The following is a 115,343-nucleotide window of genomic DNA, read 5'->3' on the forward strand; positions in this document are numbered from 1 at the left end:
CATTTTCAACAATTTCGGGTAATCTAGCTTTATCCCCATCAAAAAAATTGAATTTTTTCCCAAGAGTTAATTCTTGTAAACCCCTATCTTCATTAAACATTCCTGTCATATCAGTAACTTTTTTTGTGTCAAAGCTACTTATATCTAACATCTTCACATTAATTCTTGCTAACATCCCTGACATATTTGTAACATTTCCAGTATTAAAAGACTGTAAATTCAACTCCATTAATGACTTGTCACCATCAAACATGTATGACATATTAGTAACTTTTTCGGTTTTAAATGCGCTCAAATCTAATCTCACTAAAGAGTTATCGCCTTCAAACATCCTTAACATACTGGTAGCATCAGTTGTATCAAGCTTATTTAGGTTTTTAATTTCTTTAAGATTAGAAAAATTCATAAACATCAAGCTTAAATTTCCGGCAACTGATAATTCACCATCAAATTGAATCTTTTCAATTTTTTTTGCTCTATTAATTGTTATTGCATTATATAACGCGGCAGGATTAGTCAATGTTTTGTCGCTTCCAGGTATATGCAAAGTTTCTTCATTATCAATAGTTAACGTTACACCGCTCCAATTAAACGCTTCATCTTGAGTATTGATCGAAGCATTAACTTCTGTAGTCATAGCATAAGGAGTGAATACTTGAAATGCTATTAAACCAATTAATAAAATATGCATAATTTTTTTAATTTTTGAATTCATTTTCCATTCTCCTTTAAATTTTTACATATCTTACAATATTAAAAAAAACATTAAAATAGACGGCATTTAACTATTAACAAGGAGAAAATGATCCATTATGTTGATCGTCATCAATAGTAAAAATAAAAAAACTTCACATTAAGTGAAGTTTTTCTTTTCATTAATTTTTGCTAATCTTACCAACTACGTTATTTGCAAATATTTTTTCTTTTGGACTTGTTAGCTTAAAACTCCAATCATTTTCGTTTGGAATTGCAACAATAATATCCGTAAGTTTATTTGCCTCATTAACTTTTTCCAAATTCATTTGCGCAATTTTGTCACTATGTAATACCTTATCGCCTGGTTTTACAAATATTTCAAAAGGGTCCCCCTCTAATTCAACAGTATCTATTCCCATATGTAATAATATTTCAACCCCAGATTTGTCATCTTCAATACTTATCGCATGTTTAGTCGGAAATATCGCGGATATCGTTCCATCAATGGGTGAAAAAACATCTTCCTCTTCTGGAAGAATGGCAAATCCATCACCCAACATCTTCTGAGAAAAAACATCATCATTAACTTCAGTTATATCTATTAACTTACCACTACTCACAGCATAAAAATTTGTGATAAATTCTTCTTTTTTACTAAAAAACTTAAACATAATTAAAAGATCTCTCACTTTCTTTTTTTATTCTTTATCAAATAATCTTTATATCCAAAAATAAAGTTTTCTATTAAAACAAAAAAAGTAGATGTGGTTCTTATCCACCAGTCATCAGACATTGAGCTTCTAGAACTAACAGCATATAAATTATAATCGCAATTTTCAGACAACCAGTTATTTTTATAATTAGTTATTGATATTAGACTGCTCCGTTTCCTTTTTATGGCACTTACCACTTCTTCCAAATCTATGCTTTCTCCAGATAATGATAGTATAAACGCCATATCTTTATCCGTCATCATTTCATGCATTCGTTTAAATTCAGCAATTTTTACATTACCGTGAACTATTCTAGAATCTATTCCTATCAACATTAATAATCTTTGAAATTCTTTAGCTTGCATTCGTTGAGTTGTCCCCGTTGAGAATATATATATATTATTTGCGTCATCAAGTTTTTCATATACTTTCAAAAAATTCTTGTTTCTTAAATACTCGATTGTTTCCGAGGCATCCTCAATTACTTGCTTCTGGAATGAATAATTAAAATTCACTTGGTTCTTCTTTTCTTGTTCCCACTTTACAAAAGACTTCAATTCACTGAATCCCGTAAATCCAAGTTTTTGAGAAAAGCGAATAACAGAAGACTTTGAGGAAAGACTTTTTTTCGCAAATTCTTTAATACTATAAGAATCCATTTCTTTTTTATGAGCGTTTAAAAATGAATAAATATAAGTATCCGTTTCACTAAAATCCTTGTAATGAATATTTATTAATTCTTCTAATTTCAAATCTATACCCACCTTCAAATAAAAAGAGATGATAAAAATCACCCCTCTTTATTATGAGTACTATATACTTGCTTTTCAATTAAAAAATCAATAAATAAGGTTTATTTTAACTCAGGCCAATATTCTTTATTTGCTTCTATCAGCGCATTTAATATTTCTTTAGCCACTGAAGCACTTGGAACTGTTTTTGATAACGTCAATGCTTGCCATAATTTTGTATATGACTTTTCAATGTATGCTTCTACAACCAATTTTTCAACAGAAACTTGTTGTTCTATCATTCCTTTTTGTAGGTGAGGAACATTTCCCATCGATAAAGGTTCATATCCTCTTTTACTTACAATACATGGAACTTCAACCATCGCATTAGGATCAACATTTGCAATTGCACCTTCATTTTTAACAATCAATAGCATGCGCTCGTGAGTGTTGAATGCAAGAGCTCCAGCTAATTGAACGATAAACTCAGCGTGTTCTCCAGCTTCAATGTTTGTATCCTTAGCTGTTTGTTGACTAACAATACGTTTACATTCAGCAAATATATTTTTTTCACGATTTTCCATAACTTCATTAGCTCTTGTATGGTTGGGATCTGAATGTTTTGTAACATAGTCAGGATACATATAATACTTAAGATAAGTATTTGGCAATGTGTCTGGATCAACAGCATATACATCTCTAGCTTTTTGGTAAGTGTCCATCCATGACGCCTCAGCTAACATTGGATTATCAACGCTTACATCTGGAGCATATCCATGTTTAGAAACATGTTCTTTTAATTTTGGCATTAAGTCATTGCCTTCTTTATCACGAACCTCTGTCCACCAACCAAAATGGTTTAGTCCATAATATCTATCTACAATTTCATTTCCGCTCTTAAGTCCTACAATATCAGCCATTGCTTGTTTAATTGCAACAGGCATGTCACAAATATTAATAATCTTTGCGTCAGGACGTAATACTCTAGTTGCTTCAGCAACTATTGAAGCTGGGTTTGAATAATTTAGCATCCATGCGTTTGGTGAGTATTTTTGCATGTAATCTATTAATTCGATTACTCCCGTTATTGAGCGCATACCATATGCAATTCCACCAGGTCCACAAGTTTCTTGGCCTAATACTCCAAACTTCAACGGTATTTTTTCATCCTTTTCACGCATTGGCAATCCACCTTGGCGAATATGTGCCATAACAAAATCTACATCCGTGAAAGCTTCTTCAGGATCTGTTGAAGCAATAAATTCTATTTGAGGTGCTCTTTCTTTAATAATAATATCACAAGCATCCGCAACAATTTTTTGTCTTTCAAAATCATTATCGTACAATTTTAATTTGCGTAGCGGGAACTTATCTTGATTATTAATAAGCATCATAATGATTCCGGCTGTATATGTACTTCCGCCACCAGCAATAACTACAGATTGTTTTTCTAACATATTAATTTCCTCTTTCCAATTATTTATACTTGTTTACACTCATACTTTAATTCCAATAAAATCTTATTCAATAGAATATCAGTCTTACGGACCAAGGTTTCAACGATTGAAACTTATTCAATGCCTAAATTGTCACAAACCTTTTCCTTAACACTTTGTACTGTCATCCCTATAATTATTTGTACATTTTTACCACTATAAACCACCCCTTTTTCAAGCGAGTTTTTCTTGATGAGCTCTTCATTAACCATTGCTAAATCTTTTACATCTACACGTAACCGCGTAAAACAATTTGCAACCGTATCGATATTATCTGGTCCACCTAATCCATCAATGATATATTGGATATCCTTATTTTCTGATACAGAACTGTTATCTCCAATATTTGGGCTAGTATTAATTTCTGCCCCGTCGTTACTTGTAGCAACGATTTCTTCTCTACCAGGAGTCTGTAGATTGAATTTTTTTATTAAGAATACAAAAACGAAGTACCATACAACTGACATAATAAGCCCGAATAGGATGAAGAGGAATATTTTTGATACTGCTGGATTAATCACTGAGTTAGATACAAAAGTATCTAAAATACCATCTTTAACAAAAGTTCTAATTCCTAGTTGCCATAGCATTGCTTCAGAAAATCCTGCGAGAATACTGTGGACAAACCATAAAAGCGGAGAGGCAAAAAGGAATGTAAAATCTAAAGGTTCTGTAATACCAGCAACTGTACCAACAAATGCACCAGGAAGAACAAGGCCTTCAACTTCCTTTCGCTTATTTTTATTAGCGCAGTGAATCAGTGCTAATGCAATCGGAATACAGGCAAACACTTTTGCAAATCCAAAAAAGGCAAACCTTATTGATGGATCCAAAGTAGTTATTGATCCGGCATTAGCCATTTCTGCATAAAATATATTTATTGCCCCTGTATAAATTTTCCCACCAATTTCTGCTGTACCTCCAACGGCGGTGAATCCAAAAGGCATCCATAAAAGATGATGCAGTCCTGTTGGGATAAGAAATCTATTACCAAATCCATACAGAAATACCCCTATGGCTCCAGTAGCTATAATAAAGCTAGATGTGGAATTAATTGCGTGATTTACAAATGGCCATATATAACACATAAGAACGGCCAATATGAGAGTTACTGGAATCATAACAATAAAAGCAAATCTGGGGCCTCCATAAATACTTAACATATCAATAAATTTCTTATCTCCAAATTTATTAAATATGTAAGCAGTAATAGGGCCCAATATCATCCCTAGAAATACGTTCATATCAACAACTTGTATTCCTAAGACAGTATTTTGACCAGTTCCAAACAACCCTTGCACTCCAGGCTTAGCTAACATATTCTGAGAAGCTAACCATGCATTATTGGCTGCTAAGAACATCAAAAAAACAATTACCGATAATACAGCAGCTTCGACTTTATTTTTCTTGGCTAGTGAAGCTGTGATAGAAATACAAAAAATAATTGCTAAATTATTTAACATTATATCCATCATATTCTTCATTAGAAGCCCAAAACTTCGAATAAAAGATGGCATGACATCCATCTGCATTATAACGGCAATCGCTAAAAACAATCCCATAACTGCCATAAACTTAATTGCAACTATGGCCGATCTCGAGAATTTTTGCATTGCATCTTTCATCAATAAACTCCTTTATGTAATGTGACTTTTATTTCTAACACATAATCAATATATATAGTTATACAAGCGCTTACAATGTAAAATCCGTAGTTTGGATATAGGTTTCACACCTTGAAACCCGTTCAAATAAATTCGAAAGATATATAAGTATTTATTACTAAACTCAGTATCTCCATTGTTAATTTTGGCAAACAAAAAAGCTTATCTATATTTGATATAGATAAGCTTTACTTATTATTCGTTTACGGCAACTTCTGCTTCAATCTCTTCACCTTCAAAAGTGATGTCAATTGATTTAGTTAGTAAATCCGCATAACTATATGAAACTCTTTCAAATGAATTTTCGTCTTGATCTAATTCAACAACGAAAACTGAATGAAATGTTTCAGAAAGTTTCCCCTTACGGCGTGTTACTTTCTTTCTGCCTGCTTGTGCTACAACAGTCAGGTTCTCTCCAATATGATTATCAAGGCGCTCCTTGATGTTTGCTAGTGATGTTGGCATATATTATCAACTCCCTGACAAATATATTATCATATTATTAAGTTTTTATCAAGATACTAGTTATTTGCCTAACAAATCGAATAACGACTTGAGAGTTGTAATCGATAATTGTTCCGCGCGTGCATTACTACTAATATTTAATTCTTCAAAAACTGACGTGATTTTTTGTTTCATCTCATCAGTTCTTCCTAGCATATTCAACAAGTTATTCCATAAGCTTTTTCGCTTTTGTGCAAAGCAAGCTCGAATAAATTTATTAAATTTTGCGAAGTCATCAATTTCATATTTGTTATTATCCATCTTACTTAAGGTCACAACTGCCGAATCAACTTTAGGTTGTGGGAAGAATGATTTCTTATCAATAATTAGAGAAATTTCTGCATCCATTCTACTTTGAACAGTTATAGTTAGCGAACCAAACTCACGATGTCCTGGAGTAGCATTAATTCTCTCTGCAACTTCTTTTTGCATCATTAAAACCATTTTATCAAAGTTTATATCATCATCTAATAACTGCAATAAGATCGGAGTGGTGATGTAATATGGTAGATTAGCAACCACCTTAATAGGTCCAGTGATGTTTTTTTCTTTAACGAAATTATCTAAATCAACAGATAAAATGTCTTCATTAATAACTTCAACATTATTATAAGGAAATAATGTATCCGCTAGAACTGGAATTAATGAATCATCAATTTCAAATGCATATACTTGTCCTGCATTTTGAGCTAATTTTTCAGTTAGAGAACCGATTCCTGGTCCAATTTCAATAACTGTATCTGCTTGTCCTAATTCAGCCGCATCAACAATTCCTTGTATTGCCTGTTCATTAGTTAAGAAGTTTTGGCCTAATTGTTTCTTAGCTCTCAGATTGAATTTTTTGATAATAGCATTAGTTCTAATTGGATTAGCAATGCTTAATTGACTTTCTTCCATTATTTCTCCTGTTGAATTGCTTGAGTTAATTCTTCGATGGTGATACTAAACTGATTAACTTTTTTCAAAAACTGTTTGGAGTTTCCATAACCAATATGAAGTCGATCTCCTACTAATTCACGTAACTTCTTAGATTCTGGATATCCTATTAGTTTCAAGTTCATTAATTCTGCCTGTGTAACTTCTTCTTTTAATTCTTTAGGTGTAACAACATTCATTAATGCTTCTTCAATATCATTTTTAGTGGCATGCTCAACGCCCAGACTATTGCCCGACTTCCTTGGCACTGCTTGAGCACGAGGTAAAAATGCCTGCTTGATTTCTGGAACTTGATCGACAATTTTTTGCCGAATCTTATTCCCATTGAAATCTGGATCAGTTAATACTATCGCACCACGTTTAGCAACCGCCACTTTTATCTGGTCAATAACTGGTTGATCAATAGCCGATCCTTTGGTCTCGATAGTATCAATATTTTTGAAAAAACTTCTTAAATGCGTTGTGTCAGACTTACCTTCAACAACGATTACTTCATTAATTTCATCCATTTATATTAAAAATCTCACAAGTATTTTTGTAGGTTTGGTTAGCAATTTCATCAATCGGTTCATCACGAAGTTTAGCAATTGCTTCTAATACATATCTCGTATAAGCCGGTTGATTCTGAGCTCCTCGATAAGGAACTGGAGTTAAGTAAGGCGCATCAGTTTCTAAAAGCATCTTGTCTAATGGTGTAATTGCAGCTGATTCATGAACTTCTTTGGCATTCTTAAATGAAACAACCCCACTATAAGAAATATAAAATCCTAATTCTAAGAATTTGTGCAACCACTTAACATCACCATTAAAACTATGCATGATGACTTTTGTATTTGATAAATCTATCTGACAAAAGATTTCGTAGGCATCTTCATAAGCATCACGACAGTGAATTGAAACAGGAACACCCAACTTATTAGCGAGCTTCAATTGCGCTATGAACGTCTTTTTTTGAATGTCTCTACTTGGCGCATCTTCCCAATGATAATCTAGTCCAATTTCACCAATTGCGACTGCTTTTTCATTATTCAGATTATCCAATAGATATTGTTCAGCCTTGTCATCATATTGATCTGCTGATTCTGGATGCCAACCGATAATGGCATACATATTAGGATAATCAGTGGCTAATTTTAATGCTTTGTCATTCAAATTATAATCTGAACCGACATTAGCAATCTTAATTACATCTAATTCCTTAGCATTCATATTGTAACCAGCAATATCATCTGCAAATGGCTCATCATTCAGATGTGTGTGTGAATCAAAAAGTTTCATCTTAACCTACTTCTGCTCCGTTAGCATGAGAATCATCAACGATTATTAATTGTACTTGATCATCTTTTTCTGAAGATAATAACATTCCGTTACTTACTTCACCGCGAATTTTTCTTGGTTTCAAGTTCACAACTGCAACTACTTTTTTACCAACTAATTTTTCAAACTCAGGATAGTATTCAGCAATTCCTGAAACAATTTGTCTTGTTTGTCCACTTCCATCATCTAGTTGGAATTTAAGTAACTTATCAGCTTTTTGGACTTTTGCTACTTCTTTAATTTGAACAGTTATCATTTTTACTTTGGCAAAATCATCAAATTCAATTTCTGAATTTGGTTTTTCACTTACGTTCTTGCTCTTCTTAGCAGCCGATTTACTAATCTTAGCTCCACCAGATTTTGCTTGGTCTTGAGCCATCTTGTTCTTAATATATTCTACTTCTTCTTTCAAATCTAAACGTGGGAAAATTGGTTGGCCTTTTTCAATAACTTTCTTCCCAACAACACTATCACCAAATGATAATTCATTATCCTTATCGATATCTAATCCTAATTGGCTAAACATCTTAGCTGGTGTTTGTGTCATTACTGGTGAAATCATTAATCCAACAAGACGTAATGTCTCAACTAGGTGTCCTAGAACTGAAGATAGTGTATCTTTGTTAGCTTCATCTTTAGCAAGAATCCAAGGTTCTGTTTCATCAATATATTTGTTAGCACGTGCAATTAATTTCCAAATAGCATCAAGAGCATTAGAGAATTGTAAATCATCCATCTGCTTGTGATATTCAACAATTGTTTCATTTGCTGTGTCTACTAAATCTTGATCAAAGTCTGTTTTGTTAGCAACCGATAGTATTTCACCATTATCATATTTATTAATCATAGTAATTGTTCTGTTCAACAAATTACCAAGATCGTTAGCTAGATCATAATTGATTTTTTCAATGAAGTCTTCTGGTGTGAATTTACCATCATTACCAAATGGCATAACTCGCATCAAGTAGTAACGAAGAGCATCTAATCCATATCTTTCAACGATCATTTCTGGATATACAACATTACCCTTAGACTTACTCATCTTACCGTCTTTCATAACAAGCCATCCATGTCCAAAGACTTGTTTTGGCAATGGTAAGTCAAGAGCCATCAAGACGATTGGCCAATAGATTGTATGGAAACGGACAATCTCTTTACCTACTAATTGAACATTAGCAGGCCAATATTTCTGGAATAGTTCATCATTATCACTTGTGTAACCAAGCGCTGTTATATAGTTAAGCAAAGCATCAATCCAAACATAAACAACATGCTTAGGATCACTTGGCACTTGAACACCCCAAGAAAAACTTGTACGAGTCATTGCTAAGTCTTCAAGACCAGGCTTAATGAAGTTATTAATCATTTCATTCATACGTGATTCTGGTTGAATGAATTTTGGATTATCTTGATAGTACTTAAGTAGACGATCTGCGTATTTACTCATCTTAAAGAAATAAGTAGGTTCAGTTACTAACTCTACTTCATGTCCTGATGGAGCTTTTCCACCTATCATCTTGTTATTATCGTCACGATATACTTCAGCTAATTGTGATTCTGTGAAGTATTCTTCATCTGAAACTGAGTACCATCCTGAATATTCACCTAAGTAAACATCCCCTTGATCAATCAAACGTTGAACAATCTTTTGAACTGCAGCAACATGTTCTTCATCTGTAGTTCGAATGAATTTGTCATTTGATATTTCAAGAGTCTTCCACAATTTCTTGATATCTGTTGCCATCATATCAACATATTCTTGAGGTGACATGTTCTTTTCAGCCGCTTTTTGCTCGATTTTTAGTCCATGTTCATCTGTTCCTGTCAAAAAGAACACATCAAATCCTTGGTTACGTTTATAACGTGCCAAAGTATCTGCTGCTATTGTGGTATATGAATTACCAATAGTTAATTTTCCAGATGGATAATAAATCGGTGTAGTCACGTAAAAAGTTTTATTATTTGTCATAGTCGCTCCTCAATAAAAGGTCGAGAGTAATTCTCGACCTTAGTACGTTTATTATTTGTAAATTATAGCATATTCAATACTTGGTTAAAATGCTGTACTTCCTATAATAATGAGATTTGTTCACTAGGTTTAGTTTTAAATTCTAATCCAAGAATCTTCTGGAATTCGACAGCATTTTTATTGGCATCTAGTCCTCCATTATTGTTAAAAATAACAATAGTGTTTTGGACTTTTTTTGATACTTCTTTTACCGATTGAGCTAATTCTTCTAGTTCATTTGTTGAATAGCAATAATTAGTTCTTGCACCACTTTCAAAACCTGTAGGTGTCTTCCAACCAATTGTGTTTCTTCCATGAAATCTAAAAAAGGCTAAACGATTGTTTGTAATAGCAATATCAAATGGTACTGCTCCACTTCCTACTTGTGGTTCATCAATCATCGCTAAAGTCACATTGTATTCTCTCATGAGATTAACTGTTCGTTTGTAGTAAGCCTCTTCGTACCAACTTTGATGACGAAATTCAACAATTAATGGTAGTTGTTTTAAGTACTCAAAAACATTGCGTAAGTGAATTATGTTTTCTTTATCAACTTCAAAGAAAGCAGGAAATTGTAATAAAACTCCAGTCAACTTATGTTTCATTGGCTTCAAAGATTCTATCAACTTCGTACATTCTTTTTTGACCGTATCATTTGAAACTTCCGATTGCCTTGTGATTTCTTTACTGGCTTTTATAACAAATTCAAAATCGTCATCTACTTGATCGTGCCACTTCTTCACTACACTTGCGTCTTTAATCCCATAAAAGAAACTATCAACTTCAACGCAAGCATAAAATTTTTCATAATCAGCTAACCCAATATTTTTCTTATCCAACAAATCAGGATGCTTTGCCCAATTTGTTAAACCAACTTTGATCATAATTCACCTATTTCAATTTTGAAAAAATATCAACAGCATCAGAAACAATCATCTCGACACCATCTTCAGGTTCAATATCTTCTTTATTAATGGCAATAACCTTAGTATCGGTTGTTCGATACTGTAGTAAGTTAGCAAACGGATATACCTTAAAACTAGTCCCAACAATTACAATCAAATCCGCTTTAGTAATTGCTTCTACCGATTCTTTCAATGCTCGTGGACTTATATTCTCTCCGTATAAAACTGTACTACTGCGAAGAAGACCACCATCTTTTTTGTGATGATAATCTGTAAGATATTCATGATAATCCACTTCTTCACCACATTTTTTGCAATGAATATCATATAAATTACCGTGAAATTCTACAAGATTTTTTGTCCCTGCCTTTGAATGTAAGCAATCAACATTTTGTGTGATTACCATTCCTTTTTGATTTGTTATTTCAACCATTTTCTCATGAATTACATTAGGTATAGCATCTGGGAAATACATATTTTTTATAACAAAGTCATAAAAACCGTCTGGATTATTGACTAAGTTATCGTGACTCAAGATATATTCAGGCGTTAATTCTTCACTACTCGTATACAATCCATTCTTAGAACGATAATCAGGAATTCCAGAAGGTGTTGAAACACCTGCCCCAGTCATAAATACTACATACTTAGCATTATTTATTTCTGTTTGTAAATCCATAACAATCCTCCTATCGGATTAAGTAATCTATATTATATTCAGCTAGAAAATCAGCTAAATTAGTTTGATATAACTCTTTGAAAAAATCTGGATTTTGATTCTTATTACTTATTTCAATGAATCCAGAATTCTGATGACTACTCTTCATCTCTAACACAAAAGGATGAATATTATCTCTCGTTATTAAATCAGTATGGACAATCTCAATTACCTGATTAACTGTTAATCGTAATTGTCGTTCACTAAATATCGGTGTCAATGTAATTAATTGAGTATGTAATAAATCAATATATCCGAGAATCTTGATATTATTATCAAATTCAAAGAACAATCTCACTAATGCTGAATAGTGCTGATTCTTATTAGTAACGTCTTGAATCACATCATTTAGCTTCTGAGCGATTGTAGATGGTTGTTCATATCCTCCGATTGTTTCTTCATTGAAGTTATCTAACATAACTAAAGTTCGATACAAAACTAATTCGCTATCTTCAGCTTCTGTTCCTTCAGCCGCTAACATCTCAATTGTTCCTGCATTAAGAGATTTTTGGATGCTCTCAGTTCTAAATCCACCCTCTTGTTCCCAATATGCGATCATTCTATGATCAACTATACCTTTTAATGAACTAGCTGTTATTTGGCTTTGTTGATTGAAGTTGGCATCATTCCCATACAAATTGACGGACATTTTTGTGAAATCACTGAAGTCTAATTTGATATGAAATAACTCGTGAATAATCATATATTCAACATTCGGAGAATTTGTAATGGTAATAACTATCTGGTCATCTTCAACTACATGTTCAGAATGACTCAAGTCAATATATGAAGTTGTTTGTTCAGTATCTGTTTCTATCACAATTTTTTTATCAGTTAATTCTTCTATTTCACTAATTAATTTTTGTGTCTTTTCATTCAATGTATCGTTATTTATTTTTTTCATCATTAAGTCCTTATTCGTTTTCTATGCAAATTATATCATTGGAACTATATTTTTTTTAACGTTTATGGGGTAAACTAATACTTTGTACGAAGAAGGTGAAAATATGTCAAAAATAGCAATCTTAACAGATAGTTCTTCTTATCTATCAAAACAACAAGCAAAAGATAACAATATTGAGATGCTTTCAATCCCAATTATTTGGAATGAAAAAGAATATCGCGATATCGTTGATTTGTCATTCAATCAATTTTATGAACGTTTATCAACACAAAAAGAGTTGCCAACAACGTCAACCCCATCGCTAGGTTCATTAGAAGCAAAAATAGATGAACTTAAAGCAGCTGGATTTGACGAAATTATTGGTATTTTTATTTCTAGTGGTATTAGTTCATTCGTCAATAATGCTACAACTTATGCTGAACAAAGAACAGATATTAAGTTTCAAGTCTTTGATGCCCATGTGACTTGTGCAGGATTAGCAAACATGGCATTATTAGCAGCTAAAATGGTGAGAGATGGACACAATAGCGATACCATCTTTGAAGCTTTGGCCAAAATCAAAGAAACTACCCATATCCGCTTAGTTGTTGACGATTTAAAACATCTAGCTAGAACTGGACGTCTAAGTAACGCAGCAAGTTTTGTTGGTGGACTACTTAATATTAAGCCAATCATTGCCATGGATGTGAAAGCTTCGGGTACTGGTGAATTATCAGTAATCGAAAAAGAACGTACTTATATCAAGGCATTCAAACGAGTGCAGCAAGACGTCGCTGAACAAATCAAAGATGTCGATTATACAGTGCGAGGAACTATCATTGATGCGCATGATGCTAAAAAGAGTACCGAATGGGAAAGCACATTTAAAGAAGACTTTCCAAAAATGATTGTCGACACAAGTATCATTGGACCTGTTGTTGGCGTTCATACCGGACAAGGAGCTATTTGTATTATTTGGGCTCAAGATTGGGAAGAATTAGCAGAATCATATAATAAATAACGAAATTATACTAAAAGACCACTTCAATTGAAGTGGTCTTTTTTAGTTTTTTCGCTCTTGTCGATTAAACCGCCATGTCATTATTAATGTTAGTAGAGGCGTAATATAAAAAGTTAATAGATAAGCAAACAATGACAAAACAAAACAGCCGCCTATGATGGTCAATCCATAATATTCTAAATACCTTAATGACCATCCTAGTTGCAAAATATCAGAAGGAACTGTGGGGACTATTGGTAATAAGTAATCATGAAGTGGCGAATCTAATCCATAACATAGATATGAAGAATTATTGAACATTCCTGATATTCCAAATAATAAAGTGAAGATAGACAAGAAGAAAGAACTAATATAAAACAAATAATTATTTTTTAATATTAAATTAACTATTAAAAAAACAACAGACATTACAGCAAGTAGTGCAAGTATGTAATCAACGGTTGTTAATTTAGTTAGTGTTATGCTTGTCGAAATTAAGTAGATATCGTTTGCTTTCAAAACTATCTTAACTATAATTAACAACATTCCAAAAAAGATTAAAGGTTTCAAGATACGTTTTTGTAATTTATTTAATTCTTCATTCTTTCGATTCATAGCTACTTGTAATACTGCTAAATATTTTTTCTTTGCCATCAACAGTTCTCCTTAAATATTTACATATTGTATACCAAAAGAACGCATAATATTAATAATGTTATGCGTTCTTTATTTTTTCTATCAAATATCCTTCACGGACACTAGCTTTGATTGTTGTCATCTTTGGTGGAGTAGCAATCTTGATGATATTTTCTATCATTGTCATGCCACCATTAATAATATCGACAATTCCTGCAGGAATCTCAGATAAATTTTGAAGTTCTGAGATATTCATTTTCCGTAATTCAATAATCTCTTTTTGTACTTCACTCGTTTGTACAAAATCATTAGATTTTAACATTTTGAATAATACAATTGAGGAACCACCTAACAATACCATTGGCTGATTAAAATTACTCAACCAAGTTAATTCTTGTAGCTGTTTTTGTAATTGGTCGTCAGCTGCTTGTTGCTCACTTATAGCAACTGGAATATCACTAAAGAAATCATTAGTAATATTAACACCGCCTCTATTAATACTAATAGCGTTTGTTAATTCACCATCAACAACCGTAATTATCTCTGTGGATCCACCACCAATATCAGCTATCAAAACATCTTTTAATCCGAGCTTATAGTTAACAGCTAAATAATCATAGTAAGCTTCTTTTTTAGGTGAAATAATCTCAATTTTAATTCCCGTGTTTTGCAAAACTTCAGCAATGAACTCTTGTTGATTATTAACATTGCGAACTGCCGCTGTTGCAATAGCATGTATTTCAACATCATCATCTAACTGCGTAATAAAATTATTAATAATCTTAATCACACTATTTGTTGTTACTTGTTCAATATAATTATCTGAATTAAGCAGTCTTTCAGCTACCCGATTTAATGATATTTCCGTAAATGTCTGCCCTGTAATTTCAAATTCTGCTGTACGAATAGAATTGGAGCCTAGCTCAATAATGCCAATTCTTTCACCCATGACTTCACCTAACCTTCTTAATTATTATAAGACTAGTTGACTCTGATCATTATAGAACTTCTTGTAAGCTAAGTAACATGATATTACTGATGCGATACTAGTTGCTGATAGCAACATGAAAGTTACCATTATTTGATACTTAATCGCTTTGACCGGGTCGACTCCTGCGAATATCAATCCTGACATCATACCTGGCAAACTAACTAATCCGACAGTCTTAGCTGAATCGATTGTTGGTGACATCCCTGTCTTAATGCTATCTCTCAAAATATCCATTGAAGCCAATTTAATATTTGCTCCTAATGCTAACTTTTCTAGAACTTGTTGATGACGATCTTTAAAGTTCGACTTCATATTACGGTAACAAAGGCCAATTGCTACCATTGAATTACTAGCAACCATTCCTGATATCGGAACCATTTGTTGAGGTATAAACTTAATAGATCCTGAAGCTACTAATACTCCAATTGTTACTCCTGTACTTGAAACAATTGCTAAAAGAGAAATCCAAAACAAATCAGGTATTCCCTGTCCACGCTTCTTAGCATTCCAAGCGGCGTTAGTTACAATTATAATAATCATTGTCGTTGTTAAAATAATATTATTTGTTCGGATAATATATTTCAACAAATAACCTACTGTGAATAATTGAATGATTGCTCGCACAATTCCAATAATAATATCTTTATCTATTCCTAATTGTTCCTTATAGCCGAAATATAACGCTACTAAAACTAGTACAAATGATAGTGCTAATGATGTATTACTAACCGCTAAATTTTGCATTATTGTCCACCTATCTTTCCATCAATCACTTGAATCATTTTTTTTGAATTATCAATTTCTTCTTGATCATGTGTAATAGCCAATACTGTGATTTCATGTTTCTTATTCAAATGATTAACTAAATTATGAATAATATCTTTATTTTCTTTGTCTAATCCTGTTGTTACTTCATCTAAGATTAAGACCTCAGGTAAGAACATCAGGTTCCTAAGTAGTGCAACACGTTGGCGTTGTCCTCCTGATAAGTCGATAACTTTTTGTTCCAACATATCTGGACTTAAGTTTGCCATTTCCATACGTTCAATCATTTGTTCGTCATTAATACTTTCATTTCTAACTTTGAATGGAAACTCGAGATTATCACGAACTGTTTCACCGAATAATGTAGGTTGTTGGAAACAATATGAGACCTGCTGCCGATACTTTGTTGGTTCATAACTATCTACATTTTTACCAAGATACTCAACATCTCCAGTTGTTGGATTAATCATGTTAGCAATCAATTTCATGATTGTACTTTTACCTGAACCTGAAGGTCCAGAAAAAGTTAAGTAGTCACCCTGATTAACCGTAAGATTGATATTACTCAATATTTCTTTACCATTATTTTGATAATTTACATCAATTAGTTTAATAACTTCTGTCATTTTTTCTCCCCCTTACTTGATTTAATAAATTTACCATAATTTAGAAGTATTCTAAATAGCAAAAAAGCCGGAATAATCCGACTTCTTATTTTTTAATATTTTTTATTAACTCTTCCATCTTCATCATTTGGAATTGTTTGGTAGCATCTTCTGTTATACGTTTTTGTTGAGCTTCATCCATAGTTGGATTTTGTTCCATTGCTGCCATAACAACTTTTTGAACGTATGATGCTCCTTCAGTCTTTAATGTTGCTTGATATGTCTTGTCTTTCATCTTCTTTTGTAGAGCTTTTGCTTGCTTAGTCGATAGAACTAGCCAATCTTTATTTATATGAAATGTATTTTTTCTAGATACTATTTGATGATCATTACCAGAAATTCCAAACATAAATTTCATAAAGTCAGATTTATATACACGATACTTAGATTCGCGAACTAACTTAACTTCATTACTATCTGTAACAACCTTATTTGAAACATATGATTCTGCCTTCGTATGACTTGGTTTCTTCTGATTCTTATCTGTTCTATAGATATAAACGTTTTCTTTACCCTTTGTACCAATTTGTTGATACAAAAGCATATTCATACCTTTGTTAGGTGTAGCAGAAACAATATCAATGGTCTTTTCTTCGGTTACAGTTTTCATTCCTAAATGGTTGTAATCATTCATTACAATCAACATAATATTCCCGATTGTTAAAGAAAAGAAAATCACACTCAAGATGTTACTAAGTGTTTTATTATTAACATAGACCGTAACAATGAAGGTTAATAATACTAAAATTATTAATGTAAAAATAATCATATTAGTTAGCCCCCTTTACTGTTGTGTCATTTTTTTTACTTTTAAGAAAGAACGTTAATACTACGGCTGTCACACAGAATAAAGCAGCCACTAAAAATGCTGCATGATATCCGGTTAGAGTGGCATTAATAACACTATCTTTATATACAAGTGGCATTTCTTTTAATAGATGTTTTGCAGGCATTGATTTGTTAGTTACATTAGATAGCACACTAATCAACACCGCTGTTCCCATTGATGAGAAGACTTGTCTTGTTGTGTTATTTACAGCAGTACCGTGACTTATTAAGTTATTAGGTAATGAGTTCATTCCTGAAGTCGTAACAGGCATCATAACCATTGAGATACCAAACATTCGAACAGCATATAGAACTGTTAAATAAAGTGTTGATGAATCTTTAGTTAGATAAAAGAATGGAATCGTACCGATAGTTAGTAACAACATACCGGTAGTTGCCAATCTCTTAACACCATATTTATCAAAAGCACGTCCAGTAATAGGACTCATAATCGCCATCATTACAGCACCTGCAAGTAATGCTAGTCCAGAATGAAATGCTGATAATCCTTTAACAATCTGCAAGTACATTGGCAAGATCATTTCTACACCAACCATTGCCATATTTGTAACAGATGACAATGCAGCAGCAATCGCAAACTCTGATTGTTTGAAAACTCTCAACTCTAAGAATGGTTTATCCAAATGAAGTTGACGATAACCAAACATCACAATAAAGATAATCCCGGCAATAATTGGAACAATTACTTGTAGTGATGACCAACCTTTGTCTCCAACTGTTGAGAATCCATATAATAAAGCCCCAAATCCCGCAGTCGACATAACAAATGAAAGCACATCTAACTTGTTCTTAGTCGTCTCAATTACGTTCTTCATGAAGAATAACGACATAATAATAACTATTATAACGATTGGAATAATCATTCCAAACAAGTCACGCCATGACAAGTTATCAATTACCCAACCTGATAATGTAGGACCAATTGCTGGGGCAACACCAATAACAATACCGGCCATTCCCATAGCAGTACCTCTTTGACTAGCAGGGAATATTGTTAACATAATTGTTTGTAGTAAAGGCATTGATAACCCAACTCCTAAAGCTTGAATCAAACGTCCAGTTAACATCACAGGAAAATTAGTAGCGACAAAACACACGATTGTTCCTATTAAGAATGTGATCATTGCTGATAAATATAATAATTTTGTTTTAAATCTTGTAATCAACCATGCACTAACAGGGATCATTACCCCGTTCACTAACATAAATCCAGTAGTCAACCACTGAATAGTTGAAGTTGAAACATCAAACTCATTCATTAATGTTGGAAAAGCTGTTGATAGAATTGTTTGGTTCAACACCGTACAAAATGAACCTATCAATAGCACTGCTACCATTAATGAACGATTATAATGCTTACCATTTATATCCGTATTATTCATTACTTTGTTCCTTCCATTTAGACAACATCGAATCTGGTTCAAGTCTTTCAGGTTCAATAATTGCTTTATCTAAGATTTCTCCCAAATTTTCACGTTCGCTCATTGTTAAAGAAGATAACAATTCATCATCCCAAAAGTTCAAAACTTTTTTAAAACTAGCTGTAATTTCAAATCCTTGCTTAGTTAGAAAAACTTTTTTCAACCGTTTGTTTTCTGGATTAACTTTTCTAATTATCAAGTTTCGATCTTCTAAACTTTTTAAAGAACGAGCAATGCTTGCTTCATCAAATGAAGCTTTGTCTCTAATTTCTTCTTGACTAACTCCAGGATGATGCTCACTAGCAAACATAATAGCGACTTCAATAATCTTAAAACCTTCATCTTTAGCAATTTGCTTTAAAAAAGTTCCCTTTTGTCTGGCTAAAAAGAATAATTTTGGACCTATTTCCAAATGTATTACCTCCTTTTTTAAAAACTTTATTCATTCTATTCTTTACTCTTGAAAAAATCAAGAGTAATACTTGAAATTTTCAAGTATTATGTTTTCCATAAAAAAAGACTGAACTTAAAAGTTCAGTCTTCATTAAAATTCTTTAGAAATAATTCACTCCGATGGCTTTTCTTACTTCATCAAGAGTTTGATTGGCAACAACGTTAGCCTTTTGACTTCCGGCTTTTAGCATGTCATAAACAGCAGGAATATCTTTGGCGAATTCTTCACGGCGTTTTCTTATTGGTCCTAATTCTGCTTGTAGAACTTCATTGAGATAACGTTTAACTTTCACGTCACCTAGTCCACCAGCTTGATATTGTGCTTTTAGGACATCGACTTCTGACTTGTCTTTAGCAAATACGTCTAGGTAAGTGAAAACAGTATTACCTTCAATTTGACCCGGATCTTCAACACGTATGTGATTAGGATCTGTGTACATTGACATAACTTTTCTTTGTACTTCGTCTTCTGAATCTGATAGATAAATACAGTTACCTAATGATTTACTCATCTTAGCATTACCATCAAGTCCTGGAAGTCTTCCTTGTCCTTTAGGTGGGAATACTCCTTCTGGTTCAACTAATACATCTACGTCATATGTGTGGTTAAATGATCGTACAATTTCACGTGTTTGTTCAATCATTGGTTCTTGATCATCACCTACAGGAACAGTGTCAGCCTTGAATGCTGTAATATCAGCAGCTTGGCTTACTGGATAAATCAAAAATCCTGAAGGAATGCTTTGTCCGAATTCTTTTTGTTTGATTTCAGCTTTTACAGTGGGATTTCTTTCAAGTCTAGCAACACTCACAAGATCTAAGTAATACATTGTTAACTCATTAAGTGCTGGAATTTGTGATTGAACAAAAATAGTCGACTTATTGGGATCTAATCCTACTGCCAAATAGTCTAGAGCTACTTCTACAAGACTATTACGAATTTTTTCGGGATTACGCGCATTATCAGTAAGTGCTTGCATATCCGCAATCATGACGTTGATATCATAATCACCAGAGTCTTGCATTTTCACACGATTCTTCAATGAACCGATATAATGACCGATATGTAATTTACCTGTAGGACGATCTCCTGTTAAAACAGTTTTTTTTGTCATGACTTATACCTCTTTTTCTTTATTTATAAATATAATGAATCCTAGCGAATTAAAAAATCGCCCAATTGTATTCACAATAGGACGATTAATCGCGGTGCCACCATATTTTGCAGAAATTATTTCTACCACTCAATTAGCTATAAAGGGGCAACCTATATCCAATTCCCAATTCATTAACGGTGAACATTTCAGAATTCCGCTCACTCTCTGTGACTATTAATTGAATTAGTACTATAAAACTACTATACTATTCTAACTAATATATCGACATTCAAAAACTTTGTCAATAAGAGGAACTATATGACTGCAAAACAAGAAGAACAACAACGTGTCGACAAAGTCGAAAAAATCATTGAACAACAACTGACTGATACGTCTGATAAAATGACACAAGCTAAGCAACGAACTAAAGAAATCGAAACATCTTATGGTGCTAACACTCGTGTTAATACTTTAGAAGTCGATGACCAAATGGAAACTAACGCTTCTGTACAACAACAAAAAACTTTGGTATCCATGGCTATCGAAAACGAAACTATTTTGAACACCAAAAATAAACAATTACAAAACCTAAAAGGTTCGCCTTATTTTGGCCGTATTGATGTGACTGACGCCACACAAACTAGTTATTATATTGGTACTAGTACTTTACAAGATGATCATAATAACTTTCTTGTTCATGACTGGCGCGCTCCTATTTCCAGTCTTTATTACAACGGAACGTTAGGACAAGTTACTTATGAACTACCTGATGAAACTAGTAAAACTGTTGATTTAAAACTTAAACGCCAATTCAATATTGCTGATGGAAAAATCAAGAATATGTTCGATACTAACGAAACTGTTGGCGATGAAATCTTGCAAAACGCTTTGGGCAATAAGAGTAGTGACTACATGAGAAATATTGTGGCCACTATTCAACAAGAGCAAAACACTATAATTCGTGATACAAGTTCAGATATTCTTATGGTGCAAGGAGCTGCCGGCTCAGGTAAAACTTCTGCCATCTTACAACGTGTTGCATATTTGCTATATCACAGTCGTAGTAAATTAAATTCTGATAATATGATTCTCTTCTCACCTAACAAATTGTTTAGTAATTATATCTCACAGGTCTTACCTAGTTTGGGTGAACAAAACATGCGTCAAGTTACACTAGATGACTTCTTATCTCGTCGTTTATATGGTATTAAAGTTGAATCATTATTTGAGCGTTTCGAGCGTGATTTACATAATCTACCTACTGCCACCAAACTAATTCGTCAGTACAAAGAAAGTGGAAAATTCTTCGATAAAGTCATTGAATACTTCAGCCATAATGATTTAGCATTATCATTTGAAGATGTTTATTTCGAAGGCGAAATCTTCTTTAGTAGCCAACATATCAAAGAAGTATTCAATACGTCCAATTCTCGCTTACCATTATCATATCGATTCTTAAAAACTAAGAATTACTTAATTAAAGAATTGAAGCAACGAATCAAAACTGATGCTAATGAAGAATGGGTCCAAGATGAACTCGATAATCTGGATGACTTAACATTTCAACAATTACTCAAAGATAATAATATTGAAGATTTTGAAAAACAACGCGAATTCTTATCACAAAAATTCTTAAAAGAGCGCTATCGTTCAATCTACAATGGACTATTTAATGATTTCTTTTGGGATCCATATAAAGCCTATCATGATTTCTTAAACTCTAATTCAACTGAACACATTGATAATAATTCATGGTCCGAAATGGTCGCTTCCATTCAGGATAGTATTGAATATCACAAAATTCGTTTGAGTGATTCAGTTCTCGTCTTACTAATTAGAGATCTTGTGACTGGTACCGGCAAGAACTACAGCATTCAACATCTGTTTGTAGATGAAATGCAAGACTATCCTTTGACGGTCTTTAAATATTTGAACTTCTCATTTCCAAGTGCTAAATTCACTTTACTCGGAGATTTTGCTCAAGATATTTTTTCTACAACTTACACTAACGATGATCGTTTAATGAATTTACAAGAGTTATTCTCTGATAAAAAATGTCAGCTAATAACGCTCAACCAAAGTTATCGATCTTCTGCTCCTATCACAAACTTTGCCAAGGCTGTCCTTCCACATGGAGATCTCATAAAAACATTTAGCCGAGACGGCAATATTCCACACATTATTAACTACGATTCAAATGACAATTACCTTACAGATATTCCACGATTATTCGTTGAATTAACTAAGCATAACGATACTGTGGCAATCCTTACAAAAACTGCCGAACAAGCTCAAACTATCTTTGACAACTTAAAATTAAAAATAGAAATTAATCTAATTAGTAATCAAAATCGTTCATTAAAACCAGGATTATTAGTATTGCCGATTTATTTAGCTAAGGGATTAGAGTTTGATGCAGTTATCGCTGATAATATTTCCCAGGAAAACTATCCAGATAGTCATGAAGAAGATATCGTTTACACTATTTTCACACGTGCAATGCACGATTTAGTAGTTACTAGTGTGGGAGACGTTTCTCCAATTATTCAAAAAATTGATTCCACACTATATAAAAAAGACTAGCCGATGCTAGTCTTTTTTCTTATCCTATTAATCTGGCAAAGATTGGAACAACAATATCAACAATTATTCCGATAACAATAACGGAAATTGAAGCCATTGATCCTTGTATTTCACCTAATTCTAAGGCTTTAGCAGAACCAATTGTATGTCCAGCAGTTCCTAGTCCTAATCCTAAACCAATTTCTGATTTGTCTAACTTGAATAGTTTGATTAAGTAATCACCTAAAGCATAAATAATAACGGCATTAAGTATTACTGTCATAGCTGTAATTGCTGCATTACCACCAATTGCAGTAGATATTGGAAGAGCAATCGCAGTTGTTGCTGCTTGTGGCATCATTGCAAGTGTTGCAGAACGATCTAATCCTAGAAGGTTTGAAACTAATACGATTAATATCAATGAAACGACCATTCCTATTAGTAATGATAAGAATATTTCAAACCAATATTTCTTAACAATATCATTACGTTTGTACAATGGTACAGCAAAGGCAATTGTAGCTGGGTTCAAGAACCAGAAGATAATATCTCCACCTGGTTTATAAAAATCTGTGTAGACCTTTGTAACTGGCATGTGAATAGCACTGGCTAAAGCTATCAAAGCAAGTATTCCTACTACCATTCCAAAGAACAATGGTTGGAATAAAAAGAAACCTTTTGTCTTTTTAAATAAATATTGTCCCAGTAAAAAAACTAAGATTGATAAACAAATTCCAAAAAATGGTTGGCTTAATACTTCTGTCATTATTTGCTTACCCCCTTGTTATTTTTTTCTGATTTATTGCGAATTTTAATTAATAACCAAGCAATGTAAGTAGTCACAACTAACATAATTACTGTTGATATAATTACAACAACAACAATCTGTACACCTTGTGCTTTCATAATATCGAGACTTCCGGCTAAAGATACACCAGATGGCACGAATAAAAATCCAATAATACTAATCATGAAAGCTCCAAAATCATCTACCCATTCAACCTTAATTATTTTGAAAGTCAAAAGTAAATACAAAATTATTAATCCGATAACCGGAGTTGGTGCCGGAAAACTTTCTGGAATAAGTGCGGAAATAATACTTGATACAAATAATACTGTGGCATAAATTCCCGCCTGAATAAGCACAGGAGCTGATTGAGTTTGTTTTTCTTTATTCATTCTGAAATCCCCCTTTTTCTATACTTTTAGTATAGAAAAAAACACTCATTTTTGAGTGTTTTTGAGGTTAAATACCATTATCAGAATGTGAACTACATATATTCATAGTTAAAATGCATCCGCTTACATACCTAATGCTTCTCGCATATCATTGACATAAGTTCTCGCTACCGGAATCTTGTCCCCATTACTCATTGTTAATTGATAAGTACTATTAAAACTTGGTTCAGTCATTACGACTTCATCAACATTAATTACGAAGCTTCGATAAACTTGCATGAACTTATTTGAACCTAATGATTCCATGAAATGAACCAAAGTTTGCTTAGTTGTAAAGGTCCCATCTGCAGTAACTACATTTAAGACTCCACTATCAACAGAAACGTAAATAATGTTTTCTTTTTTTAGAACTGTTGTTTTATCATCATTAGTTATCGCAATACGATTATTATTTACCTGATGTTTGTTAATGAGAAGATTGACCTTCTCTAGCGACTGATTGATTCTCTTCTCGTCAAAAGGTTTCAACACATAGTCAATTGCATTCACTTCAAAAGCATTCAATGCGTATTGATTATATGCCGTAGCAAAAATAATCTGTGGTCGTTTAGATATAGAATTAATTTTATCCGCCAAAGTAAAACCATTTTTTTCGCCTAATTCAATATCCAAAAAAATTACATCATAATTATTTTTTTCAATCATTGTATAAGCATCATCGATATTATCTACTTCAGCAACATTATTAACTAACTTATTCTTGTTCAATAAAAACTGCAGCTCTTCACGAGCTAGCGGTTCATCATCAACTACTAATATTTGCATATTAAATCTCCTTAAAGGGAATATTAATTGTTACAACTGTCCCCTTACTACTTGTCTCAAATTGTAACTGACTATCTATTCCGTATAAACCTATCAAACGCTGGTTTAAGTTTTGTAATGCCGTTCCACTACCTGACTGGGAGTCAACAACTTCTTTACCAAGCTTATCTTGCTTATCAATATCAATACCTAATCCATTATCAATGACTTTGATTTGCAATTGGTCATGATTTTTTAATACTGAAATCAACACCTTATTGTCCTTCTTACGATCTGAAAAGGCATGTTTAATAGCATTTTCAACTAATACCTGAATTGTAAATGGTGGCAACATAACTTGTGGACTTACCTGTATATCAAATTGTACATCATAGCGTTTTGGAAAACGTGTTTGTTCTAATACTAAGTAAGCATCGACATGGGATCTTTCTTGTTCAAAAGTTACTTCAGTTTCTCTGAATCCTGTTAAATTAGCTCTAAAATAGGTACTCAACTCAATCAATAATTCACGAGCTTTTTCGCTATCTTTACGTATCATGGCAGAAATAGTATTCACCGCATTGAAGAAGAAATGAGGATTAATTTGTGCCTGTAGTGATTTTATTTCTGCATCGCGCACAAGTTTTGACTGTAATTCTGCTTCCCCTAAAGCAATCTGACTAGAAAAAATAGAACCTAATCCTTCAGCTAATTGGACATCAACCGGAGTTAACATACTAGCATCCACGAAATACATTTTTAATGTTCCAAAAATCCGATTATCAACGCTTAACGGTACTACAATCGCTGCATTTAAAGGACATTTTGGGTCGGAACATCCTATTTCTTTTTTTTGATAGGCAACACTTACTGTATTATTATTTATCGATCTTTTGGACAACTCTGTAACTAATTTCTCATTTAATAAATGATGATCACTACCCACACCCTCGTATGCCAAAACTTTATTGGTAGAAGTAATACTAATTGCCGAAAAATTAGTGAAGCGACGGATAATCTTGACAACTTCAATTGCTGAATTAGAATTCAATCCATTTCTTAAATAAGGGAGTGTTGTATCAGCCAAACTCAATACATCATGTGTTTGCATAGCACGAATTTCTTGTTCTTGATTCAAGTACATTTGAATAATTGCTAAAAAAATAAAAGTTCCGATAGTATTGGCAAATATCATTGGTACCGCAATAAACTTCACTAATTCCAATTTTGTAGGGCTAAAAAATAAGATAAATAACATTTGAATTGATTCCATCAAGAAACCAACTTTTAATCCTTGAGCCGGTGTCATCAATAAACCTTTTTTACTAGTTAATTGCTTCTTAAATAAAAGTCCAGATAATGCTCCTATTAATATGGAACTTGGAATATAAAACCAGCTGCTCCAATCCCCTTGAATAACCCGGTGAATACCCGTAATCAATCCAACAGAAGAACCTACATAAGGACCACCAACAATTCCTGACACCGTAATAGACAACAAACGTGTATTCATAATCGAAAAATCTGACGGCAAGGAGAATATTAAACCTGTTGATATAATTTGATTGTTTTGATCTATTTCAATTCCGGTTAAGTTTGAAACAATCGCAAATATTGAAAAAATTAAGATTAATTGATTCTTTGCGAGTTTACTTTGATGAGAAAATAGAAGTTTACGTAATGGCTTGATATTAACCAATAAAAAAGCCAAAACAATAACTAATCCAACTCTTTCTAACATTAACAGTGATAAATTAAGCATTATTTTTCTCCTAATAGTTCTAGTTAACCACAATTTAGACATAAAAAAAATGACCTACATTAATTCGGTCATTTAATATTAAAGTAGAATTGATCCTAATATATTACTGAACATAATTATTAACATCGTCATCTTAGCATCTTTTGTTTTGCGATAAACAACCGCATAGACTAGCCCTAATAAGAAGAATAGTAAGAATTGTTGTGGTGTGTTTGATAAATTAATAATTGCTAAAACTACAGCACTCATTATGATTCCAAGCAAATGTTGAATTCCTGATTTTTTTCTCCAGAAATAGTTAAACAAGAATGCATTAGCGACCATGAATTGTTGATATGAAATGATAAAAATATTAGCCAATAGATTGAATATCATAACTTTTTGGTCAGTACTTGTTAAATAATCATTTTCAAACTTGGGCATTATTCCCTTGTATTGAAGATAAGCAATCCCAAATCTAATTGCTCCAATTAAAATTATGACCCAGAAAACAAAACCAAAATTATTAATAACGGTATTTTTGAATGATACTCGAGGATTATTCAAAATCATTCGTTCTTTTGTATAGCGGTGCGACATAATCCATGAAGTGAAAATACCTACTGCTGCAAATATTCCCGCTAAAATTAAATTGAGGCCGGTACTACTAACAGCTTCTTCACGTAAAAAAATTGTTAATGCCGCAAACAATAACCAGAAAATATAACGAATAACAGTTGTTCCTCTTGACTCTACTTCTTGCATAATTACTATCCTATCAATAATTTACTTTTGTCCCATTATACTCGTACAGATTATTCTATCCTAGTAATACTTAAGACAAAATTAAAAAGTAGATCAAAAATCTTGATCTACTTTTAGTCTAATCTATTTTCTTTTTAGCTGATTCTTTTAAGAATTCTACATCATCAGGGTCCCCAGATAGTCGTTTACCTGTTTCTAAACCTTTGATGTCTTTCATCTCTTGATCTGTTAATTCAAAATCAAAGACATCGATATTTTGTTCTAGACGACTCTTATGAACTGATTTTGGAAATACAATAGTTCCTCTTTGCACATGCCAACGAAGAATGATTTGACCAACTGATTTGTTATGGTTTTCAGCAATCTTAACTAAGATAGGCTCAGTTAACAAATTACTCTTACCTTGTCCTAAAGGACCCCAAGCTTCATGTGCAATATTATTCTTACTCATGAATTCGCGCAATTCATCTTGTTGGAAATATGGATGTGTTTCGATTTGATTAATCACTGGAATAACTTCTGTTTGGCTCATCAAGTCTTCTAAATGATGGATTTGGAAGTTAGATACACCGATAGCCTTAATACGACCTTGTTTGTAAAATTCTTCCATTGCCTTCCAAGTTTCTACATAATGGTCTGATGGCCAATGAATTAGATACAAATCAAGATAATCAAGATCTAATCTCTTCATTGTCTTTTCAAAGGCAACTTTCGTTTCTTCGTATCCATGATCGGCATTCCATAGTTTAGAAGTAATGAAGAAATCTTCACGAGCAATTCCAGATTCTTTAATAGCTTGTCCCAACCACTCTTCATTACCATAATAAGCAGCTGTATCAATATGGCGATAGCCTGCTTCAAAGACCATCTTCATTACGTTCATGAATTCGTCTTTGTCTTGCATTTTGTAAACACCAAAACCGAATTGTGGAATTTCCACTCCGTTGTTTAATGTAATATTAGGCACATTTGTCATAATTTAATCCTCCATACTAATAAATATATTACTTATATGAAATAAAATCACTTCTTAGGACTTGTTAGAGTAATTTCTCTTTTATTATACCAAACACGCTAAATTAAACTTTAAAAACGCGTTCACAATCACAAAAATCTCCGTATAAATCAAAAAATCAGTAAGCCTTATAAGACTTACTGATTTTTAACTTTATTACTCAATTTTTTTCGTGATTTTTCACGCTCTACTCAAATACAAATTGATTATTGTATAGTTCAGCATAAAAGCCGTTTTCGTCCATCAATTCATCGTGATTACCTTCTTCAATGATTTCTCCATTGCGTAGAACGATAATACGATCTGCGTCCAAAATAGTCTTTAAACGATGGGCAATAACAAAACTTGTTCTGCCTTTGATAACATTATTCATAGCTTTTTGAATACGTGCTTCTGTAACAGTATCAACGTTACTTGTTGCTTCATCCAAGATTAATAATGATGGATCAGTTAATATTGTTCTAGCAATACTTATCAATTGTTTTTGTCCAGTACTGAAGACATTATTTTCTTCACTGACTTGTGTATCATAACCATCTTCTAACGTTTCAATGAAACTATGAATGTGTGCTTGTTTAGCAGCATCTATTACTTCTTGATCAGTCGCTTCTGGTTTACCAAAAGCAATGTTATCACGAATTGAACCGCTAAATAGAACAGATTCTTGAAGCACAATTCCGACATGTGATCTCAATGAACTTAAATCGATATCTCTGATATCAACGCCATCGAATTTAACCGATCCTTTGTTAACATCATAGAAACGATTCATCAAGTTCATAACCGTTGTCTTACCTGAACCAGTAGGCCCAACTAAGGCAATCATTTGTCCTTTGTCTACTTCAATATTTACATCTTTTAGAATTGGCTTATCAGGTAAGTATTGGAAATCAACGTGTTCAAGTTCAATTTTCTTTTCAATACCATCAATTTGTACTCCATTTTCAGGGTTAATTTCATCTTCTTCATCGAAGACTTCGTTAACACGACGAGCACCAGTAATTGCTAATTGCACCATACTGTATCCAGATGCAAGTTGAGCAATCTGATTGTAGAATTGTTGTGAATATTGAACGAAAGTGACAACTAATCCTAGAGCAATTGATTTCTTAATATCACCATTAACTGCCAACATACTACCAAAGAAGATAACTATCGCTGTATTAACAAGTGACATCCCTTGCATCAATGGATAAATCATACCTGAGTAGATTTGTCCTTTTAAACTAGCCTTACGAACTCGTTCATTGTGAACTTTGAATCCATCAATAGTTTCGTCTTGCAAACTATTAGTAATGATTAATTTTTGACCAGTGATTCTTTCATTCATGTAACCATTCAACTTACCAACTTCATTTTGTTGAAGATCGACATATTTACGAGCTTTAACAATAATGAATGAAGCTAAGATAACTGCTACAGGAACACTGGCGATTGAAATCCAAGCTAACTGAACACTTTTTTGGAACATCATATATAACAAACCAATGATTAAGGCGATACTTGTCATTAGTTGTTGAAGCATTTGGTTCATAGCGTTATAGATATTATCTAAGTCTGATGTAAATCTACTTAGGATATCACCATCAGAATGACGATCAAAAAATGATACTGTCATCTTTTGTAATTTACCAAATAATCCAGTTCTCATCTCGTTAGTTGATTTAGCATTCATGATTGCAAGAACAATCGATTGTATGAATGTTGCTGCTGTATTAAATACATAAACCAATACTAAAGACCAAATAACATTAACAAATGCTGTCATAGCTGGAGCACTGGCAGCTATATGCATAGCCTTCATTGCCTTATATTGTTGATATTCACCAGCATATTTAACTAACTCATTCAAAGCATTACCTATATATACAGGGGCTTGAACTTGGAGATAAACCGCTACGATTGTCATGATAACCGCAACTAGGAAAGATATTTTATAAACTTTTAAATAACGATAGAAAAATTTCAACGAACGTCCTAATTCACCCATTATTTAACTCTCCTTCCCTTTTGTGTATCGTAAATTTCACGATATACGTCATTATTTTCAACTAATTGTTTGTGAGTTCCTACACCAACTAGCTTACCGTCATCCATAACTAGAATCTTGTCAGCATTTACCACTGAAGAAATCTTTTCAGCAATAATAATTTTTGTAGTATCTTTCATTTCATCTAAAGCTTCTTTGACTAGCTTTTCAGATCTGGCATCTAAAGCGCTAGTACTATCATCAAGAATTAATACTTTAGGAGATCCGATAACACCACGCGCAATTGATAGACGTTGTTTCTGTCCACCTGAGAAGTTAGCACTACGTTCTTCCACAATATCATCATATTGTTTTGGACGATTAGTAATGAATTCCTCAGCTTGTGATATTTTTGCCGCTTTTTTCATATCTTCTAAGCTAGCATCTTTTTTACCTTGGCGAAGATTTTCTGAAATTTTACCTGAGAACAAGATTGGTTTTTGTAGAATCATTGCCACTGAACTATGTAAGTTCTCTTCATTCAAGTCTTTAATATCGTAGCCACCGACTTTGATAGTTCCTGATTGAGGATCAAATAGACGTGGAATCAATTGTGCAAGTGTTGACTTCCCAGCGCCTGTAGCACCAACAATTCCGACCATTTCTCCAGCATCAACCTTAAATGAAATATCTTTAATTGTGTCGTGATCTTCTCCGAAATATCTGAAAGTAACATCATCGAATTCTACTGAACCTGTTAATTCATGATCAGGTTCGTCATTATAATTAATATCTGGTTCTTCTTTCATTACTTCATTAATACGTCCAAGTGAAACGGCTGCACGAGAAGCTTGCATCATCATCATTCCACCCATAATAATTGAGAACATTATTTGCATCATATAGTTCATAAATGAAGCAACTGCTGCAACAACTTCCGGATCAGACTTTGATAGATTACCAACAAAATAAATAGAAGCAACGATTGATAAATTAGCTACCAACATGAATGCAGGGATCATAACTGAAAATAGAATTCCTACTTGAGTTGTATGGTTTTGAAGTTGATCAGATGTATTTTTGAAATTCTGATCTTGATTTTTTTCTTGTACGAATGATTTAACAATTCTAACACCCATCAAATTCTCTTTGGCTAGATTGTTAGTTTTATCAATTAATTTTTGAATAGCACCAAAGTGTTTACCCATTTGTCCGAATGAAATAAATGTAATGACAAATACGAATACAACTAAGACTACAATTATCCACCATAAACTAGGAATTGAATTCATAGCTAAGATGAAACTACCAATGAAAAGAATTGGAATTCTTACTAACGTTTGCAAAGTCATCATAATGATGTTTTGCACTTGCGTCATATCATTAGTCATTCTAACTGCTAAATTTCCTGCTGAGAATTTCTCGATATTACCAAATGAAAATGTTTGAACTTTTCTAAAAACAGTTTCACGGATATCAGCCGTCATTCCCTGAGCAGTACTAGCAGAAGCAATTGTATTTACAATCCCTGCAATCAATCCAATACCAGCAATCACTAATAAATATAATCCGTATTGATTAACTTTATCTTGATTATCCTTCATGATAGCAGTAAGAATGTTTTGTAATAACTTAGGTTGCCATAACGTAGCTGCAACAGAAAAACCTGTCGCAATAATAGAAATAGCGAGTACCCCAAGATATGGTTTAATGTGTTGTTTAATTAATGACAAAAGACCAACTCTTTTCTATATAAATTTGATACGATTTTTAGGCATCAGATACATCATTGTAATACCACTTAAACTATTTATCAAGCATATACTTCGTATAAAAAAAACAACCTCATAAGGTTGTTTTTTAAATTGCAGCGGCAAGCCCTAAAACAGCTAACCCTACAAAAAATATTCCCATTCCTACTACTTTAATGATAGTTTTTTCTTTTTGACGATCTCGCTCACCAATGATTGCTTCGATCAGATCTCCACGTACAAAAAATGATACTAGATAACCTACAAAAATAACTGAAACACCTAGTAATATCAGAGCGCTTCTTTCGGCATTAACATTATCTGAATAACCCAAAACACCTACTAGAATAATTTCTAATAATAAAATAACACCGATTGTTCTTTTGCCAAGCCACTCCAACTGTATTTCTCCTTAGTTCCACCAAAATGTTTGAATATCTTTTTTGTTCTCAATGTTCCAATCAATTAGCTTTTTCAATAATTGATAGTTAACATCTTTATCAAACTCAACTCTTATTACCTTGATACCAGTAGTATATCCTGCTTGATGAATTTCATCTCTGAATTCATCAATTGCTTTTTCAGTTGCTACTGAAAAATGATTCTTCGAAACTGAAAAACCAATAATAAATGTTCCATGATCGGTAAACATTGGTTGTTTCCATGCAACTCTTGTATCTAATTGTGGATAAGTATCACAGACCCATTTCAAAACTTCAGTAATTTGTATTGCATGATCTGGATTATCGATAGTTTCTAAATACTCAATGAAATTGTCCATATTAAATTCGCCTTTTAATTATTACAAACTATTAGAACCTAATTTACCATAAACTTAGGCTCACATGAATTGTTTTTATGACATTGTCCAGCCACCATCGACTGGTAATGCTGTTCCTGTTACATAGCTCGATAAGTCACTTGCTAAATATAATGCAGCTTTTGCAATGTCATCAGGTTGAGCAAACTTCTTCATTGGAATTGGTTGTAAGAAGCCTGCTTGCATGTTCTCATCTGCTAGAACTTCTTTAGTCAATCCGGTTTCTCCGGTTCCTGGACAAATAGCATTAGCTCTGATTCCATCAGCGGCATAATCAACTGCTGTAGCTTTTGTTAGTGAAATAACTCCACCCTTAGCGGCACCATAAGCAACAGCTTGAGGGAATCCAATAATACCCCCAGCAGAAGCTGTATTAATAATCACTCCCTTAGTCTTCTTAAGGTGGGGCAATGCATACTTAGTTCCTAAGAATACTGATTTTAAATCTACATTAATAACTTTATCCCATTGGTCTTCAGTTATTTCTTCAGCAGTTCCAGGAATAAAAATTCCGGCATTATTATAGATAATATCTAATTGATTGTATTCTTTGATAGCTAAGTCGACAAAAGCCTTAACATCTTGGGCATTAGACACGTCAGCTTTTGTTGCTATTGCTTCTCCACCGTTGTTATTAATTTCATCAACAACTTTTTGAACTTTTTCAAAATCAAAATCTACTGCGACAATCTTTGCCCCTTGTTTAGCAAAAAGCTTGCTAGTTGCTTCCCCAAATCCTGATGCTGCACCTGTGATAATAGCTACTTTATTTTGTAAATGCATAATATTCTCCCTTTTTCGAAAACGTTTACTTAATTATACAGAATTAATTGAAATTTAGACAGATATTAGTTAAAGTTAGCGCATAACATCATTTAAAATAAAATAAAAGAGAGGATACTCAAATGTCGAGTAATGAAGCACTTATAATTATTGATTATACTAATGATTTTGTCGCTACAGAAGGTGCATTAACTTGTGGCAAGCCTGGCCAAGCGCTTGAAAAATATATTGTAGATTTAGCTGATTCAATGAAAGACTCGTTTGTTTATTTACCTACTGATATTCATGTCGCTGGAGACAAATATCATCCAGAAACTAAATTATTTCCTCCTCACAATGAAGCAAATACCTGGGGCCGAGAATTCTATGGTGAACTAAATAATTGGTATCAAAAAAATAAATCTGATCATGTAGTAATGATTGATAAAACTCGTTATAGCTCATTTGCCGGTACTAATCTTGATATCTTACTTTGTGAACGAAAAGTCGATACTGTTCACTTAGTTGGTGTCTGTTCTGATATTTGTGTGCTACATACGGCAGTAGATGCTTATAATCTCGGCTATAATATTGTTATTCATGAACAAGGTATCGCTACTTTCACTGACAATGGTCAAGAATGGTCATTGAATCATTTCAAAAATTCTTTAAATGCAAAAATAGTATAAAAAAAAGCTAATCCAAATTGGATTAGCTTTTTTATTATGCATCATATGCTTGTTGGAATAATTCAACAATTTGTTCAGTTGTTGCTTTTCTAGGATTAGAAAAGGCATTTCCGTCTTTTAATGCATTCTCAGCCATTAGTTGGAAGTCTTTAGGATCAGCTCCAATGTCTTTGATGCTTCTTGGAATGCCAACATCATCGTTCAATTGTTGCATAGCATCAATTGCTTTGTCAGCCGCTTCACGTACTGATAGTCCATCGATATTTTCACCCATAGCTACTGCTAAGTCTGCAAATCGATCAGGGCAAGCGATGATATTAAATCTTTCAACAATAGGTAATAAGATTGCACAACATACACCATGAGGGGCATCATATTGTCCACCTAATTGATGAGCCATTGCATGTACATAACCTAAATCAGCATTGTTAAAGGCCATTCCGCCTAACATTTCTGCTTCAACCATCTTAGTTCTGGCTTCAAGATTATGGCCATTAGCAACTACTTCACGTAAGCTCTCTTGAACTAGACGAATTGCTTGTAAACATTGTCCATCTGTTATGTCATTTCTATTTGTTGATACATAAGGTTCGATAGCTTGTACAAAAGTATCTAATCCAGTAGCAGCTGTCATTTTTGTTGGAACGTCTAGCATTAACATTGGATCATTAAATGATACTAGAGGTACATTTCGCCATGAAACAACAACAAATTTTAGATGTGTTTCTTCATTAGTAATTACACAATGTCTTGTTAACTCTGAAGCAGTTCCGGCTGTTGTATTTACAGCAATTAATGGAGGTAATTCATTATCTAATGTTTCGATACCAGCTAGTTTAGTAATATCATCACCATTAGTTAAGATAATTCCTGTACCCTTACCACAATCGTGAGCTGAACCACCACCAACTGTAATAATTCCATCACATTCGTTGTCCAAATATACTTGTTTTGCTTCTTTAATGTTTCTAACTTTAGGGTTTGGTTCAACACCGTTATAAACAACATATTCGATTCCAGCATTTTCAAGCGAATCAACTGTTTGAACAACCGGTCCATTCTCCATTTTTTCTAAGAATGAATCTGTAACAATTAATACTCTATGCATATTAACCATCTTGGCACGATCACCAACTTTTTGAATTACTCCGGCTCCAAAGAAATTAACACTTGGCATTAAAAAATCAAAATTTTCTTTCATTATTACTCTCCTTGTGAATGTTTTATCAATCTAATTTTACCGCTATCGGTACTGAATTCAATCGTACAATCAACTGTTATTGTCCAGAAGAAAAAGTCACACTTTTAATAATTAGTTATTTTGTGACTTTTTTCACTTAAAATATAAATAATATAGATTCTTTTACCGGACAAATATTGATTTTTGTCCAAAGAGTTTCTTTGTAAAATAAAGCGCTTTCTTATACACTATTAGTAGGTGATAATATGTCTTACATTACAAAGAAAAAGATTGCTCTCGCTTGTAAAGATCTCATCGTCAAAACAGATATTGATCAAGTTTCTGTTACTAAGATAATGAAATCAGTCGGCATGCGTAGACAAACTTTCTATGATTTATTTATAGACAAGTATGATGCAATCGAATGGCTATATAATGATGAAATCACAGAAATTATCGAAGACAATCTTGAGTATGAAACTTGGGAAAAGATTGTTAATTATTTATGTGCCTATTTTTTTAAAAATAGATCTTTTTTTAAAAAAATCCTTAATGATCCTAATCAAAATAATTTATCCAAAACTTTAATGGCAGGTCACGTAAAAAAATTAATAGAAGTAATTATGTTAGACATGATTAAAGTTGAGCATATTACATTTAGTGATGATGAGTTCTCCTTCACTACTACAATTTTTGCCAATTCTTTAATAGAAGAGATTAGAAATTGGATATCTACGCATAATCCAAGAAAAATTGATGAGGAAACTAACCTCATCAATTTATATATCTCTGATTCCATCAGTGGAATGCTTTTAAGAAATAAAGCTAACTAATACCAGCCAAAGCCACCACATTCCATTTGTAGATACTCTAACCATTTTGAATTCATGTCTTTTAAAATGGTAATTGAAACTCCATCCATATTGTAAGAACTTAAAAAGTTACCAGTTTTAACTAGTTGCGGTTTTATGTCTTTTAACTGCAATAACTTAACTACATCATTAGTAAAAATTAAGCTTTCCATAGTTGGCAAGCTACCTAATCCATTAATTAAAACGGCAATTGAACTACTGCTTTGTAAAGAACTAACTTGCACTAATTTATTAATTAATTCTCGAGCCAATAAGTCTGAAGAAGAGAACTCTTCTCGACGATACCCTTCTTCACCATGAATACCAATTCCATAAAATATTTGGTTTTCGCCTAATTCAAATGACGCTTGTTTTTCTGCGGGCAGTTCTGCTCCTGTCAAGGCAACTGCAAGTGTATACAAGTTATTATTAACTGCATTTCCTAAGGATACCAATTCTCGACACGAAAGGCCCTTGTTTGCAGCAGCTCCAAGTATTTTATGGATAATAACCGTACCCGCAACTCCACGTCTTCTAGTTATTTTAGTCTCCGGATCCACCGAAGCATCATCGTCAACAATTATTAATTCAACATCATACTTATTGTCTCTTAAGATAGTTTGTGCTTTTTTGAAAACATTAAGGTCTTCATCAAAATTCTTAACAATAAATATAATTGGTTTTTTATTACCAAAATACTCTGTTGTTTTTACTATTTGATTAGCAGAAGGTGGTGTAAATGGTTCACCTACAATTGCTCCATCTAATAACGCTTCTCCGACATATCCAATATCTAAAGGCTCATGTCCGCTTCCTCCACCTGATAGAAGAATGACATCACGTGAATTATCATCGTAAACAACACTATTCATTTCATGCAGTTTTTTTAATTCTGGATGCGACATAATTAAACCTCGCAACATTTCATGAACAACATTTCTTGAATCGTTGATTATTTTTTTCACGTTAAACTCCCCAGCAAATTATTTATTACACCAATTGTAACAAATAATTGGCAGTTTATATGTAACTACTATGTTCTAATTTCTTTTGAAAATAGGAGTAATAGTATGTGAACTTCTATATGAATCTACATATGCACTCGCAGCTTTCATAGCATTCACAACCATTTCTGGTGTTACTTCAAATGGCATATTCTTCATAGTTTCATCTGGTGCAGTAGCTAGTTTACCAATTTGTAATAATTCATCTTCAGATAATTGGTCTAAGTGTGTATCTTCCATAGTAATTGGCAAATCCAAAGTTAACCAGAATTCAATATATTTATCCATCACTTCATGGGGTGTATTCTCAAGAACTAGCTCAACCATTGCACCAAAAGCAACTTTTTCACCATGAGTTAGATGATGAATCTCACCTTTAACTGCCGTGAATCCATTATGAATAGCATGAGCAGCAGCTAAACCAGCATTTTCAAATCCTAGCCCTGACAATAATGTATTAGCTTCAACAATTGCATCTAAAGCTGGTGTAACTAATTTATTCTTATTTGATTCAACCGCCTCAAAAGCGTGGTCCCATAACACTCTTTCACATTCGGCAGCAATAGCGCGTCCAGTAAATGTTGCTGCACCATTACCCATTGTTACACCATGTTTCATAGTTGTAGCTTTAGCCTCAATGTTCGTTGCCATGGCATCTGAAATCCCTGAAACCAAAGTTCTTACAGGAGCATTTGCGATTACTTTGGTATCTAACAATACTAAATCAGAATGTTTTGGATAGAACTTGTATTGATCAAATACACCTTCTTCAGTATAAAGAACTGACAATCCAGCTGTTGGTGCATCAGCTGAAGCCGCTGTTGGTGCAATAACTAATTTAGTATTAGCTTCTAGTGCAATCCCTTTTGATGTATCAATGGTTTTACCGCCACCTAGTCCGATTACAACTTCAGCTTTTGTATCTTTAGCAATCTTAGTTATTCGATCTATTTCTTGAACTGATGCTTCACCATTAAATACAACTTTTTCAACTTTAAAATCATTATTTGTTAGGTATTCAGCAAATTCATTACCAACAATATCCCAAACTATTTCATCTGACATAATCAATACGTATTTACCTAATTTTTCAAGGTATTGTGCACTATGTTCTAGTAATCCTGATCCTTGTATATATGTATCTGGGCTGACAAACATTTTATCCATAGTTAAATCTCCTTAATAAAATTATTTTATGATAAGTGGTTCTAATTCTTTTTCAATTTTTGCAAGTGGTACCCCCACTTGCAAAAGTGCTGCCGCTGAGTAAGCACTTTCAATAAATGCCGTATTAAAAATATGCAAAGGCTTCTCAGAAAACTCTTCTGCCATTTCTAAATTCATCTTGGCACTTCCTAAGTCATAAAAAACTAATAACTCTTCACCTTCATTTTCAATGATGGCTTGGTTAATTTTTTCAAGACTTGTCCCAACGTCATTATCTTCAGTTCCGCCAGCTACAGTAATAGGAACATCAGCTGCAACTTGTGTAATTAATCTGCTAATTCCATCTACCACTTCAGAAACATGTGATACTAATAAAATTCCATACTTCGACATATTTATTACCTCTATTATTTTATTGCTGACAATAAAGTTTCAAATAACATTTTCGATGAAGCTGCACCCGGATCAACAAATCCAATTGAGCGTTCACCTAGATATGATGCACGTCCTTTTTTGGCTTGCATATCTTTTGTTAAGTTCATAAAATCTTCGAGTTTTTGACTTGTTAAACTTTTTTGTTTTAGTTCACTGGCAACTGGTAGCCAGACATCTAACATTGTTTTGTCGCCGGCAGTTGCTCCTCCGCGTTTAGCAATTCCTTGTGCACCCGCTTCAATTAATGATGCCAATTCAGCATCCTCTTTTGAAGCTTTACTCATTTCTAGAAATGCTGTCCCATATAATGGTCCAGAAGCTCCTCCTACTTTTGACAACAATGTCATAGCAATTATCTTGAAACTCTCCGTAATTGTTGAAGGGTTTTTCTCTTCTAAAGTTTTTACAACTTCTGTCATTCCTCGATCCATGTTATTACCGTGATCGCCATCACCTATGGCATCGTCAAGTTCACTTAACATATGTTTGTTTTTCGATATTTGTTCTTGATATTGTTTCATCCATTCAATTACTTGCTCATTATTTAACACTAGTATCACCCCATCCTATTGTTTGAGCATCAGCATTCAAGTTATCCAACCATTCGTCATTAGTTAGTTCTAGAAGTGTTAATGAAATTCCTGCCATTTCAATTGAAGTTACGAATGTTCCTACTTTAGTAAATGCTGCTTGAACATTCTTTTCTTCCAGTTTATTTAAAACATCATTAGCAAAAATATATTGTTCCATTAAAGGTGTTCCACCTAAGCCGTTAATTAGTACCGCAAATTTCTTGTTTTCTAATCCGTTAAATGATTTATCTAGCTTAGCAACTAGTTCTTCAACTAATTCTTTTGATGGCACTAATTTTTGGCGTTTGTATCCTGGTTCACCATGAATTCCGACACCATATTCAATTTCATCATCAGCAATTTCAAATCCTGGTTTACCAACTTCTGGTACAGTAGCAGGTTCTAATGCCAATCCAATAGTATTTGTCTTTGCAATTACTTCATTACCAAGAGCAACTAATTCATCTAAACTTGCTCCATTTTGTGCTGCTGCCCCAATAATTTTTTCAACCAATATTGTTCCAGCTACACCACGTTTACCTTGTGTGTATGTACTATCTTCAACTGAAATATCATCATCAACAATAATTTGTTCAACTCTGATATCTTCTAAGTCAGCCAAGTCTTTAGCAATATCAAAATTCATTACGTCTCCGGCATAATTCTTAACTATTAGAAGTACACCTTGACCTTGATCACTTTCTTTAATAGCTGCCAAAACTTCATTAGGGGTTGGCGATGTAAATACTTGTCCACAAACAGCTGCATCTAACATCCCTTGTCCAACAAATCCGGCGTGAAGTGGTTCGTGTCCACTTCCTCCACCTGAAACAATTCCGACTTTCTTAGTCTTATTACTGTCATTTCTTGCTACTACAAAAGTATCTTCCAATCGTTTCAAATATTGAGGATAGCTTCTTACTAGTCCGCTAACCATTTCATCTAAAATATTACTTGGGTCATTAATAATTTTTTTCATTGTTATTCTCCTTATAAAATTCCGTTTGTTTCTAATAAACTTTCAAATAAATAACTACTTGATAAAGCACCTAAATCCGGATACCCGATTGATCGATCGCCAATATAAGATGAGCGACCTTTTGAAGCTCTTATTTCTTTTGTTCTATCAACCGCTAAATGAATCGTATCCAAATCTAAGTTATCTTCTTTAATCGCTTCGGTTACAGGAATCCATGTATCTAGCATTGTCTTGTCACCAAGTTTAGCTTTTCCACGCTTTTGCAACTTATCTACTGATGATTGCAACATGTGTACTAGTTCTTCACTTTCACGGCTTGCTCGTGCCATTTCTAGAAAAGCTGTCCCATATAATGCACCTGAAGCTCCACCAACTTTGTTCATAATTGACATGGCGGTAACTTTGAATACTTCGGTAATATTTTGTGGATCTTGTATTTCTAGTTGTTCAATTACTTCGTGCATCCCACGGCTCATATTATTTCCATGATCACCGTCACCGACGATACTATCTATCCGACTTAATTCGTCTTTTTGTTCGTCTATTTTATTCGCGAAATTTTTCATCCACGCTTTTGAATTATCTGTTGTTAACATGTAACTCCTCCTTGTTTATGAATCAACTATAAAATGAAAGCGCTTTAAATTTAAGGGACAGTTTTTAACTAGTGTCCGTTTTTACCTCTCTTTTTAAATTGTTTATGACCTATCATATTTCTTTACTCACCCTTTTGCTGCTTGATAAAATATAAGTAAGCAAGGTAGTTCTTTTACAATTGAAAGGAGGAGACTCATGATAAGACAAGCTTATTTTGTTTTAACAAGTAGCACTCCCAGAAATAATGATCCATTTATTTTTAAATGGTGCTTCATTGTTAAATGTCGTTTATCACCTATTTTATAAGGAGGCTAACAATGAAGAAAATACGACTATTATCATTAATAATTGCCACACTACTTCTTATACCGGCAAATATACATTCAGTAAAAGCAACCGATATTACACCGGATCAAATAAGTAGTTCTAACAAGTATTTAGAAGAAAAAGTTTATGTAGATAACAACATGTTTACAGGAGATCGTTATATTTATTTACGCGGTCAAAAAGCCGATAGGCCTCTTCCTATCGGTGCCACAATCGATTTAGTTGCATCCGTAAATGGTAAAGAATATGTCGTGACGTTAGACAAATATTCGGGGCTGGAGCAACTTAACGCTTACTCACCAAATGACATATCCGGATTAATTCCTCTCGATGAACCAATAGAAGATGGCGATTTAATCACTTATAAAATGATTTTGAGGGATGGCGATTACATAGAACAAACAGAAACATCACAATTTATAATTGATAATCCTCAATTACAAAGTAGCCCTAAAAAACTTCCTACCCCAATTATTAAACCGATAAAAGAAAACGATACTCATATCGAGCTCATAATTCCTAACGCTGATCAAATCGACTTTGAGGGAGCTACCTATTCTCCCATTACAATACAGACTGGTTTTGAAAGTATGCGAATTGATAGCTATAATCTTGACCTAAGTAGAGATATGATTGATAAAAATAATGAAATATATTTAAAAATCAAACTCGATGGGTCTTTTATGTTTAAGTATGCACTAGCCTTTGAAAAACTATCGGCAATCATAACTGGACTGGATTTGATGGAAGATCCTGAAAACGGCAATTGGTATTTATCCCGCTACTCTTCAAGTGTTGCTACCGAAATAGTAACTGAAGAATCCCCATTAGCTAATTATGAAATTGAAGCTCCTTATATAGATCCAGTTAAAAAAACCGACGATAAAATCACAGGTTACACTGAAATATTGCCATATTACTTAGGGGAAAAAATCAATCTTGATATTGTTTTAAGAAGAGCGGATGGAACCAAAATATCTGCACCAATCAATTCAGATGGGAGTTTCTCAATTCCCGTAATAGATTTAAACCCTGGTGAGCTATTGAACACCTATGTTCAGGCAAAATTCAATGGAACAGTAAAAAACGGCCCTACGGTAGTTCAACAAGTTGCTAAAGATGAAGAATCAATACCTGGAGATAAAGGAGAACCAGGAGATAAAGGTGACCCTGGAGATAAGGGAGAACCTGGAATACCTGGTAATAACGGACAAGACGGATTAGATGGTATCCCTGGAATTTCTGGTAAAAATGGACTACCTGGAATTAAGGGAGCTGATGGTTTAGTAGCTTCTAACATTGTTAGTTCGTCATTCCGTTACGAACCTAACAAAATTAGTCGTTCTTCACTTTTACCAAAAACCGGAGAAGAAAAAACAATTTGGACCGTTGTTGCTGGATTATTAATACTTATTATCATTTCCGGATACTCAGTATATCGATGGAAAATAAATAAAAAAGGCTGAGCATATTATATGCATGATCTTCAGCACGGATATATAATTAAGTTATAAAGTAAGAGATAGATAAGGAGGTGGTTCCGATGGGGTCAGAAGTCGAAATCACAGATAATAATAGTTTCAGCTCCAAATTCTCTAAAAGACGTCGCTAAAATAGCGAAACAAGAAAAACAGAATGCGTTATGTGGCTGAAGTTATTAGTTACAATTGAATATTTTCCCTTTAACAATCACGAAACTTGTGGTTGTTTTTCTTTTATCCAAACAAAAAAGGCTTCAGACAAATATGTCTGAAACCTCTTTATTTAACAATTGAATCAACAACTGTTTGTATACCTTCAACAAGTGAAGAATTCTCATTTACTTTAGTCATTTTAAATTTATCCGACCACCATTGTTGTCTTAGTTGACGAATTTCAGGAGCAATTCTTTCTCCAGTATTCCCTAATGATAATTTTACTGTGCGACCAAATCCAGATTGCTTATTAATATAATCTAACTTACTCATTTTATTAATCTCACGAGTGGCCAAAGCTTTATCAATCACTAATTGATCACAAATATCTTTTTGAATAATTTCTGGATTTTCATCGATCATCAATAGGATACAAGCTGCTGTCGGATTCAAAGAATAATCACGATATTTATCGCTCATATCCTTATAAAATTGTCGGTGCAATACTGAAATATCTTGTGCTAACTTACCTAAATCTTCCATTAACTATTCACCTTCTTATTGGCATTATCATATTATATTTTAGTTGACAAATCAACTTACAATTTATATGATATCTACAAGTTGACTTATCAACATAATTTAGGAGGCCATTATGCCAACAGAAAAAAGTGGTGCAGAAGCACTAGTTCAAACTATGATTAATCATGGTGTTAAATTTGTATTTGGTTTACCCGGAGCTAAAGTAGATAAATTATTTGATATATTAGAACAAAAAAATATTAAAGATGCTCCACAATTAATTATTACACGTCACGAACAAAACGCAGCTTTCATGGCTGGAGCAATAGGACGTATCACAGGAAACCCAGGAGTTGTTGCCGTTACTTCAGGTCCCGGAGTTGCTAATCTTGCTACTGGTTTAGTAACTGCTACATCTGAAGGTGATCCAATCGTTGCTATTGGTGGACAAGTTACTCGTGATGATTTAGTTCGTCGTAGCCACCAAAGTATCGCTAACAAAGAGTTATTATCACCACTTACTAAGATGAGTGCTGAAATCGAGGAACCTAACAACTTGTCAGAAACTTTTGCTAACGCTTATCAAATGGCAAAAGCACCAAAAAGTGGTGCAAGTTTCATCTCTATTCCACAAGATGTTATGGATGGTAAAGTAACACGTCCAGAAATCAAATCAGTTCATGATGTTGCTCAGGGTATTCCGGCACACGCTCAATTAAAAGAATTTGCTGATCGTATCAAGAATGCAAAAATGCCAGTTATTCTTGCTGGTATGCGCGCATCAGAACCTCGAGTTGCTTTTGCAATGCGTAATTTACTTAAAAAAGTAAACATCCCTGTTGTTGAAACTTTCCAGGGAGCTGGAATTATTTCTCATGATTTAATTGATAACTTCTATGGTCGTGTCGGATTATTCCGCAATCAAACTGGTGATATTTTGCTTAATAAGAGTGACTTAGTTATCACTATTGGTTACGACCCTATCGAATATGAAGCACGTAATTGGAATCGTGATCGCGAAGGTTCAATTATCAATTTGGATAATATTTTGCCTGAAATTTCAACTGACTATCAACCAGATTTGATTTTGCGTGGTGATCTAGCAGATACCCTTGATACTTTAACCGACCAATTCACAGAACAATTCAATCTATCAGCTGATACAACATCTTACTTAAATAAAGTTCGAGAAGATCACAAGTTAAAAGATCTTCCACCAGTATCCGATGATGAAAACTTAGTGCATCCCCTAACTGTCATTAAAGAATTACAAGAACGTGTCGCAGATGATACTACTGTAACAGTCGATGTTGGTAGCAACTATATTTGGATGGCTCGTCATTTCAAGAGTTACGAACCTCGCAAATTATTGTTCAGCAACGGAATGCAAACATTAGGAGTTTCACTCCCATGGGCAATTTCAGCCGCATTATTGAACCCAAAAGAAAAAGTTATTTCTGTTTCTGGTGATGCTGGATTCATGTTCTCAAGTGCTGAATTAGCAACTGCTGTTCAACACAAACTAAACATTATTCATCTTGTTTGGAACGATGGTTATTATGATATGGTTAAATTCCAAGCTGAAGCCAAATATGGTAAAGCATCTGGAGTTAAAGTTGGTGGTGTTGATTTTGCTAAGTACGCCGAAAGTTTTGGAGCAAAAGGAATAACTGTCGATAAAGACCATGATATTGCAAGCGCACTTGATGAAGCATTCAAAACAGACGGTCCTGTTGTAATTGATATTCCAATTGATTACCGTAATAACAGTGAACTAAATAAACAAATGATTGCTGATTCATTCTACTAAGAGGTAAATAATGAATAATAAAAATATTCTTTATCAACACGGAACATTGGCACTACTGGTTCCTGGTTTATTAGAAGGCACTATCACCATGGGCGAATTATTTTCTCACGGTGATACAGGTATCGGTACAGGACAGGGTCTTGATGGCGAATTAATTATGCTTGATGGAGTTCCTTACCAAATTGATAGTACAGGTACTGTTAATTTAGTAAAAGATGACTTCACCCTTCCTTTTGCAACTACTCATTCTGCTAGTTTTAATGAGTTTTCTGATTTCAACAATCTTGATATGTCTAGTTTTGAACAGACTATCATTGAAAAATCTAACTCTCAAAATACTTTTTTTTCCGTAATTACCAAGGGTGAATTTTCTAAGATGAAAACAAGAGCCGTGGCTAAGTCAAATAAACCTTATCCCACTTTAGTTCAGACAGCCAAAGAACAGAGTATATTTGAATCTGATCGTGTTAGTGGCACATTATTGACTTACTACTCACCTGAAGTATTTCATGGTGTAGCTGTTGGTGGGTGTCATAGCCATTTCTTAGCTGATGATCATTCAATTGGTGGTCACGTTCTTGATTTCCAACTTGAACATGGTAAGTCAGAAATTCAAGTCTTCGATACACTTGAACAACATCTGCCTATTAATAACTCAGAATATATGAATCATAATTTTGATAATGATAGTATCGGCTCTGCTATTGATGAAGCAGAAAAATAAAAAAGCATGCCAATTGGCATGCTTTTTTATTTCTTATCTTCTGTTTTTGGTGCTACCTTTTTTGTAGTTGTTGCTTTCTTTGTACTCTTAGCAGCTGTTGTTTTCTTAGGTGTTGCTTTCTTAGCAGTTGTTGTCTTTTTAGAAGCTGACTTTGTTGTGGCAGTCTTTTTAGGAGCTGCCTTTTTTGTCGTTTCTTTTTTAGCTGTTGTTGTAGTTTTCTTTGGTGTTGTTTTAGTTGTTGCTGGTTTCTTTGCAGTAGTCTTAGCAACTTTTTCTTCTGCAACCGCAACCGTTACTTTCTTATCAATTGAATCACCTGATTTTTTTGTTGGTATTAAAGAAACAACAAAAAAGAAAATTGAAATTGCAAATGAAGCAAACATCAAACTTGCTTCAAACCAACTAACACCATTGAACATGTAATTGACTGGACTACCATAAGCTCCCATGCCTAGATATCCAGCATACATAACATTATTAATGATAGTTCTAGAAATAGATGTAACCATAAAACTGATTAAAATTTGAACAATAAGCAACAATCCAAACCATGGTGATAGCCCAATATCTCTAAGTCTTCTAACCAAAATTGACGCGTTCGGAATTAGAGTGGCTAATTTCCAAATTAAAGTTATTCCAACTGCAATTAACAAGTAAACAATTAATACTCCTAAGGCATTAGACGTATTAGAACTATTTACAGCAATAAGTCCTATGCCGACTGCTATCAAAATAACACACATAATTGCAAAAACAATAGTATTACATAATACAGCCCACCAATAATCAGCTACTGTAGCCTTATCTTTAAAGTTAACGTATTTCTTCCAAAAATCTCCATATGCTTTAAGCAAATTTATATCCCCCGCTTTTTAATTATCAATAATTAAATTTTTCAATATGAATTAATGTTACCACACATTATTTTCAAACAAAATAAAATAATTAAGATTCATAATAATATATTCTATTTTTTGATAATAAGTTGCCCAATTACATTATTAACCACCACAACTGTTTTCTTATTTCGTGCTATTCTTTTATTTTTTTGTAATAATATATTTATGAATAAAAAATTTACTACTCAAAACCAAATTATTAATAAGCTTATTCAATTAATTTTCATTCTTGTTGGTTTGGAATTAATTGCTATGAGTGTAACACTCTTTTATGCACCTCATTCTATCGCTGCCGGTGGTGCTACTGGTGTATCGATTCTTCTAAATGAACTATTCAATATTCCTTTAGCTGCTACATTACTTGTCCTCAATATAATTATGTTGATTCTTTCTTATATATTCTTAGGCAAAGTTACTACTGCTAAGATAACTTTTGGAAGCATTGTGTTACCAGCAATGATTGCAATCACTCCTAAAGATATGGTGATTAAGGACACATTCTTATCTGCTGTAATAGGAAGTATAATTTTTGGAGTTGGTTTATCAATCTTGTATCGTTTCGATACACCTAGTGGTGGAACAACCGTCCCTCCAATGATTTTTAAAAAGTATTTCCACATTAGAAATGCTAATAGTTTGTTTGTAATTGATGCTATTGTCTGTTTAGGAAATATCGTAGCCGCTGGCTGGGAAGCATTCTTTCTAGCAATCTTATCAGTTGGTCTTTCTACAATAGTAATTAATTACATCGAAACTGGTATTGATAAGAAACAAATCATCTATATAATGAGCGAAACTCACATTGAAGAAATCAAGGATACTGTTATCAATAATATTGATGATATCGGCGGTACTTACTTCAACGTTCAAGGAATGTATTCAGAAGATGACAAAAAGATGTTAATGATTGTCACTGAATCACAAAATTATGGTGCTATCCTCAAAATAATTCGTGCCATTGATAAAGATGCATTCATCTTGGCTGACAGCATGGCCGAAGTTCATAACGGAAGCATATAAAAAAGGACTAATAATATTAGTCCTTTTTTATTTTATATTTCTTCACCGTTAGTTTTAATTACATTCTTATACCAATCAAATGATTTCTTCTTATATCTATCCATAGAGCCATTACCATCATTATCTAGATCAACATAAATGAAACCATATCTCTTACTCATTTCACCAGTTGAAGCACTGACAATATCAATACATCCCCATGGTGTATAACCCATCAAATCAACTCCATCACTAACAGCATCTGCCATAGCATTGATGTGTTCTCTTAAGTAGTCAATTCTATAATCATCATTTATTTGATGATCAGAAGTTATTTCATCTTTTGCTCCTAAACCATTTTCAACGATGAATAATGGTTTTTCATATCTTCCATATAACTCATTTAAGGCAATTCTTAATCCAATCGGATCAATTTGCCATCCCCATTCACTACTCTTCAAGAATGGATTCTTAGCTCCACCTATGAAATTTCCTTGAGCACTTTCAGAAGCTGCATTGGTAACATCAGCTACCATTGACATATAGTAACTGAATCCAATGTAATCCACAGTTCCGGTCTTGATATCTTCAAAATCAGAAGGCTGCGTTTCAAGATCTGATAATTTAATACCACTTTTAGCCATATAGCGATCTGTATAAGCTGGATATGCTCCTCTAACTTGAACATCCCCACAGAAGAAGTTGAATTCTTGTTCACTTTCTAAGTTAGCCATTTGGTTAACTGGATCTGAATTATATCCATATGAAGTAGCATAAAGAATCATTGCTCCGATTTGTAAACTTTCATCGATTTCATGACCCATCTTCACTACGCGAGCACTTGCAACAAATTGATTATGCCAAGATTGGAAAACATTCTTCTTATCTTTAGCACCATTAGAATTAACAAGCCCTTGACTCATTACTGGGAAATGTTCGGCACTATTAATTTCGTTAAAAGTCATCCAATATTTCACCTTACTGTGATATCTAGTTAAGACAACTTTTGAGAATCTCTCGTAAAATTCAATCAACTTACGATTTGTCCATCCATTATATTCAGTTACTAAATATAGAGGCATTTCATAATGAGAAATTGTAATTACTGGCTCAATATCATACTTCAAACATTCATCAATCATTTGGTCATAGAATTTCAATCCTTCTTCATTCGGAGTTAATTCATCCCCTTTTGGAAAAATTCTTGACCAAGAAATTGAGAATCGATATACCTTAAATCCCATTTCAGCAAACAGCTTAATATCTTCTTTGAATCGATGATAGTGATCGATAGCAACATGGTTAGGGTATTTGTATTTATCCTCATCAATTTCCCAATTAAAATCTTCACTATTAATGATATCGAATCTTTGCTTTCCACCCGGTAGTACATCGGCAATTGATAGTCCACGACCACCTTCTTTATACCCACCTTCAGCTTGGTTAGCAGCAGTAGCGCCACCCCATAAGAAATCTTTTTTGAACTTAGCCATTATTCATCCTCCTATATCATCAGTGATAGACCTTTTTCACCATATTTTTGTTCTGTTCCTTCATTTGTTTGATCCAGAATATCTAAATAGTTATCGCTATTAGTTACAACCACCATTACTGTTGTATCGTAACCTTGTTCACGAATTTTTTTGTTCTTGAAGGTTATTAATTTGTCACCCGTCTTTATCTTATCACCAACTTCTACAAATCCTTTGAAACCTTCACCTTCTAATTGTACCGTGTCGATACCAATATGAATCAAGATTTCTGCTCCATTATCAGAATTAATTCCAATGGCATGTTTTGTTGGGAATATCATTGATACTGTACCGTTAACTGGTGAATAAAGCGTATCATCTTCAGGAATAATAGCCATTCCTTTACCTAATGCTCCACTTGCAAATGTTGCATCATCTACTTTATTTAGAGCAATTGTTTCTCCACTAATTGGTAATTGAACTATTTCATTTTCGATTAATTTATCATTACTTGTTTCTACATCTTTTTTCTTGTCACTTGGCTCATCAATTCCAACAATAAGAGTTCCTACAAATGCAAGAATCATTGATAAGAAATAAGCCCCAATGAACCAAATGAATCCTTTACCCATATAAACAGGGAAAGTTAAAATGCTAGGCATATTAAATGCATTAGCGGCCGCTCCAGAAGCACCAACAATTGCACCACCAATACCACCAGAAATAATACCTACAATGAAAGGTTTCTTATATTTCAATGTAAGACCATAAATAGCTGGTTCCGTAATTCCAAATAGTCCAGTAACGAATGCTGAAACCGAAAGACTTTTTACTTTTTTATCATTTGTTTTGAAGAATACGGCTAAAGCGGCACCAGTTTGAGCTCCAATTGCAGGAACTGTCATAGCTGCTAATGTATCACGACCAAACTTAGAAATATTGTTCATCATGATTGGTACCATTCCCCAGTGTAATCCAAAGATTACAAGCACTTGCCATAATGAACCCAACAATAAACCAGATAGAATTGGACTAAAGTTATAAATAATTGAATATCCTTGAGCTAACAAATCACTTAGATAAGTAGTTACAGGACCTACAACTAAGAATGTCAAAGGAACCATAATAACTAGACAAATGAATGGTGTCAGGATATTTCTAACACTTTCATGGATTCGATCTTGAATTAAGTGTTCTAATTTTGCTAAGAAATAAACAGCCACAATAGCTGGAATAACTGTACTACTGTATTGTGCTAAGATCACCGGAATTCCTAAGAAAGTAATTTTTGTTCCTGCAGCAAATGTTTGCATAATTGACGGATAAATTAAAGCCCCAGCCAATGCCATTGCAACATAAACATTTGTCTTGAATTTTTTAGCGGCTGATGCAGCTAAAATCATTGGTAAGAAATAAAACAAACTATCAGCAGCGGCATATAAAATTATATAAGTTCCGCTCTTTGGATCAGCGCCCATCGCTGACCAAATTGCTAGAGCACCCTTTAAGACAGCAGCTCCGGCCATTACACCTAATATTGGTGAGAATACCCCAGAGATAATATCAATAAATCTATTTAATAAATTACCCTTAGAACCTTCTTCTTTTGTTGCTGAAGCTTCTTCTTTTCCTAGATTAGTTATACTCATAATTGCATCGTATACTTTACCAACACTATTACCTATAACCACCTGATATTGACCACCACTTTTTACAAGTGTAATTACACCATCCATATCAGATATAACTTGATCATTTGCCTTTGATTCATCTTTAAGTACAAATCTCAAACGAGTTGCACAATGAATCAAAGATTTAACATTTTCTTCCCCACCAACATTATCTAAAATGTCTTTTCCTAATTTATTGTAATCCATAATTTTCCTCCAATAAAAAAACTCAAAATATACCTGTTTAAAAAAACAAGTGTATTTCGAGTTTTGCCTACTTAAAGTAACAACTTCGAAAGTTATTATTTTTCTGTCATTAGCTTATGAATATGAATCATAAAATATAATTTATCGTTCTTACTCATATCATATTGATATTCAGAAACCAAAAACTTATTGATCTTTTCTGTTATTTCACAAGCTATTTGATACTTACTTCTAATAATGGTGTATAGCTCATTATCTTCTTCATCATCTTTATTCTCTTTAATATTCCCCTGAATTCTCTGAGCAAAATACTTAACATGATTTATGAAACGATAACCATTAATATCAGTAGTATCAATTTGAACTTTTAAACTGTAGCTAACAATACTAACGATTTGTTTAACCATTGCTGTTAACTTCTCGACATCGACGGAATTCTTTAAATTAGTATTTGCATTAATAAAATTAAAAGAAATAAATACCGCCTCATCTTCACTCATATTGATATCAAAACGTTCATTGATTAACTCTACGGCCTGCATACCAATCGCAAATTCTTTTGGATAATATCTCTTGGTATCCCATACAAATGCATTAGTCAGTGATTCCCCATCGCGATATCTTTTGAGTGAGTAATGAATGTGATCTGATAACGAAATATAAATTGACTCATTTAACTTCTTGTTCAAAATATTTTCTGCATTATGAATAATTTCATCAGCAACCAATAATTCTTCTGTTGATACTTCATTTAATATGCTTTTGAACTTAGAAGCGACATCTTTGTCTTTTAAATAAAAAGTCTTTTGAATCTTAGATTCATCAACAAGATCTTTTTTCTTAGCTTGGAATCCCAACCCCTTACCAACTAGAATCAATTCATTATCTTCATCATCAATAGTCATAACAACATTATTGTTAACTACTGACTCAATTCGCAATCTATAATCACATCCCTTCTAATAAAAAAACTCCACAAAAACCGACTACTCGGGTCCTGCGAAGTTTTGCCTACTTAAAGTAACAATCCTCTGTATGAAAACGTTTTTACACATATAATATTAGCATCAAAACCATTTCTTGTCTATATTAAATCAAGACATTATTACAGGTGAATCTTTACCGTATCTGAATTTTTTAGAAGTTTAGCAACCGGACAGCGTGTCTCTGCCTCATCAAGCATTTCTTGCGCCTTATTTGAATCAACTCCTGAGATACTTACTTTGGCATCAATATAAAACTTGTATCCCTTCTTATCAAGGAATTGTTGTACGTTAACTTCAACTTTAGATACAGCTGGTAGTTGTTCTTTTTTCTCAATATATTCCAATGTCGCACCTAAACACGTTGCTAACGCTGCGCCAATTAGCTGTTCAGGGTTATTCTTATCATCATTGTCATGTGGACCACTAGTAACAAAGTTAGTTCCATCACTTACTTTGACTATTCCACGAAGTCCTTGATCATTTAAAATAGTTGTTTGATATTCTGGTCTCATTTTTGATACCCCCTATCACTTCATTGCCATTATATATATATAAAAAGCACATCCCTATTAAGATGCACTTTTTCTAATCATTTTATTTAAGATTAACAATATTATAAATCCAAATACCACAAAAATTGCACTACCAAATCCAATTGAAGTTAATCCGTATTTAGATACGGTCATACTTCCACCGGCTGATCCCAGGGAAATCCCTAAGTTAAAAAACACTGGATTCAATGATGACGCCAAGACAACCGATTGTGGATATGATCTTTCTGCAACATCAAAGAAATGAATTTGGATAGAAGAACCAACCATGTTGAATGTTAGTTCTAGAGCTAATATCCATAACAAACTAATCCATGAGTTTCCAAAAACATAATAGATAGTCATGAAAAGGATAAATTGAAATACAAAAATATACGGGATTTTACGTAACCCATCATGATTGGCTAACCAACCAGCTATTTGGCTACTAGCAATTGATAATAAACCAATAATTGAAAGTAAGATACTTAATTCCGTAGCACTGAATTTCAAAACATCCGTGAACAAAGGTGCTAAAAAAGTGTTGAATAAGTTACTTGCTCCCGCATTAAAAATTGGAATTAAAATTCCTACAATAATTAATGGATCTTTCATTAGAGCTAATTGATTATTAGAATTAGTTCCCACTTGTGCACGTAAATCTCTTGGTAGTGACAATGCACCTAAAATCAGCGTAAATATTGCTAAACCAATCACTGCCCAGAATGAATAATGCCAATTTGCAACATGGGCAATGTATGTTCCAATTGGTAATCCGGCAACAGTTGCAATACTAAATCCAGAGAATATCCACGATAGCATGAAAGCTCGCGATTTAGGTGGGGCAATCGCATTCCCATAAGTCAGTGCAATTGATAATAATGCACCTGAGACAGCAGCTGTAACAACACGCGATAGCAAGAGCATCATATAGGTATTGGCTGTAGCACTCATTAAGTTACCAATTATATAAAGAACCATCATTACTATAAATGAATTAAAGTATTTATATTTACCAACAATTAATGTGACTAACGGAGTACTAACAGCATAAACAAAGGCAAATATGGTTACTAACAATCCCACTGTAGAAATAGATTTATCAAAATATCTTGAAATATCACTAATAATACCTGAAATTAAAAATTCACTACATCCTAACGTGAATCCAACTAACACTAAAACAACAAATTGAAATTTATATGTTCTCATATCTGCCTCCTTTCATTAACTACAATATTATAGAACAAACAGCTATTTGCAAGTAATTCGTTAATCACATTAAATCAGTTGTGAGAAATAAAAAAAGCAGACCAAATGGTCTGCTTTTTTATTTTTGTTTTTTCTAATTAAATGGTTTGTAGTCCATCTCCAAGCTTTCGGCAACGGCTTTTTCAGTTAAGTCACCTTGATAAGTATTAATACCTGTCAAAATTGTATTGTTTTTTGCAGCTTCTTTTAATCCTTTATTTGCAATTTGAATTGCATAAGGCATTGTTGCTGATGAAAGAGCTTCAGTAGCTGTCTTTGGCACAGCTCCCGGAATATTAGGAACTGTGTAGTGAACTACATCATGCATAACATATGTTGGTTCGTCATGACTTGTGATGGTTGTTGATGTAGCAAAAATACCACCTTGGTCTATCGGAATATCAACTACAACAGAACCAGGTTCCATACTCTTAATCATTTCTTCAGAAACCAACTTAGGTGCAGCAGCTCCTGGAATAAGTACAGCTCCAATTACTAAATCAGCTTTTTTAACAGCCGATGCGATGTTATGTGTATTTGACATCAATGTTTGAACTTTTCCGTCAAAAATATCTTCAATTTCAGCAAGTCTTTGAGCATTAATATCTAGTAAAGTTACATTAGCTCCCATTCCTACAGCAATCTTAGCGGCATTCACACCAACTGTACCACCACCAATTACTACAACTTCACCACGTTTAACTCCGGGTACCCCTGATAATAAGATACCTTTACCACCATGGTTTTGTTCAAGGAAATGTGCCCCTACTTGAACCGACATACGACCAGCTATTTCACTCATTGGAACTAATAATGGCAATCCACCATTTCTTCCTACCATTGTTTCATAGCCAACTCCTGTTGTCTTAGCATCTAGTAATGCTTTTGTAAGTTCTGGATCGGCTGCTAGGTGTAGGTAAGTATAGATTATCAAATCTTCTCTAAAGTAATGATATTCAGATTCTAGTGGTTCCTTAACCTTAATTACTAAGTCTGCTGACCATGCTTCATCAGCAGAAACCATTTTTGCTCCCACATTTTCATAGTCAGAATCAGGATACCCTGAACCAACACCAGCATTTTTTTCTACTAATACTTGATGTCCTGCTTTTACTAAGTTTGAAACACCTGCAGGTGTACTACCAACACGTTCTTCTTCATTTTTAATTTCTTTAGGAATACCAATAATCATAGTTACTACCCTCCAAATATTTTTTTAGAAATCACTTATCATCAATATAAAATTTCATAAAACTTTGAAACTAGTAAATAACATGCCTTATTGAATAGGCAACATAGATTACTAAACCAATCAATAACCAACCTAGGTAATTTAACCAAGCTGTCATTGGTAGATTAGTAAGCAAGAAAATACATGTTAAGATCGACAAAATTGGAATTGTATATCCAAATGGAATCTTAAATGGCCTCTTCAATTCTGGGAATTTAATCCTAATAACAATTACCGCTAATGAAATTAACGCAAATACACAGATAGATCCCACATTTGAGAAAGTTGCCAAATTTTTCAGATCCAAAAATCCCGATCCTATTGCTGCAATTAATCCTATTAACCATAAAGCTTGATTAGGACTACCAGTCTTTTTGTTAAGAATAGACAAATTACTTGGTAAGAATCCACCTCGGCTCATAGCCATTGCTATATTAGAAGATGCATATATAAATGCCAAAATTACGGCTAATATTCCAAGTATCGCTCCCACAGAAATCACTTGTGCCACAATAGGTTGGTTAATGGTGATCAATACATACGACATAGCTTCAGGAACATTTAACTCACTGTAAACAACATCCCCTGTCATTACCAAACTTACCAAAATGTACATCATTGTCGAAACCGCTAAAGAAATAATGATGGCTTTTGGTAAATTCTTCTGAACATTTTTTACCTCCTCTGCTGATGTAGCTAATGCATCAAACCCAAGAAAAGCAAAGAATACAGTAGAAGCACCTGTGAATACTCCACTAATTCCAAATGGAAGTAATGGATGCCAATTCTTAGGCTTCACATAGAAAGCACCCACGATAATAAAGAGTAAAATAATTCCTATTTTGACTAATACCAAAATATTATTAATCGTCTTACTCTCTTTCATACCACGTGTTAATAAGAATGTAATCATTAACACAATAATAATAGCCGGTAAATTCATGATCCCACCATCAAATGGTGAAGACGCTAATGACTTAGGGAATACAATTCCAAATTCTTTAAGAAAAGATGTGAAGTATCCCGTCCATCCATTGGCTACCGTTGCCGTGGTTGTGATGTAGACACCTAACATAGTCCAGCCAGTGAAATATGCTAATGTTTGTCCCATCGATACCCATGTATAAACATAGGCACTTCCTGAACTAGGAATAGATGTTGTCAGTTCCGAATAACATAGTCCGATTAATCCACTGGCTAATGCCGCGATAATGAATGAAAAAATTACTCCCGGACCAGCATCCGTTGCTGCAACTATCCCCGTTAATACTAAAATACCTGTTCCAATTATTGCCCCAATGCCCATAATGGATAGGTCGAACAAACCTAATGTTTTAGGACGTTCGCTTTGATTATGAGCAAGATCGTCAATACTCTTCAGTTTCATATAGAAACCTCCTGACCAATGTACTGCTAAAATCAAATAATATAATTCTATTAATGTAAGCGATTTCTAAATCGAGTATAACCTGTACATATTTAAATTAAAACAGTAATTTTTGAATTATTTTTTTATGATATTTTATTCACAAACTTTTACTTCGGTCTAATAATAACAAACCATTACACTCGCTCCAGATTGTGAAAAATAAAATTTAAAAAAGACACTGAATCAATCAGTGTCTTTTGTTCAAAATGATTTTTATTATTTAATATCAACATATGTTAATCCGAACATATTACTTAAATCTTGTAATTGTTCTGAATCAATAACAAATGATAGAACTGTATGATGTCCGCCACCAATAGTTAACCAGCCTTCTGCACCTTGTTTCCAACCTTCTTTTGGAGTCCACAATTGTTTAGCAACTGGTAAATGAGGTGTATCAGCTTCTGGTTTGTTCCCTGTAACATCATATGACATCAATTTGAACTCATCACCATAGTCAGCCATTGTAACGTCAACAGCATCACCTTCCATACCTGTAAACACAAGACGTGCCGGATCATCTTTATCACCAATATCTAGCGGATGAACTTCTACACGTGGTTTATCTGAAGCAATAGTTGGGTCAACTTCAAGCATATGTGATCCCAAAATAGCTTCATGTCCTTTACGTAAATCAAGCGTATAGTCTTCCATAAATACCGTTTGTTTGTTATGAGCCATAATTTTTAATAAGCGACCAAGAGCGGCTGTCTTCCAATCACCTTCACCAGCAAATCCATAACCTTCAGCCATTAACATTTGTGCAGCAAGTCCTGGAAGTTGTTCTAACCCTACTAAGTCTTCAAAGTTAGTTGTAAATGCAGTGTATCCACGGTCATCCATAAATTTTTTGATAGCAAAATATTCACGAATTTGATATTTAGTATTGTGTTCAAATTTTTCAGAAGAATTTTGTCCTTCAACAAAATCATATTCTTTACTTAATTCTTCATATTTATCATCAATGTCAGAGTCAGAAACAGCATTCACTTCTTCCACTAAATCACCAACACCCCAATAATCAACTGTCCAGCCGAACTTAATTTGAGCTTCAACCTTATCACCGTCAGTAACAGCTACATTACGCATCTTGTCTGCAAAAGTTACTACTTTAATACCAAATGATTCATTGTAAGCTACCGCAACATCCATCCATTTGGCAATTTGTTTTTGAACTTCAGTATCTCCCCAATAACCAGAGATAATTTTATTATTCTTACGCAAGCGTGCATTGATAAATGCATATTCACGATCACCATGCGCTGATTGATTCAAGTTCATGTAATCAAAATCAATTGTGTCGTAAGGGATATTATTCAAAAATTGTGTTGCCAAATGTAATAGAGGCTTTTGGAGTAACTTTGTTCCGCGAATCCAGTTTTTAGCAGGTGAGAAAGTATGCATCCAAGTAATGACACCTGCTACTTTGTCGTTGTAATTCACTTCCTTCATTGTCTCTGTAATGTTATCAGCTGTAGTTGCTACTAATTTAAATTTAACTGGATATGGCAACGACTTTGATGCATTTAGTTTATCTACTATTTCTTTTGCATCTTTTTTCACTGAACGTAGAGTTTCTTCACCATATAAAGATTGACTACCTGTAATAAACCAAAATTCATAATCTTCCATTTTTTTCATAATAATTCTCCTTTTTATTTTCTATTTGCATGTTCTTTTGATTTAGCGTTTTCTTGACCATAATAGGCATTAGCTCCGTGTTTACGATAGTAATGCTTGTTCAATAAATACTGTGGTGCGTGTATTTCATCACGTGTTAATTGTAATGCGTGATAACTTGTTTCTGCTGTAACCTCTAATACTTTAGCGTTATATACAGATTTTTCGGGAGTTGTTCCCCATGAAAAAGGACCATGTTGACTTACTAACACAGCGGGGACTGCATCAGGATCTAGTCCACGCCTTTTGAACTCTTTTACTATAACTTTTCCAGTATTCAATTCATATGCCTCTTCTATTTCTTCATCAGAAAGGGCAGGAGCTGTTGGAATATCACCAAAGAATGTGTCTGCATGTGTTGTACTTACAGCTGGAATATCCATTTTTGCTGCAGCAAACGACACCGCCCACGGAGAGTGCGTATGAGTAATTCCACCAATATTTGGAAAATGATTATATAAATAAGTATGTGTCGGTGTATCACTTGAAGGATTCATTTCACCTTCAACAACATTACCTTCTAAATTAACCACGACCATATCACTTGGTTTCAAGTCTTTATAGTCAACGCCAGATGGTTTAATAACAAACAATCCTTTTTCACGATCAATTCCTGATACATTCCCCCAGGTGAACGTTACTAAATCAAGCCTAGGTAATTGCATATTTGCTTCGTATACTTCTTTTTTTAATTCTTCAAGCATCCTATTAGCCTCTTTTAATCTTCAATATTATCGCCAGCCGCTGCTTCTACTGGTAATCCTGCCACGTATCTTTCAACAAATTTTTCGTATCCCTTAACACCCTTAGCTTCAGGGCTTAATGTCATACTTTCAGGATTTGTAAACACTTTATGATCTAAGTAATCATCTAAAGCTTGATTAGCATTGTCTTTAGCATACATTGCTAAAACAGCCATTCCCCACGGACCACCTTCACCGGCATTACCCATTACGGTAATGGGGATATTCAAGGCATTTGATAAAACTTGTTGTGCCACTACTTGAGTTTTGAACAAGCCACCTTGTGCAATCATGACATCAGTTTTGATTTGTTCTTCATCACTCAAAATATTCATCCCTATTTTAAGCGGAGCAAAGGCTGCATAAAGTTGTGTTTGAATGAAATTAGATAAGTTGAATTTACTATTGGGGGTCCTGATAAACAAAGGCCGTCCAGATTTAATGTCTGTGATATTTTCACCCGACTGATAACTGTAATTAATTAAACCTCCGGCATCTGGATCAGCCTTTGTTGCTTCCAAAAATAATGCTTCATATAACTTATTAGGTGTTAGATTAACTCCTAATCTAGTAGCAAATTCATTGAATAAACTTGCCCAGGCATTAATATCCGAAGAACAATTATTAACATGAACCATAGCTACAGGTGATCCATCTGGAGTCATTACGATGTCAATATCACGATGTACAGCTTTCAACGGTTTTTCTAGAACCACCATTGAAAATGCAGAAGTGCCTACTGAAATATTCCCAGTTCTCTTACGTACACTGTTGGTACCAACCATACCAGTTCCAGCATCACCTTCTGGAGGAGCCATAATACTCCCAGCGGTTAAATTACCTGTAATATCAAGCAAACTAGCTCCTTTTTCGGATAATGCTCCCGCTTGTTCACCTGCGTCTAAAACATCAGGCAATATGTTTTTAATATCCCAATCGTAACTTTTCACTTTTTCAAGACTTGAAAATTTGTTTAACATGTCTTTTGAATATTTATGTGTACTCTCATCAATTGGGAAAACTCCTGATGCATCACCAACACCTAGAATCTTTTCACCAGAAAGTTTCCAATGTACATATCCAGCTAGTGTCGTCACAAAATCAATATTCTTAACATGTTCTTCATTATTCAATATTGACTGATACAGATGTGCAATAGTCCAACGTTGTGGAATATTAAATTGGAATTCTTCAGTCAATTCATTTGCAGCTGATCCAGTAATATTATTTCGCCAAGTTCTGAATGGTACTAGCAGTTCATTGTTCTTATCAAAAGCTAAGTAACCGTGCATCATGGCACTAATACCAATTGAACTAATTTTTGTTAAAGGTATATGATATTTACTTTGTACTTCTGCTGCCAATTGTGAATAACTGGTTTGAATACCTTCCCAAACATTATCGATGGAATACGTCCAAACATTATCAATAAATTGATTCTCCCAAACATAGCTACCTGAAGCGATAGTATTAAAATCATCTGTAACTAGTACGGTTTTAATCGTTGTTGATCCTAATTCAATTCCCAAGGAAACATTTCCTTGCTCAATTGCCTGAGACGTTTTAATTAAATTCATTATTTGCCCTCAATTCTAAAGCGTTTTCATTATAACGATTTCATTTTAATATATTTATACGTATAAATCAATAGAATGAATAATTATTAGGACAAATAAAAAAGACTAACCAGAAATTTATCTGATTAGTCTTTTATTTTTTTAACACAGAGTTTCTTATGATTAATTCCGGCTCATAAATTATATTATCTAAATCTTGCTTCTCTTCAATTATATCCAATATCATTTTTCCGGCATCGTGTCCCATTTTTTCTTTAGGATGTTCAATCGTTGTCAGTTTCGGAGATATGTACTGAGATAGCTGATAATTGTCAAACCCAATTATTGATATGTCTTCTGGTATCTTTAAAGATAAAGACCTTACCAAATCCATAACTTGTATAGCTAATTGATCGTTATAACAAAGTATTGCTGTAGGTCGTTCATTTTCATTCATTAATAAAGCATTTTCTATTCTTTTAAATATAGCGTGCATATTATCTGAAGACTGATACATTATCATTTCACTTAATAAAGAATAATCACTATGATTCCGATAAGAATTTATATACCCATTCATTCGATGAACGCCTTGGGAATCATCTATTTTAAATAACCCTAAAATCTTTTGATGTCCATAATCAAACAAGATATCAGTAGCGATTCTCCCACCTTCAAAATCATTCATTTCTATATATGGAATCTCCAAATCAGAATAATGAGCATTAATAAATAAAATAGGTATACCTAAATCTTTTAACTTCATATAAATATCTTTATTGATGTTACTTAAAGCACTTTGTGTAGGCTCTACAATAAGCCCTGAAATCCCACTGTCCATCATTTTCAGTAAACTTTGACGTTCTTTTTCGGGATTATTTTGCGTGTTACTTATTAGAATTGAATAACCAGAATTTGATATGTATCTATCAATACCGGCAATAATATTAGGAAAAATATAGTCTGCGATATGTGTTGTAATAACACCAATCACTTTACTTTTTAATGGTGCATCATTAATCTTTTGCCAATCATCAACAAACATTCCTCCACCTTGAATTCGGTATACATAATGGTCATTTTCTAATTCTCCGATAGCATGACGAATAGTATATCTACTAACATTATAAGTTTTCATCAACTCCGATTCTGTCGGTAACCTATCATTCACCTTGTACACTCCGGAAAGTATTTTCTCTTTAATATCGTGCTCAACAACCTCATATTTGTTTTCCATGAATATCTCCATTTGAATTGGCAAGGATTTAGAACAGTTTATACGTATTCTTACAGATAATCACATATTTTATCAAAAAAACAATTCAATTCAACTCACCAGCGTTATATATACTATAAACATCCTACTATATTTATACTCTAGTTAATATCATAAATAAAATAAACAACTAATTATATTAATTAAAAAATATATTTTAAATATTTATACAAATAAATATTACCTATTGACATTTATCCGTATAAATTCTAATATATACACATTAACAAGAAAACGTTTACATAAAAGGAGAATTTCTTATGAGTGAAACTTATATTAATCCATTAATTATTCAGCGCGCCGATCCATTCATTTATAAACATACTGATGGCTTTTACTATCTAACAGCTTCAGTCCCCGCTTATAATCTAATTGAGATTCGCCGTGCTAAGACACTCAATGGTTTGGCACATGCCGCACCACGTACTATTTGGAGAAAACACGATTCTGGAGAAATGAGTCAATTAATTTGGGCACCGGAGCTCCATTTTACAAATGGAAAATGGTACATTTACTTCGCCGCAGCCGAAACAACAGATTTCGATGAAAATGGTATGTTCCAACATCGAATGTTTTGTATTGAATGTTCCAATGCTGATCCGATGCATTCAGAAGATGACTGGGTAGAAAAAGGACAAGTTAAAACAGATAAAGATACTTTTGCTCTAGACGCAACTACATTTGAACACAATGAAAATCTTTACTATGTCTGGGCCCAAAAAGACAAGGAAATCAAAGGAAATACTAATCTATACATTTCTGAAATGGAAAACCCTTGGACATTGAAGACAAGTCCTATTATGATTTCAAAACCAGAAACAGAATGGGAAACTAGAGGATTCTGGGTAAATGAAGGACCTGCTGTCATTAAAAGGAACGGTAAAATCTTTATTACATATTCAGGTAGTGCAACAGATGAGAACTACTGTATGGGCCTTTTGTCTATTGATAGCACACAAGACTTGCTAAATGCTAATAATTGGATTAAATCGGACAAGCCAGTATTTCAAAGCGACTTGTCTACTAATCAATTTGGTCCGGGTCACAATTCCTTCACAATAGCTGAGGATGGAAAAACAGATATACTTGTTTATCACTGTCGTGATTATACAGAAATTAAAGGTGACCCCTTATACGATCCAAATCGACATACAAAAATTCAAACATTTACATGGAATAATGATGGGACACCTAACTTTGGTAAGCCAGTTCCTTATAATTATAAATAATCTGGGAGGATTAAAATTATGGATGCTAAACAAGAAGTAAGCACAAGTAAAAATTTTTGGGGATTCCCACTTTCTCACTTTAGTTATTTTTTCATTTGGGCAGTTGTTAATGGATATTTAACGCTTTGGATGGAAAAAGTTGCTCACATGAATGGTACTCAATCAGGTTTAGTTTTCTCAATGATGGCCGGTATTTCTTTACTTTATCAACCATTTTTTGGAATTATTTCTGACAAACTATTATTTAAGAAAAATTTGATTTTATTAATTTCTATTGCCGGTATTTTTATAGGTCCGTATTTCCAATGGTTATTTTTACCAATTCTACACGTTAATTCATTTCTAGTTGCTGTTGTCACTGGTGCATTCCTTAGTTTCATTCTTAATGGTGGTGTATCAGTTGTTGAACAATATGTGCAACGTGCCTCACTAGCAAATAAATTTGAATACTCACACTCTCGTGTTGGTGGATCCGTTGCTGGTGTCGTTGCCGCCCTTGTTGCTGGTAGAATTTTCTTATGGCAACCAAATTCAATATTCTGGATTTGTTCAATTTCAGCTGTTTTCTTAACTTTATTACTTATTTTTAGTGACAAGATTAATATGGATAATGCTGCAGCGGCTGGTGATGACTCATCAACACTAGATATGAAAACTGTTATGTCAGTGTTTAAGATTAAAAATCTTTGGGTCTTAGCAATATTCTATATGGGAGCTTCTGCTATATTTGATGTTTTTGATCAACAATTTATCATTTTCTTTCAAACTTTTTTCCATTCCGCAACACAAGGTACTCTAGTATATAGTTACATGTCATCTGCACAAACAGCTATTGAGTTTGTCCTTATGTTCCCAATGCCATGGATTATTAATAAAATTGGAGCTCGCAATGGTTTAATTGCTTATGGATTCCTAACATGTATTCGTATTCTTGGGTCAGCTTTATCTCCTACATGGGGTATGGTTGTATTCTTCCGTCTACTTGCCGGACTAGAAATGCCATTACTACTAACTTCAATTATGAAATACATCGCTGGAGCATTTGATATCCGTCTATACGCTACAGTTTATGCTTTAGCATCAAACTTTGCTAAGCAAATTTCAGTATTTATATTCTCATCTGTTGCAGGTAGAATGTACGATATTATTGGATACCAACATACATATGTAATTATGGGTATTGTTGTATTCGCCATCACATTGTTTGCAGCATTTTTCTTAAAAAAAGAAGATCCTGTACAGGCTGGTGAAATAGAAGCTACACCTTCTGAAGTAAAGACCGAATAATTTTTTATAATCAAACAAAAGAAGGATAGATAAATAAATATCTATCCTTCTTTTCAATTAAAGCTAATTAATAAAGGAAAAAATATGAAAATCACTAAAACTAAATTCGACAATTTTCAAAATAAAGAGGTTATTAAAACAACACTAACAAACGATAATAATATTTCCGTTTCTTTTCTAAATATGGGTGCTATCTGGCATGAATTCTTGGTGCCTAATAATAATGATAGAAAGAATTTGCTATTAAATTTCCCTAACATAAAAGATTACTACCTCAATCCTTTCTATTTAAATATGGCAATTGGAAGAACTGGAGGACGAATTAAGAATGGTACTATGCCACTTAACGGACAGGATATAGTGTTGCCAACCAATGAAGAAGGAAATAATCTTCATGGGGGTCCAAACGGATTTAACACATTTTTTTGGAATCAATACACAAAAGAAAGTAAAGATAGTTTATCAATCACTTACTATCGTACAATAACCGAAAAAGAAGATGGATATCCTGGTGACATTGATATTGAAATAACTTATATCTTGTCAAATAACAATGACGTTACTATCTGCTACAAAGGAACATCAAATAAAGACACATTTTTCAACCCCACGTGTCATGCTTATTTCAATTTAGGAAATTCTGACACCATTTTAAATCATAATTTACAAATTAATAGTGATTATTACTTAGAAGTTGACAGTAAAAAAATACCAACGGGAAATTTGACAGCCGTCACCAACACTCCCTTCGATTTCAGAAATAGTATTAACTTAGATTATGCTATCAAGGAAATGTCTGATACTACTGAAAAAGGTTTTGATGATATTTTTAAAATAAATAAAGACGAAAAAAAACCAATCGCTATTCTAAAAGATAATGATAGCAATTCTAAAATTAAAATCTTTTCATCACGAAATGGTCTTGTTGTTTTTTCTGCAAATTCATTTACTTCAAATATGCAGCTTATCAAAGGGAATGGTAAACCTTATATGGGAATTGCACTTGAACCACAAACTTTATCTGATACACATAACCATAAAGGATTTGGAAATGTGGCACTTGCTAAAGGTGAATCACAAAAATATTCCATTAAGTACAAATATTTTAAATAATTTAAAAAAGCCTCAACTAATAAGTTAAGGCTTTTTATTATTTTTCTATTTCAATATTTTTGATTACTACATCTTCATTTGGTTTATCCATTCCATTACGTTCAACCTTACTAATTTCAGTAGTGACATCTAATCCTTCAGTCACATGACCGAATACGGTATGTTTGTGGTCGAGATATGGTGTTCCACCATTTTTGTAAGCTTCAATAATCTCTGTTGGATAACCTGCTGGTTCCATTTGAGCTAGCATATTATCTGGGACTTGTGCATCAGTAACGATGAAAAATTGACTTCCATTAGTATTAGGACCAGCGTTAGCCATTGATAATGCACCATTCAAGTTGAATAGTTTCATTGAGAATTCATCTTCAAAAGCTTGTCCATAGATACTTTCGCCACCCATACCAGTTCCAGTTGGATCGCCACCTTGAATCATGAACTCAGGAATTACACGGTGAAAAATTACACCATCGTAATATCCTTTTTCTGCTAATTCAACGAAGTTCTTTACTGTTTTTGGTGCAAGATCATCAAATAGTTGAATCTTGATATCACCGTGATTAGTTTTGATAGTAACTTTTGTACCTGTTGCGTTGTCTAAATCTAATTGTGGGTATGACATTGTTTTCTCCTTTTATATGACTTCGTTCATTATATTAGTTTTTAAGATTAATTAATACCAATTGATTTAAAAAACTATTCCTGTATTGTTATTTCTATTACAAAAAAGCGAGCTAATTATTTATGTTTAAAAAAATTTCATTCTTCATCGTTATTATTATCATCTTTATTCCTATCTATTCTTTTGCCATTGAACCATTTCTTGTTCATACAAATCACGTAACAATTGGTGAGGATACAAAAAATGAACAACTAAAAGTTGTCCAAATCTCCGATATTCAAGTTTCAGAAGCTTATGGTTCTGATCGACTCGACAAGATTGTTACCAGAGTTAATTCAGAGAATCCTGATATTATTGTTTTCACTGGTGACCTATTCGATAACTATGCTAAGTACTCACATGAAACAGAAATCATTCAAAAACTTGGCGAAATGAAAGCTAACCTTGGTAAATTTGCTGTTTGGGGTAATCATGATTACGGCGGTGGTGCTTCTAGAGTGTATGACTATGTCATGAGCCAATCTGGATTTAAAGTTTTAAAGAACTATGGTCAAACACTAACTTTAACCAATGGCAAAAAAGTTTTCATTGGTGGACTTGATGACTCTTTACTTGGTAATCCTTCCGTTAGTGATACATTAAGTTATTGCGGAAACCCTGATTATTCAATTCTTCTAACTCATGAACCTGATGTAGCTGATGATTTTGTTGGTACTGATACTCAACTAGTACTTGCCGGACACAGTCATGGTGGACAAATCTGGATTCCGTTCCATCCAATCACTAATACTTTGGCTCGTAAATATGTTCGTGGGTTATATACATTATCTGATGGCACTAAACTATACGTCAATACTGGACTTGGAACAACATCAATTCATGCTCGATTCAATGTTGTTCCTGAAGTAACATCTTTTGATATTAGATTCTAAAAAAGACCAATAGGAAAATCCTATTGGTCTTTTTTAATTATTATCCGATTACTCGTAATGCATCATATATTAAATTCCAGAATTTTTGTTTGTCTAAAGACACTCCAACATTAGTTGGAACTTCTTCTTTCAATACATGGCTAAAATCAACTACTGTCATTCCACGAGTTAATTTACCGTTCAATTCAATATCAATTGGTGCATTAACCACATCCATAACTGTTGGATCAATTAAGTAAGCAATTGTTACTGGATCATGAACAGGTGGGAAATCAAAGTTTTGGTTTTCTTTATACATACCTCTGAAAGCTAACATCAATTCTTTAACTTTAATTGAAGTAACTGTATTGATGTTTTCTAGCTCTTCAATAACATCTTCTGTAGCCAAAGCCTTATGAGTTACATCTAGTCCTACCATAGTTAGCTTCCAACCAGCATTGAACACAATGTGCGCAGCTTCAGGATCAACAATAATGTTAAATTCAGCAACAGCACTAGCATTAGAGTCTTTGTAAGCTCCACCCATTAGTACAACTTCTTTAACACGTTCGACAATTCTTGGTTCACGACGAACTGCAGTAGCGATATTTGTTAGAGCTCCTGTTGGTACTAAAGTAATAGTGTTTGCTGGATTATTCATAATAGTATCAATGATTAAATCAACCGCGTTAATATCCTCCAGTTGAACTTCAGGTGCTGGTAATTCAGTCCCATCAATTCCTGATTCTCCGTGAACATCTGCGGCAACCTTTATTTCATTAACTAATGGTCGATCACAACCAGCAGCTATTGGAACATTCTTCATACCAATTAAAGTAGCTAATGATAGAGCATTATTTGTAACTTTTTTCAAAGTTTGATTACCAGCAACAGTTGTCACTGCCATCAATTCAATTTCAGGATTACCGTATGCTAACATCAATGCTAATGCGTCATCATGTCCGGGGTCACAATCCAATATTATTTTTTTGACCATTGTTATCTCCTTTTTAACTATTATTGTATAACATCATGTATTAGTTCTTTCGGAGTTGAACTTTCTCCAATTTTAATGTTTTGACGTAAAAGATCTTTAATTTCATCTATGTATTCACTATTACTGTATATAGTTAATAGGCTTTCACCTTCTGAAACTTGATCTCCGACCTTCTTATGTAATTCAATTCCAACTCCATAATCAATTGTATCATCTTTTGATTGTCGACCTCCACCAAGTAACATACTTGCTATACCTATTTCATCAGCTGTTATTACTTGTATTTCACCTGACTCTAGCGAAGGTAACTCGATCTTATATTTAGCATGTGGCATTAAAGTATAGTCTTCGATTACTCTTGAATCTCCACCTTGGGCTTCAATCATTTGCTTAAATTTTTCTAGAGCTTTCCCATTACTAATTACTTGATTAACCATTTCTTTGGCTTCATCTAGCGACTCAGCCTTCTCACCCAGAACAATCATTTGACTAGCTAATACGGTTACTAATTCCGTTATATCTTTAGGCCCATGTCCTTTTAATATCTCAATTGTTTCTTCGATTTCCAAAGTATTCCCGACCGTATTACCTAATGGCTGATTCATATCAGAAATTACTGCCATACAATTCATGCCAACACTTTTACCTATTTTAACCAAGGCATTAGCTAATTCTTTTGCTTTCTCTTCTGACTTCATAAATGCTCCAGAACCTGTTTTCACATCTAAAACCAATGCATCTGTTCCTGAAGCTATTTTTTTGCTCATTATTGATCCGGCAATTAATGGAATTGAATCTACTGTACTTGTAACATCTCTGAGTGCATAGATATTTTTATCAGCCGGTGCTATATTCCCTGTTGCACCAATGATAGCCAATCCAATATTAGAAACTTGATTAATAAATTCTTCTTCGGAAATTTCAACCTTAAATCCTGGAATAGCTTCTAATTTATCTAATGTTCCACCGGTATGTCCTAATCCTCTTCCAGAAATCATTGGTACCGGAATCCCTACAGTAGCAACAATTGGTGCTAACGGCAAACTAGTTTTATCGCCAACTCCACCAGTAGAATGCTTATCAACTTTAATTCCCTTAATACTTGATAAATCTACCTTATCTCCTGAGTTAAGCATTGTCATCGTTAACGTTGCTTTCTCATCATCAGTCATATCATTAAAGTAAATACTCATTAATAATGCGCTTGCTTGATAATCAGGAATACTTCCATCCGTATATCCTTTAACAAAAAATTCAATTTCTTCTTTGGTTAGTTCTTCCTTATCACGTTTCTTTTGTATAATATCTACCATTCTCATAACAAACACCTCCGTCAATCAACAATTGACTTGGCCGTTTGCTCGTCAATGACTAAAACATTAGCATAACCTCCAGATAATGCAGCTTTAATCGGACGAACTTTGTGTTGACCACCTGCAATCAAGATTGAATATTTTTTAGTTTTTAAATCATTTAATTGAATCGCAACCGTTCTATTATCTAGTTGTGGCCATGCAATAGATCCATCACTTGTGAAAAATCTAGAACATATATCACCTGTGGAATTCTCTTTTAAATAATTAATTTCTTTTTCAGTAAAATAACCAGTTTTAAATAATAATGCTTTGTCACGAACTGTTCCCACCGTGAATAAAGCTATGTTAGAATCCTTACCTTTTTTAATTAACGAGTTTATGTATCTTTCTTGTAGAACTAAATCGTGAGTCTCTTGGTTTTCAAATATTACCGGTAGCGGTAATTTGTATGGACTTGTATTAAAAGCCTTACCAAATTCCATTAATACAGTTTCTGCATATATAGGAGCCGTCGTATAGGTAACATTCCCTTTCAGCTCTACAATTTCTACATTTTTTACACTTTGCGGCCTTAAATGCTTTGCCACAGCATTCATTGTTTGTCCCCAACTAACTCCAATAATATCTTCATCTTCGACAATACTCTCTAATAAATCAGCCGCATCTTCACCTAACTTATTTACTATGTCGTCATAATTATTATTGGGCGTAGGAACAACTTTTACCTTACTTAATTTATATTTACTTTTAATTTCCTCTTCTAATTGTTGTATTCTTTCACATGGATCAGAAATAACAACTTTTACTATTCCTGATTCTTTAGCATATTGAAGAAGTCTAACTACAGTCGGACGGGATACATTAAGCTCCTTAGCAATTTTTTCTTGACTATACTCCGACTCATAATATAAATGAGCCGCTTTTATGCTTTGTCTTATCTTTTTATCGAATAAATCATCCATTAGCTTTGGCCTCTACTATACCAACAAAGTATTACTAATTAAATTAATCAAAAATAAAATTCCTAAAGCCCACATTATTGGTTTCACTGTTTTTGCTTCATTATTAGCAACCTTCACTATTGGATAGCTTATAAATCCAAATGAGATCCCCGAAGCTATGCTTCCCGTTAATGGAATCAAAGCAATTATTAAAAATGCTGGAAACCATTCACTAAAATCTTCCATTTTTATAAATCTCATTTGTTGCATCATCAACGCGCCGGTAATTATTATAACTGGTGCTATTGCTGACTGAGGCACATAACTCAATAGTCCCACCATAAAGGTAGAAATGGCGAATAATATTGCAGATACTAGTGCAACAATTCCTGTTTTCCCACCACTTTCAATACCAGAAGCACTTTCTGCCGCTGCCACTGTTGGGCTTGTACCAAATATTCCCGACAAAAGGGAACTTACAGCACTTACTTGAAAAGATTTTTTGAACTTATTCTTATTGGGAAGTATTCCTTCTAATAATCCCATAGATTCAAATACTAGAATCATAGTCATAGAAAATACCGCTAATAAGAACTTTAAATCTAACAAGTGGGAAAAATCGAATTTAGCAAAAATACTGGGATATTCCATTATATTATTAATACTTATATTGGTTTTCTGTCCTTTTATTTGAAATAGTATCGCCACAAAAGTTGTAACTCCTATTCCAATAATAAAATTACCTGGAATATTTTTTATGAACAATACTAAAGTTAATAATAACCCAAATATTCCTAAAATTGTTGTTGGATTAGTAATAGATCCCATTGACAATAGTGTTCCATTATCACCCGCAACTACTAACCCCAGTTTTTCCAATCCTAGTTCAACAAGAAAAAGACCGATTCCCACAGTTATTCCTAATTTCAATGTGTCAGGTATAGCTTTAGCTAAGATATCACTTAAAGAAGTAAAAGCAATAATAATATATATGAAACTGCTTACAATCGACACAGAGATTGCTGTTTTCCAATTAAAATCAAGCCCCACTACTAATGTATATGTAAAGAATGCATTAACTCCCATTCCTGGAGTTAAAATTATTGGAGCATCTGCCCAAAAAAACATTAATAAACATCCTATTATTGATATAAATATAGTAGCAAATACACTTAACTCAATTGGAATACCGGCATCTGACAAAATCATTGGATTCACTATCATGATATATGAGATTGCAAAAAAACTAGTGAAGCCCGAGATTATTTCAGTTTTTAAATCTATATTCTTATACTTATTAATTAGACTAGACAACAAAATTACATCCTAACTTTTTCTTTTTTACCAAACAAAGAGTCCGACCGTTGCAGCAGATAGAAGTGACACTAAAATTCCAGCAAGTAACATGTATCCAACATTTTTTGCAATATGATCATTTTTTTCTTGACCAACTATTCCCTTGAATGCACCAATAATCATTCCTACAGTTGAGAAATTTGCAAATGATGTTAAGAATACTGTTAATATTGCTTGATAATGTTTTGCAAAAGTATGTACCGTTTCTGTAATTTGTCCCATAACTACAAATTCATTTGTTACCAATTTAGTTCCCATGAACTGGGCAAACTCAAAAGCAGTTCCTGTATCAACACCCATAAGCCAAGCAAATGGGAACATTATTATTCCTAAAATATGTTCTAAACTTAGCCAAGGATTTACTAGTCCTAATAACTTATCAACTAGTGCCGCTAAAGCAACAAATGCTATTACGTTAGCTGTAATTATTAAAATTAATTTCCCAGCTCCCATTATTGAATCGCCCAGAAATGAGAAGAATGGTTCTCTTTTACCTGAAGTTTCTCCTTCATCTGACGCATCCCCAATTTTGGCAATTGTATCTTCTTCAGCTGTCACTTTTATCGGATTTAATATGCTTGATACAATAATTGCATTAATAATGTTTACTGGTATAGCAGTCAAAACATATTGTCCTGGCATCATTTGTGTATATGCTCCAACAATTGACGCTGTGACACAACTCATTGACATCATTGCTAATGTTAAATTTCGTTCTTTGCTCATATTCCTTAACTGTAATCCGGATATTGCCAATGCTTCTGTATTTCCAAGAAACATCATTTCTACAGCAAAGAATGATTCAAATTTTGGCTGTCCGGTAACTTTTGCTAAACCTTTCCCAAGCCATTTGATAATCCATGGTAATACACCTATATAAGTTAAAATATCAAATAATGGAATAATCATTAAGATGGGAAGCAATACGCTAACAAAGAAATCCATTTGTTTAACATGTACCATGCTTGGAATAGCAAATGCTATTCCTGTATATGCTATCTGAACTAATTCATTAAACCCATTAGCTGCGCCAAGTACTATTTTCCTACCTACCGAAAAATCAGTTAGAAACCAAGATAGCAGTAGGTTTAGAGCAACCATAACTCCAACAGATTTCCATTTTATATTTTTTCTATCTTTTGAAAAAATGACTCCAATTAGTAAAAACACTATCAAGCCAATAATATTTATTAACAAAAACATATTTATTTATCCTCCTAATTTACTGCATTAAGCTATAGCCGTTTCCAATGAGACGGAAATCATGTCATTAAACGATTTTTCTCTTTCCTCGGCCGTTGTTTCTTCACCAGTAATTAGGTGATTACTTATTGTTAATACTGCCAGTGCTTTTACATTGAACTTAGCAGCCAATAAATACAATGCTGCTGCTTCCATTTCACATCCAAGTATTCCGTAATCAATTAATTTTTGTCTATCAATTTCATCATTATAGAATCTATCTTCTGAAAGAATATTACCTACCTTAATAGGTATATCGTTATTTTTTGCCGAATTATACGCATCAAGTAACATTGAAAAATCAGCCGTTGGAGCAAAGGCAATACCACTTCCAAATGTGTTAGTTATCATGCCAGAGTCTGTACTTGCCGCTTGAGCAATTACAACATCTCTAACATGAATATCGGTACCTAATCCACCGCAAGTTCCGACACGTATTAATTTTTTTACACCATAGAATTGAATTAATTCGTTCGCATAAATTGATATAGAGGGCATACCCATTCCTGTTCCTTGGACAGAAACTCTTGTACCTTTATATGTCCCCGTAAAGCCAAAGGCATTTCTCACAGTGTTATACTGCGTAACATCTTCTAAAAATGTTTCAGCAATATATTTTGCTCTCAATGGATCTCCCGGTAGTAATACTACTTCAGCGATATCACCCTTTTGTGCATTAATATGTGTACTCATCTCATTATCCACCTTTAGTTTAATTGACTTAAAAAGCTAGTAGCTGTACTTCTTTTTTCTGTATTAAAATTATCTGTAATAGTAGCTCCCATATCTGCAAATGTTGTGCGAATTCCTAATGAGCCATTTTTTTTCATGCTTGGAGAGAATGCCAGTAGAGGAACGTATTCTCTTGTATGATCAGTTCCTGTAAATCCAGGATCATTCCCATGATCTGCTGATAAGATTAATAAATCATCATCTTTCATATTTTCTAAGAATTCTCCTAATTGAACATCGAACTCAATTAGAGCTTTCCCAAATCCTTCTACGTCTCTTCTATGACCAAACTTAGCATCAAAATCTACTAAGTTAGTAAAACTAAAACCTGTAAAATCTTTCTTTTGGTTCTCTATAGTTTTTTCCATTCCATCAAAATTACTTACAGTATGAACACCTTCTGAAATACCATTTCCAGAAAAAATATCATTTGTTTTTCCAACTGCTAGAACTGTAATTTTTGAATCAATTAGTCTATTCAAATCAGTTTCCCCTGTTGGCTCAAGCGCATAATCATGACGATTAGATGTTCTTTCAAAATTATCTTTATTTTCACCAATGTATGGTCTAGCAATAATTCTTCCAATTCTGTATGGTTTATCGATTGTTATTGATCTAGCATATTCACAAATCTTATATAGTTCTTCTAATGGAATAATCTCTTCATTAGCAGCAATTTGTAAAACAGAATCACCTGAAGTATATACAATTAAAGCACCTGTTTTAAGTTGCTCTTCTCCATAGTCACGAATAACATCTGTTCCTGAATATGGTTTATTAACAATAACGTCTCTATTACTGAATTTTTTAATCTTATCAATTAATTCTTGTGGAAATCCATCAGGGAAAAAACCTAGTGGCTCTTTTACTGGCAGTCCCATCATTTCCCAATGACCATCCATACTGTCTTTCCCAACAGATACTTCTTGCATCTTTCCAAAGTATCCAATTGAATCATTGGATACTGCAATATCTTTTAATGGATTGTCTTCACGAATATTCCCTAATCCCAACTTAATTAGATTGGGTATTTTTAGTTCTTTACCAAAATGTTGCGCCACATGACCTAGCGTATCTGCTCCTTCATCTCCGAATTTCTTTGAGTCCGGGCAACTTCCTATTCCAACCGAATCTAACACAATTGTAAAAATTCTTTTGTATTTCATATTCATATACCCTCTCTTAAAATTATCCGTTAATTATTTTGATTCCTGCGCTTGCTCCTAAACGAGTCGCACCAGCATCGATCATTGCTAAAGCTTCTTCTTTTGAATGAATACCACCAGATGCCTTCACACCCATTTCATTTCCAACTGTTTCGCGCATAAGTTTTACATCTTCTACTTTTGCCCCAGCAGTTGAAAAACCTGTTGATGTTTTTACAAAGTCAGCACCAGCTTCTTTTGATATCTCGCAAGCTCTTACTTTTTCTTCATCTGTTAGCAGACATGTTTCAATAATTACTTTCACATGCTTATCAGCATTATGGCCAGCTTCTACAACAGCTCTAATATCTTCTAGAACTGCTGCATTATTTTTAGCTTTTAATTCTCCAATATTAATAACCATATCAAGTTCATCTGCACCATTTTCTAGTGCGTTTTCTGCTTCAAATACTTTTGAAGCTGTTGTATTTGCCCCTAAGGGGAAGCCTATTACAGTACATACCATCACATCAGTATTCTTTAGTTCTATAGCAGCTTTTTTCACCCAATATGGATTTACACAAACAGAAGCAAAATCATATTCTTTTGCTTCATTAATGATTTTAGTTACATCCTTTTCAGTTGCATCTTGGTTTAAAATTGTATGATCAATATATTTTGATAAGTTCATGTTATTTCTCCCTTTTATTTTGATAACGCTTACATTCTAACTTGGATGTTACATTTTGTAAATAATTATTTGAACATTTGTAAAACTTTTAGTTTGGATCAAATAAAACTGGATATTGCTCGATATTAGACTCTCTCTTTTTTTAAAAAGTTCTTACGAGAAAAAATTATTTATGATAAGTTATTTTTTGTAACTTTTTATAAAGAAAGAAGAGGATTTTTATGCCTACAAATAAAAAAGAAGGAATTATTTTTGGAAGTATTATGTGTTTTTTAATGGTTTTAGGAATGAGTATTTATAATCTCGTTTTACATCAATCATTTACGTTTATCAATTTGGTTACTGGTTTCATACCCGGATTTATTGTTGCTTTTATTCTCGATAACTTGATAGTTGGAGTTATTGCTCATTGGTTAGTTAGTAAAATGTCTTTTATTGATAAACAGAATCGTATTCAACTAATTTTGTCAATGTCATGCTTAATGGTCTTAGGAATGGTGTCATTCATGTCATTATTCGGAATTATTATTGAAGGTGGAATCCCCAATAACTTAGGTAGTGTTTATGTACAAACATGGATTATGAACTTGATTGCCGCGTTACCTCTACAATTACTTGTTGTAGGACCATTCTCACGAACAATTCTTGCACGAATTCAAACAAAATAGATAACTATATCAAATTAATTATGAGTATCTTTTTAATTTTTATTCTATTAATATAGAGTAAAAGAAAATAAGGATACTAAAAATCATGAAAATTAATTTACTTTTTTCAATTGATGACAATTTCATCCAACAATTGAAAACCACCATCTATTCAATACAACAAAATTCACAAGATCATGACTACACTATTTATGTTCTTCAAAAAGAACCCTTAGAAAAACAAGCAGAACTTCAAGATTTTTTAAATCAATTAAACATAACCTATGTGCCTATTATTCTCGGAGATGAACAATTATTTGCGGATGCTCCAATTTCTAAAAGATATCCGGAAACTATTTATTATCGCTTGCTAGCTCACAAATATTTACCACAAGAACTCACTAAAATTCTATACTTAGATGCAGATATCTTATGTATTAATGATATTACGCCGCTCTATCAATTGAATTTAGGTACTGATTTGTACGCAGCCGCAAGTCATCAAGGATTAACTCAAATTACTGATGCGATCAATAAAGTTAGATTAGATACTTATGAAAATGAAGGATACTTCAATTCTGGAGTATTATTAATGAATCTTTCTGCAATTCGAGAAAAGGTAACCGAGCAAGATATCTTTAATGCTATTAAAGATCATGGTGATTATTTACTATTACCTGATCAGGATATTTTGAATTATCTTTATGGGAAATATATTGTTTCAATTCCAGATGAACTTTATAACTATGATACTCGAAAGAACTTGATGTATCAGACCATTAGTGTTGGTAAATGGGATATCAATTGGGTAATTAAAAATAATGTTTTTCTACACTTTTGTGGCAAAGACAAACCTTGGTCAGAAAAATATACTGGAAACTTCAGAGAATTATATAGACACTATCTCCATAAAACTGAATTACTTTAAATAAAAAAAGACCTCATAAGAGGTCTTTTTATTTTTTGTTTTTCTGTACTGCTCCAACGATTAGGGAAACAACAATTACTAAAATTACAGCTCCGATAATTGAAGGAATAACTGCCATTCCAGCCAAATGAGGCCCCCAACTACCTAGTAAGCTCTCACCTACGTAAGATCCTACTAACCCAGCTAGAATATTTAAAATCCATCCCATTGAAGTTTTGGTAATTGCTCCTGCAATAATTCCGATAAGTGCTCCTATGATTAACGTCCATAATGTGTGCATAGTAACTACCTCTTTTCTTATTTGTTAATTTAATTATATTGGGTAGCTATCTAGCTTGTCGAGAAATGTACTTATCCTATATGTAAAATTGTAATATAAACAATTGCAGCGATAGTTTGTACTACACCTACAGAAATTCCATATATCAGAAATCTTGGTCCTTCTTTTATAAACTTACGAAAGTCTAGACGTAACCCAATCGCAGCTAAAGCCGTCGTTTCAAACCATCCACTAAAGAAATGAGCCCCCGTTTTAAATCCTATCGGTAAGCTAACAACACTATTTAAAAGACAGAATATCAAAAATAGTAATACATACCAAGGAATTGGTAATTTGAATCCCTTAGCTTTTTTTGTTGTAGTTTTTTTATTACTATTAACCTTACGTTCAAAGATATAAACTACAACAACTAATAAAATAATTCGCATTATTTTGAATATCATCGAATATTCTATTGTCTTTTCATTAATGAAGCTAGCTCCGGCTACAACTTGAGCAACTGATTGTAATGTTCCACCAAGTAAAGCACTGTTAGCTATCAAATTATCACCAAAAATTGCCATACCTAAAAATGGCAGAACAAGCATCATTACAGTTCCTAATAAATTAACAAGTGTAATTATTTGTCCTTTTTCATCATCTTTGGCATCAATAGCAGGCGCAATAGCCCCAATTGCAGAAGTCCCACAAACAGCATTTCCACCTGCAAACATTAGTGACATTTTTTCGCCAAATCCTAATTTCCTACCAATTGCATAAGCACTTAGAATAATGGTTACCATCATTAAAACAATATACGTAATTCCACTAATTCCCAAACTCTTAATAGTTTGAAAAGTAACTGTAAATCCAAGTAACACAACTGAATATTCAAGAAGTCTACTTTCTGAGAACTTAGTCCCAATATTCAAAAAACTCTGCTTAAAAATTGTATTACCTAATAATATCCCTAATAAAATAGCAATTGTTGCAGCTCCTAAACTAGGGACTAATGTACCTAGGAATTTAGCAATCACTGCCACAATAAATGATAAACCCAATCCCGGTAATGTTCTTCTTACTTCATCAAAATTCATATACTTTCCTCATACGTTGATTTTATTATATTTAAACTACACACATTTTATCTGAAATAGCTAGCTTGATAGATCAATGAACGGTATTTATATTCTTTGTCATTCACAATTAATGGGTAATTAGCTAGTTTATATTTTTGCATATTTGTAGTTATAACTTTAAAAGGTTTCGAGTTATCTTTTGCTGTAAACCTAATCTTGTAGTCGCCTGGTTTAATCACCTTATTTATATATACAATTTTCTTATCGTGATGCATTGGCTGAATATTACCCGTTTTTAGGTTAACTAATTCAGCTTTAAGATTGTCATTTGCAGGTGCCAATACAGCAAGTTCTGTAACTTGATGATTAATTGTTATTTTTTGATTAATAATTTTATTTCCATCAATAGCAGTCGGTCTTGCTCCATATTGTTGAGACAGCTGACTTCGTTGTGCAGAAACAAAAACAGGTCCGTGAGGAAGAATCGTTGTTGGGACTATCAGAATTGCTATAAGGCTAGCAATAATGCCTAATGGTAAGAATATTTTCAACCTACTCAGTTGAACTTGTTTTCTTAAATCGACATCAGTTCCTACATTCATCATTAATAACAATGGCACTACTATCTGTCCATACCTTGCTCCCGCCTCCCATAAGAAGACATGAAACATCATAAAACCAACTATTGTAATAGCAGCTAAAGCTTGAATAATATTAACTTCTTCTTGTTTCTCTCCAAACATTTTAATAGCACGTAATAATCCAATGGCATAAATCAAGATGAATCCTAATCGCATAATAAATTGACTAGCAAAGTTAATCCCAAATTGAATATTCGCATATACTTTCGGAGTCTGCATATATCCGCCAGTATATGCGCTAGAGATGCTATCAACATTTAATAACAGACCTATTTTGGTAACCCACTTCTGAATTAAACCCAATGGTCCTAATTCTTTGAAACGTTTTGGTAGAGCTTTATTAATATAGTTAGCTCGCTTTTTTTTGGTTGGATATTCCAATATTTCATGGACATCTCTTCCAACATAACTACCCGGACTCTCAGGATTGTAGCTCATCCAAATCCAATGTGTTGTTGGTAATTGATATTTAGTATTAGGAACAAAGCCAGTTGTATTTTGTATCCCTGTTTTTACAGGTGTTGCAAGAATCAAACCAACAAGTACTAATAATAAGGGGACAATTAATTTTCTAGCAACTTGGCGATTTATTATAAAAAATCCAACTATAATTATAGAAATTGCTACCGCAAAAATTATTAAATTTGGTTTTAATAGTTGCCCAAGTAACATCAAGATAACAATAGCAATCCCTGACAAGATCTTTTTTGTTCTCGTCATATTTGCCCAACTATTAATCAGATTAAAAACAATCAATATAAACAGCATATTAGGTAAATCGGTATAAAAAACTTGAAGATAATAAGTATAGGCAAATGGTCCAAATACTAGGAAAATTATGCTCGCTAAAATTCCAATATTTCGCCGATAAATCTTTTTGACGGTATAAAGACCCATGACAATAAATGAGTCTAAAAAGAACATAGATAATATATGAATTGATACATTATGAGTTAAATTCAAAAGATCTGTAAATATAAACCAGAGTGAAACAAAATATGCTATTGGAACATTATTAGGATAGCGCCAAAAATATGTCGTTTCTCCCCAGTTATGATTGTTTGTATTCAGCAGTTCAGCTTGATGTAATACACGAAACGGATCGTGATAAACAGTAGCTGGTAAATACTTCAATACTAATAATTGTATGATTACAATCATTAATAATCCAATTGCAATAATTAAATTCATATTTTTGCGACTGATTTTATCAGCTGCATGTTTCATCTTTCGCCAATTACGCCAAATCATTAATGAACTTATAATTAACAATCCATTCATTGCAAGCGTAAATGGCACAAAAATATTGCTGATAATACCAATTACTAGAAACAAAATTAAAGCCAATGGGAAAATTTTATAAACTTTAAAAATCATTATTTAAGAATTTCCTCAATAATATAACGTGGTCTATTTTTGACTTCTAATGTTATTTTCCCAATGTATTCGCCAATAACACCTAAGCTAAGCATCTGTAATCCACCTAGCATCCAAATAGAAATCATTAACGAAGACCAACCTTGGCTTGTATCTCCCATTAATTTTGTGATTACTGTATAAATCAACATGAAGACACCCACCAAACTAGCTAAAATCCCGAAAATACTGATTAATCTCACTGGAGCAATAGAAAACGAAGTTAACCCTTCCCAAGCAAAACTAAGCATTTTCTTTAATGGATACTTTGTTTCGCCAGCTTCACGAGTACCGCGCTTATAATAAATTTTATCCGTTTTATAACCCAACAAAGGAACTAGCCCACGTAGAAACAGGTTCCTTTCTTTATATGATAATAAAGTTTCAACCGCTCTTTTAGTCATTAAACGAAAATCTGCATGATTATCAACAAGTTTTACACCTAATAGATTTAAAAATTTATAAAAGGCACCTGCTGTATTCTTCTTGAACCAGCTATCTGTATCTCTATTATTACGCACTGCATAAACGATATCGGTACCTTCATTGGCTTTTTTAACCATTTCAATTATAGCTTCAGGATCGTCTTGTAAATCTGCATCAATTGTAACTATCATATCAGTTTCTTTAATTGCTATATCTAGACCAGCAATCAAAGCATTTTGATGTCCAAAATTACGGCTAAACTTAATACCTTTAATACGAGAATTTTCTTTATGCAACTTAGTGATTACTTCCCAAGTTTTATCTTTAGAACCATCATTAACCACCATAACATCAGAATCAGAAGTAATTAATTCATCCTTGATTAAGCGGTCCTCAATCTCTAATAATTTATTCATTGAAATGGGTAACATTTCTTCTTCATTAAAAGCAGGTACTACAATGGTTAGTTTTTTCATCATTTACTCCTGTTAATTCCTTATTCTTTAATTAATCTATTATAGTTCATTCATATGGCAATTGTAATATAAAAATAATATTATATACATAAAGAATAAATACATTTCACGCAACTATTAGTTGACAATAATTTACAAACTTTTAACGGTTTCGCCATCTCAGTTGCTGGTAATTGTTAGTTATCGCATATATATTTAAATTAACAAAAAAAGGAGAAAATTTATGTCAACTTTCAGCGATCAATTAATTAATTTACGTACTAAAAGAGGACTATCTCAAGAACAGTTAGCCGATAAGTTATATGTCTCACGTCAAGCTGTTTCTAAATGGGAAAAGGCTGATTCTACCCCTGATTTAGATAAAGTTATTCAAATTGCTAAGATATTAGATGTTAGTTTAGATGAACTTGTTCTTGGTATCGCTCAAAAAGAAGTAAAGCCTGGTACTAGTGGCTGGTACAAGGTTAATAACGGATATGAATTCATTGCCAAGTTTTGGTGGATTCCCATTGCACTTATTTGGTCAATTTTTGGAATGTTACATCAGTTCAAATAAAAAAGACCTCTTAGAGGTCTTTTTTATTTATTTTATTCTCAAGTGAAGTGACTTGTTTTGATAATTGCTCATTTTGTTTTTTAACGTTTTGCATTTCTTGTAGGAGTTCATCTAACTTATCAGTGTCTGTTCCTTCTGTGAAATAGTTTGTAATCGAACTAGTAAGCATACCTATAAATCCAATTCCAAGAAACATTAATAAAATAGCCGCTAATTTCCCTGCAGTTGTGCTGGGTGAAACATCCCCATAACCGACAGTTGTAACTGTAGTAGCCGCCCACCAAAAAGCTTCTCTCAGTGTAGATTTTTCTGCGTATGAATAAATAGCGGAAGCAACAACAATTATTCCCATTGAAGCATACAGTAAATGTATCAATCCATTAATTCTCATGAAAGATTGAATTTTTTGAGTAGTCATATTTATTAAATTATCTAGTTTTCCCCAACCAAATATTTTGAATACTTTACCAATTCTCAGTAAACGAAAAACACGAAACAATGCAAATGAATAATTAAAAGGCACAATCGCTAACAAATCAATTATATTATTTTTAAAAAACATCTTCTTGTTTTTAGATCTAAATAATCTAGTGAAATAATCTAATATAAATACTAATAAAATTACTCTACTAATATTTATATATGGTTCAGCAGTTATTTCAATAATCCCCATATAATTCAAGACTATCAAAACTATCGATATAATCGCTAAGATTATCATAGTTGTTTCATATAATAGTGATTTTTTCTCTGACATCTATTTCCCCTGTTAAACATATCTATTAAGTATCATACATTTTTTTAGCGAATAAAAAAACACTCCTACTAAAGCTTTGAATTATTAAAAGTGTTATTCTTTATAAGAAATCACATTTGGGGTGCTTATTAGCTGAGATTATACCCGTTGAACCTGATTCCAGTTAATACTGGCGAAGGAAAATGTAGTATTATTCCTATTCCTTTTGTGATGCCAAAAAACATACATAAGGAGTCAACATGTCAAAAAAAATTACTGATCTTGCCTATGAAAAATCCTATAAACCATGGCATGATAGTTTTAAACATCCTTTCATAACAGAATTACACGCAGGTACATTAGATCCAACTATTTTTAGATATTATTTATTACAAGATCGATATTACTTAGAACACTTTGGTAAGTTATACGATTTAATCGCACAACAAACCGATAATGCTAAGTTAAAATCAGCTCTTCAAGAAAATTCAGCTGGTTTAGAAGCAGGTGAATTTGCTATTCGAGAGATTTTTTTCCGTGAACTGAATATAACTGATAAAGAAATTAAAAATACACCTGTAGCTCCAACTACCTACAATTATGTATCACATATGTATCGACAATTATATGTTGAAAGTCCATTAGTTGCAGCCGCTAGCATGTTACCATGTGAATGGTTATATCAAGAAATCGGCGAATATTTATCAACTAAAGATTCTCCTATTCCTATCTATCAACAATGGATTGATAGTTATGCTACTGAGGAAGCAAAATTAGGAGTTCAAAAACAAAGAGCATTAATAGATGAACTTGCAGAAGAAACTTCGCCTATTGAACAGCAAAAAATATTAGAAGCGTTCGAAATTAGCACTCAAATGGAATATAAATTTTGGGAAATGTCATATGCCAAAGAAACATGGTAAATAAAAAATACTAGAGATTTATTCCTAGTGTTTTATTTTTTAATTCTATTATTAATAATTTTCTTAATAGGATTAACTACGATGTTGTCTACTAAAAAACCAAAAAATAGAGCCGAAACACTTACCATAATAATTAATGCTAGATACTGAATAACAAAATAATTTGTTATTCTAACATTTGCAAACGCTATAAGAAAAACTCCATGACTTAAATATAAACTAAATGAATATTTACTTAAGAAAGCTACTATTTTATTACTAGATAATTTATTAAATACAACACTATCCAATAATGACATATAGATAATAACCACGAACAATATATTAGTTGGGGCTTGATCATGAATTAATACATTAGGAAATAATCTATTAGTAATAATATTGACTATCATTATTAATAATAATACTCCCAATTTAATTGGATTCGATATTGATTTCAAGCTTATATCTTCAAGTAAACGACCTAGGATAAAATAAAAAATCCAACTAATAAATGGATAACCCGAAATGCCTAAATTAATATTACCGAATTGACAAATCATAATTAACAATTGAATTACAATACTTGTAATCAATAAACTTGTTTTCTCAGATTGATTAAGGTTATCAATCATCTTTGAAAAGAACGGTGCTGCTATTAATAACCCAATTAAAACATACATAAACCAAAAATATGTATTAGTGAACTCTTGTAATGTATTTATAAAAAAACCTTGAACAAAGGAACCAAGGCTATTAACATCTTTTCTGGCAATTGTAAGTACAACATAGTATATGAATTCATAAATGATTAGAGGTAAAACAATTGCCATGGCTTTTTTCTTCAAATATAATACATAGTCTTTTCTTGAACTACCTTTGTAATGAAGATTGAAATGACCACTCATCATAAAAAATATAGGGTTGCAAATAAATAATATGGTAATTAAAACCTCATGAGATGCACTCCATATATAATTAACATTTCCCGGAAAAACTAAACCTAGAGTATGTATACAGACAACAAAAATCATTGCCATTACTCTTAGTAAATTGAATCTAGTATCTATTTTTTTTACCATTATATTCCCCTGTCTATCTTCATAGTCAATTATACTCGATTCAATTTCAATACAAAAGGCAACACTATGAACTTTGAAGATATTATTTTATTGATTTTCTGAATACAATGTTCACATTTTCAATTTAATTTTTCTATTAGAGAAGTTTGCGTTATACTATTAGTTATTGCTTTATTTAGTCCAATTACTGATGACTCAAAAAGCTGAATATCATATTTTACAGGAGTTTTATATATTATGAAGAAATATATTGCAGAATTTATTGGTACCTTCATGTTAGTATTCTTGGGAACTGGTACTGTAGTAATTGCAGGTACAAGTAACGTACTAACAATCGGTCTTGCCTTTGGTATGGCTATCACTGTTATGGCTTATACTTTCGGTGCTGTTTCTGGTGGTAACTTTAACCCCGCAGTTTCTATTGCTATGGTTATTAACAAAAGATTGTCACTTAAAGACGGTGTTTACTACATCATTTCACAATTCCTTGGAGCTATCGTAGCTTCAGCATTCGTTGGAATCTTCGCTGATTCATTAGCTATTAGCGGTTTCGGTGCTAATGACTTCCCAAGAATCAGTGCCCCAATGGCATTGCTTGTTGAAGGTCTTATCACATTCATCTTTGTTCTTGTTATTCTAATGGTAACAAGTGAAAAACTTGGTAACGCAACAATGGCTCCAATTGCTATTGGTATCACATTGTCATTCTTAATCATTGTTGCCTTCAACTTAACTGGTGGTTCATTGAACCCTGCTAGAAGTTTTGGACCTGCTATTTTTGAACAAGGTTCAGCTCTTTCTAACTACTGGGTATTCCTTGTTGCTCCAATTATCGGTAGTGTTCTTGCAGCTTATGTTGCTAAGTTCATGGGTAGTGAAGACTCAGCTAAAAAGGCTACTGCAAAAACAGTAGCTGCTGCTCCAAAAGCTACTACTACAACTAAAAAATCAACAGCAAAGAAGACTACTACTAAGTCTACTACAGCTAAAAAAACTACAGCTAAGAAAACTACAGCCAAGAAACCTGCAGCTAAAAAAACTACTACAACTAAAAAATAGTTTAAAAGGATGAAGATAATCTTCATCCTTTTTATTTTAACTTTTATGTACAATTGCTCTTCGTCGTTAATTTTTATATACTTAGTACATATTGTTAAGTAAGAGGGGATTTTATGAAAAAAATTATACCAACAATTATTTCATTTCTAGCCTGGTTAGTTCTTTTAATTGTTGATACAATAGTTGAACTTCAAGATACTATGTTAGCAGAAAGTTTACAAAGTGTCTTTTCTGGAATAGGTTTCACAAGAACCACATTGATGGGGATTCAGTTTAGTCAGTTAGATAGCAGTAGCTACGGTGTTACTTTTCACTTCTTTGTTGTTCTAATAATTTTTATTCTAATAGGATTATTCATAGGTTACAAAAAAGAAGTAATCAATTACGTTAAAAATTTAGGTAAATAAAAAGACTCGCAAATGCGAGTCTTTTTTTGTTCTATAATTTTCAAAACAGTTACTATAGTAAGATTGCGTTATAATATTCACTATAGATAACAGGAGGAATATATTTATGAGTAAAAAAATTCAAGGTTCTTGTACAACGATCTTAGTCGGAAAGAAAGCTTCCATCGATGGTTCAACAATGATTTCTAGAAACGATGATGGACATGAAGCTCTTGATCCTCAAAGATTCGTTGTTGTGACACCTGATCAACAACCACGTAATTACAAATCAGTTATTAGTGGAGTAGAAATCACACTTCCTGACAATCCACTACGTTATACATCAATGCCAAATTCAGTTTTGACCAATGGGATTTGGCCGGCCGCAGGTATCAACAGCGATAATGTTGGAATGTCAGCTACTGAAACAATTACTACAAATCCACGTATTCAAGGTCTTGATCCATTTGTTGAACAAGGTATCGGTGAAGAAGATATTGTTACCCTTGTACTTCCTTATATTCATAGTGCTAAAGAAGGTGTTAAGCGTTTAGGTTCTCTTCTTGAAGAGTTCGGAACTTATGAACCTAATGGGATTGCCTTTAATGACGAGAATGAAGTTTGGTGGTTAGAAACAATTGGTGGTCATCACTGGGCTGCTGTTCGTATCCCGGATGATGCTTATGTAGTAGCACCTAACCGTATGAATATTGACGATTTTGATTTCGATTCAGACGAAACATTATGTTCCGATGGTATGAAAGAATTCATCGACTCAAATAATTTGAATCCTGACATAGATGGTTATAACTTACGTCATATATTCGGTAGCGCTTCTATTAAAGATACTGTTTATAACAATCCTAGAACTTGGTACGGTCAAAAATATTTCAATCCGGAAATGGATTCTGAACCAATGGATCATGACCAACCTTTCATCTGTTATGCCGACAAGAAGATATCAATTGAAGACGTTAAATTTGTCTTGAGTTCTCATTTTGAAAACACAGAATATGATCCATATGGTGATGGCACTGAATCTGAAAAAACTTTATTCCGTCCAATCGGAATTAATCGTAATCATAATGTACATATTCTACAAATCAGAAATAACGTGCCTGCCGAAATTACAGGTATTCATTGGTTAGCCTATGGTGCTAATACATTCAATTCAGTTGTCCCATTCTACTCTAGCGTTGAAGACACCCCTTCAAGTTACAAAGACGCTACCGGTACTTTTGATATGAACAATATGTACTGGTTAAGTTGTGCCACGGCTTTGTTAGGTGATACTGATTATGACTTCTACGTAGATATGAGAAATACATTTGAACTTGAAGCTATGTCAAAATATCGTCAAATTCAAAACGAAACTGATGCAGCTTTCATTAAGAGCAATGATATAAATATACTTACTAAAGCTAATCAACAATTGGCAGATGAGTCATTCACTCGTCAAACAGAACTATTTGGTAAGATGGTTATTTCAGGATCAGAACGAATGAAACTTAGATATAATATGAATGATTAATAATAAAAAGACATGAGATTTAAAATCTTATGTCTTTTTTATTCGTATAAGTTTTATTACTAACAAATTAATAATATATAAAAAAAGCCCTTACCCTAAGGTAAGAACTTTTAGCTTTAATTCAAATTATTATTGAACTTTGTTGATGTTAACAGCTTGTGGTCCACGATCGCTATCTTCAACATCAAATGTAACTTTTTCGCCGTCTTCTAGTGATTTGAAACCATCAGAGTTGATAGCTGAGAAATGTGCGAATACATCTTTTCCATCTTCTCCAGTAATGAAACCAAATCCTTTATCAGCGTTAAACCATTTAACTGTTCCGTTTTGCATAGTGTAAATCCTCCGTAATACATTAAAAATGTACGTTTTTGTCGCAATTAATTATTAATAAGTAAATGTTGAATTAAATAATATGTACAAACTCAAAGTTACGTCTCAATATTGATCACTTCTATAAGTATAGCACGGTTAAGTAAAAAAAGAAAAGAAAAACATAATATTATTTTAATATTATTAGTTTTTTATCTTAGTTCATTCCTAGCATAGCAATTGCTATCAAAACATAGTCATAAATAATATGAGCCAAGATTCCGCCAAGTAAACTATCAGTTTTTCTCCAGACTATACTAAACGGAACTCTAACCAATCCAATAATAACTATCGCATGATACCAATTCCAATCATAGGTTGGAAGATGTAACATTCCAAAAAATACCGAACTTATTATCAACGCTATGATCCAAGCATCTCTTCTACTCAATTTTGTATTGGCAAGCCATGTATATATAGGTAATGCTACAGATGCAACAATCAATTCCTCACCTATTAAAGATATCCATATAACTAATAAGCTAATTAATATTGAAGTTTTGCTTCCATCAAAAATCGGATTGGCAGAAAACTGCAACCTAAAAACAACGACTCCTATTACCATCGCTAATATTGCTAGTCCAAATGCAAGAAAACACATTCGAATTATAGTTTGCCATCCAGTTTTTGTAGGTAACTTGAAAAAATGCTTAAAATTGTTCCAACCATAAACCGTGATTAGAGAAATCGAACTAGTAATTGGTAACCAAATCCACGGAAAATGCAACCATCCAAATGACAAACCAGACATCCCAATAACAATCATTATGGGTACAATCCATAATCGACTAAGTTTTATTTTCTGTTGAATTAGTATTTCATCAAACATAATTTACCTCTGATAAAGAATATGTACTGTATATTTTACCATTCTTATTTTTCATAACGAATATTCGTTATAAATTATACTATTAATATTCTATTTATCATTTTACAAGTTTTATTTCGTTGTTTTTGACAAATAGATTAATAAATTCATAAACCGGTACTTAACGCTTTTCTTATTTTCTATAAACAGATAAACTAATATTTGAAATGAAAGCGTATACACAAATATTCTTTGGATTTCGCTTCATTTATTACACTGTCAGGAGGAAGACATATGAAAGAGTCATACATTATGGCTATTGACGAAGGTACAACCAGTACTAGAGCCATTATTTTCAATCACGACGGAAAAAAAATTGCTGATGCACAACGTGAATTCACGCAATATTTTCCAGAGCCAGGTTGGGTTGAACATAATGCTAATGAAATCTGGAATGCTGTGCTTTCAACAATTGCAAATGTTTTTATTGAGTCGGGTATTCAACCGAGTCAAATAGCCGGAATCGGAATCACTAACCAACGTGAGACCACTATTATTTGGGATAAGAAAACCGGTTTACCTATTTATAACGCTATTGTTTGGCAATCGAGACAAACTAACGAGATTGCTAATAAATTAAAACAAGATGGTTACACTGATATGATTCGTTCAAAAACTGGTTTACTTATCGATTCATACTTCAGTGCTACTAAGATCCGTTGGATTTTAGACCACGTTGAGGGAGCTCAAGAACGCGCAGAAGCCGGAGAACTATTGTTTGGGACAATTGATTCTTGGATTCTTTGGAAACTTACTGGTGGAGAAGTACACGTTACGGACTACACCAATGCAAGTAGAACCATGTTATTCAATATTAATGATTTAAAATGGGATGATGAAATTCTTGATATCTTGAATATTCCTAAGGCAATCTTACCTGAAGCAAAAGCAAGTTCTGAGGTTTATGGACATACTAAAGAATATCACTTCTATGGTAGTTCAGTTCCAATCTCTGGTATGGCTGGTGACCAACAATCAGCATTGTTCGGACAACTTGCTCTACAACCAGGGACAGTTAAAAACACTTATGGAACTGGTTCATTTATTGTTATGAATACTGGTGAAGAGCCAACTATGTCAAACAACAATCTGTTAACTACAATTGGATACGCAATTGATGGCAAAGTAACTTACGCTCTAGAAGGTTCTGTCTTCGTTGCTGGATCAGCAATTCAATGGCTTCGTGACAGTATGAAACTTGTCGAAACAGCTCCTGAATCTGAGGAAGCTGCTAAAGAATCTACTAGTGATAACGAAGTTTATGTAGTCCCAGCCTTTACTGGTCTAGGTGCTCCTTACTGGGATTCAGAAGCTCGTGGTGCAGTATTTGGTATCACTCGTGGTACTACTGATAAAGATTTCATCAAGGCTACATTACAATCACTAGCCTATCAAACACGTGACGTTGTTGACACAATGGAAAAAGACTCAGGAATTAAAATTCCCGCATTACGTGTTGACGGTGGTGCTGCAAAAAATGATTTCTTAATGCAGTTCCAAGCAGATATTCTTAACACACCTATCGAACGTGCTAAGAACCTTGAAACAACAGCCATGGGTGCAGCCTTTCTTTCTGGTTTAGCAGTTGGTTATTGGAAAGACACTGATGAACTACAAAATATTTTCCAAGTTGGGCAAACATTCCAACCAAATATGCCACAAGAAGAACGTGACAATTTATATGAGGGCTGGCAACAAGCAGTCGCTGCTACTAAGACTTTTAAACATAACAGCCTAAAAAAAGAAGATTAATTAAAGGAGTATTATAATGACATTTTCACAAAAAAATCGTTCAGAAGTAATTAATGAATTAAAAAACACTCAACTTGACTTATTAGTAATCGGAGGTGGAATTACTGGTGCCGGTGTTGCTCTTCAATCTGCCGCTTCGGGAATTAAAACAGGTTTGATTGAAATGCAAGATTTCGCCGAAGGAACTAGTTCACGTTCAACTAAATTAGTTCACGGTGGTATCCGTTATCTAAAAAACTTTGACGTTGGTGTTGTTGCAGATACTGTTACCGAACGTGCCGTTGTTCAAGGAATTGCTCCACATATTCCACGTCCGTTCCCAATGATTCTTCCTATATATAACGAGCCCGGACAAACTTTTGATATGTTCAGTGTCAAAATTGCCATGGACTTATATGACCGTCTGGCAGGTGTTGAAGGTAGTCAGTATGCTAACTATACTATTTCACGCGATGAACTTTTACAAAGAGAACCAGGTATTAGAAGTGAAAACCTTGAAGGTGCCGGTGTCTACCTAGACTTCGTCAACAATGATTCTCGTTTAGTTATTGAAAACATTAAAGAAGCTGATGAACTTGGTGGCTTAATTGCTAGTCACGTTCAAGCAATTGGTGTGACTCATGATGATAATGATCAAATCAACGGAGTAATTGTCAAAGATAATTTAACTGGTGAAGAATTCACAATCAAAACAAAACTAGTTATTAATACAACTGGACCATGGGTTGATAAACTATTAGGACTCGACAAAAAGAATGGTCAAGGTGTCGAATTACGTCCAACTAAAGGTGTTCACTTAGTTGTTGACGAATCAGTTCTTAAAGTTCCACAACCAACATATTCAGATACTGGTATGGATGATGGCCGTATGTTCTTCGTTGTTCCTCGCGAAGGAAAAACTTACTTCGGTACAACTGATACTGACTTTACTGGTGATTATAAACATCCAATGGTTGAACAGCCAGATGTTGACTACTTACTAAAAGCTGTTAACAACCGTTTCCCTGATGCTAATATCACACTTGATGATGTTGAAGCTTCTTGGGTTGGACTTCGTCCACTAATCTCTAACAATAGTAGTTCTGATTATAATGGTGGAACTTCAAATGTTGGTAAAGTTTCAGATGCTAGTTTTGATAATTTAATCAAAGTTGTTGATGAATACGAAAACAAAAAAGCTAGTCGTTCAGATGTCGAAAGATCAATTAGTGACCTACAAACAGCTCATGGTGAAGCTGAATTGAAACCTTCACAAGTATCTCGTGGTTCACAATTGGATGTTGGTGATGACGGATTAATTACTTTATCAGGTGGTAAAATCACTGACTATCGTAAAATGGCAGCTGGTGCATTAGCATTAATTAGAAAAACTTTAAAAGAGAAATTCAATCAAACTGTTAAAGAAATAGATTCTAAGAAACTTCAAGTATCTGGTGGTCACTTCGATCCAACTAATGTAGAAGATACTATAACTTTCTATACTAAGATCGGAATTGATAAAGGTATTCCAGCTGAAGATGCAAAATATTTAGCTAACCGTTACGGATCAAATACTGGTCGTGTTATTTCTTACATTACTGAAGTTAATGGGCAAGCTGCTCCTGGATTGTCACTTGCTGAAACAATCAGTTTACATTACTCAATAAATGAAGAAATCGTAATTACTCCAGTTGATTATCTTCTACGTCGTACTAACCACATTTTATTCCATTCAGATACTTTAGATTCAATCAAAGAACCTGTTGTTAATGAAATGGCTAAAATTTTAGGTTGGGATAACGCTGAAAAAGAAGCTCAATTAGCTAACTTGAATCAAGTTATTGCTGAATCAAGATTGGAACATCTAAAAAAATAACTCACAAAGAGGAGATGAATTATGAGTAACCTACTAATTAGTGAAACAATTGGCACGGCAATCTTAGTACTCTTAGGTGACGGTGTTGTAGCCGGAGTATCACTAAAAAAATCAAAATCTGAAGGTGCTGGCTGGGTAGCAATTACCCTTGGTTGGGGATTTGCTGTTGCAATGGCTGTCTATATTGGAGTTAACTTGTTCCATGGACCAGCTCATTTCAACCCCGCAGTAACGCTTGGTATGGCAATGGCAGGAATGTTTCCTTGGAGTGATGTTATGCCAGTTATTATTGCCCAAATGATTGGTGCCTTCATCGGTGCAATACTCGTTTGGATACAATATTTCCCTCATTGGAAAGATACCAAAGACCAAGCTGCTATCTTAGGAACTTTTGCTACTGGACCTGCAATCCGTTCTTATGGTGCTAACTTGATGTCAGAAATTATTGGTACATTTGTCTTGGTTTATACCATAATGGCCATTGGACAAGGAAATATTGCTGATGGTTTGAATCCTTTAATTGTTGGTACACTAATCATCGCAATCGGACTTTCACTTGGTGGAACAACTGGATATGCTATTAATCCAGCTCGAGACCTAGGTCCAAGACTTGCTCATGCAGTCTTACCAATAGCTAACAAAGGAAAATCTGACTGGGCTTATAGTTGGGTTCCCGTTGTTGGACCAATGATTGGTGGAGCATTAGCAGCCGGACTATTCTTAATGTTCAAATAAAAGCACAAAAAAAGCGGCGAGAAATCGTCGCTTTTTTGTATGCAAACTTATTTAATGAATTCACGGAGATATTTGGCAGTGTATGAATTATTATCATCAATAAAATCAACTGGATATCCTTGATATAATAATTTCCCGCCTTGAGCCCCACCTTTAGGTCCCAAATCAATTATCCAATCAGATTGACTGATAATTGATAAATTATGTTCAAGCACAATCAGAGTATTGTCATCATTAATTAATTCATGGAACAAATTAATTAAGTTATCAATATCAGATTCATGTAATCCTGTGCTGGGCTCATCCAAAATAATTATTTGAGATATTTTTTTAGATAACATCTGTGATATTTTTAATCTTTGTAATTCACCACCAGAAAAAGTATCTAAAGTTTGCCCCAATTTAATGTAATCTAAACTAGCACTCACTGTTGCGGTCAATACGTTCTTAATTATTTGATTATCATCAAAAAAATCTAAAGCTTCACTAACCGTTAAATTTAAGACTTCACTTATGTTCTTACCGTTATATGTATAAGTCAAAGTTGTATCATTGAATTTTTTACCATGACATTTTTCGCATACTTGTACGGAATCACCTAAATAAGCCAAATCAAGTTTCACATATCCCTTACCTTTACACTCTGAACAAGCTCCTTTACCGGAATTAGAAAACATAGCAATCGGTATATCATTTTTTGCACTGAATAATTTTTTGATTTCATTAAAAATATTCAAATATGTAGCCAAATTAGAACGACTACTTGCATGTGGCAAGCTTTGATCAAGAACACTCACTTCGGAATACTTTTTGGTAAAAAGTTGTCTAATTAATGTACTTTTCCCTGATCCAGCCACGCCAGTTACTAAAGTTAATGCGTTCTTAGGAATTTTAATAGAAATATTTTTGATGTTATTTTTCGAGACGTTATCTAATGTATAAAAATCGACAAATTTCTTTTTGTCATTATTAAGATAATGTTGCTTCGTCAAAGCCCGGCCGGTAACTGTATCAGACTTCAATAATTCTTTATACGCTCCTTGAAAGGTGACGTTTCCACCTTCTGTTCCCGCACCCTCACCAAAATTTATTATTTCGTCAGCTACAGCAATCATATCTGGGTCATGATCAACAAATAAAATAGAATTACCTTTGTCTCTTAATTGACGAAAAATATTATTTATACCTGTTATATCATGAGGATGTAATCCAACACTCGGTTCATCGAAAATGTACAAAACATCAGTTAACGCGTTATTTAAGTATTTAGTCAATTTGATTCGTTGGGACTCTCCTCCTGACAATGTACTAGTAGCACGATTCAGAGTTAAATAATCTAAGCCAACTGTTCTTAATGTTTGCAACTTCATTTTCAAATCATCTGTAATAATTTTTACATCATTATTAGAGATTTTGTTTATAAATTCTAAAAGTTCTGTAATTTGTATTTCACAGCAGTCAGCAATTGATTTTGATTCTATTTTTGAGCTTAGAACTTCATCATTTAATCTAGTTCCATTACAGCTTGGGCAAACTTTTACATCTAGTATTTTGTTTAAATCTTTCTTATATTTACCAGAATCCACATTAATGAAGCTTTCAGTTATTCGAGGAATAACACCAAAATATTCTGCAGTTTTGTGCCATTGATTACTAGGATTCTTAGGCTTTACTTTTGGAGAATACAAAAGCATTTGTAATTCATCTTTTGAGTATTCTGAAATTTTTTTGTTATTATCAAAATATCCAGACTCAGTATATCTAGTTAGTCGCCAACCTTTCTTCTGAAAAGTTGGAAATTGAATAGCACCTTCATTAAGAGACTTGTTAACATCTAATAACTTATCAAGATTAATATTCTTAATCTCACCAAGACCATTACATTGAGTACACATCCCTTCTGGATTGTTGAAAGAATACTTCATAGAGAAGCCAATAAATGGTTTGGCCATCCTAGAATATAACAAACGTAAACTTGAATAAATGTCAGTAATTGTACCTACAGTAGAACGTGGATTACCTTGGATTCTTTTTTGATTAATAACAAGTGAAACTGGCAAATTTGAAATTGAATCCACTAGCGGTTTGGGATATTTAGGAAGAATATTTTGAATAAAACTTGAGTAATTCTCGTTTAATAACCGTTGCGATTCGCTAGCAATCGTATCAAAAACTAAAGAAGACTTTCCCGATCCAGAAATTCCTGTTACTGCAACAATCTTATGTTTAGGAATATCTACTGAAACATTCTTGAGATTATTATTCGTTGCATTATCGATACTAATAACATCTTGCATTGTTTATTAAACCTCCTTTTATTCACTAACAATTACTAATGACTTAATCGCTTTTCTTTCATCCATAGCTTTATATCCATCTTCAATATGATCTAAATCAAATCTTTGTGTGAATACTTTACCTGGATTTATTTTTTTGCTTAGTACGGCATCTAACAATGTTTTTTTGTCGTGATTTGTAACCGCCGCAATTCCTCCACGTAGTCCAACATTAGTTCCAAATAACTTATTAGTGTTCATTTCCGCTGTTTGAGGAATTCCAACACGACCCACTACCGCTCCTGGACGAGCAACTTGTGTAGCTGTTGCAACTGATTGTTCAGTACCGACACATTCAAGCACAGCATCAGCTCCAGTTCCATCCGTTAAAGCCAAAACATCTTTGACTGCTTCATCTCCACGAGTTTCAACGATATCAGTAGCACCGAATTCTTTAGCTAGTTTTTGTCGATCTTCATGTCGACTCATAGCAATAATTCTTTTAGCACCTAACAACTTAGCTGCTATAATTCCACACAAACCAACAGCACCGTCACCCATAACAACTACTGTATCTTTAGCTTTAACTTCAGCCGTAAACGCAGCATGATACCCCGTTGCCATAACATCAGATAGTGTTAATAAGTTATTCAACATTTCATCTGAATAATCCTCCGGCTTCCCAGGTATTTTAACTAGACCCCAGTTAGCATTATCATAACGAAGATATTCCGCTTGATAAGCATTATCTTGTCGTTCATGGTTGAAACAATCACCATCAAATCCAGCTAAACAAGCTGCACAGTGTCCACAGCCTTGAGTGAAAGGAACTATAACAAAGTCTCCTACTTTGATATCTGTAACATCATCACCAACTTGATCAACAATTCCAATAGCCTCATGACCTGTTTGTGAATTAGCTGTTTTTTTCGAAATCCCGCGATACCACCATAAATCAGAGCCACAAACACATGCTCTCAATACCTTAACAATAGCTTGCGTTGATTTTTTGATCTCTGGCTTTGGTAGTTCTTTAACTTCAATTTTTCCTGGTTCAATAAATACAGTTGCTTTCATATTATTCATCTCCATTTCAGTATATAGATGATTATACACTCAACTAAAAGACAACGCTTACCATTAAGGTATATAATGAACTCAACAAAAATCACAGGAGGACATTATGAGTAAACTCGCTTGTACAACATTGTTAGTTGGTAAAAACGCATCAATGGATAATTCAACATTAGTTGGAAGAAATGAAGATGCAGGTGGCGCAATTAATCCTAAAAAATTTATGGTGATTACACCAGACAAACAACCTCGACACTATCAGGCTAAAGAAACAAAATTTGCCATCGACTTATTGGATGAACCTCTACGATATACTTCAACACCAGATGCCAATGATGAGTATGGAATCTATGCAGAATCTGGAATTAATTCAGCAAATGTTGCCATGAGTGCTTCTGAAACTATCACAACTAATTCAAGAATTCTGGGAATTGATCCTTTCGTTCCGAATGGAATCGGCGAAGAAGATATTGTTACTATCGTCCTTCCTTATATTACTTCAGCAAAAGCTGGCGTTTTAAGAATGGGAGAATTACTTACTAAATATGGTACCTATGAATCTAACGGAATAATTTTTTCTGACAAAAATGACATTTGGTATATGGAAACATTAGGCGGACATCATTGGGCTGCCGTAAAAATTCCAGATGATGCTTATGTGATTGCACCTAACAGATTAAATATTGATGACTTCGATTTTGATTCTGATGAATATCTATGTTCGAGTGATTTGAAAGAATTCATTGATACTAATAATTTGAATCCTGATATCGACGGTTACAATCTTCGTCATATTTTTGGTAGTTCAACAATTAAAGATACACGATACAATAATCCTCGTGCTTGGTACGTACAAAAGTTATTCAATCCAGAAATGGATAATGATCCAAGAGATTATGAACTACCCTTCATCTGTCGAGCAAACAAAAAGATTAGTATTGAAGACATTAAATTTGCTCTTAGTTCACACTTTGAGAATACAGATTATGATGTATATGGAAATGGAACCGATGCTGACAAGAAATCTTTTCGTCCAATCGGCATTAACCGCAATCAAGAAACTCACATACTTCAAATTAGAAATGACGTTTCTGATGAAATCGCTGGAATTCATTGGTTAGCATATGGTCCAAATACATTTAACGCATTAGTTCCTTTCTACTCAAATGTTAATGAAGTTCCAACAAGCTATCAAAACACAAAGTCCAACTTAACTCTAGATAATACTTACTGGTTGAACCGTATAATCAGTTTGTTAGGTGACTACGATTATGAACTTTATAGCAACTTAGAAGATACATTTGATCAAAAAGTTATGTCAGAATGTAAGAATCTTCAATTAAATTCTGATCAAAAAGCCATTAAGTCTGATAACATTCAAAACTATTTAGCTACAATTAATGAACAATACGCACAGATTAATTGGAAACATACCATCGAGCTACTAGATTCAATGGTTAAATCAGGTTCAGAAAAAATGAAATTACGATTTTCATTAGGGGACTAAAAAATTTAATACTGGGGTAATTAAATATGAGTAATGATTGTTTCTATATCTATATGTTGAAAGTTAACGTAAAAGATATAGATAATAAAGAATGCTACTACATTGGTAAAACAAAAGATTATAAAAAAAGAATTATTAACCACATATCAGGAAACAGGAAATCTGCAAACTTATTGAAAAGTGATAAAGTAGATCATATATTAGAAATAATAGAAGTACATAAATACACATATACTTCAAAATCTTTAAATGACAAAATACTCGATTCTGATAGCTCAAAAATTGAAAATAATTTGGTTATTACCAAACAAAATGAAGACATCAATACAATTTTCAGAGGTGGCGACTATTTAAAAGAATGGAGTGAGTGCACTCCATCTGAACGAAAAGAGATCTCAAAGGAATACAAAGAAATCGAAAAGAAGTATTGTTGCAAAAATCTCAATGTAAAAGAAATTTCCGATTCTATAATTGAAGAACTCAAAGAAAAATTAAAAAGCTATCCAGATCATAACGAAGAGCGTGTTAAAAAATTTATTAACTTAATATAAAAAAGACTGAATAATTTCAGTCTTTTTTACTTGCAGAAATAATTAACATCATCGGTCTTCTGGATTCATCTTTCATTCCTGGCATATCTAACATTGATTCCGGAGGTGTTGGTTCAATAACTCTTTCTATATTAAATCCTTGCAGTATCAAGGTATCTATATAAGTAGTTAGTGTTCTATGGTATTTAGTAACCGTTGTTTCCCAAAAGTTAGTTTCGCGCACACCTTCTTCAAAATAGCGATCAACCGGAAAACTGTCTATTGTTCCGTCTTCTTTATATCTCCATTGTTCTGAACCTTCAGCCGTGAAAATTGGATGTTCTACAGAAAAGATTAGTTTTCCATTCTTAGCTAACAATCTATAAACTTGTTTAATAACACCTTCAAAGTCTTGAATATAATGTAATGCTAGCGAACTAAATACAACATCAAATGATCCTGAATCAAAAGGTAAGCTATTAATATCAATTTGTTCAAACTCAACAATATCAAACTCATTTTTTTCTCTTGCAACTTCTAGCATCTTCTCTGAGCTATCTATACCAATAACTTTTTTAGCTCCGTGTTCAGCAGCATAAATACTATGCCATCCATATCCACAGCCCATATCCAAAACTCGCAATCCTGAAAAGTCTGGAAGTAAACTCTTTAATGTTTCCCATTCGCCAGCTCCGGCAAGGCCTTGTTGACTACGAGCCATTTTGGAATACTCATTAAAAAATTGTTCATCATCATAAATATTTTTCATTACATCACCTATATTTTTCTCTTATAAAATCTAAAAATATAATAACACATCAAAAAAAGCCCGTATAGTTAGGCTTTTTTATTTTTATTCTGCTGTTAGTCCTTCATGAATCTTGTCAATATTCCATTTCATCATATCGTAATATGTATCACCCTTTGTTCCTTTTTTAGCGAGTGAATCTGTGAATATTTTAGAATAAATTGGAAGTCCTGTTTCTTTTGAAACTTTTTCCATCGATTTTGGTGAAACTGATGTTTCAACAAACAAACTCTTCACATCTGAATCATCAATCTTTGCCAATACTGTCTTCATTTGTTCCGGTGTTCCTTGTGATTCAGTATTGATTTCCCAAATGTATGTTGGTGTCACGTGATAAGCTTTTGAGAAATACTTGAAAGCTCCTTCAGAGGTAACTAACAATCTTTGACTTTCTGGTATATCTAAGAATTTTGATTGTGCAGTCTTATGTAATTTTTCAAGTTTAGCTATATATGCATCAGCATTTTTCTCAAAGTAATCAGCATTCTTAGGATCTTTTTTCTTCAATGCTTCTGTTATGTTCTCTACATATTCAATTCCGTTTTCTAGATCTAACCAAGCATGTGGATCTTGTTCGTTAACGTTTGTTGTTAAGTGTTCTGCTTTTACGCCTTTACTTGCTGAGAATACATCTTCTTCAAAGTCTTTATGTGATGTCTTCACAAGTTTTTTGAACCAACCATTACCACCTGTTTCCAGATTCAATCCATTATGAATAATTACGTCGGCATCTGAAGATTTTGAAACGTCTGTTGGTTGAGGTTCATATTCATGTGGATCAACTCCACGTTTAACAATACTGTATAATTCAATTCTATCTTTTCCGACATTATGTACCATATCTTCAAGAATTGAGTTAGTTGTTACAACTTGCAGCTTATCGTTATTATTATTGGTTTGTTTTGTATCTCGTTGGTTTAAGAAAAAGAATACCCCTCCAACTATTACTGCAACCGATACTAAAGTTAAAATGATTTTCTTCATGTATATATAAAACTCCTAATTAAATTATTTGTTCCCCCACTTGATGAATCCCTGTTTTGGTGAAATTCCAAATGATATTGCGAATAATAAAGCTGCAACTATAACGATTGCTGGACCAGAAGCCCAGTTCAATGTGTAACTGAAATATAAACCTGTTATAGATGAAACAATTCCTACACCAGCAGCTAAAAATAGCATGCTTGAGAGTTTATCCGTCCAAAGATATGCAGTTGCTGCCGGAGTAATCAACATGGCAACTACTAAGATAATTCCGACTGTTTGCAGTGCTGAAACAGTTACTAATGTTAAAACTAACATTAGTGCATAATGTAATAATTGAACATTTAATCCATATGTTTTTGCATATGTTTCATCAAATGATGTGATCAATAGTTCTTTGTAGAAGAATGATACGAATAATATAACTATTCCCAATACAATAGCTGTTGTCATAATATCACTATCACTAACTGCTAAGATATTCCCGAATAAGATATGATGTAAGTTTGTTGCACTTTCAGCCATTGAGATTAAGATAAATCCTAAAGCGTAAAAAGCACTAAAAACAACTCCGATTGAAGTATCTGTTTTTATCTTACTGTGTGCTGCAACAAATCCGATTAACATTGCAGCAATAATACCGAATACAGATGCTCCGATTAAAATGTTAATACCTAACATATAGGCAACTGCAACTCCTGGTAAAACAGCATGAGAGATAGCATCTCCCATTAAAGACATTCCCCTTAAAATAATAAAACTTCCGATAATACCAGACATCATACCTACCATGATTGCTGTTATTAAGGCGCTTTGTAAGAAATCATATTTTGTTAATGCGTCTAAAAAATCTGCTATTGAGGCTATCATTACTTAGTTACCTCCTTTGAATCAAATAATACATTTGATAAATCTGAACTAAATGCTTTTTCAATATTCTTGGCACTATATACTTCATTTGTTGGGCCGTAATCTACTATTCCATGATTAAGAACTACAAGATCATCAAAATATTGTGACACTTTGTTCAAATCATGATGTATAACAATAATTGTTTTACCTGCGTCGCGCCATTGTTTCATAATCTTCATAATGGCTGTTTCACTTTGTAAGTCGATTCCTACAAAGGGTTCGTCCAAGATGATAATATCTGCTTCTTGTACCATCGCACGCGCTACAAAGACTCTTTGTAGTTGTCCACCTGATAAGTTACCAATTTGTCTATTTTCAAATTCTTCCAAATCTACTTTTTTCAAAGCATCTTTACTTTGTTTCTTTTCTTCCGTTCCTGGACTCTTGAATAAGCCAAGTTTTCCATATGTTCCAGTCATTACTAAATCAAATACATTAATTGGGAAATTAAGATCTAAATCTTTTCTTTGCTCAACATATGCAACTTTTTTTTGGAATTCTTTAAGAGGACGTTCGTTATATAAGATCGTACCTTCTTGTGATTTAATTAAGCCGAGCATCGCCTTAATCATTGTTGATTTTCCTGCACCATTGGGTCCAATGATTCCAGTGATTTTACCTGCGTCAAATTTAACAGCAACATCAGTAAATACTGGTGTATCGTCATATGCAACAGTGAGATTTTTTACTTCTAACATAAAATCCCTCCTTTTTTAGGTTTACCTAACTTAACTATATTATATGAATATACAGAAGGTTTTATTCAAGTTTTTAGCCTAGCCTAACTTTTTTGAATAAAGCGCTATCACTTCAGGTTAACAAAAAAAGAGAGCTATTTTGCTCTCCTTTTGACTATAAGTAATTTCTATTTTGGCAGAATTCTATGTTAATTAAAATCCCTCTAAATCAAAGTTCTCATTTCAACTTTCAGTAGTTTTTTATTCCCACTCAACTGTTGCTGGTGGCTTACTTGTTATATCGTAGACAATACGGTTAACATGATCGACTTCGTTTACAATTCTAGTTGAAACTTTTTGCAAGACATCCCATGGTAATTGTGAGAAGTCTGCTGTCATACCATCAATTGAATTAACGGCACGAATACCAACTGTATAATCGTATGTACGTCCATCACCCATAACTCCAACACTTCTAATTCCTGGAAGCATTGTGAAGTATTGCCATACTTCTTTGTCTAGTCCTGCTAGTGCAAATTCTTCTCTAAGAATCAAATCACTATCACGGACAATTTGTAATTTATCTTCAGTAACTTCACCAAGTACACGAATTCCAAGACCTGGTCCTGGGAATGGTTGACGCCATACTAATTCATGAGGCATACCTAGTTTTTCACCAAGTTCTCTAACTTCATCTTTGAATAAAGTCTTCAATGGTTCAATCAAACTAAATTGCATATCCTCTGGAAGTCCACCAACATTATGATGAGACTTGATAGTAGTAGCTGTACTTGTTCCACTTTCGATAATGTCAGTGTATAGAGTACCTTGCGCTAAGAAATCAATTCCATTCAACTTAGTTGCTTCTTCGTCAAATACTTGAATGAATTCATTTCCGATGATTTTACGTTTCTTTTCTGGGTCAGTCACACCACTTAGTTTATCTAAGAAGCGTTTTTTAGCATCAACTTGGATGATATTTAGGCCAAACTTACCACCTAGACTATCCATAACTTCTTCAACTTCGTTTTTACGTAACAAACCATGATCAACGAAGATACTTACTAATTGGTCACCAATAGCTTTGTTCAACAGAACACCAACAACAGATGAATCAACTCCACCTGATAACCCAAGTAGGACTTTCTTGTCACCAACGGCTTCACGGATTTGAGCGATTTGCATATCAATGAAGTCTTCCATAGTCCAGTTAGCTTCAGCTTCACAAACTCCAAAGGCAAAGTTCTTCAAGATATCCATTCCATATTCAGTGTTACGAACTTCTGTATGGAATTGAATCCCGTAAATCTTACGTTCACGGTTCTCAATAGCTGTGAAAGGTGTGTTGTCACTTTCAGCAACTGTTACGAATCCTTCAGGAATAGCAGTAACTTTGTCACCATGACTCATCCAAACTGTTTGCTTCTCTGGAAGTCCCTTGAACAAATCAGTTTCTGGATCAGTGATAGTAATTTCAGCTTTACCATATTCACGTTCAGTTGAAGCTTCAACGTTACCACCATTTTTGAAACTGATAAGTTGCATACCGTAACATATTCCAAGAACTGGAATACCTAAGTTGAATACTTCAGAATCAATTGTGAATGCATCTTTGTCATAAACACTCATTGGTCCACCAGAAAGGATTATTCCTTTTGGAGCCATTTGTTTGATTTCTTCCGCACTTGTTGTGTTAGGAAGAAGGACTGAGTATACACCCAAGTCACGAATTCTACGAGTAATCAATTGATTGTATTGACTACCATAATCAAGAACAATAATGCTATCAGCATTAATTTGGTCTGCCACTGCACGTACCTCCGGGGAAAATGTATTTATACAATTGTACATAAAAAAAGCTATTGTGTATATAGTTACACGCTAGCGTTTTTTAATATTTTCTCAAATATATTTTATCTATCAGATGATCACTTGCTTTATGCAAAATTAAATCTGCTCTATTCTTTGTCGGTTCAATATACTCAACTAAATTCTTATAGTTAACTTGTTCCCAAGTCTCATCAGCCATCTTCAAGGCTGCTTTTCTGCTACCTAACGCCCATTTATGATAATAACTAGTTTCATCTGTAAAAGCCGAATCTAACAAGGTTTCAAATCTTTGCATGAACCAATTCTTAATATCATCAGTTTCTGCATCAATATAAATAGAAAAATCAAAGAAGTCACTCACGTATACTCTTTGACTTTTTGGTAGTTGCAAAGTATTAATTCCTTCTATTATTAAAATATCAGGTTGGTTGATTTGATTGTGCTCATCTTTTACAACATCATAGATTTGATGAGAGTATTTAGGATACTTAACAGGTGCTTTGTTCTCTTTTACTTCACTCAAGAACTCTAGTAACTTACCCATATCATAACTTTCTGGGAAGCCTTTTTTTTCTAAAATCCCCTTAGCTTCTAAGTCAGCATTTGAATACAAAAAACCATCGGTGGTAATTTGTTCAACCTTGTATTGCGGATAAGCTCGTGTCAACATGAGTTTTAATAATCGAGCAGTTGTACTCTTACCCACTGCAACACTCCCAGATATTCCAATTACAAATGGAGAGTTATGTGGCGGCTTATTCAAAAAATGAGCTTTTGATTTTTGCATATCTTTGAATCGATGCATAAATATGTGTAACAAGTGTCGAATAGGTGCATAAATAACTCGAACATCTTCTACCGAAATTTCGTCATCAAGTGATTTTAACTGTTTAAGCTCCGCATCAGTAATAGCAGTTGGTGATTTCACACCATGGAATTCTTGCCATTCTTGACGATTAAATTCATCATAATTTATCATCTCGTTCATAAAGCTAACCTAGATTCCCCAAAGAATTTATTCTTGTATTAATAAATGTTATCCTTATTATAATAGAAATGTTGCAAAAAGGTGTATATATATGACTAAAATTGTATTATTCGGAGATTCCATTCTTGCAGGTTCATTGAATGGTAAAACTTCAGATATTTTTACTGATCGAATCAAAAATGATTTCCCAGATGTAGAAGTTATTAATACTTCTATTCCCGGCCACAGAACAAGTGATGCCATTACTCACGTTGATCGTGACGTCGCACAATTAAATGCTGATGCGGTTGTGATTTTCTTTGGTGCTACTGATATTTCAACTGTTAACGAAATGAAACCTGGGCACTTCACTGCTAATCTTGATTATATAATTGAGAGTATTGGTGCAGACAAAATCGTGCTAGTTTCGCCACCTTATGTTGACTTCAAGCGTCAAATACATCGCACTTGGCCTCGTCAAATTCAATTCCAATTGGCTGTTGAACATATTGCTAAAGTTAACAACATACCTTATGTTGATTTAATGACAAAAATGCGTGAGACAGATAATCCCGATAAATTACTACAAGGCGACGGTTTACACTTCACAAATGAAGCTTACGACTTATTAGAAAATGAATTGAGAGATAAAATCAAAGAAGTACTAAAAAAAGGAAGCCATTAGGCTTCCTTTTTTGTTATAGTTCAACATCATTATCAGTTTTTCCAGTTGTTAGTGCTTGGTTGAAGTTCTCATAACTTACTGAAATCATATCTGTTAAAGCAGGTTCAGTGTATGATCCCACATGAGGTGTCATCAAGACTCTTGGATATAAATCACGAAGTTGATCTACTGTTCTATTAGGAAGAGCATCTTCAAACTTGTGTCCAAAAATTCTCTTCTCATCAGGTAAAACATCTGTTGCAAAACTTTGAAGCTTATTACTCAACAAGGCATTTAATACGGCATCATGATCGACTAGTTCTCCACGAGCGGTATTAATAAGAATTGCATTGTCTTTCATTTTTGCTATTGTTTCAGCATTAATCATTTGGTCATTTTGCCCATGGAAGTATGGAACGTGCAATGAAATAATATCAGATTGTGCAAGTAACTCGTCTAACTCTACGAATTCCACGAATTGCTTAGCATATTCTGATGGATATGGATCGTATCCTAATACCTTAGCTCCCATTCCACTGTATAGACTAGCTTCGGTAGCACCAATCTTACCTGTTCCAATAATCCCAACTGTACTAGAATGCACTTCTCTTGAGAATAGATATGATGGCACAGTGAAGTCACCATTAAAGGTATTTTCAGAAGCCATTGCTGTATGATGTAACATCGTCATTCCTAAAGTCATAGCTAATTCTGCCACCGCATATGGTGAATATGCTGGTACTCGAGCAACTTTCATTCCGAATTCTTTAGCAGCATTTAAATCAATATGATTATAGCCAACTGTACGAGTGAAAACATATTTAATATCCCATTCATTTAGTTTTGCTAAATTAACTTCATCAGCCACACAATTAGCTCTTAATAAAACAGCATCTGAACCTTGAGCAGTTGCAATATTTTCATGTGTTAATAAATCTTCAACTAAATTCAATTCATAATCATACTTATTTAAATCTTTGAAATAGTCGACCTCATTAGGTCTAACTCCATAAGCCGTAATTTTAAACATAAATATTCTCCTTATTTAAACAAACCAACTTGATTAAGAATCTCTAACAACGCAATCCAAATTGGTGTAGCAATAACTGCTACTACTGTTGAAATTAATGAAGCGTTGGAAGCTAACAATGCATCTCGGTCAAAACTAATAGCATAAGATGCGGCTACTGTAGCTGTTGGTGTTGCCATCATAATAACTACTGTTGCTAACGCAATGTGATCCACTGGCAAGATATTTGTAGCTGTCAAAATTGCTAATAATACTAAGTTAATTAATGGCACAAGAATAACTTTGTTAAAACTGTAGTACCAAGATGTCTTATCTGAAGCGGCTTTTTTGAATGAAATTGAACCTAAAGTTGCCCCAATTGAAAGCCATGCAAGTGGTGAAGCTAATGCTCCTAAGTAACTTAGTGGTTTGAACAACCAAATAGCTGTTTGATCTATTCTATAAAAAGCAACTTGGATAGTAGCAGCATCTGGCGCCACAACTCCATTAATAGCTTCTTTAACTGTTACCATTGGAGCAAAATCTTGTACCATCCATAAGATTAATCCAGCAAAAGTAGCAATAACAATTGGATTTAAAAACATTTTTTTGATATTACTTACTTCCATCTTCAAGCCTGACATTCTTATGTAAGCATATGAATATAGAAAAATACGGTAACCAATATTAAAAATAGAACTATACATAATACCTTTAGCACCATAAACAGCACCTACAATTGGAATACCAAAGAATGTAGTTGAACCAAAAGTTGTCAAAATGGCTAACACTTCTTTTTTATCCTTTGGATATTTCATATATGAAAAAGGTGTAATAATAATTAAAATTATATAGATTAAAATTCCCCAAATTAAAACACTCATACCTTGTGATAATGTCTTACCATCAATTGGTTGCATAAATGATTTGAATGCTAGAGCAGGTAGTGCAACTGATAAAACAACTTTTGAAAGTGTCTTACCAAAGTCTTCACCAAAAACTCCACGTTTACGTAAATAAAAACCTAACAGAATAATAAATACTGTCGAAGTGATTGAACTAATAATCGACATGTTTGTGAATGTTGCTTCAAGCGCGTCTAATATACTCATAATAATTTCTCCATAATAATGTATTTCTTAAATTTAACAACCTATCCAATATATCATATGCTTGTGAAATTTTGAACAATATTTTAATTTTTCCAACAAAAAAACAACCTTATAGGCTGTTTTAGTTTTCTAACTTATAAAATTCCGTTGGTACTTTTTTAATTAACTGACTTATTTCACCGATTGCTGAAATTGTTAGTGTATGCATTGCTCTTGAAGCAATTGTATAAATTAATTGTTGTTCATCTTCATCAAACTTATCTTTAGAAGCGTCCCAAACAATAACTGCATCAAATTCCAATCCCTTAGCTAAGTATGATGGAATCACCAAGTTCCCTTCTGCAAGTCGTTGGTTTTCAGACTTAATTAGTGTTACTGATTCATCTTTATCTTTTAGTAAATTAGTCAATGCTACTGCGTCATCTAGAGTTTTGGCAATAATTGCCGTTGTATCTCCACGCTGGTCATTAACTTTCAACTGTTTAATAACTGATGATATAGCAGAATCTTCATTCTTATCAACAAAAATATTAGGAACATCCCCATCACGATTAAATGGTTCAATCTTTTGACCATTAGTTAATAGTGCTCGAGTGAATTCAGTTATTTGCTTAGTTGAACGATATGAATGTGTCAACTGAACAACTCGTGTTGAATCTTTATCAAATAACTTCTCTACTCGTGACAATAATGTCTGGCTATTATCCTTAGTGAAGATTGATTGATTCAAATCTCCTAACATTGTATAACGTGCTTTAGGGAAATTGAATTTAAGATATGCTAACTGGAATGGTGTGTAATCTTGTATTTCATCAATAAACATGAAGCGCATATTAAGATCGCCGTGGCGTCCCAATACCAAATCATACAGGTATAAATATGGGGTAATGTTAGTCATCGACATTTTCTTATTCTTAAGACTAGTTTTGAAATCTTCAACATAGTCTTGCCATTGACTTTCGGTAATTTCATATTTACTTAAATCAGTTATTTGTGGCACTGCATTTAAGAAATTAATATAATTTCCAGAAATATTAAAGAAGCGATTACGTTTGATTTTTTTTCTTACATTTTGATATGCAAAATTAACAATCTTCTTAGCCAAGAATTTTTGCTCAGCATCACTAGACTTGAATTCTTGATCAGCAGTTGCATAAAGAGTCTGCAATTCTTCTTTGCTCAAACTCTCAATAGCTTCTGATACCCATTTCGAGCGGATTTCAGAGCCAATCTTGCTATTCAATATTCGTGTCATCTTATCGCGTGTGGCATCCAAGCGATTGCTTAGACGATATTGGTCACCAAAACTATAATAAATTTCGGCAATTCTTTCTTTACTAATAACGACTTCGCCATCACGTTTAATATCGCGGAAACTAATACCAGTTTTACTTAGTAACTCACTATATTTAGTAATTAAGTTAAAGAACTTAGTATCTGAAACAAAACGATTAATATTCTTTCTTGAAGCATCTGTATTATCTTTGAATTGTTGACTTAAATCTTCAACTTTAATATTTGGCAATCGACGCGCTACATATTGTAGATACGTCATTTGTACCATATTCTGTTCACCCATTTCTGGAAGAACATCTTCAATATAATCATTGAAAAGTTGGTTAGGTGAAAACATCACCACTTGACTCGAACTTAAATTCTTTCTGTATCTGTAAAGAAGAAAAGCTACACGTTGCAAAATAGCGGATGTTTTACCTGAACCTGCAGCTCCTTGAACAAATAACAATTGTGAATCTGTATCACGAATTATCTTGTTTTGTTCACGTTGAATTGTAGTAACGATACTTTTCATGTGTGTTGAAGATTTGTCATCCAATACTTCAAGTAACATTTGATCCCCAATTGTTTCTTGAGTATCGAAATAACTCTTAATCTTCCCATTATCAACTAAGAATTGACGTTTCAAGAATAGATCAACTGATTGCATACCATCGGGAGTTTCATATTCAACTTCCCCAAGGTTTCCATCATAATAAATTGATGAAATTGGTGCACGCCAATCATAAATTAAGAAATTATCTTCATCATCGGTATCGGTGAATGAACTCATTCCGATATATACAGTCTCACGTCCACCTTCACCCGGTTCTTCAAAATCTAACCGTGCAAAATATGGAGTTTTTTCTAAACGTTTCAACACTTCTAAACGCTGCTTAGACTGTTGCCAGCTATTATTACGCTCATCAAGCATTTGTTGTTGCTGATGAATAGAAAGTGCTGAATCCATTGATATAGAGTCGTCCCCTAAACCAACATGAACATCGTCATTAAAAGTTTCATGAATTCCTTCAATATCTTCTTTTGCGCGCTCAATACTTTCTTGCATTCGAACTTGACTTATCTTTACTTTACTAACGACTTCGTCAAGTCTCTTCTGTTCTAATTGTTTTTGATTATCTTCGCTCACAAAAGTCCCTCATTTACATAAATTCTGATATTCAATATTAACATTGATTAATTGAAAACGCAATCAATGGTCGTCTTCACACGATGTATCCCAACATTCCAGCCAGAAGACCTATCAGGTAACTACTAATTCCGTATACCAATAATCGTTTGTATTCTTTAGCAAAGAACAATCCCATTAGTTCTGAATTAAATGTCGAAAAAGTTGTAAATCCGCCACAAAATCCTGTTCCTAATAGTAGATACATAAAAGAACTTTCTAAAAAGTTCTTCAATAACATCCCTAAAATAAACGATCCGATAATATTGATTACAAATGTTGCACCAATTTTATAATCTGCTTCTACAAACGGTCCATATTCAGTAAATAAATAGCGACTAACCGCCCCAATAGCAGCACCAACAAAGACTAATAATAAAATCATTACTTAGCCTCCTTTTTAAAAAACATGGCCGTTTTCATACCTAACAAAGCAGCTACGAATCCCAAAACAATACTAGCCAATATGTAAATAACTAAACCACTGTAATTATTTGTAAGATACATTTTCAAAATATCAATAATCATTCCTGAAAAAGTCGTAAAAGCACCGATAAATCCAGTTCCAATAGCAACTTTGATTTTATTGTTTAATTTTAACCCGAGATAGTTATTCCAAATTGGCAAACAAAAGCTTCCTATTATGTTAACCAATAGAGTAACCAAAGGGATTCCCCATACGTTAGGAATACTGATTCCTAATAAATAGCGACACATTCCTCCGAGTCCACCAAATATTGCTATGAATAAAATCGTCATTACATCCTCTTATCTATTCTTAAATAATTCACGTTCCATTGTACTATAATAAAAGAAAAAAGTTCTCATGATATTTCTACGAAAAAATGTGAATTTTCTTATTTTTTAAGCTTCGTTTAAGACGTTCCTCGTATACTATGTTCATAAGTTATAAAGATTACCCCCTATTAGTCCGAATAACTTACTCATTATATTAATACCCCTACAGTTTTTAATTAAATACTTGTTTACCCCTTCAAATATTTAATTTATTCTTATTAGCTCCCCCCCTATTTCTAATAAGAAGCAAAAAAGATTGAATTAATTTTCAATCTTTTTTTGTTTTTAAGCTTCATTTAAGAAAATTTCACTATACTGCACTTATAGGTTATAACGATTACTCCCTATTTAATTGATATAACTTATTCAACCTAGTTGTTGTGTTCCCCAATGCTAGTTCTTCCTCTATAAAATAAAAAGACTTGAGCATATGCTCAAGTCTTTTTATTATTCTTTAACAAAAGTTATATAACTGATAATCATTAATAAAACTACAATTATCATGTATATTGGCATGATAATAATTGTACCATTATGCAAAACACTCATTAGATATGTGAACCCACTAACTAAAATATAATAGCCAAAACTAAAAATACCACTAGCAGTTCCAATTACATCTTCATATCCTTGCAATGCAAGATTAAGTGCATTAGGTAGTGTAATATTTAGACCTAAGAATGTACCAAAAATAGCAAATAGTATTAACCAGAAGCTGTCTAGCCAACTACTCATTAAAAATATTACAGTAAAAACTAGTGCTGCTGTTAAACCAATCTTAACAACTATTGTCGGTGATTTTTTTGTCACTAAATAGTTAGAAATAAATGCACCAGCTATACTTGAAATAGCAAGTACTATACCTAACATTCCATAATTAGCAGCACTCATTTGAAAGTGATTCATGAATAAAAACGGTGCTTCAGCATAATAACTGAACAAAATCCCGTTAATTCCACCAATCAACAAACCATAACTTAATACTACTGGATCGCACAACAACCTCTTAGTTACTCGCCAATAAGAAACACTTTCTTCTGTTGTTTCAACTTGTCTTGTCTCGACTAATCGTAGGCTAGCATATAACAACACTGAAATTGCCATAACAATTAGTATTGAAAACACACTTCTGTAACCGAAGTATGTTTGCGCAACACCACCAATTAATGGTCCTATAGCTGGCGAAAGTGACATTGCTGCACCAACTTTTCCAAAAACTTTGGAACCTTCAATACCGTCAAACGATTCACGCATGATTGTTTGTGTAACTACAGAACCAACGCTGGCTCCAAAAGCTTGAACAAATCTGGCAAATAATAAGAATTCAAAGTTGTTTGCTAACAATAATAAAACATTACCAATTAAATAGACCACAATTCCTTGAATCATCGATTTTCGGCGACCAAATTTGTCAGATAATCCACCCCAAAACAAAACTCCACATGCAAAAGCAATGAAATAAATACTCATAGTCAATTGAATACTCTGAGCATTCACATGGAAGCTTTGTGCTAATGCGGGTAACGATGGTGTGAAGATTGATTCACTTATTTGCGGGAAACCCACCAAAACAATAATTAATAATACAGATGGTACATTTTTACGGACGTTTTTCATTTTTCTCTCCTAGAAATTTAATTTATCGAAAAACGTCCTAAGCGGTGTACTGCTACACAAACGATAATCTTTTCAATTCGCATAGACTCCACCTCCTTTAAAATATTTTGTAATAATACAAGTTCAAGCAATATAACATAAAAAAGACCGACTTTTCAATCGGTCTTGTTTAGATCCCTTTTCTAAATGGCTCTATAGAATTACCAGGTGTAGTGATTATTTGATAAAGCACTAATCCAAAAACAACTAACACCAATATAATCATTAACCACCAAATAAATTTACCTAATGGATGACGAGGGTTAATCCCTATTCCCATACCAAAAGCTTTAGGAACCATTAATGGTTGTATTTTATCAGGAACACCCTTAAAAAAGGATAAGTATTTACGATATGACAGATAAATCAAAGGAACAATCATTAGCATAATGAATATTATAAAAGCCATTAACTCATTTTTCGTACTAATAAATGGTATCAAAATCATTGGTACAAGTAATAGTATCAATGAAACGATTATTCCCTTGTCTATCCATCGATGATTTCTAACATGTTCAATCAACTGATAATCATCACGCACTTGATTAATATATTTTTGATCATCCTTTAACATATAATCAAGCGTTAACCCATACAACTCACTCAAGTCAATCAAAGTTGGAATATCCGGATAATTCTTTCCCATTTCCCAATTAGAAATCATTTGTCGTGAAATGTGAATTCTATCAGCAACTTCTTGTTGTGTTAAATGCAATTCTGTTCGACTATTTTTCAGTTTTTCGCTTAGCATAATCTCACCTCCGATATCAATGTATCCAAGAGCTTAGCTTTATACTAGCAATTATAATTTGCAAATAAATATTTTAACAGCAAACATTATTTGCATTTACCATCTAACACTAATTCTTTGCATTTCATATTTGTTATTTTCAATTTCATCTACCAAAGCTAATGCATAATCAGCATAGCTCATCTTGCTTTCACCGTTTTCATTAACTGTGAATTCTTCACCCGCAATCACATATTTTCCAGTTGCTTCATACTCAGGTGAAAAATCCGCAGCAGGACTAATGTAAGTCCAGTTCACGTTTTGACTTTGTTTGATAATCTCTAACGCCATTCCCATTGCATTAGCTAGTGGCAAGAATGATTCTGGGAAATCTGCTCCTTGAGATAATGTTTGTGTATGTTCCTTATTAGTGAATAAGCTACCTGCTCCACCAACCACAATCAAACGTGTTTTTAGTCCAGTGAATATTTTTATCAAGTAATCTGTTGATGGAAGAAATTCACTAACTTTTTCTCCTCTGAATCCTAAAGCATCAACTACTACATCAAAATTCTTAACATCATCTGTCGTTAATTCATAAACATCTTTCACAAGATATTTTTCTGTATTTGCTTTTTCTTTTGCTCGAACGATTTCTGTCACGTCTATATTACGTCGTTGAGCTTCTTTCACTACCAGAGAACCAACTTGTCCGTTGGCACCAATAACTGCAATCTTCATAATTTTTGTCCTCTTTTCGTCTTTATTAATTTAATTAAAGCATGTAAATATTTTCTAGTCTAAGAATTAGTTTGTAGACTATATCTTTGGTAAAATGGTGTTAGTAATTAGGAGGTCTACTATGGCAAAATATACAGTTTACTTAGTGAGACATGGACAAACTTATTTTAATAAATATAACAAAATGCAAGGTTGGTCAGATTCACCGCTTACACCTGAAGGAACACTTGTTGCACAAACTGCTGCTAAAGCTTTAAAAGATACAAAATTTGATGCAGCTTTTTCTTCTGATGCTAGACGTGCAATCGACACTTTAAAAATCATTACCGATGAAAACATCTCAGATTTAGATCCTAAGAAAATTCCTTCTTTTAGAGAACAATTCTATGGTTATTATGAAGGAATGAACTCTTCTGAGGCTTGGTATATGACTGGTATGCCACATGGCGAAAAAACATTTGGCGACATTATTAAAAAATTCGGAATGGACAAAACAAAAGACTTCATGAAAGATGCGGATCCTTTCAACGACGCTGAAAACGCTGAAGAATACTGGGAACGTCTTAATGAAGGTTTTGATAAATTAGATGAAATTGCCAAAGACGGTGATACTTTCCTTATAGTTAGTCACGGAACTACCATCCGCTCATTGGCTGATCGTTACGGTGATGGTTCATTTGAAATCAAAAGTGGTCCCGCAAATTCAAGTCTAACAATGTTAGAACGTGATAATGGAGTTAATAAAGTAACAAGTTACAATCAAGTATTAAAATAATAAAAAAGAGTGAACTAATTATAGTTCACTCTTTTTTTGTTAGGCTCTAATTCTCTTATCAATTCTATTTGATACCAATGATAAACCAAAACATACCACAAAATACATTACTGACATTGCTAAGAACATTGGAATTATATAGTTAGCGTTCTGTCCATAAATTATTTGTGCATGTTGCATCAGTTCTGGAACCACAATTATCGTTGCTAAGGATGTATCTTTTATTAATGAAATGAACTGACTCACCATGGCAGGAATCATCTTCTTATATGCTTGCGGTAAGATTATATGCCACATAGCTTGTA

At 33.3% G+C, this 115,343-nt stretch carries 111 protein-coding genes, 1 pseudogene and 1 riboswitch (2 of these 113 running past the window's edge); of the genes and pseudogenes, 26 read left to right on the forward strand and 86 right to left on the reverse strand.

Annotation, left to right across the window (positions count from 1 at the left end):
* From RD055328_RS01220 to RD055328_RS01280, 13 genes are all read right to left on the reverse strand, one after another.
* Positions 1-715 carry the 5' end (the start) of a MucBP domain-containing protein gene (locus RD055328_RS01220; RefSeq protein ID WP_244087005.1) on the reverse strand. The gene continues 794 nt to the left of window position 1, outside the view, so 715 of the gene's 1,509 nt are visible here — the first part of the coding sequence; its start codon is at positions 713-715; its stop codon lies beyond the left edge, outside the window.
* Positions 716-875: 160 nt separating this feature from the next.
* A complete protein-coding gene (locus RD055328_RS01225) occupies positions 876-1,367 on the reverse strand; it encodes a PTS glucose transporter subunit IIA (protein WP_279593876.1) in 492 nt (163 codons plus the stop codon).
* Between the two features lie 14 nt (positions 1,368-1,381).
* Complete coding sequence (locus tag RD055328_RS01230) at positions 1,382-2,161, reverse strand: MurR/RpiR family transcriptional regulator (RefSeq protein WP_244087006.1); 780 nt, start codon at positions 2,159-2,161, stop codon at positions 1,382-1,384.
* Positions 2,162-2,262: 101 nt separating this feature from the next.
* Complete coding sequence (locus RD055328_RS01235; RefSeq protein ID WP_244087007.1) at positions 2,263-3,597, reverse strand: 6-phospho-alpha-glucosidase; 1,335 nt, start codon at positions 3,595-3,597, stop codon at positions 2,263-2,265.
* A 113-nt stretch (positions 3,598-3,710) separates the two neighbouring features.
* Entirely contained in the window at positions 3,711-5,261 is a 1,551-nt protein-coding gene (locus tag RD055328_RS01240) for a PTS transporter subunit EIIC (protein WP_244087008.1), read from the reverse strand.
* 234 nt (positions 5,262-5,495) lie between these two features.
* On the reverse strand, positions 5,496-5,765 hold the full coding sequence (locus tag RD055328_RS01245) for a Veg family protein (protein WP_244087009.1): 270 nt from the start codon (positions 5,763-5,765) through the stop codon (positions 5,496-5,498).
* Positions 5,766-5,825: 60 nt separating this feature from the next.
* On the reverse strand, positions 5,826-6,701 hold the full coding sequence (gene rsmA, locus RD055328_RS01250; protein ID WP_244087010.1) for a 16S rRNA (adenine(1518)-N(6)/adenine(1519)-N(6))-dimethyltransferase RsmA: 876 nt from the start codon (positions 6,699-6,701) through the stop codon (positions 5,826-5,828).
* Entirely contained in the window at positions 6,701-7,249 is a 549-nt protein-coding gene (gene rnmV, locus RD055328_RS01255; RefSeq protein WP_244087011.1) for a ribonuclease M5, read from the reverse strand. Before rnmV ends, rsmA begins: the two co-directional genes overlap by 1 nt.
* Entirely contained in the window at positions 7,242-8,018 is a 777-nt protein-coding gene (locus RD055328_RS01260) for a TatD family hydrolase (RefSeq protein ID WP_244087012.1), read from the reverse strand. Before RD055328_RS01260 ends, rnmV begins: the two co-directional genes overlap by 8 nt.
* Position 8,019: 1 nt before the next feature.
* The gene (gene metG / locus RD055328_RS01265) at positions 8,020-10,026 is read right to left on the reverse strand and encodes a methionine--tRNA ligase (RefSeq protein ID WP_244087013.1); all 2,007 of its coding nucleotides are present in this window, start codon (positions 10,024-10,026) and stop codon (positions 8,020-8,022) included.
* A 101-nt stretch (positions 10,027-10,127) separates the two neighbouring features.
* Positions 10,128-10,949 carry a DUF72 domain-containing protein gene (locus tag RD055328_RS01270; protein ID WP_244087014.1) on the reverse strand — a complete coding sequence of 274 codons (822 nt, stop codon included), beginning with the start codon at positions 10,947-10,949 and terminating at the stop codon, positions 10,128-10,130.
* Between the two features lie 7 nt (positions 10,950-10,956).
* On the reverse strand, positions 10,957-11,649 hold the full coding sequence (locus RD055328_RS01275; protein ID WP_244087015.1) for an NAD-dependent protein deacylase: 693 nt from the start codon (positions 11,647-11,649) through the stop codon (positions 10,957-10,959).
* Positions 11,650-11,659: 10 nt separating this feature from the next.
* Positions 11,660-12,595 (reverse strand): hypothetical protein, encoded by a 936-nt coding sequence (locus RD055328_RS01280; RefSeq protein WP_244087016.1) that lies wholly within the window; start codon positions 12,593-12,595, stop codon positions 11,660-11,662.
* Positions 12,596-12,695: 100 nt separating this feature from the next.
* Here RD055328_RS01280 and RD055328_RS01285 point away from each other — a divergent pair, with 100 nt between their 5' ends.
* Positions 12,696-13,592: a DegV family protein gene (locus tag RD055328_RS01285; RefSeq protein ID WP_244087017.1), complete on the forward strand. Its 897-nt coding sequence runs from the start codon at positions 12,696-12,698 to the stop codon at positions 13,590-13,592.
* A gap of 42 nt (positions 13,593-13,634) precedes the next feature.
* Here RD055328_RS01285 and RD055328_RS01290 read toward each other — a convergent pair whose 3' ends face one another.
* From RD055328_RS01290 to trpS, 8 genes are all read right to left on the reverse strand, one after another.
* Positions 13,635-14,225, reverse strand: coding sequence for a hypothetical protein (locus RD055328_RS01290; RefSeq protein ID WP_244087018.1), 591 nt, complete (start codon positions 14,223-14,225; stop codon positions 13,635-13,637).
* 61 nt (positions 14,226-14,286) lie between these two features.
* Positions 14,287-15,156 (reverse strand): hypothetical protein, encoded by an 870-nt coding sequence (locus RD055328_RS01295; RefSeq protein WP_244087019.1) that lies wholly within the window; start codon positions 15,154-15,156, stop codon positions 14,287-14,289.
* 24 nt (positions 15,157-15,180) lie between these two features.
* On the reverse strand, positions 15,181-15,942 hold the full coding sequence (locus RD055328_RS01300) for an ABC transporter permease (protein WP_244087020.1): 762 nt from the start codon (positions 15,940-15,942) through the stop codon (positions 15,181-15,183).
* Positions 15,942-16,589 carry an ATP-binding cassette domain-containing protein gene (locus RD055328_RS01305; protein WP_244087021.1) on the reverse strand — a complete coding sequence of 216 codons (648 nt, stop codon included), beginning with the start codon at positions 16,587-16,589 and terminating at the stop codon, positions 15,942-15,944. The genes RD055328_RS01300 and RD055328_RS01305 overlap by 1 nt, the downstream gene beginning before the upstream one ends.
* A gap of 85 nt (positions 16,590-16,674) precedes the next feature.
* Positions 16,675-17,397: a DUF4811 domain-containing protein gene (locus RD055328_RS01310; protein WP_244087022.1), complete on the reverse strand. Its 723-nt coding sequence runs from the start codon at positions 17,395-17,397 to the stop codon at positions 16,675-16,677.
* A gap of 1 nt (position 17,398) precedes the next feature.
* Positions 17,399-18,859, reverse strand: coding sequence for an MDR family MFS transporter (locus RD055328_RS01315; protein ID WP_244087023.1), 1,461 nt, complete (start codon positions 18,857-18,859; stop codon positions 17,399-17,401).
* Entirely contained in the window at positions 18,852-19,310 is a 459-nt protein-coding gene (locus RD055328_RS01320; RefSeq protein WP_244087024.1) for a MarR family winged helix-turn-helix transcriptional regulator, read from the reverse strand. Before RD055328_RS01320 ends, RD055328_RS01315 begins: the two co-directional genes overlap by 8 nt.
* A gap of 142 nt (positions 19,311-19,452) precedes the next feature.
* Positions 19,453-20,466 (reverse strand): tryptophan--tRNA ligase, encoded by a 1,014-nt coding sequence (trpS, locus tag RD055328_RS01325; RefSeq protein ID WP_244087025.1) that lies wholly within the window; start codon positions 20,464-20,466, stop codon positions 19,453-19,455.
* Between the two features lie 300 nt (positions 20,467-20,766).
* Here trpS and helD (RD055328_RS01330) point away from each other — a divergent pair, with 300 nt between their 5' ends.
* Positions 20,767-23,031, forward strand: a complete 2,265-nt coding sequence (gene helD, locus RD055328_RS01330) for an RNA polymerase recycling motor HelD (RefSeq protein ID WP_244087026.1) — start codon at positions 20,767-20,769, stop codon at positions 23,029-23,031.
* Between the two features lie 19 nt (positions 23,032-23,050).
* On the opposite strand, the gene lrgB is transcribed toward helD (RD055328_RS01330), so the two are convergent.
* From lrgB to RD055328_RS01385, 11 genes are all read right to left on the reverse strand, one after another.
* A complete protein-coding gene (lrgB, locus tag RD055328_RS01335) occupies positions 23,051-23,776 on the reverse strand; it encodes an antiholin-like protein LrgB (protein WP_244087027.1) in 726 nt (241 codons plus the stop codon).
* Complete coding sequence (locus RD055328_RS01340; RefSeq protein WP_244087028.1) at positions 23,776-24,189, reverse strand: CidA/LrgA family protein; 414 nt, start codon at positions 24,187-24,189, stop codon at positions 23,776-23,778. The genes lrgB and RD055328_RS01340 overlap by 1 nt, the downstream gene beginning before the upstream one ends.
* Positions 24,190-24,312: 123 nt before the next feature.
* Entirely contained in the window at positions 24,313-25,014 is a 702-nt protein-coding gene (locus RD055328_RS01345; RefSeq protein WP_244087029.1) for a LytTR family DNA-binding domain-containing protein, read from the reverse strand.
* 1 nt (position 25,015) lies between these two features.
* The gene (locus tag RD055328_RS01350; RefSeq protein WP_244087030.1) at positions 25,016-26,755 is read right to left on the reverse strand and encodes a sensor histidine kinase; all 1,740 of its coding nucleotides are present in this window, start codon (positions 26,753-26,755) and stop codon (positions 25,016-25,018) included.
* A gap of 78 nt (positions 26,756-26,833) precedes the next feature.
* Positions 26,834-27,499, reverse strand: coding sequence for a type II CAAX prenyl endopeptidase Rce1 family protein (locus RD055328_RS01355; RefSeq protein ID WP_244087031.1), 666 nt, complete (start codon positions 27,497-27,499; stop codon positions 26,834-26,836).
* A gap of 118 nt (positions 27,500-27,617) precedes the next feature.
* The gene (locus RD055328_RS01360; protein WP_279593882.1) at positions 27,618-28,475 is read right to left on the reverse strand and encodes an aldo/keto reductase; all 858 of its coding nucleotides are present in this window, start codon (positions 28,473-28,475) and stop codon (positions 27,618-27,620) included.
* A 226-nt stretch (positions 28,476-28,701) separates the two neighbouring features.
* Positions 28,702-30,504, reverse strand: coding sequence for an ABC transporter ATP-binding protein (locus RD055328_RS01365; protein WP_244087032.1), 1,803 nt, complete (start codon positions 30,502-30,504; stop codon positions 28,702-28,704).
* Positions 30,504-32,216, reverse strand: coding sequence for an ABC transporter ATP-binding protein (locus RD055328_RS01370; protein ID WP_244087033.1), 1,713 nt, complete (start codon positions 32,214-32,216; stop codon positions 30,504-30,506). Before RD055328_RS01370 ends, RD055328_RS01365 begins: the two co-directional genes overlap by 1 nt.
* Positions 32,217-32,343: 127 nt before the next feature.
* A complete protein-coding gene (locus RD055328_RS01375) occupies positions 32,344-32,634 on the reverse strand; it encodes a hypothetical protein (protein WP_244087034.1) in 291 nt (96 codons plus the stop codon).
* Between the two features lie 12 nt (positions 32,635-32,646).
* Positions 32,647-33,015 carry an iron chaperone gene (locus RD055328_RS01380; protein WP_244087035.1) on the reverse strand — a complete coding sequence of 123 codons (369 nt, stop codon included), beginning with the start codon at positions 33,013-33,015 and terminating at the stop codon, positions 32,647-32,649.
* Positions 33,016-33,090: 75 nt separating this feature from the next.
* On the reverse strand, positions 33,091-33,837 hold the full coding sequence (locus RD055328_RS01385) for an SDR family NAD(P)-dependent oxidoreductase (protein ID WP_244087036.1): 747 nt from the start codon (positions 33,835-33,837) through the stop codon (positions 33,091-33,093).
* A gap of 122 nt (positions 33,838-33,959) precedes the next feature.
* On the opposite strand from RD055328_RS01385, the gene RD055328_RS01390 reads away from it, so the two are divergent.
* Positions 33,960-34,505, forward strand: a complete 546-nt coding sequence (locus RD055328_RS01390; RefSeq protein ID WP_244087037.1) for a cysteine hydrolase family protein — start codon at positions 33,960-33,962, stop codon at positions 34,503-34,505.
* 34 nt (positions 34,506-34,539) lie between these two features.
* On the opposite strand, the gene RD055328_RS01395 is transcribed toward RD055328_RS01390, so the two are convergent.
* Complete coding sequence (locus tag RD055328_RS01395) at positions 34,540-35,706, reverse strand: iron-containing alcohol dehydrogenase (protein WP_244087038.1); 1,167 nt, start codon at positions 35,704-35,706, stop codon at positions 34,540-34,542.
* 245 nt (positions 35,707-35,951) lie between these two features.
* On the opposite strand from RD055328_RS01395, the gene dhaS reads away from it, so the two are divergent.
* Entirely contained in the window at positions 35,952-36,518 is a 567-nt protein-coding gene (gene dhaS, locus RD055328_RS01400; protein WP_244087039.1) for a dihydroxyacetone kinase transcriptional activator DhaS, read from the forward strand.
* Here dhaS and RD055328_RS01405 read toward each other — a convergent pair.
* From RD055328_RS01405 to dhaL (RD055328_RS01430), 6 genes are all read right to left on the reverse strand, one after another.
* On the reverse strand, positions 36,515-37,501 hold the full coding sequence (locus tag RD055328_RS01405; RefSeq protein ID WP_244087040.1) for a dihydroxyacetone kinase subunit DhaK: 987 nt from the start codon (positions 37,499-37,501) through the stop codon (positions 36,515-36,517). The genes dhaS and RD055328_RS01405 overlap by 4 nt on opposite strands.
* Positions 37,502-37,576: 75 nt before the next feature.
* On the reverse strand, positions 37,577-38,707 hold the full coding sequence (locus RD055328_RS01410; protein WP_244087041.1) for a glycerol dehydrogenase: 1,131 nt from the start codon (positions 38,705-38,707) through the stop codon (positions 37,577-37,579).
* A gap of 21 nt (positions 38,708-38,728) precedes the next feature.
* Entirely contained in the window at positions 38,729-39,100 is a 372-nt protein-coding gene (gene dhaM, locus RD055328_RS01415) for a dihydroxyacetone kinase phosphoryl donor subunit DhaM (protein ID WP_244087042.1), read from the reverse strand.
* A 14-nt stretch (positions 39,101-39,114) separates the two neighbouring features.
* Complete coding sequence (dhaL, locus tag RD055328_RS01420; protein WP_244087152.1) at positions 39,115-39,663, reverse strand: dihydroxyacetone kinase subunit DhaL; 549 nt, start codon at positions 39,661-39,663, stop codon at positions 39,115-39,117.
* Between the two features lie 19 nt (positions 39,664-39,682).
* Complete coding sequence (gene dhaK / locus RD055328_RS01425) at positions 39,683-40,693, reverse strand: dihydroxyacetone kinase subunit DhaK (protein ID WP_244087043.1); 1,011 nt, start codon at positions 40,691-40,693, stop codon at positions 39,683-39,685.
* 11 nt (positions 40,694-40,704) lie between these two features.
* On the reverse strand, positions 40,705-41,289 hold the full coding sequence (dhaL, locus tag RD055328_RS01430) for a dihydroxyacetone kinase subunit DhaL (RefSeq protein WP_244087044.1): 585 nt from the start codon (positions 41,287-41,289) through the stop codon (positions 40,705-40,707).
* A gap of 318 nt (positions 41,290-41,607) precedes the next feature.
* Here dhaL (RD055328_RS01430) and RD055328_RS01435 point away from each other — a divergent pair, with 318 nt between their 5' ends.
* Positions 41,608-43,083 (forward strand): LPXTG cell wall anchor domain-containing protein, encoded by a 1,476-nt coding sequence (locus RD055328_RS01435; protein ID WP_244087045.1) that lies wholly within the window; start codon positions 41,608-41,610, stop codon positions 43,081-43,083.
* Between the two features lie 294 nt (positions 43,084-43,377).
* On the opposite strand, the gene RD055328_RS01440 is transcribed toward RD055328_RS01435, so the two are convergent.
* Complete coding sequence (locus tag RD055328_RS01440; RefSeq protein WP_244087046.1) at positions 43,378-43,794, reverse strand: MarR family winged helix-turn-helix transcriptional regulator; 417 nt, start codon at positions 43,792-43,794, stop codon at positions 43,378-43,380.
* Between the two features lie 112 nt (positions 43,795-43,906).
* On the opposite strand from RD055328_RS01440, the gene alsS reads away from it, so the two are divergent.
* Both alsS and budA read left to right on the forward strand, forming a co-directional pair.
* Entirely contained in the window at positions 43,907-45,583 is a 1,677-nt protein-coding gene (gene alsS, locus RD055328_RS01445) for an acetolactate synthase AlsS (protein ID WP_244087047.1), read from the forward strand.
* 10 nt (positions 45,584-45,593) lie between these two features.
* Positions 45,594-46,307 carry an acetolactate decarboxylase gene (gene budA / locus RD055328_RS01450; RefSeq protein WP_244087048.1) on the forward strand — a complete coding sequence of 238 codons (714 nt, stop codon included), beginning with the start codon at positions 45,594-45,596 and terminating at the stop codon, positions 46,305-46,307.
* Between the two features lie 26 nt (positions 46,308-46,333).
* Here the strand turns inward: budA and RD055328_RS01455 are convergent, their stop codons facing one another.
* Positions 46,334-47,161, reverse strand: a complete 828-nt coding sequence (locus tag RD055328_RS01455) for a DUF805 domain-containing protein (RefSeq protein ID WP_244087049.1) — start codon at positions 47,159-47,161, stop codon at positions 46,334-46,336.
* Positions 47,162-47,371: 210 nt separating this feature from the next.
* On the opposite strand from RD055328_RS01455, the gene RD055328_RS01460 reads away from it, so the two are divergent.
* Positions 47,372-48,226 carry a YitT family protein gene (locus RD055328_RS01460; protein ID WP_244087050.1) on the forward strand — a complete coding sequence of 285 codons (855 nt, stop codon included), beginning with the start codon at positions 47,372-47,374 and terminating at the stop codon, positions 48,224-48,226.
* A 32-nt stretch (positions 48,227-48,258) separates the two neighbouring features.
* Here RD055328_RS01460 and RD055328_RS01465 read toward each other — a convergent pair whose 3' ends face one another.
* The 11 genes from RD055328_RS01465 to RD055328_RS01515 all read right to left on the reverse strand — a co-directional run bounded on the left by RD055328_RS01465 (position 48,259) and on the right by RD055328_RS01515 (position 62,197).
* Positions 48,259-49,698 carry a glycoside hydrolase family 1 protein gene (locus RD055328_RS01465; protein WP_244087051.1) on the reverse strand — a complete coding sequence of 480 codons (1,440 nt, stop codon included), beginning with the start codon at positions 49,696-49,698 and terminating at the stop codon, positions 48,259-48,261.
* A gap of 11 nt (positions 49,699-49,709) precedes the next feature.
* Positions 49,710-51,554, reverse strand: coding sequence for a beta-glucoside-specific PTS transporter subunit IIABC (locus tag RD055328_RS01470; protein WP_244087052.1), 1,845 nt, complete (start codon positions 51,552-51,554; stop codon positions 49,710-49,712).
* Between the two features lie 95 nt (positions 51,555-51,649).
* Positions 51,650-52,495 (reverse strand): PRD domain-containing protein, encoded by an 846-nt coding sequence (locus RD055328_RS01475; protein ID WP_244087053.1) that lies wholly within the window; start codon positions 52,493-52,495, stop codon positions 51,650-51,652.
* Positions 52,496-52,659: 164 nt separating this feature from the next.
* A complete protein-coding gene (locus tag RD055328_RS01480; protein ID WP_244087054.1) occupies positions 52,660-53,052 on the reverse strand; it encodes an OsmC family protein in 393 nt (130 codons plus the stop codon).
* A 57-nt stretch (positions 53,053-53,109) separates the two neighbouring features.
* The gene (locus RD055328_RS01485) at positions 53,110-54,282 is read right to left on the reverse strand and encodes an MFS transporter (RefSeq protein WP_244087055.1); all 1,173 of its coding nucleotides are present in this window, start codon (positions 54,280-54,282) and stop codon (positions 53,110-53,112) included.
* 133 nt (positions 54,283-54,415) lie between these two features.
* Positions 54,416-55,513, reverse strand: a complete 1,098-nt coding sequence (ald, locus tag RD055328_RS01490) for an alanine dehydrogenase (RefSeq protein ID WP_244087056.1) — start codon at positions 55,511-55,513, stop codon at positions 54,416-54,418.
* A gap of 70 nt (positions 55,514-55,583) precedes the next feature.
* Entirely contained in the window at positions 55,584-56,939 is a 1,356-nt protein-coding gene (locus tag RD055328_RS01495) for an APC family permease (protein WP_244087057.1), read from the reverse strand.
* A gap of 258 nt (positions 56,940-57,197) precedes the next feature.
* Positions 57,198-58,622 carry an L-arabinose isomerase gene (araA, locus tag RD055328_RS01500; protein ID WP_244087058.1) on the reverse strand — a complete coding sequence of 475 codons (1,425 nt, stop codon included), beginning with the start codon at positions 58,620-58,622 and terminating at the stop codon, positions 57,198-57,200.
* Between the two features lie 14 nt (positions 58,623-58,636).
* On the reverse strand, positions 58,637-59,365 hold the full coding sequence (locus RD055328_RS01505) for an L-ribulose-5-phosphate 4-epimerase (protein ID WP_244087059.1): 729 nt from the start codon (positions 59,363-59,365) through the stop codon (positions 58,637-58,639).
* Positions 59,366-59,379: 14 nt separating this feature from the next.
* Entirely contained in the window at positions 59,380-60,981 is a 1,602-nt protein-coding gene (locus tag RD055328_RS01510) for a xylulokinase (RefSeq protein WP_244087060.1), read from the reverse strand.
* 133 nt (positions 60,982-61,114) lie between these two features.
* Complete coding sequence (locus RD055328_RS01515; RefSeq protein WP_244087061.1) at positions 61,115-62,197, reverse strand: GntR family transcriptional regulator; 1,083 nt, start codon at positions 62,195-62,197, stop codon at positions 61,115-61,117.
* 299 nt (positions 62,198-62,496) lie between these two features.
* Between RD055328_RS01515 and RD055328_RS01520 the strand changes: the two genes are divergently transcribed.
* From RD055328_RS01520 to RD055328_RS01530, 3 genes are all read left to right on the forward strand, one after another.
* Positions 62,497-63,465, forward strand: coding sequence for a family 43 glycosylhydrolase (locus RD055328_RS01520; RefSeq protein ID WP_244087062.1), 969 nt, complete (start codon positions 62,497-62,499; stop codon positions 63,463-63,465).
* An 18-nt stretch (positions 63,466-63,483) separates the two neighbouring features.
* On the forward strand, positions 63,484-64,752 hold the full coding sequence (locus tag RD055328_RS01525; RefSeq protein WP_244087063.1) for an oligosaccharide MFS transporter: 1,269 nt from the start codon (positions 63,484-63,486) through the stop codon (positions 64,750-64,752).
* A gap of 84 nt (positions 64,753-64,836) precedes the next feature.
* Entirely contained in the window at positions 64,837-65,865 is a 1,029-nt protein-coding gene (locus RD055328_RS01530) for an aldose epimerase family protein (protein WP_244087064.1), read from the forward strand.
* Between the two features lie 37 nt (positions 65,866-65,902).
* Here the strand turns inward: RD055328_RS01530 and RD055328_RS01535 are convergent, their stop codons facing one another.
* Entirely contained in the window at positions 65,903-66,487 is a 585-nt protein-coding gene (locus RD055328_RS01535; RefSeq protein WP_244087065.1) for a peptidylprolyl isomerase, read from the reverse strand.
* A 122-nt stretch (positions 66,488-66,609) separates the two neighbouring features.
* On the opposite strand from RD055328_RS01535, the gene RD055328_RS01540 reads away from it, so the two are divergent.
* On the forward strand, positions 66,610-67,419 hold the full coding sequence (locus RD055328_RS01540) for a metallophosphoesterase (protein WP_244087066.1): 810 nt from the start codon (positions 66,610-66,612) through the stop codon (positions 67,417-67,419).
* Positions 67,420-67,459: 40 nt separating this feature from the next.
* Here the strand turns inward: RD055328_RS01540 and RD055328_RS01545 are convergent, their stop codons facing one another.
* Genes RD055328_RS01545 through deoC form a run of 8 tightly spaced genes read right to left on the reverse strand, consistent with a single transcriptional unit; the run spans position 67,460 to position 75,818 of the window.
* Complete coding sequence (locus RD055328_RS01545) at positions 67,460-68,395, reverse strand: nucleoside hydrolase (RefSeq protein ID WP_244087067.1); 936 nt, start codon at positions 68,393-68,395, stop codon at positions 67,460-67,462.
* A gap of 20 nt (positions 68,396-68,415) precedes the next feature.
* Positions 68,416-69,714 carry a pyrimidine-nucleoside phosphorylase gene (locus RD055328_RS01550; protein WP_244087068.1) on the reverse strand — a complete coding sequence of 433 codons (1,299 nt, stop codon included), beginning with the start codon at positions 69,712-69,714 and terminating at the stop codon, positions 68,416-68,418.
* Between the two features lie 14 nt (positions 69,715-69,728).
* On the reverse strand, positions 69,729-70,673 hold the full coding sequence (locus RD055328_RS01555) for a sugar-binding transcriptional regulator (RefSeq protein ID WP_244087069.1): 945 nt from the start codon (positions 70,671-70,673) through the stop codon (positions 69,729-69,731).
* A gap of 15 nt (positions 70,674-70,688) precedes the next feature.
* Positions 70,689-71,966 (reverse strand): NCS2 family permease, encoded by a 1,278-nt coding sequence (locus tag RD055328_RS01560; RefSeq protein WP_244087070.1) that lies wholly within the window; start codon positions 71,964-71,966, stop codon positions 70,689-70,691.
* A gap of 27 nt (positions 71,967-71,993) precedes the next feature.
* Positions 71,994-73,211 carry a NupC/NupG family nucleoside CNT transporter gene (locus tag RD055328_RS01565; RefSeq protein ID WP_244087071.1) on the reverse strand — a complete coding sequence of 406 codons (1,218 nt, stop codon included), beginning with the start codon at positions 73,209-73,211 and terminating at the stop codon, positions 71,994-71,996.
* 27 nt (positions 73,212-73,238) lie between these two features.
* Positions 73,239-73,943: a purine-nucleoside phosphorylase gene (deoD, locus tag RD055328_RS01570; protein WP_244087072.1), complete on the reverse strand. Its 705-nt coding sequence runs from the start codon at positions 73,941-73,943 to the stop codon at positions 73,239-73,241.
* 14 nt (positions 73,944-73,957) lie between these two features.
* Positions 73,958-75,148, reverse strand: a complete 1,191-nt coding sequence (locus RD055328_RS01575) for a phosphopentomutase (RefSeq protein WP_244087073.1) — start codon at positions 75,146-75,148, stop codon at positions 73,958-73,960.
* 22 nt (positions 75,149-75,170) lie between these two features.
* A complete protein-coding gene (deoC, locus tag RD055328_RS01580) occupies positions 75,171-75,818 on the reverse strand; it encodes a deoxyribose-phosphate aldolase (RefSeq protein WP_244087074.1) in 648 nt (215 codons plus the stop codon).
* Positions 75,819-76,039: 221 nt separating this feature from the next.
* Between deoC and RD055328_RS01585 the strand changes: the two genes are divergently transcribed.
* Positions 76,040-76,486 (forward strand): DUF2798 domain-containing protein, encoded by a 447-nt coding sequence (locus tag RD055328_RS01585; RefSeq protein WP_244087075.1) that lies wholly within the window; start codon positions 76,040-76,042, stop codon positions 76,484-76,486.
* A gap of 85 nt (positions 76,487-76,571) precedes the next feature.
* On the forward strand, positions 76,572-77,393 hold the full coding sequence (locus RD055328_RS01590) for a glycosyltransferase family 8 protein (protein WP_244087076.1): 822 nt from the start codon (positions 76,572-76,574) through the stop codon (positions 77,391-77,393).
* Between the two features lie 28 nt (positions 77,394-77,421).
* On the opposite strand, the gene RD055328_RS01595 is transcribed toward RD055328_RS01590, so the two are convergent.
* The 4 genes from RD055328_RS01595 to RD055328_RS01610 all read right to left on the reverse strand — a co-directional run bounded on the left by RD055328_RS01595 (position 77,422) and on the right by RD055328_RS01610 (position 81,690).
* On the reverse strand, positions 77,422-77,673 hold the full coding sequence (locus RD055328_RS01595) for a GlsB/YeaQ/YmgE family stress response membrane protein (RefSeq protein ID WP_244087077.1): 252 nt from the start codon (positions 77,671-77,673) through the stop codon (positions 77,422-77,424).
* A 71-nt stretch (positions 77,674-77,744) separates the two neighbouring features.
* Positions 77,745-78,749, reverse strand: a complete 1,005-nt coding sequence (locus tag RD055328_RS01600; protein ID WP_244087078.1) for a YeiH family protein — start codon at positions 78,747-78,749, stop codon at positions 77,745-77,747.
* A 47-nt stretch (positions 78,750-78,796) separates the two neighbouring features.
* On the reverse strand, positions 78,797-80,749 hold the full coding sequence (locus RD055328_RS01605) for a hypothetical protein (RefSeq protein ID WP_244087079.1): 1,953 nt from the start codon (positions 80,747-80,749) through the stop codon (positions 78,797-78,799).
* Positions 80,749-81,690, reverse strand: a complete 942-nt coding sequence (locus RD055328_RS01610; RefSeq protein WP_244087080.1) for a glycosyltransferase family 2 protein — start codon at positions 81,688-81,690, stop codon at positions 80,749-80,751. Before RD055328_RS01610 ends, RD055328_RS01605 begins: the two co-directional genes overlap by 1 nt.
* A gap of 223 nt (positions 81,691-81,913) precedes the next feature.
* Between RD055328_RS01610 and RD055328_RS01615 the strand changes: the two genes are divergently transcribed.
* Positions 81,914-82,246: a helix-turn-helix domain-containing protein gene (locus RD055328_RS01615; protein ID WP_244087081.1), complete on the forward strand. Its 333-nt coding sequence runs from the start codon at positions 81,914-81,916 to the stop codon at positions 82,244-82,246.
* 10 nt (positions 82,247-82,256) lie between these two features.
* On the opposite strand, the gene RD055328_RS01620 is transcribed toward RD055328_RS01615, so the two are convergent.
* A complete protein-coding gene (locus tag RD055328_RS01620; protein WP_244087082.1) occupies positions 82,257-83,003 on the reverse strand; it encodes an ion transporter in 747 nt (248 codons plus the stop codon).
* A gap of 107 nt (positions 83,004-83,110) precedes the next feature.
* Positions 83,111-83,201, forward strand: a riboswitch (TPP riboswitch).
* Positions 83,202-83,242: 41 nt separating this feature from the next.
* Between RD055328_RS01620 and tenA the strand changes: the two genes are divergently transcribed.
* The gene (gene tenA, locus RD055328_RS01625; RefSeq protein WP_244087083.1) at positions 83,243-83,905 is read left to right on the forward strand and encodes a thiaminase II; all 663 of its coding nucleotides are present in this window, start codon (positions 83,243-83,245) and stop codon (positions 83,903-83,905) included.
* A gap of 32 nt (positions 83,906-83,937) precedes the next feature.
* Here tenA and RD055328_RS01630 read toward each other — a convergent pair whose 3' ends face one another.
* The gene (locus tag RD055328_RS01630) at positions 83,938-84,966 is read right to left on the reverse strand and encodes an acyltransferase (RefSeq protein WP_244087084.1); all 1,029 of its coding nucleotides are present in this window, start codon (positions 84,964-84,966) and stop codon (positions 83,938-83,940) included.
* A 237-nt stretch (positions 84,967-85,203) separates the two neighbouring features.
* Here RD055328_RS01630 and RD055328_RS01635 point away from each other — a divergent pair.
* From RD055328_RS01635 to RD055328_RS01645, 3 genes and pseudogenes are all read left to right on the forward strand, one after another.
* Positions 85,204-85,848, forward strand: a pseudogene (locus RD055328_RS01635) (MIP/aquaporin family protein); the annotation flags it as partial.
* A gap of 290 nt (positions 85,849-86,138) precedes the next feature.
* Positions 86,139-86,432 carry a hypothetical protein gene (locus RD055328_RS01640; protein ID WP_244087085.1) on the forward strand — a complete coding sequence of 98 codons (294 nt, stop codon included), beginning with the start codon at positions 86,139-86,141 and terminating at the stop codon, positions 86,430-86,432.
* A 106-nt stretch (positions 86,433-86,538) separates the two neighbouring features.
* Positions 86,539-87,942, forward strand: coding sequence for a C69 family dipeptidase (locus RD055328_RS01645; protein ID WP_244087086.1), 1,404 nt, complete (start codon positions 86,539-86,541; stop codon positions 87,940-87,942).
* 129 nt (positions 87,943-88,071) lie between these two features.
* On the opposite strand, the gene RD055328_RS01650 is transcribed toward RD055328_RS01645, so the two are convergent.
* Together RD055328_RS01650 and RD055328_RS01655 are read right to left on the reverse strand one after the other, a co-directional pair.
* A complete protein-coding gene (locus RD055328_RS01650; RefSeq protein ID WP_244087087.1) occupies positions 88,072-88,275 on the reverse strand; it encodes a cold-shock protein in 204 nt (67 codons plus the stop codon).
* A 196-nt stretch (positions 88,276-88,471) separates the two neighbouring features.
* On the reverse strand, positions 88,472-89,143 hold the full coding sequence (locus RD055328_RS01655; RefSeq protein ID WP_244087088.1) for a CPBP family intramembrane glutamic endopeptidase: 672 nt from the start codon (positions 89,141-89,143) through the stop codon (positions 88,472-88,474).
* Between the two features lie 273 nt (positions 89,144-89,416).
* Here RD055328_RS01655 and glpK point away from each other — a divergent pair, with 273 nt between their 5' ends.
* Genes glpK through RD055328_RS01670 form a run of 3 tightly spaced genes read left to right on the forward strand, consistent with a single transcriptional unit; the run spans position 89,417 to position 93,524 of the window.
* Positions 89,417-90,934, forward strand: a complete 1,518-nt coding sequence (gene glpK, locus RD055328_RS01660) for a glycerol kinase GlpK (protein ID WP_244087089.1) — start codon at positions 89,417-89,419, stop codon at positions 90,932-90,934.
* 16 nt (positions 90,935-90,950) lie between these two features.
* Positions 90,951-92,789 (forward strand): type 1 glycerol-3-phosphate oxidase, encoded by a 1,839-nt coding sequence (gene glpO / locus RD055328_RS01665; protein WP_244087090.1) that lies wholly within the window; start codon positions 90,951-90,953, stop codon positions 92,787-92,789.
* A 21-nt stretch (positions 92,790-92,810) separates the two neighbouring features.
* Positions 92,811-93,524, forward strand: coding sequence for an MIP/aquaporin family protein (locus RD055328_RS01670; RefSeq protein WP_244087091.1), 714 nt, complete (start codon positions 92,811-92,813; stop codon positions 93,522-93,524).
* 47 nt (positions 93,525-93,571) lie between these two features.
* Here the strand turns inward: RD055328_RS01670 and RD055328_RS01675 are convergent, their stop codons facing one another.
* Complete coding sequence (locus RD055328_RS01675; protein ID WP_244087092.1) at positions 93,572-95,821, reverse strand: excinuclease ABC subunit UvrA; 2,250 nt, start codon at positions 95,819-95,821, stop codon at positions 93,572-93,574.
* A gap of 18 nt (positions 95,822-95,839) precedes the next feature.
* A complete protein-coding gene (locus tag RD055328_RS01680; protein ID WP_244087093.1) occupies positions 95,840-96,877 on the reverse strand; it encodes a zinc-dependent alcohol dehydrogenase family protein in 1,038 nt (345 codons plus the stop codon).
* Positions 96,878-96,983: 106 nt separating this feature from the next.
* On the opposite strand from RD055328_RS01680, the gene RD055328_RS01685 reads away from it, so the two are divergent.
* Entirely contained in the window at positions 96,984-98,381 is a 1,398-nt protein-coding gene (locus RD055328_RS01685) for a C69 family dipeptidase (RefSeq protein WP_244087094.1), read from the forward strand.
* 26 nt (positions 98,382-98,407) lie between these two features.
* A complete protein-coding gene (locus RD055328_RS01690) occupies positions 98,408-98,932 on the forward strand; it encodes a GIY-YIG nuclease family protein (protein WP_244087095.1) in 525 nt (174 codons plus the stop codon).
* A gap of 16 nt (positions 98,933-98,948) precedes the next feature.
* Here RD055328_RS01690 and RD055328_RS01695 read toward each other — a convergent pair whose 3' ends face one another.
* The 6 genes from RD055328_RS01695 to coaA all read right to left on the reverse strand — a co-directional run bounded on the left by RD055328_RS01695 (position 98,949) and on the right by coaA (position 105,110).
* Positions 98,949-99,680: a bifunctional 2-polyprenyl-6-hydroxyphenol methylase/3-demethylubiquinol 3-O-methyltransferase UbiG gene (locus RD055328_RS01695; protein ID WP_244087096.1), complete on the reverse strand. Its 732-nt coding sequence runs from the start codon at positions 99,678-99,680 to the stop codon at positions 98,949-98,951.
* Positions 99,681-99,764: 84 nt separating this feature from the next.
* The gene (locus tag RD055328_RS01700; RefSeq protein ID WP_244087097.1) at positions 99,765-100,703 is read right to left on the reverse strand and encodes a metal ABC transporter substrate-binding protein; all 939 of its coding nucleotides are present in this window, start codon (positions 100,701-100,703) and stop codon (positions 99,765-99,767) included.
* Between the two features lie 24 nt (positions 100,704-100,727).
* On the reverse strand, positions 100,728-101,570 hold the full coding sequence (locus tag RD055328_RS01705; protein ID WP_244087153.1) for a metal ABC transporter permease: 843 nt from the start codon (positions 101,568-101,570) through the stop codon (positions 100,728-100,730).
* 2 nt (positions 101,571-101,572) lie between these two features.
* Positions 101,573-102,313: a metal ABC transporter ATP-binding protein gene (locus RD055328_RS01710; protein ID WP_244087098.1), complete on the reverse strand. Its 741-nt coding sequence runs from the start codon at positions 102,311-102,313 to the stop codon at positions 101,573-101,575.
* Positions 102,314-102,553: 240 nt separating this feature from the next.
* Positions 102,554-104,143, reverse strand: a complete 1,590-nt coding sequence (gene guaA, locus RD055328_RS01715; RefSeq protein WP_375708056.1) for a glutamine-hydrolyzing GMP synthase — start codon at positions 104,141-104,143, stop codon at positions 102,554-102,556.
* Between the two features lie 40 nt (positions 104,144-104,183).
* Entirely contained in the window at positions 104,184-105,110 is a 927-nt protein-coding gene (coaA, locus tag RD055328_RS01720; RefSeq protein ID WP_244087100.1) for a type I pantothenate kinase, read from the reverse strand.
* A 91-nt stretch (positions 105,111-105,201) separates the two neighbouring features.
* On the opposite strand from coaA, the gene RD055328_RS01725 reads away from it, so the two are divergent.
* Positions 105,202-105,774 (forward strand): GDSL-type esterase/lipase family protein, encoded by a 573-nt coding sequence (locus RD055328_RS01725; RefSeq protein WP_244087101.1) that lies wholly within the window; start codon positions 105,202-105,204, stop codon positions 105,772-105,774.
* A gap of 13 nt (positions 105,775-105,787) precedes the next feature.
* Here RD055328_RS01725 and RD055328_RS01730 read toward each other — a convergent pair whose 3' ends face one another.
* The 8 genes from RD055328_RS01730 to RD055328_RS01765 form a co-directional block, all read right to left on the reverse strand.
* Positions 105,788-106,783 (reverse strand): NAD(P)-dependent oxidoreductase, encoded by a 996-nt coding sequence (locus tag RD055328_RS01730; RefSeq protein WP_244087102.1) that lies wholly within the window; start codon positions 106,781-106,783, stop codon positions 105,788-105,790.
* A gap of 11 nt (positions 106,784-106,794) precedes the next feature.
* Positions 106,795-107,874 (reverse strand): AEC family transporter, encoded by a 1,080-nt coding sequence (locus tag RD055328_RS01735; protein WP_244087103.1) that lies wholly within the window; start codon positions 107,872-107,874, stop codon positions 106,795-106,797.
* A gap of 121 nt (positions 107,875-107,995) precedes the next feature.
* A complete protein-coding gene (gene helD, locus RD055328_RS01740) occupies positions 107,996-110,299 on the reverse strand; it encodes an RNA polymerase recycling motor HelD (protein WP_244087104.1) in 2,304 nt (767 codons plus the stop codon).
* 76 nt (positions 110,300-110,375) lie between these two features.
* Positions 110,376-110,723 carry a CrcB family protein gene (locus tag RD055328_RS01745; protein WP_244087105.1) on the reverse strand — a complete coding sequence of 116 codons (348 nt, stop codon included), beginning with the start codon at positions 110,721-110,723 and terminating at the stop codon, positions 110,376-110,378.
* On the reverse strand, positions 110,723-111,097 hold the full coding sequence (locus tag RD055328_RS01750; protein ID WP_244087106.1) for a CrcB family protein: 375 nt from the start codon (positions 111,095-111,097) through the stop codon (positions 110,723-110,725). Before RD055328_RS01750 ends, RD055328_RS01745 begins: the two co-directional genes overlap by 1 nt.
* Positions 111,098-111,583: 486 nt before the next feature.
* Positions 111,584-112,753, reverse strand: a complete 1,170-nt coding sequence (locus RD055328_RS01755) for a multidrug effflux MFS transporter (protein ID WP_244087107.1) — start codon at positions 112,751-112,753, stop codon at positions 111,584-111,586.
* 169 nt (positions 112,754-112,922) lie between these two features.
* Entirely contained in the window at positions 112,923-113,543 is a 621-nt protein-coding gene (locus RD055328_RS01760; protein ID WP_244087108.1) for a helix-turn-helix domain-containing protein, read from the reverse strand.
* A gap of 96 nt (positions 113,544-113,639) precedes the next feature.
* The gene (locus tag RD055328_RS01765; protein WP_244087109.1) at positions 113,640-114,263 is read right to left on the reverse strand and encodes an NAD(P)-dependent oxidoreductase; all 624 of its coding nucleotides are present in this window, start codon (positions 114,261-114,263) and stop codon (positions 113,640-113,642) included.
* A gap of 121 nt (positions 114,264-114,384) precedes the next feature.
* Here RD055328_RS01765 and RD055328_RS01770 point away from each other — a divergent pair, with 121 nt between their 5' ends.
* Positions 114,385-115,038 carry a histidine phosphatase family protein gene (locus RD055328_RS01770; protein ID WP_244087110.1) on the forward strand — a complete coding sequence of 218 codons (654 nt, stop codon included), beginning with the start codon at positions 114,385-114,387 and terminating at the stop codon, positions 115,036-115,038.
* A 39-nt stretch (positions 115,039-115,077) separates the two neighbouring features.
* On the opposite strand, the gene RD055328_RS01775 is transcribed toward RD055328_RS01770, so the two are convergent.
* On the reverse strand, positions 115,078-115,343 hold the end of the coding sequence (locus tag RD055328_RS01775; RefSeq protein WP_244087111.1) for an amino acid ABC transporter permease. It continues 391 nt past the right edge of the window; 266 of the gene's 657 nt are visible here — the last part of the coding sequence; its start codon lies beyond the right edge, outside the window — the gene reads right to left on this strand; its stop codon occupies positions 115,078-115,080.

Origin of the sequence: Companilactobacillus sp. RD055328 (genome assembly GCF_022835675.1) — a bacterium.
Lineage (GTDB): Bacteria > Bacillota > Bacilli > Lactobacillales > Lactobacillaceae > BQUT01.

What these genes read in the sequence shown, in the direction of transcription:
- RD055328_RS01225 (WP_279593876.1), bottom strand. Translation starts at nt 1,367, where the DNA reads ATGTTTAAGTTTTTTAGTAAAAAAGAAGAATTTATCACAAATTTTTAT.
- RD055328_RS01235 (WP_244087007.1), bottom strand. Translation starts at nt 3,597, where the DNA reads ATGTTAGAAAAACAATCTGTAGTTATTGCTGGTGGCGGAAGTACATAT.
- RD055328_RS01240 (WP_244087008.1), bottom strand. Translation starts at nt 5,261, where the DNA reads ATGAAAGATGCAATGCAAAAATTCTCGAGATCGGCCATAGTTGCAATT.
- RD055328_RS01245 (WP_244087009.1), bottom strand. Translation starts at nt 5,765, where the DNA reads ATGCCAACATCACTAGCAAACATCAAGGAGCGCCTTGATAATCATATT.
- rsmA (WP_244087010.1), bottom strand. Translation starts at nt 6,701, where the DNA reads ATGGAAGAAAGTCAATTAAGCATTGCTAATCCAATTAGAACTAATGCT.
- rnmV (WP_244087011.1), bottom strand. Translation starts at nt 7,249, where the DNA reads ATGGATGAAATTAATGAAGTAATCGTTGTTGAAGGTAAGTCTGACACA.
- RD055328_RS01260 (WP_244087012.1), bottom strand. Translation starts at nt 8,018, where the DNA reads ATGAAACTTTTTGATTCACACACACATCTGAATGATGAGCCATTTGCA.
- metG (WP_244087013.1), bottom strand. Translation starts at nt 10,026, where the DNA reads ATGACAAATAATAAAACTTTTTACGTGACTACACCGATTTATTATCCA.
- RD055328_RS01270 (WP_244087014.1), bottom strand. Translation starts at nt 10,949, where the DNA reads ATGATCAAAGTTGGTTTAACAAATTGGGCAAAGCATCCTGATTTGTTG.
- RD055328_RS01275 (WP_244087015.1), bottom strand. Translation starts at nt 11,649, where the DNA reads ATGGATTTACAAACAGAAATAAATAATGCTAAGTATGTAGTATTTATG.
- RD055328_RS01280 (WP_244087016.1), bottom strand. Translation starts at nt 12,595, where the DNA reads ATGATGAAAAAAATAAATAACGATACATTGAATGAAAAGACACAAAAA.
- RD055328_RS01285 (WP_244087017.1), top strand. Translation starts at nt 12,696, where the DNA reads ATGTCAAAAATAGCAATCTTAACAGATAGTTCTTCTTATCTATCAAAA.
- RD055328_RS01290 (WP_244087018.1), bottom strand. Translation starts at nt 14,225, where the DNA reads ATGGCAAAGAAAAAATATTTAGCAGTATTACAAGTAGCTATGAATCGA.
- RD055328_RS01295 (WP_244087019.1), bottom strand. Translation starts at nt 15,156, where the DNA reads ATGGGTGAAAGAATTGGCATTATTGAGCTAGGCTCCAATTCTATTCGT.
- RD055328_RS01300 (WP_244087020.1), bottom strand. Translation starts at nt 15,942, where the DNA reads ATGCAAAATTTAGCGGTTAGTAATACATCATTAGCACTATCATTTGTA.
- RD055328_RS01305 (WP_244087021.1), bottom strand. Translation starts at nt 16,589, where the DNA reads ATGACAGAAGTTATTAAACTAATTGATGTAAATTATCAAAATAATGGT.
- RD055328_RS01310 (WP_244087022.1), bottom strand. Translation starts at nt 17,397, where the DNA reads ATGATTATTTTTACATTAATAATTTTAGTATTATTAACCTTCATTGTT.
- RD055328_RS01315 (WP_244087023.1), bottom strand. Translation starts at nt 18,859, where the DNA reads ATGAATAATACGGATATAAATGGTAAGCATTATAATCGTTCATTAATG.
- trpS (WP_244087025.1), bottom strand. Translation starts at nt 20,466, where the DNA reads ATGACAAAAAAAACTGTTTTAACAGGAGATCGTCCTACAGGTAAATTA.
- helD (WP_244087026.1), top strand. Translation starts at nt 20,767, where the DNA reads ATGACTGCAAAACAAGAAGAACAACAACGTGTCGACAAAGTCGAAAAA.
- lrgB (WP_244087027.1), bottom strand. Translation starts at nt 23,776, where the DNA reads ATGACAGAAGTATTAAGCCAACCATTTTTTGGAATTTGTTTATCAATC.
- RD055328_RS01340 (WP_244087028.1), bottom strand. Translation starts at nt 24,189, where the DNA reads ATGAATAAAGAAAAACAAACTCAATCAGCTCCTGTGCTTATTCAGGCG.
- RD055328_RS01345 (WP_244087029.1), bottom strand. Translation starts at nt 25,014, where the DNA reads ATGCAAATATTAGTAGTTGATGATGAACCGCTAGCTCGTGAAGAGCTG.
- RD055328_RS01350 (WP_244087030.1), bottom strand. Translation starts at nt 26,755, where the DNA reads ATGCTTAATTTATCACTGTTAATGTTAGAAAGAGTTGGATTAGTTATT.
- RD055328_RS01355 (WP_244087031.1), bottom strand. Translation starts at nt 27,499, where the DNA reads ATGCAAGAAGTAGAGTCAAGAGGAACAACTGTTATTCGTTATATTTTC.
- RD055328_RS01360 (WP_279593882.1), bottom strand. Translation starts at nt 28,475, where the DNA reads ATGACAAATGTGCCTAATATTACATTAAACAACGGAGTGGAAATTCCA.
- RD055328_RS01365 (WP_244087032.1), bottom strand. Translation starts at nt 30,504, where the DNA reads ATGGGTGAATTAGGACGTTCGTTGAAATTTTTCTATCGTTATTTAAAA.
- RD055328_RS01380 (WP_244087035.1), bottom strand. Translation starts at nt 33,015, where the DNA reads ATGGACAATTTCATTGAGTATTTAGAAACTATCGATAATCCAGATCAT.
- RD055328_RS01385 (WP_244087036.1), bottom strand. Translation starts at nt 33,837, where the DNA reads ATGCATTTACAAAATAAAGTAGCTATTATCACAGGTGCAGCATCAGGA.
- RD055328_RS01390 (WP_244087037.1), top strand. Translation starts at nt 33,960, where the DNA reads ATGTCGAGTAATGAAGCACTTATAATTATTGATTATACTAATGATTTT.
- RD055328_RS01395 (WP_244087038.1), bottom strand. Translation starts at nt 35,706, where the DNA reads ATGAAAGAAAATTTTGATTTTTTAATGCCAAGTGTTAATTTCTTTGGA.
- dhaS (WP_244087039.1), top strand. Translation starts at nt 35,952, where the DNA reads ATGTCTTACATTACAAAGAAAAAGATTGCTCTCGCTTGTAAAGATCTC.
- RD055328_RS01410 (WP_244087041.1), bottom strand. Translation starts at nt 38,707, where the DNA reads ATGGATAAAATGTTTGTCAGCCCAGATACATATATACAAGGATCAGGA.
- dhaM (WP_244087042.1), bottom strand. Translation starts at nt 39,100, where the DNA reads ATGTCGAAGTATGGAATTTTATTAGTATCACATGTTTCTGAAGTGGTA.
- dhaL (WP_244087152.1), bottom strand. Translation starts at nt 39,663, where the DNA reads ATGAAACAATATCAAGAACAAATATCGAAAAACAAACATATGTTAAGT.
- dhaK (WP_244087043.1), bottom strand. Translation starts at nt 40,693, where the DNA reads ATGAAAAAAATTATTAATGACCCAAGTAATATTTTAGATGAAATGGTT.
- dhaL (WP_244087044.1), bottom strand. Translation starts at nt 41,289, where the DNA reads ATGTTAACAACAGATAATTCAAAAGCGTGGATGAAAAATTTCGCGAAT.
- RD055328_RS01435 (WP_244087045.1), top strand. Translation starts at nt 41,608, where the DNA reads ATGAAGAAAATACGACTATTATCATTAATAATTGCCACACTACTTCTT.
- RD055328_RS01440 (WP_244087046.1), bottom strand. Translation starts at nt 43,794, where the DNA reads ATGGAAGATTTAGGTAAGTTAGCACAAGATATTTCAGTATTGCACCGA.
- alsS (WP_244087047.1), top strand. Translation starts at nt 43,907, where the DNA reads ATGCCAACAGAAAAAAGTGGTGCAGAAGCACTAGTTCAAACTATGATT.
- budA (WP_244087048.1), top strand. Translation starts at nt 45,594, where the DNA reads ATGAATAATAAAAATATTCTTTATCAACACGGAACATTGGCACTACTG.
- RD055328_RS01460 (WP_244087050.1), top strand. Translation starts at nt 47,372, where the DNA reads ATGAATAAAAAATTTACTACTCAAAACCAAATTATTAATAAGCTTATT.
- RD055328_RS01465 (WP_244087051.1), bottom strand. Translation starts at nt 49,698, where the DNA reads ATGGCTAAGTTCAAAAAAGATTTCTTATGGGGTGGCGCTACTGCTGCT.
- RD055328_RS01470 (WP_244087052.1), bottom strand. Translation starts at nt 51,554, where the DNA reads ATGGATTACAATAAATTAGGAAAAGACATTTTAGATAATGTTGGTGGG.
- RD055328_RS01480 (WP_244087054.1), bottom strand. Translation starts at nt 53,052, where the DNA reads ATGAGACCAGAATATCAAACAACTATTTTAAATGATCAAGGACTTCGT.
- RD055328_RS01485 (WP_244087055.1), bottom strand. Translation starts at nt 54,282, where the DNA reads ATGAGAACATATAAATTTCAATTTGTTGTTTTAGTGTTAGTTGGATTC.
- ald (WP_244087056.1), bottom strand. Translation starts at nt 55,513, where the DNA reads ATGATTATTGGTATTCCTAAAGAAATTAAAAATGAAGAAGAACGTGTT.
- RD055328_RS01495 (WP_244087057.1), bottom strand. Translation starts at nt 56,939, where the DNA reads ATGAAACTGAAGAGTATTGACGATCTTGCTCATAATCAAAGCGAACGT.
- araA (WP_244087058.1), bottom strand. Translation starts at nt 58,622, where the DNA reads ATGAAAAAAATGGAAGATTATGAATTTTGGTTTATTACAGGTAGTCAA.
- RD055328_RS01505 (WP_244087059.1), bottom strand. Translation starts at nt 59,365, where the DNA reads ATGCTTGAAGAATTAAAAAAAGAAGTATACGAAGCAAATATGCAATTA.
- RD055328_RS01510 (WP_244087060.1), bottom strand. Translation starts at nt 60,981, where the DNA reads ATGAATTTAATTAAAACGTCTCAGGCAATTGAGCAAGGAAATGTTTCC.
- RD055328_RS01515 (WP_244087061.1), bottom strand. Translation starts at nt 62,197, where the DNA reads ATGGAAAACAAATATGAGGTTGTTGAGCACGATATTAAAGAGAAAATA.
- RD055328_RS01520 (WP_244087062.1), top strand. Translation starts at nt 62,497, where the DNA reads ATGAGTGAAACTTATATTAATCCATTAATTATTCAGCGCGCCGATCCA.
- RD055328_RS01525 (WP_244087063.1), top strand. Translation starts at nt 63,484, where the DNA reads ATGGATGCTAAACAAGAAGTAAGCACAAGTAAAAATTTTTGGGGATTC.
- RD055328_RS01530 (WP_244087064.1), top strand. Translation starts at nt 64,837, where the DNA reads ATGAAAATCACTAAAACTAAATTCGACAATTTTCAAAATAAAGAGGTT.
- RD055328_RS01535 (WP_244087065.1), bottom strand. Translation starts at nt 66,487, where the DNA reads ATGTCATACCCACAATTAGATTTAGACAACGCAACAGGTACAAAAGTT.
- RD055328_RS01540 (WP_244087066.1), top strand. Translation starts at nt 66,610, where the DNA reads ATGTTTAAAAAAATTTCATTCTTCATCGTTATTATTATCATCTTTATT.
- RD055328_RS01545 (WP_244087067.1), bottom strand. Translation starts at nt 68,395, where the DNA reads ATGGTCAAAAAAATAATATTGGATTGTGACCCCGGACATGATGACGCA.
- RD055328_RS01550 (WP_244087068.1), bottom strand. Translation starts at nt 69,714, where the DNA reads ATGAGAATGGTAGATATTATACAAAAGAAACGTGATAAGGAAGAACTA.
- RD055328_RS01555 (WP_244087069.1), bottom strand. Translation starts at nt 70,673, where the DNA reads ATGGATGATTTATTCGATAAAAAGATAAGACAAAGCATAAAAGCGGCT.
- RD055328_RS01565 (WP_244087071.1), bottom strand. Translation starts at nt 73,211, where the DNA reads ATGTTTTTGTTAATAAATATTATTGGCTTGATAGTGTTTTTACTAATT.
- deoD (WP_244087072.1), bottom strand. Translation starts at nt 73,943, where the DNA reads ATGAGTACACATATTAATGCACAAAAGGGTGATATCGCTGAAGTAGTA.
- RD055328_RS01575 (WP_244087073.1), bottom strand. Translation starts at nt 75,148, where the DNA reads ATGAAATACAAAAGAATTTTTACAATTGTGTTAGATTCGGTTGGAATA.
- deoC (WP_244087074.1), bottom strand. Translation starts at nt 75,818, where the DNA reads ATGAACTTATCAAAATATATTGATCATACAATTTTAAACCAAGATGCA.
- RD055328_RS01585 (WP_244087075.1), top strand. Translation starts at nt 76,040, where the DNA reads ATGCCTACAAATAAAAAAGAAGGAATTATTTTTGGAAGTATTATGTGT.
- RD055328_RS01590 (WP_244087076.1), top strand. Translation starts at nt 76,572, where the DNA reads ATGAAAATTAATTTACTTTTTTCAATTGATGACAATTTCATCCAACAA.
- RD055328_RS01595 (WP_244087077.1), bottom strand. Translation starts at nt 77,673, where the DNA reads ATGCACACATTATGGACGTTAATCATAGGAGCACTTATCGGAATTATT.
- RD055328_RS01600 (WP_244087078.1), bottom strand. Translation starts at nt 78,749, where the DNA reads ATGAATTTTGATGAAGTAAGAAGAACATTACCGGGATTGGGTTTATCA.
- RD055328_RS01605 (WP_244087079.1), bottom strand. Translation starts at nt 80,749, where the DNA reads ATGATTTTTAAAGTTTATAAAATTTTCCCATTGGCTTTAATTTTGTTT.
- RD055328_RS01610 (WP_244087080.1), bottom strand. Translation starts at nt 81,690, where the DNA reads ATGAAAAAACTAACCATTGTAGTACCTGCTTTTAATGAAGAAGAAATG.
- RD055328_RS01615 (WP_244087081.1), top strand. Translation starts at nt 81,914, where the DNA reads ATGTCAACTTTCAGCGATCAATTAATTAATTTACGTACTAAAAGAGGA.
- RD055328_RS01620 (WP_244087082.1), bottom strand. Translation starts at nt 83,003, where the DNA reads ATGTCAGAGAAAAAATCACTATTATATGAAACAACTATGATAATCTTA.
- tenA (WP_244087083.1), top strand. Translation starts at nt 83,243, where the DNA reads ATGTCAAAAAAAATTACTGATCTTGCCTATGAAAAATCCTATAAACCA.
- RD055328_RS01630 (WP_244087084.1), bottom strand. Translation starts at nt 84,966, where the DNA reads ATGGTAAAAAAAATAGATACTAGATTCAATTTACTAAGAGTAATGGCA.
- RD055328_RS01640 (WP_244087085.1), top strand. Translation starts at nt 86,139, where the DNA reads ATGAAAAAAATTATACCAACAATTATTTCATTTCTAGCCTGGTTAGTT.
- RD055328_RS01645 (WP_244087086.1), top strand. Translation starts at nt 86,539, where the DNA reads ATGAGTAAAAAAATTCAAGGTTCTTGTACAACGATCTTAGTCGGAAAG.
- RD055328_RS01650 (WP_244087087.1), bottom strand. Translation starts at nt 88,275, where the DNA reads ATGCAAAACGGAACAGTTAAATGGTTTAACGCTGATAAAGGATTTGGT.
- RD055328_RS01655 (WP_244087088.1), bottom strand. Translation starts at nt 89,143, where the DNA reads ATGTTTGATGAAATACTAATTCAACAGAAAATAAAACTTAGTCGATTA.
- glpK (WP_244087089.1), top strand. Translation starts at nt 89,417, where the DNA reads ATGAAAGAGTCATACATTATGGCTATTGACGAAGGTACAACCAGTACT.
- glpO (WP_244087090.1), top strand. Translation starts at nt 90,951, where the DNA reads ATGACATTTTCACAAAAAAATCGTTCAGAAGTAATTAATGAATTAAAA.
- RD055328_RS01670 (WP_244087091.1), top strand. Translation starts at nt 92,811, where the DNA reads ATGAGTAACCTACTAATTAGTGAAACAATTGGCACGGCAATCTTAGTA.
- RD055328_RS01675 (WP_244087092.1), bottom strand. Translation starts at nt 95,821, where the DNA reads ATGCAAGATGTTATTAGTATCGATAATGCAACGAATAATAATCTCAAG.
- RD055328_RS01680 (WP_244087093.1), bottom strand. Translation starts at nt 96,877, where the DNA reads ATGAAAGCAACTGTATTTATTGAACCAGGAAAAATTGAAGTTAAAGAA.
- RD055328_RS01685 (WP_244087094.1), top strand. Translation starts at nt 96,984, where the DNA reads ATGAGTAAACTCGCTTGTACAACATTGTTAGTTGGTAAAAACGCATCA.
- RD055328_RS01690 (WP_244087095.1), top strand. Translation starts at nt 98,408, where the DNA reads ATGAGTAATGATTGTTTCTATATCTATATGTTGAAAGTTAACGTAAAA.
- RD055328_RS01695 (WP_244087096.1), bottom strand. Translation starts at nt 99,680, where the DNA reads ATGAAAAATATTTATGATGATGAACAATTTTTTAATGAGTATTCCAAA.
- RD055328_RS01700 (WP_244087097.1), bottom strand. Translation starts at nt 100,703, where the DNA reads ATGAAGAAAATCATTTTAACTTTAGTATCGGTTGCAGTAATAGTTGGA.
- RD055328_RS01710 (WP_244087098.1), bottom strand. Translation starts at nt 102,313, where the DNA reads ATGTTAGAAGTAAAAAATCTCACTGTTGCATATGACGATACACCAGTA.
- guaA (WP_375708056.1), bottom strand. Translation starts at nt 104,143, where the DNA reads ATGTACAATTGTATAAATACATTTTCCCCGGAGGTACGTGCAGTGGCA.
- coaA (WP_244087100.1), bottom strand. Translation starts at nt 105,110, where the DNA reads ATGAACGAGATGATAAATTATGATGAATTTAATCGTCAAGAATGGCAA.
- RD055328_RS01725 (WP_244087101.1), top strand. Translation starts at nt 105,202, where the DNA reads ATGACTAAAATTGTATTATTCGGAGATTCCATTCTTGCAGGTTCATTG.
- RD055328_RS01730 (WP_244087102.1), bottom strand. Translation starts at nt 106,783, where the DNA reads ATGTTTAAAATTACGGCTTATGGAGTTAGACCTAATGAGGTCGACTAT.
- RD055328_RS01735 (WP_244087103.1), bottom strand. Translation starts at nt 107,874, where the DNA reads ATGAGTATATTAGACGCGCTTGAAGCAACATTCACAAACATGTCGATT.
- RD055328_RS01745 (WP_244087105.1), bottom strand. Translation starts at nt 110,723, where the DNA reads ATGATTTTATTATTAGTCTTTGTTGGTGCTGCTATTGGGGCGGTTAGT.
- RD055328_RS01750 (WP_244087106.1), bottom strand. Translation starts at nt 111,097, where the DNA reads ATGACGATTTTATTCATAGCAATATTTGGTGGACTCGGAGGAATGTGT.
- RD055328_RS01755 (WP_244087107.1), bottom strand. Translation starts at nt 112,753, where the DNA reads ATGAAAAACGTCCGTAAAAATGTACCATCTGTATTATTAATTATTGTT.
- RD055328_RS01760 (WP_244087108.1), bottom strand. Translation starts at nt 113,543, where the DNA reads ATGCTAAGCGAAAAACTGAAAAATAGTCGAACAGAATTGCATTTAACA.
- RD055328_RS01765 (WP_244087109.1), bottom strand. Translation starts at nt 114,263, where the DNA reads ATGAAGATTGCAGTTATTGGTGCCAACGGACAAGTTGGTTCTCTGGTA.
- RD055328_RS01770 (WP_244087110.1), top strand. Translation starts at nt 114,385, where the DNA reads ATGGCAAAATATACAGTTTACTTAGTGAGACATGGACAAACTTATTTT.